The 115343-nt window shown below is 36.6% G+C and carries 113 protein-coding genes and 1 other annotated feature (2 of these 114 only partly in view); of the genes, 16 read left to right on the forward strand and 97 right to left on the reverse strand.

Annotation, left to right across the window (positions count from 1 at the left end; translation table 11 throughout):
- From ffh to RTP99_RS08380, 13 genes are all read right to left on the reverse strand, one after another.
- Positions 1 to 836: the 5' portion of a signal recognition particle protein gene (ffh, locus tag RTP99_RS08320; RefSeq protein ID WP_000863461.1), read on the reverse strand. 514 nt of this gene lie to the left of the window's left edge; 836 of the gene's 1350 nt are visible here — the first part of the coding sequence; the start codon lies at positions 834 to 836; the stop codon falls past the left edge of the window.
- A 12-nt stretch (positions 837 to 848) separates the two neighbouring features.
- Positions 849 to 1181: a putative DNA-binding protein gene (locus RTP99_RS08325; RefSeq protein WP_000891062.1), complete on the reverse strand. Its 333-nt coding sequence runs from the start codon at positions 1179 to 1181 to the stop codon at positions 849 to 851.
- A 133-nt stretch (positions 1182 to 1314) separates the two neighbouring features.
- Positions 1315 to 2304 carry a signal recognition particle-docking protein FtsY gene (gene ftsY, locus RTP99_RS08330; RefSeq protein ID WP_000007647.1) on the reverse strand — a complete coding sequence of 330 codons (990 nt, stop codon included), beginning with the start codon at positions 2302 to 2304 and terminating at the stop codon, positions 1315 to 1317.
- A 15-nt stretch (positions 2305 to 2319) separates the two neighbouring features.
- On the reverse strand, positions 2320 to 5889 hold the full coding sequence (gene smc / locus RTP99_RS08335; RefSeq protein ID WP_000479000.1) for a chromosome segregation protein SMC: 3570 nt from the start codon (positions 5887 to 5889) through the stop codon (positions 2320 to 2322).
- A 147-nt stretch (positions 5890 to 6036) separates the two neighbouring features.
- Positions 6037 to 6774, reverse strand: a complete 738-nt coding sequence (gene rncS, locus RTP99_RS08340) for a ribonuclease III (protein WP_001146876.1) — start codon at positions 6772 to 6774, stop codon at positions 6037 to 6039.
- Positions 6775 to 6832: 58 nt separating this feature from the next.
- Entirely contained in the window at positions 6833 to 7066 is a 234-nt protein-coding gene (gene acpP, locus RTP99_RS08345) for an acyl carrier protein (RefSeq protein ID WP_000786062.1), read from the reverse strand.
- A gap of 69 nt (positions 7067 to 7135) precedes the next feature.
- Positions 7136 to 7876 carry a 3-oxoacyl-[acyl-carrier-protein] reductase gene (fabG, locus tag RTP99_RS08350; RefSeq protein WP_000911784.1) on the reverse strand — a complete coding sequence of 247 codons (741 nt, stop codon included), beginning with the start codon at positions 7874 to 7876 and terminating at the stop codon, positions 7136 to 7138.
- Positions 7876 to 8820 carry an ACP S-malonyltransferase gene (fabD, locus tag RTP99_RS08355; protein ID WP_000516950.1) on the reverse strand — a complete coding sequence of 315 codons (945 nt, stop codon included), beginning with the start codon at positions 8818 to 8820 and terminating at the stop codon, positions 7876 to 7878. Before fabD ends, fabG begins: the two co-directional genes overlap by 1 nt.
- Before the next feature lie 14 nt (positions 8821 to 8834).
- Positions 8835 to 9827 (reverse strand): phosphate acyltransferase PlsX, encoded by a 993-nt coding sequence (plsX, locus tag RTP99_RS08360; RefSeq protein ID WP_000684108.1) that lies wholly within the window; start codon positions 9825 to 9827, stop codon positions 8835 to 8837.
- On the reverse strand, positions 9824 to 10417 hold the full coding sequence (fapR, locus tag RTP99_RS08365; protein WP_000747352.1) for a transcription factor FapR: 594 nt from the start codon (positions 10415 to 10417) through the stop codon (positions 9824 to 9826). Before fapR ends, plsX begins: the two co-directional genes overlap by 4 nt.
- An 88-nt stretch (positions 10418 to 10505) precedes the next feature.
- Complete coding sequence (gene recG / locus RTP99_RS08370) at positions 10506 to 12554, reverse strand: ATP-dependent DNA helicase RecG (RefSeq protein WP_001006888.1); 2049 nt, start codon at positions 12552 to 12554, stop codon at positions 10506 to 10508.
- Between the two features lie 289 nt (positions 12555 to 12843).
- Positions 12844 to 14520, reverse strand: coding sequence for a DAK2 domain-containing protein (locus RTP99_RS08375; protein WP_000027110.1), 1677 nt, complete (start codon positions 14518 to 14520; stop codon positions 12844 to 12846).
- A 22-nt stretch (positions 14521 to 14542) separates the two neighbouring features.
- Complete coding sequence (locus RTP99_RS08380) at positions 14543 to 14905, reverse strand: Asp23/Gls24 family envelope stress response protein (protein WP_000021109.1); 363 nt, start codon at positions 14903 to 14905, stop codon at positions 14543 to 14545.
- A 378-nt stretch (positions 14906 to 15283) separates the two neighbouring features.
- Between RTP99_RS08380 and rpmB the strand changes: the two genes are divergently transcribed.
- Positions 15284 to 15472 (forward strand): 50S ribosomal protein L28, encoded by a 189-nt coding sequence (gene rpmB, locus RTP99_RS08385; RefSeq protein WP_000124776.1) that lies wholly within the window; start codon positions 15284 to 15286, stop codon positions 15470 to 15472.
- 73 nt (positions 15473 to 15545) lie between these two features.
- On the opposite strand, the gene spoVM is transcribed toward rpmB, so the two are convergent.
- The 17 genes from spoVM to RTP99_RS08470 form a co-directional block, all read right to left on the reverse strand.
- Positions 15546 to 15626, reverse strand: coding sequence for a stage V sporulation protein SpoVM (spoVM, locus tag RTP99_RS08390; RefSeq protein ID WP_001213599.1), 81 nt, complete (start codon positions 15624 to 15626; stop codon positions 15546 to 15548).
- A gap of 66 nt (positions 15627 to 15692) precedes the next feature.
- Positions 15693 to 16373, reverse strand: coding sequence for a thiamine diphosphokinase (locus RTP99_RS08395; protein ID WP_029141182.1), 681 nt, complete (start codon positions 16371 to 16373; stop codon positions 15693 to 15695).
- Between the two features lie 99 nt (positions 16374 to 16472).
- Positions 16473 to 17117, reverse strand: coding sequence for a ribulose-phosphate 3-epimerase (rpe, locus tag RTP99_RS08400; RefSeq protein WP_000589966.1), 645 nt, complete (start codon positions 17115 to 17117; stop codon positions 16473 to 16475).
- Positions 17118 to 17119: 2 nt separating this feature from the next.
- Positions 17120 to 18001 carry a ribosome small subunit-dependent GTPase A gene (rsgA, locus tag RTP99_RS08405; protein WP_001113936.1) on the reverse strand — a complete coding sequence of 294 codons (882 nt, stop codon included), beginning with the start codon at positions 17999 to 18001 and terminating at the stop codon, positions 17120 to 17122.
- A 268-nt stretch (positions 18002 to 18269) separates the two neighbouring features.
- Positions 18270 to 20243 carry a serine/threonine protein kinase PrkC gene (gene prkC, locus RTP99_RS08410; RefSeq protein WP_000904767.1) on the reverse strand — a complete coding sequence of 658 codons (1974 nt, stop codon included), beginning with the start codon at positions 20241 to 20243 and terminating at the stop codon, positions 18270 to 18272.
- An 8-nt stretch (positions 20244 to 20251) separates the two neighbouring features.
- The gene (locus tag RTP99_RS08415) at positions 20252 to 21004 is read right to left on the reverse strand and encodes a Stp1/IreP family PP2C-type Ser/Thr phosphatase (protein ID WP_000648696.1); all 753 of its coding nucleotides are present in this window, start codon (positions 21002 to 21004) and stop codon (positions 20252 to 20254) included.
- A 4-nt stretch (positions 21005 to 21008) separates the two neighbouring features.
- Complete coding sequence (gene rlmN, locus RTP99_RS08420; protein WP_000450543.1) at positions 21009 to 22097, reverse strand: dual-specificity RNA methyltransferase RlmN; 1089 nt, start codon at positions 22095 to 22097, stop codon at positions 21009 to 21011.
- 4 nt (positions 22098 to 22101) lie between these two features.
- Complete coding sequence (gene rsmB / locus RTP99_RS08425; protein WP_001249676.1) at positions 22102 to 23436, reverse strand: 16S rRNA (cytosine(967)-C(5))-methyltransferase RsmB; 1335 nt, start codon at positions 23434 to 23436, stop codon at positions 22102 to 22104.
- Positions 23433 to 24377 (reverse strand): methionyl-tRNA formyltransferase, encoded by a 945-nt coding sequence (gene fmt, locus RTP99_RS08430; protein WP_016718311.1) that lies wholly within the window; start codon positions 24375 to 24377, stop codon positions 23433 to 23435. Before fmt ends, rsmB begins: the two co-directional genes overlap by 4 nt.
- A gap of 23 nt (positions 24378 to 24400) precedes the next feature.
- A complete protein-coding gene (def, locus tag RTP99_RS08435) occupies positions 24401 to 24871 on the reverse strand; it encodes a peptide deformylase (RefSeq protein WP_000279468.1) in 471 nt (156 codons plus the stop codon).
- Positions 24872 to 24882: 11 nt separating this feature from the next.
- Positions 24883 to 27288, reverse strand: coding sequence for a primosomal protein N' (gene priA / locus RTP99_RS08440; protein ID WP_000666730.1), 2406 nt, complete (start codon positions 27286 to 27288; stop codon positions 24883 to 24885).
- Complete coding sequence (coaBC, locus tag RTP99_RS08445) at positions 27285 to 28490, reverse strand: bifunctional phosphopantothenoylcysteine decarboxylase/phosphopantothenate--cysteine ligase CoaBC (protein ID WP_000911756.1); 1206 nt, start codon at positions 28488 to 28490, stop codon at positions 27285 to 27287. Before coaBC ends, priA begins: the two co-directional genes overlap by 4 nt.
- A gap of 172 nt (positions 28491 to 28662) precedes the next feature.
- On the reverse strand, positions 28663 to 28875 hold the full coding sequence (rpoZ, locus tag RTP99_RS08450; RefSeq protein WP_000933969.1) for a DNA-directed RNA polymerase subunit omega: 213 nt from the start codon (positions 28873 to 28875) through the stop codon (positions 28663 to 28665).
- 2 nt (positions 28876 to 28877) lie between these two features.
- A complete protein-coding gene (gene gmk / locus RTP99_RS08455; protein ID WP_001257738.1) occupies positions 28878 to 29495 on the reverse strand; it encodes a guanylate kinase in 618 nt (205 codons plus the stop codon).
- Between the two features lie 13 nt (positions 29496 to 29508).
- Entirely contained in the window at positions 29509 to 29772 is a 264-nt protein-coding gene (gene remA, locus RTP99_RS08460; RefSeq protein ID WP_001251456.1) for an extracellular matrix/biofilm regulator RemA, read from the reverse strand.
- 67 nt (positions 29773 to 29839) lie between these two features.
- A complete protein-coding gene (locus RTP99_RS08465) occupies positions 29840 to 30715 on the reverse strand; it encodes a YicC/YloC family endoribonuclease (RefSeq protein ID WP_312365238.1) in 876 nt (291 codons plus the stop codon).
- Between the two features lie 100 nt (positions 30716 to 30815).
- Positions 30816 to 33539, reverse strand: a complete 2724-nt coding sequence (locus RTP99_RS08470; RefSeq protein ID WP_001104745.1) for a calcium-translocating P-type ATPase, SERCA-type — start codon at positions 33537 to 33539, stop codon at positions 30816 to 30818.
- Between the two features lie 110 nt (positions 33540 to 33649).
- Here RTP99_RS08470 and RTP99_RS08475 point away from each other — a divergent pair, with 110 nt between their 5' ends.
- The 3 genes from RTP99_RS08475 (at position 33650) to RTP99_RS08485 (ending at position 36858) form a co-directional block, all read left to right on the forward strand.
- Complete coding sequence (locus tag RTP99_RS08475) at positions 33650 to 33826, forward strand: MerR family transcriptional regulator (protein WP_225990156.1); 177 nt, start codon at positions 33650 to 33652, stop codon at positions 33824 to 33826.
- Positions 33827 to 33832: 6 nt separating this feature from the next.
- Entirely contained in the window at positions 33833 to 34990 is a 1158-nt protein-coding gene (locus RTP99_RS08480; protein WP_000817273.1) for an RNA-guided endonuclease InsQ/TnpB family protein, read from the forward strand.
- 158 nt (positions 34991 to 35148) lie between these two features.
- On the forward strand, positions 35149 to 36858 hold the full coding sequence (locus tag RTP99_RS08485) for an Rqc2 family fibronectin-binding protein (RefSeq protein ID WP_000863251.1): 1710 nt from the start codon (positions 35149 to 35151) through the stop codon (positions 36856 to 36858).
- Positions 36859 to 36931: 73 nt separating this feature from the next.
- On the opposite strand, the gene RTP99_RS08490 is transcribed toward RTP99_RS08485, so the two are convergent.
- Complete coding sequence (locus tag RTP99_RS08490) at positions 36932 to 38089, reverse strand: lysozyme inhibitor LprI family protein (RefSeq protein ID WP_000736513.1); 1158 nt, start codon at positions 38087 to 38089, stop codon at positions 36932 to 36934.
- A gap of 282 nt (positions 38090 to 38371) precedes the next feature.
- Here RTP99_RS08490 and RTP99_RS08495 point away from each other — a divergent pair, with 282 nt between their 5' ends.
- Together RTP99_RS08495 and RTP99_RS08500 are read left to right on the forward strand one after the other, a co-directional pair.
- Positions 38372 to 39442, forward strand: a complete 1071-nt coding sequence (locus RTP99_RS08495) for a M24 family metallopeptidase (RefSeq protein WP_001026203.1) — start codon at positions 38372 to 38374, stop codon at positions 39440 to 39442.
- 83 nt (positions 39443 to 39525) lie between these two features.
- On the forward strand, positions 39526 to 40050 hold the full coding sequence (locus tag RTP99_RS08500) for a DinB family protein (protein WP_001012020.1): 525 nt from the start codon (positions 39526 to 39528) through the stop codon (positions 40048 to 40050).
- 31 nt (positions 40051 to 40081) lie between these two features.
- On the opposite strand, the gene RTP99_RS08505 is transcribed toward RTP99_RS08500, so the two are convergent.
- A complete protein-coding gene (locus RTP99_RS08505; RefSeq protein ID WP_001208269.1) occupies positions 40082 to 40450 on the reverse strand; it encodes a YoqO family protein in 369 nt (122 codons plus the stop codon).
- 15 nt (positions 40451 to 40465) lie between these two features.
- Complete coding sequence (locus RTP99_RS08510; RefSeq protein ID WP_170932381.1) at positions 40466 to 40897, reverse strand: YoqO family protein; 432 nt, start codon at positions 40895 to 40897, stop codon at positions 40466 to 40468.
- 99 nt (positions 40898 to 40996) lie between these two features.
- Here RTP99_RS08510 and RTP99_RS08515 point away from each other — a divergent pair, with 99 nt between their 5' ends.
- Both RTP99_RS08515 and RTP99_RS08520 read left to right on the forward strand, forming a co-directional pair.
- A complete protein-coding gene (locus RTP99_RS08515) occupies positions 40997 to 42385 on the forward strand; it encodes a membrane protein (RefSeq protein ID WP_000537896.1) in 1389 nt (462 codons plus the stop codon).
- A gap of 167 nt (positions 42386 to 42552) precedes the next feature.
- A complete protein-coding gene (locus RTP99_RS08520) occupies positions 42553 to 42807 on the forward strand; it encodes a YbeF family protein (protein WP_001003925.1) in 255 nt (84 codons plus the stop codon).
- A gap of 108 nt (positions 42808 to 42915) precedes the next feature.
- On the opposite strand, the gene pyrE is transcribed toward RTP99_RS08520, so the two are convergent.
- From pyrE to panE, 39 genes are all read right to left on the reverse strand, one after another.
- Positions 42916 to 43548, reverse strand: a complete 633-nt coding sequence (gene pyrE / locus RTP99_RS08525) for an orotate phosphoribosyltransferase (RefSeq protein WP_000711446.1) — start codon at positions 43546 to 43548, stop codon at positions 42916 to 42918.
- Complete coding sequence (gene pyrF / locus RTP99_RS08530; RefSeq protein WP_000083496.1) at positions 43545 to 44261, reverse strand: orotidine-5'-phosphate decarboxylase; 717 nt, start codon at positions 44259 to 44261, stop codon at positions 43545 to 43547. The genes pyrE and pyrF overlap by 4 nt, the downstream gene beginning before the upstream one ends.
- Positions 44246 to 45175 (reverse strand): dihydroorotate oxidase B catalytic subunit, encoded by a 930-nt coding sequence (gene pyrD, locus RTP99_RS08535; RefSeq protein ID WP_001081057.1) that lies wholly within the window; start codon positions 45173 to 45175, stop codon positions 44246 to 44248. The genes pyrF and pyrD overlap by 16 nt, the downstream gene beginning before the upstream one ends.
- Positions 45172 to 45951, reverse strand: coding sequence for a dihydroorotate oxidase B electron transfer subunit (pyrK, locus tag RTP99_RS08540; RefSeq protein ID WP_000983358.1), 780 nt, complete (start codon positions 45949 to 45951; stop codon positions 45172 to 45174). Before pyrK ends, pyrD begins: the two co-directional genes overlap by 4 nt.
- Positions 45948 to 49166: a carbamoyl-phosphate synthase large subunit gene (carB, locus tag RTP99_RS08545; RefSeq protein WP_001126114.1), complete on the reverse strand. Its 3219-nt coding sequence runs from the start codon at positions 49164 to 49166 to the stop codon at positions 45948 to 45950. Before carB ends, pyrK begins: the two co-directional genes overlap by 4 nt.
- Positions 49151 to 50248, reverse strand: coding sequence for a carbamoyl phosphate synthase small subunit (locus RTP99_RS08550; protein ID WP_000828682.1), 1098 nt, complete (start codon positions 50246 to 50248; stop codon positions 49151 to 49153). Before RTP99_RS08550 ends, carB begins: the two co-directional genes overlap by 16 nt.
- Positions 50245 to 51531, reverse strand: a complete 1287-nt coding sequence (gene pyrC / locus RTP99_RS08555; RefSeq protein WP_001108372.1) for a dihydroorotase — start codon at positions 51529 to 51531, stop codon at positions 50245 to 50247. The genes RTP99_RS08550 and pyrC overlap by 4 nt, the downstream gene beginning before the upstream one ends.
- On the reverse strand, positions 51515 to 52429 hold the full coding sequence (gene pyrB / locus RTP99_RS08560) for an aspartate carbamoyltransferase (protein ID WP_000018853.1): 915 nt from the start codon (positions 52427 to 52429) through the stop codon (positions 51515 to 51517). Before pyrB ends, pyrC begins: the two co-directional genes overlap by 17 nt.
- 148 nt (positions 52430 to 52577) lie before the next feature.
- Positions 52578 to 53861 (reverse strand): uracil permease, encoded by a 1284-nt coding sequence (gene uraA / locus RTP99_RS08565; RefSeq protein WP_000435920.1) that lies wholly within the window; start codon positions 53859 to 53861, stop codon positions 52578 to 52580.
- 146 nt (positions 53862 to 54007) lie between these two features.
- Positions 54008 to 54550: a bifunctional pyrimidine operon transcriptional regulator/uracil phosphoribosyltransferase gene (gene pyrR / locus RTP99_RS08570; protein WP_001156487.1), complete on the reverse strand. Its 543-nt coding sequence runs from the start codon at positions 54548 to 54550 to the stop codon at positions 54008 to 54010.
- A 203-nt stretch (positions 54551 to 54753) separates the two neighbouring features.
- Entirely contained in the window at positions 54754 to 55662 is a 909-nt protein-coding gene (locus RTP99_RS08575; protein ID WP_000005838.1) for an RluA family pseudouridine synthase, read from the reverse strand.
- A gap of 4 nt (positions 55663 to 55666) precedes the next feature.
- Positions 55667 to 56125: a lipoprotein signal peptidase LspA gene (gene lspA, locus RTP99_RS08580; RefSeq protein WP_000642177.1), complete on the reverse strand. Its 459-nt coding sequence runs from the start codon at positions 56123 to 56125 to the stop codon at positions 55667 to 55669.
- 124 nt (positions 56126 to 56249) lie between these two features.
- Positions 56250 to 56579 (reverse strand): TraR/DksA C4-type zinc finger protein, encoded by a 330-nt coding sequence (locus RTP99_RS08585; protein ID WP_001004667.1) that lies wholly within the window; start codon positions 56577 to 56579, stop codon positions 56250 to 56252.
- A 155-nt stretch (positions 56580 to 56734) separates the two neighbouring features.
- The gene (ileS2, locus tag RTP99_RS08590) at positions 56735 to 59500 is read right to left on the reverse strand and encodes an isoleucine--tRNA ligase (protein ID WP_000455925.1); all 2766 of its coding nucleotides are present in this window, start codon (positions 59498 to 59500) and stop codon (positions 56735 to 56737) included.
- 71 nt (positions 59501 to 59571) lie between these two features.
- Positions 59572 to 59796: a binding site (T-box leader), on the reverse strand.
- 51 nt (positions 59797 to 59847) lie between these two features.
- Positions 59848 to 60354, reverse strand: a complete 507-nt coding sequence (gene divIVA, locus RTP99_RS08595; RefSeq protein ID WP_001131612.1) for a septum site-determining protein DivIVA — start codon at positions 60352 to 60354, stop codon at positions 59848 to 59850.
- Between the two features lie 89 nt (positions 60355 to 60443).
- Positions 60444 to 61211 carry a YlmH family RNA-binding protein gene (locus RTP99_RS08600; RefSeq protein WP_000029727.1) on the reverse strand — a complete coding sequence of 256 codons (768 nt, stop codon included), beginning with the start codon at positions 61209 to 61211 and terminating at the stop codon, positions 60444 to 60446.
- Between the two features lie 15 nt (positions 61212 to 61226).
- Positions 61227 to 61490, reverse strand: coding sequence for a YggT family protein (locus tag RTP99_RS08605; protein WP_000450921.1), 264 nt, complete (start codon positions 61488 to 61490; stop codon positions 61227 to 61229).
- 6 nt (positions 61491 to 61496) lie between these two features.
- Complete coding sequence (locus tag RTP99_RS08610) at positions 61497 to 61967, reverse strand: cell division protein SepF (RefSeq protein WP_000119138.1); 471 nt, start codon at positions 61965 to 61967, stop codon at positions 61497 to 61499.
- Between the two features lie 19 nt (positions 61968 to 61986).
- The gene (locus RTP99_RS08615; RefSeq protein WP_000218173.1) at positions 61987 to 62661 is read right to left on the reverse strand and encodes a YggS family pyridoxal phosphate-dependent enzyme; all 675 of its coding nucleotides are present in this window, start codon (positions 62659 to 62661) and stop codon (positions 61987 to 61989) included.
- Positions 62658 to 63476, reverse strand: a complete 819-nt coding sequence (gene pgeF / locus RTP99_RS08620) for a peptidoglycan editing factor PgeF (RefSeq protein WP_001209018.1) — start codon at positions 63474 to 63476, stop codon at positions 62658 to 62660. Before pgeF ends, RTP99_RS08615 begins: the two co-directional genes overlap by 4 nt.
- Before the next feature lie 118 nt (positions 63477 to 63594).
- Positions 63595 to 63879 (reverse strand): YlmC/YmxH family sporulation protein, encoded by a 285-nt coding sequence (locus tag RTP99_RS08625; protein ID WP_011040609.1) that lies wholly within the window; start codon positions 63877 to 63879, stop codon positions 63595 to 63597.
- A 167-nt stretch (positions 63880 to 64046) separates the two neighbouring features.
- A complete protein-coding gene (sigG, locus tag RTP99_RS08630; RefSeq protein WP_000197753.1) occupies positions 64047 to 64826 on the reverse strand; it encodes an RNA polymerase sporulation sigma factor SigG in 780 nt (259 codons plus the stop codon).
- Between the two features lie 157 nt (positions 64827 to 64983).
- Positions 64984 to 65703, reverse strand: coding sequence for an RNA polymerase sporulation sigma factor SigE (sigE, locus tag RTP99_RS08635; RefSeq protein ID WP_000976948.1), 720 nt, complete (start codon positions 65701 to 65703; stop codon positions 64984 to 64986).
- A gap of 19 nt (positions 65704 to 65722) precedes the next feature.
- Positions 65723 to 66640: a sigma-E processing peptidase SpoIIGA gene (gene spoIIGA / locus RTP99_RS08640; protein ID WP_000261996.1), complete on the reverse strand. Its 918-nt coding sequence runs from the start codon at positions 66638 to 66640 to the stop codon at positions 65723 to 65725.
- A gap of 322 nt (positions 66641 to 66962) precedes the next feature.
- Complete coding sequence (gene ftsZ / locus RTP99_RS08645) at positions 66963 to 68117, reverse strand: cell division protein FtsZ (protein ID WP_000888991.1); 1155 nt, start codon at positions 68115 to 68117, stop codon at positions 66963 to 66965.
- A 39-nt stretch (positions 68118 to 68156) separates the two neighbouring features.
- Positions 68157 to 69464: a cell division protein FtsA gene (gene ftsA / locus RTP99_RS08650; protein ID WP_001087553.1), complete on the reverse strand. Its 1308-nt coding sequence runs from the start codon at positions 69462 to 69464 to the stop codon at positions 68157 to 68159.
- 400 nt (positions 69465 to 69864) lie between these two features.
- Entirely contained in the window at positions 69865 to 70635 is a 771-nt protein-coding gene (gene divIB / locus RTP99_RS08655; RefSeq protein ID WP_000798232.1) for a cell division protein DivIB, read from the reverse strand.
- A 98-nt stretch (positions 70636 to 70733) separates the two neighbouring features.
- Positions 70734 to 71639 (reverse strand): UDP-N-acetylmuramate dehydrogenase, encoded by a 906-nt coding sequence (gene murB, locus RTP99_RS08660; protein WP_000437037.1) that lies wholly within the window; start codon positions 71637 to 71639, stop codon positions 70734 to 70736.
- A 62-nt stretch (positions 71640 to 71701) separates the two neighbouring features.
- A complete protein-coding gene (murG, locus tag RTP99_RS08665; RefSeq protein ID WP_001265415.1) occupies positions 71702 to 72796 on the reverse strand; it encodes an undecaprenyldiphospho-muramoylpentapeptide beta-N-acetylglucosaminyltransferase in 1095 nt (364 codons plus the stop codon).
- Positions 72797 to 72898: 102 nt separating this feature from the next.
- The gene (gene spoVE / locus RTP99_RS08670; protein WP_000753510.1) at positions 72899 to 73990 is read right to left on the reverse strand and encodes a stage V sporulation protein E; all 1092 of its coding nucleotides are present in this window, start codon (positions 73988 to 73990) and stop codon (positions 72899 to 72901) included.
- 90 nt (positions 73991 to 74080) lie between these two features.
- Positions 74081 to 75433 carry a UDP-N-acetylmuramoyl-L-alanine--D-glutamate ligase gene (murD, locus tag RTP99_RS08675; RefSeq protein ID WP_000860122.1) on the reverse strand — a complete coding sequence of 451 codons (1353 nt, stop codon included), beginning with the start codon at positions 75431 to 75433 and terminating at the stop codon, positions 74081 to 74083.
- A complete protein-coding gene (gene mraY, locus RTP99_RS08680) occupies positions 75434 to 76408 on the reverse strand; it encodes a phospho-N-acetylmuramoyl-pentapeptide-transferase (RefSeq protein WP_000893058.1) in 975 nt (324 codons plus the stop codon). It lies immediately after the preceding gene.
- 22 nt (positions 76409 to 76430) lie between these two features.
- A complete protein-coding gene (murE, locus tag RTP99_RS08685) occupies positions 76431 to 77906 on the reverse strand; it encodes a UDP-N-acetylmuramoyl-L-alanyl-D-glutamate--2,6-diaminopimelate ligase (protein WP_000766300.1) in 1476 nt (491 codons plus the stop codon).
- A gap of 208 nt (positions 77907 to 78114) precedes the next feature.
- Entirely contained in the window at positions 78115 to 80031 is a 1917-nt protein-coding gene (locus tag RTP99_RS08690) for a stage V sporulation protein D (RefSeq protein ID WP_001266225.1), read from the reverse strand.
- Positions 80032 to 80112: 81 nt separating this feature from the next.
- Positions 80113 to 82263, reverse strand: a complete 2151-nt coding sequence (locus tag RTP99_RS08695; protein ID WP_011040611.1) for a penicillin-binding protein — start codon at positions 82261 to 82263, stop codon at positions 80113 to 80115.
- A gap of 21 nt (positions 82264 to 82284) precedes the next feature.
- Positions 82285 to 82647 carry a cell division protein FtsL gene (ftsL, locus tag RTP99_RS08700; RefSeq protein WP_000067081.1) on the reverse strand — a complete coding sequence of 121 codons (363 nt, stop codon included), beginning with the start codon at positions 82645 to 82647 and terminating at the stop codon, positions 82285 to 82287.
- Positions 82648 to 82662: 15 nt separating this feature from the next.
- Positions 82663 to 83595 (reverse strand): 16S rRNA (cytosine(1402)-N(4))-methyltransferase RsmH, encoded by a 933-nt coding sequence (gene rsmH / locus RTP99_RS08705; protein WP_000481789.1) that lies wholly within the window; start codon positions 83593 to 83595, stop codon positions 82663 to 82665.
- Positions 83596 to 83963: 368 nt separating this feature from the next.
- Positions 83964 to 85580 carry a bacillithiol biosynthesis cysteine-adding enzyme BshC gene (bshC, locus tag RTP99_RS08710; protein WP_000403055.1) on the reverse strand — a complete coding sequence of 539 codons (1617 nt, stop codon included), beginning with the start codon at positions 85578 to 85580 and terminating at the stop codon, positions 83964 to 83966.
- A gap of 79 nt (positions 85581 to 85659) precedes the next feature.
- Positions 85660 to 86550, reverse strand: a complete 891-nt coding sequence (gene panE, locus RTP99_RS08715) for a 2-dehydropantoate 2-reductase (protein ID WP_000782390.1) — start codon at positions 86548 to 86550, stop codon at positions 85660 to 85662.
- Between the two features lie 297 nt (positions 86551 to 86847).
- On the opposite strand from panE, the gene RTP99_RS08720 reads away from it, so the two are divergent.
- On the forward strand, positions 86848 to 87321 hold the full coding sequence (locus RTP99_RS08720) for an N-acetyltransferase (protein ID WP_000506708.1): 474 nt from the start codon (positions 86848 to 86850) through the stop codon (positions 87319 to 87321).
- A 34-nt stretch (positions 87322 to 87355) separates the two neighbouring features.
- Here RTP99_RS08720 and RTP99_RS08725 read toward each other — a convergent pair whose 3' ends face one another.
- The 3 genes from RTP99_RS08725 to RTP99_RS08735 form a co-directional block, all read right to left on the reverse strand.
- A complete protein-coding gene (locus tag RTP99_RS08725; protein WP_000246478.1) occupies positions 87356 to 87862 on the reverse strand; it encodes an RsfA family transcriptional regulator in 507 nt (168 codons plus the stop codon).
- A 129-nt stretch (positions 87863 to 87991) separates the two neighbouring features.
- The gene (rpmF, locus tag RTP99_RS08730; RefSeq protein ID WP_001984764.1) at positions 87992 to 88165 is read right to left on the reverse strand and encodes a 50S ribosomal protein L32; all 174 of its coding nucleotides are present in this window, start codon (positions 88163 to 88165) and stop codon (positions 87992 to 87994) included.
- 61 nt (positions 88166 to 88226) lie between these two features.
- Positions 88227 to 88727: a YceD family protein gene (locus tag RTP99_RS08735; RefSeq protein ID WP_000872145.1), complete on the reverse strand. Its 501-nt coding sequence runs from the start codon at positions 88725 to 88727 to the stop codon at positions 88227 to 88229.
- 213 nt (positions 88728 to 88940) lie between these two features.
- Here RTP99_RS08735 and RTP99_RS08740 point away from each other — a divergent pair, with 213 nt between their 5' ends.
- Positions 88941 to 90122 carry a nucleotidyltransferase gene (locus RTP99_RS08740; protein ID WP_001187903.1) on the forward strand — a complete coding sequence of 394 codons (1182 nt, stop codon included), beginning with the start codon at positions 88941 to 88943 and terminating at the stop codon, positions 90120 to 90122.
- A 27-nt stretch (positions 90123 to 90149) separates the two neighbouring features.
- Here RTP99_RS08740 and RTP99_RS08745 read toward each other — a convergent pair whose 3' ends face one another.
- Together RTP99_RS08745 and RTP99_RS08750 are read right to left on the reverse strand one after the other, a co-directional pair.
- Positions 90150 to 91172: a SepM family pheromone-processing serine protease gene (locus tag RTP99_RS08745; protein WP_000476300.1), complete on the reverse strand. Its 1023-nt coding sequence runs from the start codon at positions 91170 to 91172 to the stop codon at positions 90150 to 90152.
- A complete protein-coding gene (locus RTP99_RS08750; RefSeq protein WP_000662598.1) occupies positions 91165 to 91956 on the reverse strand; it encodes a patatin-like phospholipase family protein in 792 nt (263 codons plus the stop codon). The genes RTP99_RS08745 and RTP99_RS08750 overlap by 8 nt, the downstream gene beginning before the upstream one ends.
- Before the next feature lie 113 nt (positions 91957 to 92069).
- On the opposite strand from RTP99_RS08750, the gene ylbJ reads away from it, so the two are divergent.
- The gene (gene ylbJ / locus RTP99_RS08755) at positions 92070 to 93299 is read left to right on the forward strand and encodes a sporulation integral membrane protein YlbJ (protein WP_000273095.1); all 1230 of its coding nucleotides are present in this window, start codon (positions 92070 to 92072) and stop codon (positions 93297 to 93299) included.
- Here the strand turns inward: ylbJ and coaD are convergent.
- Positions 93291 to 93782, reverse strand: a complete 492-nt coding sequence (coaD, locus tag RTP99_RS08760; RefSeq protein WP_000200598.1) for a pantetheine-phosphate adenylyltransferase — start codon at positions 93780 to 93782, stop codon at positions 93291 to 93293. The genes ylbJ and coaD overlap by 9 nt on opposite strands.
- A complete protein-coding gene (rsmD, locus tag RTP99_RS08765) occupies positions 93779 to 94345 on the reverse strand; it encodes a 16S rRNA (guanine(966)-N(2))-methyltransferase RsmD (RefSeq protein WP_001266989.1) in 567 nt (188 codons plus the stop codon). The genes coaD and rsmD overlap by 4 nt, the downstream gene beginning before the upstream one ends.
- Positions 94346 to 94848: 503 nt before the next feature.
- Here rsmD and RTP99_RS08770 point away from each other — a divergent pair.
- Positions 94849 to 95238, forward strand: coding sequence for a DUF7147 family protein (locus RTP99_RS08770; RefSeq protein WP_000616011.1), 390 nt, complete (start codon positions 94849 to 94851; stop codon positions 95236 to 95238).
- 54 nt (positions 95239 to 95292) lie between these two features.
- Here the strand turns inward: RTP99_RS08770 and RTP99_RS08775 are convergent, their stop codons facing one another.
- The 6 genes from RTP99_RS08775 to RTP99_RS08800 form a co-directional block, all read right to left on the reverse strand.
- A complete protein-coding gene (locus RTP99_RS08775; RefSeq protein WP_002080814.1) occupies positions 95293 to 95559 on the reverse strand; it encodes a YlbG family protein in 267 nt (88 codons plus the stop codon).
- Between the two features lie 126 nt (positions 95560 to 95685).
- Positions 95686 to 96138 carry a YlbF/YmcA family competence regulator gene (locus tag RTP99_RS08780; protein ID WP_000634351.1) on the reverse strand — a complete coding sequence of 151 codons (453 nt, stop codon included), beginning with the start codon at positions 96136 to 96138 and terminating at the stop codon, positions 95686 to 95688.
- 115 nt (positions 96139 to 96253) lie between these two features.
- The gene (locus tag RTP99_RS08785) at positions 96254 to 96826 is read right to left on the reverse strand and encodes a histidine phosphatase family protein (protein ID WP_001998138.1); all 573 of its coding nucleotides are present in this window, start codon (positions 96824 to 96826) and stop codon (positions 96254 to 96256) included.
- 82 nt (positions 96827 to 96908) lie between these two features.
- Positions 96909 to 97154: a YlbE-like family protein gene (locus RTP99_RS08790; protein WP_001200990.1), complete on the reverse strand. Its 246-nt coding sequence runs from the start codon at positions 97152 to 97154 to the stop codon at positions 96909 to 96911.
- 11 nt (positions 97155 to 97165) lie between these two features.
- Entirely contained in the window at positions 97166 to 97615 is a 450-nt protein-coding gene (ylbD, locus tag RTP99_RS08795) for a YlbD family protein (protein WP_001143348.1), read from the reverse strand.
- A gap of 141 nt (positions 97616 to 97756) precedes the next feature.
- On the reverse strand, positions 97757 to 98791 hold the full coding sequence (locus tag RTP99_RS08800; RefSeq protein WP_000735396.1) for a CAP domain-containing protein: 1035 nt from the start codon (positions 98789 to 98791) through the stop codon (positions 97757 to 97759).
- Positions 98792 to 98998: 207 nt separating this feature from the next.
- Between RTP99_RS08800 and RTP99_RS08805 the strand changes: the two genes are divergently transcribed.
- The gene (locus RTP99_RS08805; protein ID WP_001160939.1) at positions 98999 to 99364 is read left to right on the forward strand and encodes a YugN family protein; all 366 of its coding nucleotides are present in this window, start codon (positions 98999 to 99001) and stop codon (positions 99362 to 99364) included.
- Between the two features lie 36 nt (positions 99365 to 99400).
- Here the strand turns inward: RTP99_RS08805 and ctaG are convergent, their stop codons facing one another.
- The 6 genes from ctaG to ctaB all read right to left on the reverse strand — a co-directional run bounded on the left by ctaG (position 99401) and on the right by ctaB (position 105309).
- Complete coding sequence (gene ctaG, locus RTP99_RS08810; RefSeq protein WP_000069015.1) at positions 99401 to 100306, reverse strand: cytochrome c oxidase assembly factor CtaG; 906 nt, start codon at positions 100304 to 100306, stop codon at positions 99401 to 99403.
- Between the two features lie 81 nt (positions 100307 to 100387).
- Positions 100388 to 100720 carry a cytochrome c oxidase subunit IVB gene (gene ctaF / locus RTP99_RS08815; protein ID WP_000985700.1) on the reverse strand — a complete coding sequence of 111 codons (333 nt, stop codon included), beginning with the start codon at positions 100718 to 100720 and terminating at the stop codon, positions 100388 to 100390.
- Between the two features lie 3 nt (positions 100721 to 100723).
- Positions 100724 to 101347, reverse strand: coding sequence for a cytochrome c oxidase subunit III (gene ctaE, locus RTP99_RS08820; RefSeq protein WP_000557861.1), 624 nt, complete (start codon positions 101345 to 101347; stop codon positions 100724 to 100726).
- The gene (gene ctaD / locus RTP99_RS08825; protein ID WP_011040617.1) at positions 101347 to 103182 is read right to left on the reverse strand and encodes a cytochrome c oxidase subunit I; all 1836 of its coding nucleotides are present in this window, start codon (positions 103180 to 103182) and stop codon (positions 101347 to 101349) included. The genes ctaE and ctaD overlap by 1 nt, the downstream gene beginning before the upstream one ends.
- 60 nt (positions 103183 to 103242) lie before the next feature.
- Positions 103243 to 104292, reverse strand: a complete 1050-nt coding sequence (coxB, locus tag RTP99_RS08830) for a cytochrome c oxidase subunit II (RefSeq protein ID WP_000745266.1) — start codon at positions 104290 to 104292, stop codon at positions 103243 to 103245.
- Between the two features lie 93 nt (positions 104293 to 104385).
- Positions 104386 to 105309: a protoheme IX farnesyltransferase gene (ctaB, locus tag RTP99_RS08835; protein WP_001015058.1), complete on the reverse strand. Its 924-nt coding sequence runs from the start codon at positions 105307 to 105309 to the stop codon at positions 104386 to 104388.
- A 498-nt stretch (positions 105310 to 105807) separates the two neighbouring features.
- On the opposite strand from ctaB, the gene ctaA reads away from it, so the two are divergent.
- Entirely contained in the window at positions 105808 to 106743 is a 936-nt protein-coding gene (gene ctaA, locus RTP99_RS08840) for a heme A synthase (protein WP_001188737.1), read from the forward strand.
- Positions 106744 to 106821: 78 nt separating this feature from the next.
- Here the strand turns inward: ctaA and pyc are convergent, their stop codons facing one another.
- The 3 genes from pyc to RTP99_RS08855 form a co-directional block, all read right to left on the reverse strand.
- Positions 106822 to 110268 carry a pyruvate carboxylase gene (gene pyc / locus RTP99_RS08845; protein ID WP_000164051.1) on the reverse strand — a complete coding sequence of 1149 codons (3447 nt, stop codon included), beginning with the start codon at positions 110266 to 110268 and terminating at the stop codon, positions 106822 to 106824.
- A 333-nt stretch (positions 110269 to 110601) separates the two neighbouring features.
- On the reverse strand, positions 110602 to 111780 hold the full coding sequence (locus tag RTP99_RS08850; protein WP_000832768.1) for an FtsW/RodA/SpoVE family cell cycle protein: 1179 nt from the start codon (positions 111778 to 111780) through the stop codon (positions 110602 to 110604).
- A 125-nt stretch (positions 111781 to 111905) separates the two neighbouring features.
- The gene (locus tag RTP99_RS08855; protein WP_000135697.1) at positions 111906 to 112193 is read right to left on the reverse strand and encodes an Fpa/YlaN family protein; all 288 of its coding nucleotides are present in this window, start codon (positions 112191 to 112193) and stop codon (positions 111906 to 111908) included.
- A 150-nt stretch (positions 112194 to 112343) separates the two neighbouring features.
- Here RTP99_RS08855 and RTP99_RS08860 point away from each other — a divergent pair, with 150 nt between their 5' ends.
- Positions 112344 to 112841 (forward strand): molybdopterin-binding protein, encoded by a 498-nt coding sequence (locus RTP99_RS08860; protein ID WP_001289788.1) that lies wholly within the window; start codon positions 112344 to 112346, stop codon positions 112839 to 112841.
- A 31-nt stretch (positions 112842 to 112872) separates the two neighbouring features.
- Here the strand turns inward: RTP99_RS08860 and RTP99_RS08865 are convergent, their stop codons facing one another.
- A complete protein-coding gene (locus RTP99_RS08865) occupies positions 112873 to 114201 on the reverse strand; it encodes a PhoH family protein (protein ID WP_000358083.1) in 1329 nt (442 codons plus the stop codon).
- 246 nt (positions 114202 to 114447) lie between these two features.
- Positions 114448 to 114903, reverse strand: a complete 456-nt coding sequence (locus RTP99_RS08870) for a pyridoxamine 5'-phosphate oxidase family protein (RefSeq protein ID WP_000024588.1) — start codon at positions 114901 to 114903, stop codon at positions 114448 to 114450.
- A gap of 145 nt (positions 114904 to 115048) precedes the next feature.
- On the opposite strand from RTP99_RS08870, the gene RTP99_RS08875 reads away from it, so the two are divergent.
- Complete coding sequence (locus RTP99_RS08875; protein ID WP_001995040.1) at positions 115049 to 115249, forward strand: YlaI family protein; 201 nt, start codon at positions 115049 to 115051, stop codon at positions 115247 to 115249.
- A 36-nt stretch (positions 115250 to 115285) separates the two neighbouring features.
- Here the strand turns inward: RTP99_RS08875 and RTP99_RS08880 are convergent, their stop codons facing one another.
- A protein-coding gene (locus RTP99_RS08880; protein ID WP_001258149.1) for a hypothetical protein crosses the window boundary here: on the reverse strand, positions 115286 to 115343 show its 3' portion. The gene runs 218 nt beyond the window's last position; only the last 58 of its 276 coding nucleotides appear in the window; its start codon lies off the right edge, out of view; its stop codon occupies positions 115286 to 115288.

A 115343-nucleotide genomic window follows, 5' to 3' on the forward strand; every position in this document is an offset into this window, starting at 1 on the left:
TTTTCACCCATACCAGCAAATTTAATTGGCGTATTTGTAACAGCTTTAATAGACAATGCCGCACCACCGCGCGTATCACCATCCAGCTTCGTTAATACAACCCCTGTTAAACCTAACTGTTCATGGAAACTTTGTGCAACATTAACCGCGTCTTGTCCTGTCATCGCATCGACAACAAGGAAAATTTCATCCGGTTTCGCAACTTCTTTCACTTTCGCTAATTCATCCATTAGTTCTTCATCAATATGCAGGCGACCTGCTGTATCAATTAAAACATAATCATGATGATCTTCTTTCGCTTTTGCAATCGCTTGTTTCGCAATTTCAACAGGACTTACTTGATCTCCTAAAGAGAATACAGGCATGTCCAATTGCTTCCCTAATGTTTCAAGCTGTTTAATCGCTGCAGGACGGTAAATATCCGCCGCAACAAGCATTGGTTTACGATTATGCTTTTTACGAAGCAAATTCGCAAGCTTACCTGTCGTCGTTGTTTTACCTGCACCTTGCAGACCAACCATCATAATAACAGTCGGTGGCTTATTAGCAACAGCAATTTTGCTTTGCTCTCCGCCCATAAGTTCTGTAAGTTCTTCCTGTACAACTTTAATTACTTGTTGTCCAGGTGTCAAACTTTTCATTACATCTTGTCCGACAGCACGTTCAGATACACGCTTTACAAAATCTTTTACTACTTTAAAGTTAACGTCCGCTTCTAAAAGAGCTAGACGAACTTCTCTCATCATTTCTTTCACATCGGCTTCAGAAACTTTTCCTTTGCCGCGGATTTTTTGCATCGTCTGTTGAAGTCGGTCGGCTAATCCTTCAAATGCCATATTGCCGCCCTCCTAATCTAATTTTTCGATAGCTTCAACAACTTGTTTCATTTCTTCATTCACATGCTCTTCTTCGCTGATTAGCTGTTTTAGCTTTGCAACAAGTCGCTGTCGCTCTTGAAACTTTTGAAGTAATACTAATTTTTCTTCATATTCTTCAAGCATCGCTTCAGTCCGTTTAATGTTATCATACACGGCTTGGCGACTTACATCAAATTCTTCCGCAATTTCACCAAGAGATAAATCATCTAGATAATAAAGCGACATATAACTTCTTTGTTTTTGCGTTAACAACGATTGATAAAAATCAAATAAATAGTTCATTCTCGTTGTTTTTTCGAGCATGTTGGATCATCCTTTGTTAAGTGATTTCCCTTTACATGAATTAGTTTACATGGAGTACAAAAGAGTGTCAAGTTTTTTTCTTAACATCTCATATTTTTATAGAAAAAGAAGCGGAAAATACCGCTTCTTTCACTTATACTTCTTCTGTTTCTACTAAGTTCGCAAATAAACCATATACATATTGTTCTGGATCGAACTGTTGCAGATCATCCATTTGCTCTCCTAATCCAACGAATTTCACCGGTACATCCATTTCGTTACGAATTGCTAATACAATACCACCTTTAGCAGTTCCATCTAACTTCGTTAAAACAATACCAGTCACATTCGTTGCTTCACGGAATGTTTTCGCTTGACTTAAACCGTTTTGTCCTGTTGTTGCATCAATAACAAGCAATACTTCATGAGGAGCTCCTGGTACTTCACGCTCAATTACACGCTTTACCTTCTCTAACTCTTTCATTAAGTTTACTTTATTTTGTAAACGTCCTGCTGTATCACATAGTAATACATCTACTTTACGTGCTTTTGCAGCTTGTACAGCGTCATACATAACCGCTGCTGGATCAGACCCTGATCCTTGTTTAATCACTTCTACCCCAACGCGATCGCCCCATACTTCCAATTGTTCAATCGCTCCAGCACGAAATGTATCTCCTGCTGCTAATAAGACAGACTTACCTTCTGATTTAAACTTATGAGCCATCTTACCAATTGTTGTCGTTTTACCTACACCATTCACACCAACAAATAAAACAACTGTTAAACCATCCTTTTGCACATTAATTTCATTAGTAAAATCGCTGTCACCTTTATAAATTTCTATTAATTTTTCCGAAATAACAGCTTGTACTTCTTTTGGATCTTGAATATTACGGCGTTGCACTTCTTCTTTCAGCTGGTCGATTAATTCCATCACTGTCGAAACGCCAACATCTGCACCGATTAAAATTTCTTCTAATTCTTCGAAGAAATCTTCATCTACTTTACGGTAACGAAAGACTAAATCATTTACTTTATCTGCAAACGAATTTCTCGTTTTTTCTAATCCTTGTTTAAACTTCTCTGTTACCGTATCTGTTTGTTTTGAAATTTTTTCTTTTAGTTTTTTAAAAAAGCTCATACTGTCCCATCCTTTCTATTTGCTTGCAACTAGTTCTTCTCCATCATCTAAACGAACCGAAACAAGTTTAGATACCCCTGACTCTTGCATTGTTACACCGTACAATACGTCAGACTCTTCCATTGTACCTTTTCTATGTGTAATTACAATAAACTGTGTCTCATCACTAAATTTCTTTAAATACTGAGCAAAACGGGCAACGTTTGCCTCATCAAGAGCAGCCTCTACCTCATCTAATACACAGAATGGGACTGGGCGCACTTTTAAAATACCAAATAGCAGCGCAATTGCCGTTAAAGCACGCTCTCCACCTGAAAGTAAACCTAAGTTTTGCAGTTTCTTCCCTGGCGGTTGCGCTACGATATCAATACCCGTATTTAATAAGTCCTCTGGATTCGTCATAACTAAATCCGCTCTACCGCCTCCAAATAATTCAGAGAACACCGATTGAAACTCCATTCGAATTCCTTCAAACGTAGTAGAAAAGCGTTTTTTCATTTCTTCATCCATTTCAGTAATAAGTTGGTGCAATGTCGTTTTTGCTTCTTCTAGATCATCTTTTTGCTCTAGTAAGAATGTATGACGCTCTGCCACACGCTCATACTCATCAATTGCTCCTAAGTTTACTGTACCTAGCTCTTCGATGGAGAGTTTAATTAGTTTCACCTTTTTACGTGCATCCTCAGCAGGCATCACCATTGTATACTTCAGTTTTGCCGCTTCAAATGAAATCGTATATGTTTCACGTAAATGTTGTAATCTATTTTCTAACTCTACATCAAGTCGGTTTATTTTTACCTCTTGATCTTTCAACATCTCAAGAATGTATTTATGTTTACCTGTTGTTTCTTTCAGGTTACGCTCTAACTGTTCTACTCTCTCTTGTAACGATACACGTTGTTCACGACGAGAGCGAATTAACTCTGAAGTTTGATTACGATCATATGCTTTCTTCTCAATCATATTCGTAATTTGTTCTTCACCACTTGAATTCGATGTCATTTCTTGTTTTAAGAATGCTAAATCCTCTTTCGTTTTGACAAGCGTTGCATCGGTTTCTTCTTTTTCCTTCGTCAATCGTTCTACTTTTTCTTTTTGATTAGATAAGCGTTGTTGCTTTTCAGCTGCTAACACTTTTAACTCAGTCATTTCTTTTTGAACTTTTTCTTTCGAAGAATGTTGCTCACTTTTTTGTTTTGTTAAAGCTGTGATTTTGCTATCTAATTCCGTAATCTCTGCCTGAAGAGTCGCCAAAATCTTTTCTAACTCTTCTTTACGGCCTTGCATTTTCACTTGGTCTTGCAAGAACCCTTCAATCTCTAAATCGTAAATAGATAAACGATCATTAATACGATGTTCTTCTAATTCTAAGCGACTAATTTCTTCTCTTAATTTCTGTTCATCTACACGCTCTGCTTCTACACTTTGCCTTAGTTCGCGTATTTGCACTTCTTTTTCTTGAATCTCTTGTTTTACTGCTTTAACAAAGTTTTCTAACTTCGTTGTTTTCTCTTCCATATCAGTTAACTTACTCGTCCACTCTTCTAGTTCACGTTGACGTCCTAATAAAGATGATTTCGCCTGTTTTACCGCTCCACCCGTCATAGAACCGCCAGGGTTTACTACATCACCTTCGATTGTTACAATGCGATAACGGTATTGCAATTGTTTCGCCAACTCATTCGCTCCGCGTAAATCTTTTGCAACAATAACAGTACCTAATAAATTTGAAACTACATTTTCATATTTATTGTTATATTGCACGAGTTCTGCTGCCACACCTACAAACGATGGGTGCTGATTTACAATACGTAATTGCTCAAATGATAACGATCTACCTTTAATAACAGCTTGCGGTAAAAACGTTGCTCGTCCATGTTTATTTTGTTTTAAAAACGCAATTGCATTACGAGCATGTTCTTCTTTTTGTACAACTATATGCTGCATCGCTGCACCTAGAGCAATTTCCATTGCAATTTCATATTCTTTCGGTACCGTTAGCAGTTCTGCAACAGCACCCTCAATACCTTGCAACCTATTTTCTCTAGCTTTTAATACTTCACGTACCCCTTGATAGAAACCAGAGTAGTCCTCTTGCATCTCTTCTAGCATTTCTTTTCGAGAACGTGCCTGTTGTACAAATTGATATGCTTGATACAGTTTTGTTTCGTTTTCACTATACTGCGCCTTGCATTTCCCAAGTGCCGCTTCTGTCTTTTGTATATTCGAAAGGATTCCAGCTACTTTTTCTTTTACTTGTTCATAACTTTCCACAAGTTTTGTCTTTTTCGCTGTAATTTCCATACGCATTTCTACATATTTCGCATTTTCTTCATCAAGGCGTTCATTTTTTGAGTTTTGTTGTTTAGATTGTTCTTCAATCATAGATAACTCATTACGATGACTAGCTTGTTGATTTAAAAGTTCAATATAGTCACCTTTTAAATTCTCAATTTGCTCTTCTAAATTGTCAGCAAACGTTGCAAGTAATTGCTCATTGTCATGCAATTTCGTCTCCAACTCTTTTACATGATTTACAAATTGCATCAATACTTCTGTACTCGATTCAATCTCACCATCATAACTTGTAGCTTTCTCTGTTAATTCAACAATTAACTGTTCGAGTTGTGCACAATGCGTCGTTGCATTTTGCTTTCTCTCTTTTAATAGCTCACGCTGTCCTTCTAACTTTTCTAGCTCTTTACTAGAAAGTAAAAGTACTTCTTGCAGGGAATCTACAGACTCATCTACTGCTTGTAATTGGCCTCGTAATTCTTCTAGCTCTTCTTCACCTTTTTGTAAATGCGTTGACATTTTCGCTTCTTCGTTTTTATTATGCCCAAACTGATTTCGAAGCGCTTCCCATTTCTCATGTAATTCTTCAATTTCATGTACAATAAGCGCCGCTTCTACTTTCTCTAATTCTTCTTTTTTCTCGAGATAATCCTTTGCAATAGAAGCTTGTCTTTCTAAAGGTTCTACTTGACTACTTAATTCGTGAATTATATCTTGTACACGATTTAAGTTTTCTTGTGTGTCTGCTAATTTACCTTCAGCTTTCTTTTTACGAAGTTTGTATTTCAGCACTCCCGCCGCTTCTTCAAATACCCCACGACGTTCTTCTGATTTACTACTTAAAATTTCTTCAACTTTCCCCTGGCTAATAATCGAAAAAGCTTCTCTTCCCATACCAGAGTCCATAAATAAATCGATAATATCTTTCAACCTGCATGATTGTTTATTAATATAAAAATCACTATCACCAGAACGAGATACACGACGCGTTACACACACCTCATTATATTCAATCGGTAAACGTTGATCTTCATTATTTAAAGTTAATGTTACTTCAGCAACATTAACCGCTCTTCTCGTATCACTACCTGCAAAAATAATATCTTCCATCTTTGCACCACGTAATGATTTTGCCGATTGTTCACCAAGTACCCAACGAATGGCATCAGTAATATTACTTTTCCCGCTTCCATTAGGTCCTACTACAGACGTTACACCTGGGACAAAATCGACAGATACACGCTCAGCAAAAGACTTAAATCCCGCTATTTCTAATCTTTTTAAAAACACGAAAGGCCTTCCTCCTATTCTCCGTTGCTATAAATGTTGTTTATACAAAAACAAACGATTATACGGATTTCATTTCCTTACATTTATAAACGAAAGGAAAGTTTCATTCTATGCACAAGGAATCCCCCTCATTCAAAGGGGGATTCCTTATAGTTGTTCTTTTAACTTTTTCAACGCTTCTGCAGCAGCTTGTTGCTCTGCTTCTTTTTTCGACTTGCCACTACCAAGACCTAAGGCCACGTTATTTAACGTAACACGTGACACAAATTCTCGATTGTGAGCCGGTCCTTTTTCTTGCAAAATTTGATACTCAATATTGCCACTACCATCACGCTGAATCAACTCTTGTAATTGACTCTTATAATCCATCACATGAGAAAAAGCACCTTCATTAATTTTAGGGTATACAATTTCTTTTAAGAAGCCCCATACTGTTTCTAGCCCTTGATCAAGATAAAGGGCACCAATAAACGCTTCAAAGACATCCGCTAATAAAGCTGGTCGTTCACGTCCGCCTGTCATTTCCTCACCTTTTCCTAATAAAACTAGGCTACCAAATGACAACTCGTTTGCAAAACGAACAAGAGATGGTTCACATACAATAGCTGCACGTAGTTTTGTTAACTCTCCTTCGCTCATTGTCGGATATTTTTGAAACAGATACTGCGATACAGTAAGTTCCAATACTGCATCTCCAAGGAATTCGAGACGCTCATTGTCTTCATGCGGTTTTTTTCGATGCTCATTCACATACGATGAATGCGTAAATGCTTGAATCAATAATTTTTCATCTGTAAACGTAATACCTATTTTTTCTTGAAATACTTTAAACGCTTCACGATATTTTGTTTCGTATTTTTTTTCTCTATATTTACGGTACGGCATAGGTCCCTCCAGATATAAGCCGAGAAGCCCCGCTAAAAAACGGGACTTCATTCAAGCATTATAGATGACTCTCTATGTAAGTCACAGCATCGCCAACAGTAGCAATCTTTTCAGCATCTTCATCAGAAATTTCCATTTCGAATTCGTCTTCTAATTGCATTACAAGTTCTACTACATCTAGGGAGTCTGCTCCTAAATCTTCCTTGAAGCTTGCAGCTGGTACTACTTCTGTTTCTTCTACTCCTAAACGATCAACGATAATTTTTGTTACACGCTCTAAAACATCTGCCATTCCATTCACCTCCCCTCAAATATTATATTAAATATTGTCCAAAAAAACTAGCTGAAATCGATTCTTTTATTACATTACCATACCGCCATCAACATTTAACGTTTGACCTGTAATATATTTGCTTTGATCAGAAGCAAAAAACGTTACAGCATTTGCGATATCTTGCGCTTCACCAAACTGAGCCGCAGGAATTAATTTTAACATTTCAGCTTTTATATTTTCATCTAATACGTCTGTCATATCTGTCGCAATAAATCCAGGAGCAATTGCATTTACAGTAATATTGCGGCTTGCTAGCTCTTTTGCTGATGTTTTTGTTAATCCGATTACACCCGCTTTAGCAGCAACATAGTTTGCTTGTCCTGGGTTTCCCGTTACTCCGACAACAGAAGCGATATTTACAATACGTCCATGACGTTGACGCATCATATATCGAGATACTGCCTTTGTACATAAGAATACACCTTTTAGGTTTGTATTAATAACTGTATCCCATTCTTCTTCTTTCATACGCATTAATAAATTATCTTTTGTTACACCTGCATTATTTACAAGAATATCAACTTGTCCAAATACATCTACAGTTTGTTTCACCATATTTGTAACGTCTTCAGCATTTGCAACATCTGCTCTTACTGCAATTGCATCCGAACCTAATTTCTTTATTTCATCAACTACTTCATTTGCCTTTTGCTCGTTACCAGCATAATTTACTACAACATTTGCCCCTTGTTTTGCTAAATCAATCGCAATTGCACGACCAATTCCACGTGAAGCACCCGTTACTAATGCTACTTTCCCTTTTAACATCAACTTTCTCCTCTCAAATTCGAAATGGTATCTTGTAATGTCTCTTCATCGTATATCGCGTATGCTTTCACTGATGAATCAATTGACTTCATAAGTCCAGCAAGTACTTTCCCAGGTCCAATCTCAATAAATGTATCTACCCCTTGACTCACCATATATTCAATGGATGGATACCATAAGACAGGCGAATAGAGCTGCTCGATTAACTTTTCTTGAATATGTGCACCACTTGTAATAACGTCTGCTGTTACATTTGCGATTACCGGAATATTCGTATCTTGAATTGTAATTTCATTTAAGACACTTTGGAATTTCTCCGCCGCTGGCTTCATAAGCGCAGAGTGAAACGGTCCACTTACTTTAAGCGGAATTGCTCTCTTTGCACCATTTTCTTTCGCTCTTTGAGAAGCAATCTCGACTCCTTGCTTTGTTCCAGAAATCACAATTTGCTTCGTACTATTCATATTAGCAATTTGTACTGCATGTCCTTCACTTGTTACTTCTTCTGTAACTTGTTTCAGCATATGTGGATCAGCACCTAAAATAGCCGCCATTGCACCTTCTCCGCCAGGAACAGCTTCTTCCATATATTCCCCACGTTTCCTTACAGCATATACTGCATCCTCAAAAGTTAATGCACCCGCTGCTACAAGAGCGCTATACTCACCTAAACTATGCCCTGCGACAAAGTCTGGTGTAATATCATACTCTTTTAAAGCTGTCAAAATAGCAAAACTCGTCGTTAATAAAGCAGGTTGCGCATTTGTTGTTAACGTAAGCTTTTCCTGCGGCCCTTCAAAAATCACTTCTGAAAGTGAGTCTTGCAACACCTCATCTGCTTTTGCAAATACATTTGCAACCTCTTTATTATTCTCTGCTAACTGTTTACCCATTCCAACTGCCTGTGAACCTTGGCCCGGAAAAAGAAATGCTAGTTTTCCCATTTCAAATCCTCCTCTTATTGGAGTGGCTCTTTCTCCATTACGCTTGAAATAGTAGGAATAACTTCTTTCGCTACCATTTCTCTCGTTTGACGAATCGCACTAAATATCGATTGGTCATTGGAAGAACCGTGAGCCTTAATGACAGGAGCCTTCAATCCAAATAATGCCGCTCCTCCATACTCCGAATAATCCATTTTATCTTTTAATACCATAAGTTTTGGCTTTAATACCGCTGCTGCTAATTTGCTCGTAAACGAACTCATTAACTGCTCTTTTAACATAGAGAATAATGCAAGTGCTGTTCCTTCTAATGATTTCAGTGCTACATTCCCTGTAAAACCATCACATACAACAACATCTGCTACACCTTGCAATAAATCTCTTGATTCAACGTTCCCAACGAAATTAATTGGGGCATCTTTAAGCATTGCAAAGACTTGTTTTGAAAGCTCGTTACCTTTACCATCTTCTGTTCCAACGTTTAAAAGTCCAACGCGAGGATTTTTAATTCCTCTTACTTTCTCAGCATATACAGATCCCATTACTGCATATTGATATAAATGAATCGGTTTTGCATCAACGTTCGCTCCAACATCTAACATAACAAAACCTTCTCCATCAACAGTTGGCATTGTAGGGGATAAAGCTGGTCGCTCAATTCCTTCCATACGACCTACAACAAACAATCCAGCCGCCATTAAAGCTCCTGTACTACCAGCTGATATACAAGCATCCGCTACACCGTCTTTCACTTGCTGCGCCGCAAGTACCATTGAAGCTTGTTTTTTTCGACGAACCGCTCTTACTGGTTCATCTGTCGATTCAATTTTTTCGTCTGTATGAAGTATAGTAATTCGTTCTTCACTCGTTAAGTATTGACGAATTTCCTCTTCTTTCCCCACTAACGTAATATGTAAATCAGAATATTCCTTAATAGCTTTCATTGCTCCTAGTACGACAGCCTTTGGAGCATGATCGCCGCCCATTGCATCTATTGCGATTTTCATAAGTTGTTACCTTCCTCACTATAATTACTAGATCGATACATTTCAAAAGTGCCTGTAAAAACAAGTTCTTCTCCAACAAAGCTACGCACTTTGACAACCGTCCGCCCTTTATCATTCTCTACATCTTCCACGCGCGCTTTTGCAACAACACGCTCTCCTAATTTTACAGGACGAATGTATCGAATGGTAGACTTTGCAGTTAAAGCTAATTCTTCATCAATAACTGCAACAGCTAGTGAGTTTGCTTGTGCAAACAAATGATGCCCACGGGCAATTTGATTTCTTTTAAATACGTGTTCTACCTTCACTTCAAAAATAGAAATCGCATGTCTATCTAATTCTATATCAATAATTTCTCCGACAACCTCTTCTAACGGTAAAGATTTCACATCTTCTTCATGTTGCTTTGTAGCTACATGTTTAATTCTTTCTCTTAATTCAGGAATAGATAATTCCATACGATCAAGACGTACGGTTTGTATACTCACTTGAAATTTTTCTGCTAAATCTTCATCCGTAATAAAAGGATTCGTTTCTATCGTTTGTTGTAATAATTCTTGTCTTTCTTTTTTACTTCTTCTTTTTTTCATACCGCACCATCCATTTTTATGACTAGGTACTAACAGTAGTATATAATCATTAAAAGTAGAATGCAACAAAAACTTTTGTTGCCTCCCTTTAATCGAGCTTCTCTCCCTGGAACACACCTGTCCCGTCAAGATACGTACGCAACGACGCATATTGATCATTATGCCAAAACGCTTCTGAATCTACTAGTAACGCCGCATCTTGTCTAGCTGTTTCTAGCGCCCGATAATCATGTACCATATCAGCAACCTTGAATTCTGGTAAACCACTTTGCTTACTCCCAAAGAAATCTCCAGGACCTCGTAATTCTAAATCCTTTTCTGACAATACAAATCCATCATTTGTTTCAGTCATTATGCGCATTCTTTCTTTTCCTGTTTCTGATTTAGGGTCTGCTATTAATAAACAATACGATTGTTCACTACCACGCCCAACACGTCCTCTTAGCTGATGAAGCTGTGATAAACCGAAACGCTCTGCATCATAAATAACCATTACAGTCGCATTCGGTACGTTCACACCCACCTCAACAACTGTTGTCGACACAAGAATTTGCACTTTATTTTCACTAAATTGCCCCATTATCTCTTCTTTTTCTTGAGATGATAATCTTCCATGCATTAATCCGACTTGGCATTTCCCCTGATAATGATGAGTCAGCATACTATGTAAGTCGATTGCATTTTGTACATCAAGTTTCTCAGATTCTTCAATTAGAGGACAAATAACATATGCTTGTCTTCCTTTTTTTATCTCTTTCTCTACAAAACCGAGAACACGATCTAACATGTCATGTTTTGCCCAGTATGTTTCAATTACCTTTCTACCAGCTGGCATCTCATCGATTATAGAAACATCCATCTCTCCAAATGCAGTAATTGCTAACGTACGTGGAATCGGGGTCGCTGTCATAAATAATACGTCTGGACTTTCACCTTTCTCACGTAAAACTCGTCGCTGCGCTACGCCAAATCGATGTTGTTCATCAGTAATCACGAGACCTAACCTATGAAAGATAACTTCATCTTGAATTAAAGCATGTGTTCCAACAAGGATATCTATTTCTCCTTGTTCTAATTTTGCCAAAATCTCTCGGCGTCTCACACCTTTAACTGAACTTGTTAACAATTCAACCTTCATACCAAAGTGCGAGAACGTCTCTGCGAGCGATTGATAATGTTGTTCTGCTAAAATTTCTGTTGGAACCATTAAAGCACCTTGATAATGCGCTAATTTCGCTGCATAAAGACCAATTGCAGCGACCACCGTTTTACCAGAACCTACATCACCTTGCAACAGACGATTCATTCGATAAGGAGATGTCATATCTTTCATAATTTCATCTACAACTCGGCTTTGCGCACCAGTTAACGGAAACGGAAGTGCATCGATAAACTCTTGCAATTCTTCTGAAGGAATTTCTTTTTTCGTCCCTTTCGAATTTTCCCTCTCCATTTTTCGTAACGTTTGCATTTTCAACTGAAATAAGAAAAACTCTTCATATACAAACCGGCGACGCGCTTGCTTCAAGTCTTCCTGCCCCGATGGAAAATGCAAAGCCCGAAGCGCTTCATAACGTGGCAGTAATTTATACCGACTTAGCAATCCATCTGGTAACACTTCAACTATAGAGTCTCCATACTCCTTTAACGCTTGTGCAATAAAACGGCGCATCTGTTTTACTGTAAGTTTCCCTTTCACTGAGTACACAGGCTCCACTTCTTGTTGACGTACAACCGGTCCAAAATGAAGTTCTGATACCGCAATCGTTTGACGATGCTGGTCCCATTTTCCAGTAACCGTTACCGTTTCATCTAAATTTAACTTCTGCTTATAGTACGGCCTATTAAAACATACAGCTGTAATTAAATAACGACCTACGAGGACACGAACCGTAAGACGCGACTTCTTCTTCCCGTAATATTGCAGTAAAGGAGCACTATGAACTTTTCCCTCAACTGTTACACGTTCATCATGCTTTACTTCTGCAAGATCTTTCATCGCATAGTCTTCATAACGGTACGGAAAATGTTCTAATAGATGAGAAACTGTATAAATTCCCATCTCGTGTAGTAATTCAGATGTTTCTCCTCCGATTCCCTTTACATCCGTAACAGGAACTTGTACAACTTCATTCAAGATTCTCACGCTCCGTCACATTATTTTTTGATTCATTATCCATTAACATGATTGACATCTGTAATCGCTCTCTTTCACCTTATATATTCTATCATAGGCATTCTAAGAGAAACTACTCAAATCCCTCATAAACAACACGAAAGAAAAGAGCCTCACTATTAGCAGCAAGGCTCTTTTTTATCTTCAATATGCTAGCCTTTTGAATAAAAACTAGTAATAAACTTCATATTACTACTTATTATCCATTAGCAAGTAAGTAATCCATTTATTTTCAAAACGAATTTTTTTCTTATTCTACAGAGAAGATGAAAGAATACACCGGTTGGTTTCCAGCATGTACTTCTACTTCTGCATCTTCAAAATTCTCTTCTACAAACTCAACTAATTCAGCTACTTCTTCATCAGTTGCATCTTCACCTTGTAGAATCGTTACGATTTCAGAATCTTCATCAATTAGTGCTTCTAGTAATTGCTTCGCAGCTCCTACTTTTTCAGCATTTGTTGATACGATTTTTCCATCTGCGATACACATGAAATCATCTTTTTGAATTGCCACACCATCAATTTCCGTATCACGTACAGCATACGTAATTTGACCTGTTTTCACATGAGATAAAGCTTCTTTCATGTTTTCTTCATTTTCCTCTAGCGTTCCAACTGGATTAAATGCTAACATTGCAGCCATACCTTGAGGAACTGTTTTTGAACGAACTACAATCACTTCTTGATCCACAACTGACGCTGCTTGTTCTGCTGCCATTACGATATTCCCGTTGTTCGGTAAAATAATGATTTTTTCAGCGTTTGCTTCTTCAATCGCCTTCACGATATCCTCAGTACTTGGATTCATCGTTTGGCCACCTTCGATAACTTTCGTCGCGCCAATGCTTTCAAATAAAGTTTTAATACCAGATCCCATAGCTACAGTTACGATACCATATGGTTGTTTCTCTTTAGGCTGGCTAGTTGGCTCAGGCATCATAGCAGGCTCATCTAATAAAGCAGTATGCTGTTCACGCATATTCTCTACTTTAATCTTGATTAAACTACCGTAACGTTGTCCGTAGTTCATAGCGTCTCCAGGATGCTCTGCATGAATATGAACTTTTACAATTTCATCATCAGATACAACTAGTAGTGAATCACCATACACACTAATATCTTCACGGAATTTTTGTTCAGAGAAATTATGTTCTTTCACTTTATCAGCTTCTAATTTCACCATGAACTCCGTACAATATCCATACTTAATATCTTCTGTACTCAATTGGCTTTGTACACTACGGTGATGTTCTGCGCGTACCATTTCATTCATAGATGGTTGGGCAGGTGCATCAGAAGAAATCGTTTCTCCTTTTAAGTCAGCTAAAAATCCTTCGTAAACTACTACAAGACCTTTACCACCGCTATCTACAACGCCAACTTGTTTTAATACAGGTAATAAATCTGGCGTACGATTTAACGATGCATTTGCTTCTTTCACAACGTCTTCCATAAACAAAACAAAGTCGCGCTGTTTTTTCGCAACTGTTACTGCATATTTACCCGTTTCTCTTGCAACCGTTAAAATCGTTCCTTCAATCGGTTTCATAACCGCTTTGTAAGCCGCCTCTACTCCAGCTTCTAAAGCTGCAGCAAAATCAACTGTTGTTAATTCTTCTTTTTGTTCAATGGATTTCGAGAAACCACGGAACAACTGAGATAAAATAACTCCAGAGTTACCACGAGCTCCCATTAATAATCCTTTGGCTAAACTTACGCCGACTTTACCAGCATGTTGTGAAGGATTTGCTTTCACTTCACGTGCGCCTGAAGTCATAGATAAGTTCATGTTTGTACCGGTATCGCCATCTGGAACTGGAAATACGTTTAATGCATCAACAAGCTGAACATTATTTGTTAAATTATTCGCTCCTTGAATGATCATTTGTGATAAACGTTTTCCATCAATTTTTTGAATTGACACAGATTTTCCTCCTTAATGCACATTACAAGTTTATTACTTTAACTCCTTGTACGTAGATGTTTACAGAATCTACTGCTAGTCCTACAGTTTGATCTAATGTATATTTCACTTTCGTCTGCACGTTATGTGCTACTTCTGAAATTTTCGTACCATAGCTCACAATAATATACATATCAATATGTACTTCATCTTCATCTTTACGAACAATAACACCTCTAGTGAAATTTTCTTTTCGTAAAATGTCTGTTAATCCATCTTTTAACTGATTTTTTGATGCCATACCTACGATACCGTAGCAATCTACCGCGGCACCTCCAGCAATTGTTGCAATTACATCTGTACTAATATCAATTTGACCGTACTTCGTTTTAATTTCAATTGACATCTCGTTTTCCCCCTTCATAAATGGTGAAAGTGAGTTAGACTACTTTAGTTACTATCATATAATCTTTTTAAAGAAAATTCCATCGTTCTTTCTTTTTCACTCTCATATTTTATGTTGAAAACTACACTTTTTTATGATGAGCAAAATAGTCCATTGTTATTATACAACATGTATCACTATAATATGTCAAGCAATTTTTCTTGATTTCAACTTTTCTTCATTGACATATAGTGTCAAGTAATTTTTCTTGATTTCTTTTTTCTACAGTGTTGCATTCTCTTTTTAGTTGTGTTAAATTATAGTAGTGTTTTTAGCATCGCATAAAAGACTAACATTGAAAAATTACGTATGGTAAGGTATCAAGGGAGGGAAATATAAATGGCTCGTGTTTGTGCTATTACTGGAAGAAAAGCTCGTTCTGGTAACTCTCGTTCTCACGCAATGAACGCTACAAAACGTAAGTGGGGCGCTAACCTTCAAAAAGTTCGCGTACGCATCGACGGAAAAGTTCAACGTGTTTACGTTTCTGCTAGAGCATTAAAATCTGGCAAAATCGAACGTGTTTAATAATAAAAAAAAGAGCCGCTAGGCTCTTTTTTTACTATACCAATGGAAAAAGCACCGGTAATAGGTGCTTTTTTTAATCTTTTTTGAAGGTATTTAACATGGCACGAACAATTCCACCAAGAAATTTAGGTAACTTAATTGTATAAAATCTCATGGTTTCCCTCCTAATCCCCATTACTCCACTTGGTCACTATATGATGTAAGGAGCAAAATTGTTTCTTTAATCAGTGCTTCTTATCACCATTAATATGCCAGAAGTAAATGAAAAAGTACCTTTTTCCTCAACGAGTTCATTACTAATACAAAGTGTTGATCCCCACTCTATTTTTTTATTCGTTAGAGGATATTTAAAACCAAGTAATGTAATCCCTTCCACTATTTCAGTAACAGGCACAAAAGATACATAAGGGAAATTTTTATTTTCTTCAATTATATGTGTACCCACTCTTTTTACACTTATTTCATTTTGATTGTCTACAATACACATCTCTATTCCTACTTCTAATCCTTTTAAAAGCATTTGTATATTCGCTAAACCGTGATCAAGTCTTCCGCCAGTAGCACCAAAAATACGAATGAGTGCCGGCTTTTGTTCTAACGCCCAGTTAATCGCAATTTCTAAATCCGTTTGATCTTTTTCACGAGGAACAATATGTAAATCATTTGTTTGTTGCCCCATCCATGCTAATTCTTCTTCAGTAACCGAGTCATAATCTCCAAACGCAACAGCAGGAATAATACCTCTTTTTAATAAACGATATACTCCTCTATCAACTGCCGCCCACACTACTTTCTCATTTTCATATGGAGAAAAATCTGCACAATATTCCGCAGGTCCTCCCGCTAAAATATGAATAATCATGTTTCCTTCCCCTTCTATTGTAAAAAGGCAATCTGCCATTCGGTAGATTGCCTTTTTACATATTTTTTCTCTATCCTTTATAAATAGTGAAAACTTACTACACTAGAAGATTCACTGGGATAAAGACTCGTTCATTCATTATCCACGAATGACACGAATTGCTTCACCGCGGTCTTTTTGATTGTATACTGCTGACCCAGCTACAAGTACATTTGCTCCTGCTTCTACACAAAGTCTTGCTGTTTCAGCGTTTACACCACCATCAACTTCAATTTCTACTTCTAGATTGCGCTCTTTAACCATTTCTGCAACTTGTTTAATTTTCGGTAATACAGAATGGATAAATTTCTGCCCACCAAATCCAGGGTTTACTGTCATAAGTAATACCATATCAATATCTTCTAATACATGCTCAATCACTGAAACTGGCGTATGCGGATTTAATACAACTCCTGCTTTAATGCCATGAGATTTAATTAACTGAATTGTACGATGTAAATGAGGGCACGCCTCTACATGAACAGTAATAATATCCGCTCCCGCTTTTGCGAAAGTCGGGATATAGTTATCAGGATTTTCAATCATTAAATGTACATCTAACGGTAACGATGTGATCGGACGAATTGCTTCTACAATTAATGGTCCAATCGTAATATTTGGTACGAAATGTCCATCCATTACATCGACGTGAATGTAATCCGCTCCGCCTTTTTCTACATCTTTAATCTCTTCCCCTAATTTTGAAAAATCTGCTGATAAGATCGATGGTGCAATTTTAATCATAACTAATACCTCGGCTTTCTCTCTCTAATTTCTTCTACAAATTGTTTGTAATTCTTATAACGATATTCTGTAATCTTCCCCTCTTCAACCGCAGCCTTCACAGCGCATTTCGGTTCAGAAAGATGTGTACACCCTCTAAATTTACAGTATTGGCTCGCTTCTTTCAACTCTGGAAAACAATATGTAAGATCTTCTACCTCTATATCTATGAAATCGAGTGAACTAAAACCAGGTGTATCTGCAACTAGTCCGCTTCCAATCGCAATTAATTCTACGTGTCTTGTCGTATGTTTCCCGCGTCCTAAATGTGAGGAAATATCATTCGTTTTCAGTTCTAATTCTGGACGTAAGACGTTAAGCATAGAAGATTTTCCAACACCAGATTGTCCCGCAACAACGGAAACACAACCTTCTAAGAACGGTTTTAAAATATCAATACTTTCCGATGTATTTATAGAAGTAAATAATACATCATATCCCATCTCACGATAGTCATTTGCATAAGATTCAACAGTCTCTCTCATTTTTTCATCCACTAAATCCATCTTACTAATGCAAATAATCGGCTTAATGTTATGATATTCAATCAGCACTAAAAATCGATCTAACAGTCCCGGATTAAAATCTGGTTCTACTGCTGAAAAAACAAGAATTGCTTGATCAACATTAGCAATAGGAGGCCTGACAAGTTCATTTTTTCGATCAAATACTTCAAGCACGTATCCTTCACTTGGATTATCAGCCTGAAAAACAACTTGGTCTCCTACCAGTGGTGTAATTTTATTTTTTCTAAATACACCACGCCCGCGACATTGTGTAATCCCTTCTTCATGCTGCACATAATAAAATCCACTTAGAGCTTTTACAATTTTTCCTTCTGGCATATAATTCTCCTTTATTCTGTATAAAGTGAAGCTGTAATTCATATTGAATGGATTATCATTCTTTAAATAAAGATTTCAAAACCCGTCATATATACACATTAATATATTTAATCTACCATCAAATTTAAAATATTATTTATAACAGTATCACTTTTATATCTTTTTGAATCATATATTTTTGCCTGTTATACAGTCCACTATATGTAGACAGCATAACAGGCAGAAGTAATACATTCCATTCTCTCTAAAAAGAAAATGGAATTCATTATTATTGAGTTGGATATGGTACTTCTTTGTCGATAATCGTTACACCATCTCGTACAATTTTATAATGTCCTTTTGTACCTTCTTGAATTACAAATTCTAATGAAATAGTTGCCGACTCTGAAATTGTTCTAGTTTCAATTGGTCTATCCATTTTTTGTTGCATATCTTCTTTATAAATTTCTATCGTTTGCGGTTTTTTCTCACCTATTATAGAAGACTCATACGGAATAGAAATATTATCTACTTTCACTGTTTTCGTTACTTTCGGCTTAGGACCTTCTGAGATGACAATCGTCACTTTATCTCCTTCTTTTAACGGCGTTCCTGGTTTTGGAGATTGCGAAATTACAAGTCCTTTATCAACAGTATCAGAATACTCTCGTTTTATATCTGGAGTTAGTTTCCTCTCATTCAAATAACCATTGACACTATTTTCAGTCCATCCTGAAAAGTCACCTGGTCTAATTTGATATGGACCCTTACTTACCCAAATTTTCAAGTCTTGTTCCGCCTCTACTACCATTTGATCCGGCGTCGGAATTTGCTCAACGATTTCACCTTTTGGTCTATCATTTTCAATATAATTTATTGTAACTTGTTTATATTTTTCTTCTAATTCAGACCTTATGCTCTCAAAATCTTTTCCTGTGAGATCACTCATCTTATTTTTCTTTTTCCCACCCGATTGATAGATAGTAATTTTAGAGTTCTCTTTCACGACTCTTCCGGCCGCGGGGTCTGTTTTTAGAACACCACCGACCTCTACATCATCTGTATATACAATATTAGGTTCCGTAACCTCAAAACCCTTTTCAACTAATGTATTTACTGCAGTCGTATATTTCATACCAGACACATCAGGGACTTTTACATCTTTTGGAATAAAGAATCCTGGAATAACAGTAAGGGCTAACGTTATTCCGATCGCTAAAAGTAAAAATGTTGTAATTAAAATTTTGAGCCATTTATTACTTCGTTTTTTCTTCTTATTTAAATCCGTTTCTTCTTTTCTTGTCTGTTCATCCACTTTACTTCCTTTTAAAACAATTGTTTCATCAGTAACATTTTCGAATAATTGTTCTTGTTGAATAATCGGAATCGCTTTTGTCGCTTCCATATCTTCCGGTATGTAAAATGGCTGCTCATTTATCCTCTCTGGATATAGCGCAGTTTCAATATCTCGTTTCATCGCATTGGCAGATTGATATCGATGAAACGGATCTTTCGCAGTTGCCTTTAATATAATATTTTCGACACTTTGCGGAATATGTTCATTCCATCTTCTCGGAGACGGAATTTCACTTTGTAAATGTTTTAAAGCTATAGCAACAGCAGATTCACCAGAAAACGGTTGTCTTCCTGTTAACAACTCAAACATAACAATCCCTAGGGAATAAATATCTGATTGTTTATTTGCTATCCCGCCGCGCGCTTGTTCTGGTGATAAATAATGCACCGAACCGAGTACTGAATTTGTATGTGTAATTGTTGTTGCACTTGTAGCTGTCGCAATTCCAAAATCTGTTACTTTTATTACTCCATCAGCTCGAATTAAAATATTGTGCGGTTTAATATCGCGGTGCACAATTTCAAAATGATGGGCGTGTGCCATGGCGGATGTTAACTGCTCCATAATATCAAGAGCTTCTCCTATCGGTAACATCCCTCGCTCAATTATGTATTGCTTCAATGTTTGTCCTGGTACATACTCCATTACAAGATAATATATACCATCTTCTTCTCCGACATCATACATATTCACAATATTTGGATGCGACAACGTTGTAACAGACTGCGCTTCTCGATGGAAACGTTTAATAAACTCTTCGTTATTTGAATAGTCGAGTCTTAATATTTTCACCGCTACATCTCGGCCTAGTATATCATCATGAGCTAAATACACATTGGCCATTCCACCGCCACCAATCATTTTCAGTAGCTTATAACGGTCATTTAAGCGTTTTCCAATCAGCACGTTGCACTTCACCTACTTTCGTTTGTCGAACCCGCATAATCAATGAGAACAAGGGTGATATTATCTTCCCCGCCACGATCATTCGCCAATTGAATGAGACGTTGTCCCTTAGTTTCTAGCTGTTCATTTAACTGTAAAACTTGTTGCATATCAGCAATAGAAACTTTGTTAGATAGTCCATCAGAGCAAAGAAGTAACTGATCATCTTCCTCTAGCACTAATGTTTTCACATCTAATCCGACTTTCTCTTCTGTTCCTAATGCCCTTAACAAAACATTCTTTTTCGGGTGATATTCTGCGTCTTCTTTTGAAATTTCACCATGTCTCACAAGTTCATTGACAAGTGAGTGATCTTCCGTTACAAGCGAGATTTCCCCCTCTGATACCATATAACAACGACTATCTCCTATATGACCTATCGTCACAAAATTTGGTGTACAAATCGCTATTATAAGTGTTGTTCCCATCCCGTTACATTCTACATGTTGCTTAGAGTATTCATATATACGCTCATTAATAATCCCAACGCTAGTATGTAACCACTCTTCTACTTTTTTTGGCTCGTTCATATTATGCGTTTGCTTCCAATAATCATGGAATAATTGAATGGTCATCGAGCTAGCTACATCACCAGCTCGATGACCTCCCATTCCATCTGCTACTACCGCTAAAATATTTCCATCTAAATTGTGAAAAACTCCTGCACTATCTTCATTATGTTGACGAACTTTTCCTTTATCTGATAGAAACACGGCTTTCATCTCGTCACCTCGTCTCTTCTTTGCGCTCCTTCGCACGCAACTGACCGCAGGCTGCATCAATATCATGACCTTGTTCACGGCGAATCGTTACATTTACTCCACGATCTTTTAACGTTTTTTCAAATAAGAAAATTTGTTCACGTGGCGTACGTACATAATCACGTTCAGGTACGTAGTTTACCGGAATTAAGTTCACATGACATTTTACACCTTTCAAGAGCGCAGCAAGCTCTTCAGCGTGCTCAACTTGGTCATTTTCGCCTCCAAATAGTCCATATTCAAAAGTAATACGACGCCCTGTTCTATTTACATAGTATTTAATAGCTTCCATCAAATCTGGTAGCTTATAAGCACGGTTAATCGGCATTAATTTTGAACGTAATTCTGAGTTTGGAGCATGCAGTGAAATCGCAAAATTAATTTGTAAATCTTCTTCAGCGAACTTATAAATTTTCGGGATGATTCCACTTGTCGAAACTGTCATATGTCTCGCACCAATATGAAGTCCTTTTTCATGGTTAATGATGCGTAAGAATCCCATTAAATTATCGTAGTTATCAAATGGTTCTCCAATTCCCATAACGACAAGAGAACTTACACGTTCTTCTGATTCATCAAGTGCACGTTGCACTTCTACTACTTGTGCTACAATTTCTCCAGCTTCTAAGTTTCGCTTTAAACCGCCAAGCGTTGAAGCACAGAACGTACACCCAATACGACAACCTACTTGTGTTGTTACACAAATGGAATTTCCATATTCATGTCGCATTAATACCGTTTCAATAGAATATCCATCATATAATTGGAATAAGAATTTAATTGTTCCATCCGAAGACGTTTGTTTTACTAACGTATTTAAAGTAGTAATATCAAAGGAATTCGACAATTTTTCACGCAATCCTTTAGAAAGGTTTGACATATCCTCATAATTTTTTACACGTTTTTTATATAACCAATCAAAAATTTGTCCAGCACGGAACTTTGGTTCTCCTTGCTCCTTTAACCAATCTTGCATTTCATGAAGTTGTAAAGAGTAAATTGATGGTTTTTTCGTTTCTAAATTTTTCTTTTGTTTTCTCACAGTCGTTTCCACGATGCTACACCCTCTTCCTTAAACAAGCAATATAAAAGCCATCTGTTGCAAAATAATGCGGTAAAATTTGTACTTGACCTTCATCAATATACGGACTTAGCTTTTCTGGCATACGCTCTTTTATCGTAGTATCCCACTCGAACTCAGGATGCTCTTGTAAAAATCGTTCTATTACTTGTTCATTTTCTATTTTCTCAATTGTACACGTACTATAAACAAGGCGACCACCTTGTTTTAATAACGGTGCGATTTTTTCTAGTATTGCAAGTTGAATCGTCGATAATCTTTCACTATCGCCTTTATCTTTACCTAACTTAATATCAGGCTTACGTCTAATTACACCAAATCCAGAACATGGGGCATCTACTAATATTTTATCAAACGTTTCATTTGCAAAGTGTTCTTGTACTTTTCTAGCATCTAATGCCTTTGTTTCGACATTTCCTAGACCAAGTCGCTCTGCTTGTTGTTTAATTAAACGTACTTTGTGCGCATGTAAATCAAGGGACATGACTTGACCAGTTCCTTTTAATCGCTCTGCAATATGCGTTGTTTTTCCACCTGGAGCAGCACAACTATCAAGAACTACATCTCCCTCATCTGGTTCTAAGGCACGTGCTACCAGCATAGAACTTTCATCTTGAATAGAAAGAAAACCTTTTTTAAACGCATCTGTGTGCGCTACATTTCCTTTTTCAATTTGAATTGCATCATCTGATAAATCGCCACGCTTCGCTTCTATACCTTCACTAGCTAATAATGTAATTGCTTCTTCTACTGTTATTTTATCAACATTTACACGCGCTGTTGGTACAGGCGGTAACATGTTCACTTCACACATTTTCTCAGCAGTTTCTAAACCATATTCTGAAGCCCATTCTTGGACAAGCCAAACTGGATGACTTGTTGCAATTGCCAAGCGTTCTACTGGATCTTTGATTTCATCTACAGAAGGTACACCTTCTCTTTGAATCGAACGTAATACACCGTTCACCATACCAGCAATTCCTTTATGCCCGCGACGCTTTGCAATCTCAACTGCTTCATGAATAGCCGCTCTTTCGGGCACTCGGTCTAAATAAATCATTTGATATAAAGATAAGCGAAGCAATACTCTTACCCACGCTTCAACCTTCTTTTTTAAAAAAGGCTGTAAATAATAATCTAATGTGTCACGACGTTGAATTGTTCCATATACAATTTCAGTTAATAAACCAATATCTTTTCTATCAATTGTACTTTTTTCAATTAGATTATTTAAAAGTAAGTTACTGTATGCACCACTTTTTTCTACTTGAATTAAACCATCAAGAGCTAATTCACGAACATTTTGTCTCATGCATTTTCTCCTAACTTCGTTCCAATTTCAGGTTTTGTGCCACGTAAAAATTGCGAACAACTCATACGCTTTTTACCAGAAGGTTGCAATTCTGTAACTTTAACACCCGTTTCATTACCAGTTGCTACAACGAAACCATCTTCTTCAATTGCAACAATCGTACCTGCTTCAGCTGATTTCGTTACAGGTACTTTTTCTCCCCACCATACTTTAACAACTTGTCCTGCTAAAGTTGTATAAGCAACTGGCCATGGATTCAATCCGCGAATGTGATTGTATACTTCTTCACCTGTTTTTGTCCAATCAATTTTCTCTTGCTCACGTTTTATATTATATGCAAACGTTACTTCTTCCTCGCTTTGTTTAATTGGTTCTAACTTACCTTGAATTAGTAAAGGTACTGTTTTAGATAAAAGATGTGCCCCTGCTTCACTTAACTTATCAAATAACGAGCCTGTCGTTTCACGCTCTTCAATTTCCACTTCTACTTGCGTTAAAATATCACCAGCATCCAATTTTTCTACCATATACATAATTGTAATACCTGTTTTTTCTTTCCCTTCCATAATTGCATAATGGATTGGTGCACCACCACGAAGTTCAGGAAGTAAAGAAGCGTGGACGTTAATACATCCATACTTCGGTGCTTCTAAAATTTCATTTGGTACAATTTGACCGAACGCAGCTGTTACAATTAAATCCGGCTCTAATGCCAATACTTTTTCATATTCGTCTTTTTCACGAATTCTTAACGGTTGTAACACTGGAATACCATGTTTTTCTGCTTCCACTTTAACAGGTGTAGGTGTTAATACTTTCTTTCTGCCTACCGGACGATCTGGTTGCGTCACAACACCTATTACATCATAGCCATCTTCAATAAGACGACGAAGCACCGGCACTGAAAAGTCCGGTGTCCCCATAAATACTACTTTTATCATTTAAAAACCGCTCCTTTTAATACCTATTCTAATTCGTTTTCCTCATAATATCTTGTCACTTTCGATGTAAATAACACACCGTGTAAATGATCGATTTCATGTTGAATTGCACGCGCTAAAAACCCTTCTGCTTCTAATAAAAATACTTTACCTCTGCGATTTTGCGCACGCACTTTAATATAATCCGCACGTTCCACTTCACCATAAAGTCCCGGGAAGCTTAAACAGCCTTCGGGACCTACTTGTTCACCACGTTTTTCTAATATCGATGGATTGATTAACTCAATTTTCCCAGTATCATCACCGATATCAACTACCGCCACTTGCAAGCTTACCCCTACTTGAGGCGCAGCTAAACCGACTCCGTCCGCAATTAACATTGTTTCATGCATATCTTTCAACAATTTCACTAACTTTTTATCAAAGTTAATTACTCTTTCACACGGTGTTTCTAACACTTCATTTGGATGCTTTACTATTTCTAAAACTGCCATATTTCCCTCCGCTACATTAACATTGTTGGATTAAAATCAATTGAGATTTGTAGCTCTTTTTGCATTTCTGCTTGATAATGTTCATTTACCATTTTGAGCACGTTCTTTAAGTTTGGTTCCCGTTTGTATTTTATCATGCATTGATAACGATATCTATCTTTTATCCTTGGAATTGCTGAAGCAACCGGTCCTAACACCATCGTTTGCTGCGAACAGTGCGTCCGTAAATGACCGACAATTTTTTCCGTCACTTGTACTGCCTTTAATAATTCCGGATGAGATACCGTCACAAGTACAACATAGTAATAAGGTGGGTATTGTCTCGTTCGCCTCATTTGCATTTCTTGATCAAAAAACACATCATATTGTTGGTTCTTTGCTAACTCTATACTATAATGTTCTGGCGTATACGTTTGAATGATAACTTCCCCTGGCAATTCATGTCGGCCTGCTCGTCCACTTACTTGCGTCAATAACTGATAAGTCTTTTCACTCGCCCGGAAATCAGGTAAATGAAGCATCGTATCAGCAGTTAAAACACCAACAAGCGTTACTTTCGGAAAATCTAATCCTTTTGCAATCATTTGTGTTCCAAGTAATATATCTGCTTTTTCTTCCCCGAACGCCTTTAATAATTTCTCATGCATCCCTTTACGACTCGTCGTATCTACATCCATTCGAATGACTCGTGCCTCTGGAAATAGTTTTGTAATTTCTTCTTCTACCTTTTGCGTACCTGTACCAAAGAAACGAATGTATGTACTTTGACAAGCAGGACACGCAGTCGGCATATTTTCTTCGTAACTGCAATAATGGCATTTTAAACGATGGTTCATTTTATGATATGTCAGCGAGATATCACAATGCGGACATTGTACAACATACCCGCAATCACGGCACATAACAAATGTAGAATGACCTCTTCTATTTAAAAAGAGCACCATTTGTTCTTTCTTTTCTAACCGATCTGCTATTTTTTCATGCAGTGCCTTTGAAAACATGGAGCGATTCCCGTCACGAAGTTCTTCACGCATATCAACAATCTCTACTGTCGGTAAAGCTTGTTCGTTCATACGTTTTTCCATCGTCAGTAATTCATACACACCTTTTTTCGCTCTTGCAAACGATTCAAGCGTCGGTGTTGCACTACCAAGAACGATAGGGCATTTATGATATTGTCCTCTCCACACAGCTACATCCCTTGCATGATACCTCGGATTATCTTCTTGCTTGTAGCTCGATTCATGTTCCTCATCAATAATAATAATCCCTAAATTTTCAAAAGGAGCAAATACAGCTGAACGTGCACCAACTACGACTTTCACTTCTTTTCTTAAAATCTTACGCCATTCATCATATTTTTCTCCAACAGACAGCGCACTATGAAGAACTGCAACTTGTGAGCCAAATCTACCTTTAAAACGATCTACCATCTGAGGCGTTAGTGCAATTTCAGGAACAAGTACAATAGCTTCTTTTCCTTTCTCGAGCACCGCTGCTATAGATTGTAAATATACTTCTGTTTTTCCGCTTCCTGTAACACCATATAGTAAAAATGGATTGTAAGTTTCATTTGTAATTGATGATAAAATCGGTGTAATAACTTGCTTTTGTTCCTCAGTAAGTGGGAATGGTTTCGTTTGTTCAAAATCGTCATCGTCATACGGATTTCGGTACACTTCCACATACTTTTCTGAGAGTAGTCCCTTTTTAACAAGTGCTTTAATTGGAGCATCTGTTATTTGTAACTCTTCTGTTATTACTTTCAACGGTACACTTTTATAATTTTCCACAAAATAATAGAGGACATCTTGTTGTTTTTTACTTTTCAGTTCAAATGCTGCTAATTCTAATTTATCTTCTGACAACTCCGGTTGAACGACTCTTTGTTTCTTCTTTTGTACTTTATCTTTTACTTGATAAACAACTTCAATCGTGCCATGTTTAATTTCTTGTTGAATCGTGCGGTATAGATGTGGCTGCGTCTCAATCGCTTCCCAATCTATCGCTTCTCTGTCCTGGAATAAAAACAGTAGTTCCGGTGCTACTTCTTCTTGTTTGCGAAGCTGTAGACGTTTTTTATATGTTGCTTTTATCGCCGTTGGAAGCATAACTTGAAAAGCTGAAATCATATAACATAACGTTTCACTTGTAAGCCAATACCCTAGCTTTAACAACTCTTCATTTAAAACGGGTGTTACATCTAAAATTTCATGGATTGTCTTTAACTTCTTACTTTCTACTTCAACAGAATCTTTAATCCCAATAATAAAACCTTGCAATTTCCTTGGGCCAAACGGAACTACTACACGCATGCCTGTCTGGACAATATCTTCCCATTTTTTAGGGATAATATAATCAAATGGTCGATCTGTCTGACGTGCAGGTACATCAACAATTACACTTGCAAATTTCATAGACGATCATCTTCTAACATCATTTCAATTTGCTTTAATATTTCACGAGCAACCTCTTTCTTCGTTAAAAGTGGCAACTCTATAACTTCTCCATCTTTTCTATACATTGTTACAATGTTCGTATCTGTACCAAATCCAGCTCCTTGCGCCTTTACGTCGTTTGCAACAATCATATTCGCATTTTTCTCACGTAATTTTTTCGTTGCATATTCCTCTACGTTTGTCGTTTCAGCCGCAAAACCGATAAGTAACTGTTTGTCCTTCATCTCACCTAACGTTTTTAAAATATCTACTGTTCTCTCAAGTTCAATTACAGCATCGCCATTTTTCTTTTTCATTTTATTATCATGAACGTATTTCGGGCGATAATCTGCAACTGCTGCTGTTTTAATAACAACATCTACGTCTTCATAATGTTGAATAACCGCCTCTAACATATCTTGCGCAGATTCCACTTGCACCGTAGTTACATGTAATGGTGGATGTAATGCTGTCGGTCCCGAAACGAGTATGACGTCAGCACCTAAGTTCGCTGCCACTTCCGCAATCGCATATCCCATTTTTCCAGAAGAAAAATTGGTCATAAAACGAACTGGATCAATCTTTTCACGCGTTGGACCAGCAGTTATTAATATTCTTTTTCCATGTAATGGTTTTTGTTCTGAAAAAGCCTCTTCTAACCGTGCGATAATCGCTTCAGGTTCTTCTAATCTTCCTTTCGCTACATAACCACACGCTAAAAAACCTTCTCCGGGCTCAATAAATGTATACCCTAACGTTTTTAACGTCATCATATTTTTTTGAACAATTTTATTTTCATACATATGCACATTCATAGCAGGTGCAATCCACACTGGGGCTGTAGTAGCTAACAAAGTAGTTGTAATCATATCATCTGCAATACCGTTAGCTAACTTTCCAATACAATTGGCTGTAGCAGGTGCAACAAGTACAACATCTGCCCAATCTGCTAAATCGATATGAGCAATAACAGCTGAGTCTTTCTCATCGAATGTATCCGTATATACATCATGGCGAGAAAGCGCTTGGAATGTAAGAGGTGTAACAAATTTCATTGCCGACTCACTCATCATTACTTTTACAATAGCACCAGATTGTGTCAATTTACTCGTTAACGCAGCCGCTTTAAAGACCGCAATGCCTCCTGTTACACATAAAAGTATCTTTTTCCCTTTTAGCATATGGCTCGTCCTCTTTCTTTTTCAAACTTATCATACTGAAACAAGATTATCAGCTCATCAGTATCAATATTTCTTCCCTACCGTAAAAAAATAACAACCTACTTGTAAATAGGTTGTTACCGTTACATAGAAAATTATAAAGTCTATGTTTTAAATTGTCGAAGACAAAGTCTTATTCAGTTACTTTATCTTCACTTGGTACGTAGCTTAACGCTTCAATATCGATTTCTTCTAATGCTTTACCTACACATTTATGAGAAACTGGTTTTTCTACAACACAGTTATTAGCAAGTTGCATTTCGCGCGCACGTTTTGCAGCCACTGTTACAAGTGTATATTTAGAATCGATTTTTGTTAATAATGAATCAATTGATGGATTTAACATAATTATAGACCCTCCGTCATTTCTTTATAATATTTTGCTACTCTTTCGCGGCGGCAATGTTCGCCAACCACAATTGCTTTAATTCTTTCACAAGCTAGTTCAACTTGGTCGTTTTCTACAACGTAGTCGTAAGCGTCCATCATATCAATTTCTTCTTTCGCTACCGTTAAACGATTTTCAATAACATCTTCAGTTTCTGTACCACGACCGACAATTCGGTTCTTTAGTTCAGATAAACTTGGAGGTGCTAAGAAAATAAATACACCTTCTGGGAAAGCTTTCTTAACTTGAATTGCTCCTTGCACTTCAATTTCTAAGAATACATCTTTTCCTTCTTGTAATGTTTTTTCAACATAGTCAATTGGTGTTCCGTAATAATTACCTACGAACTCAGCCCACTCAAGTAATTTTTCATTACGAATCATTTCCTCAAATTCTTCTCTCTCTTTAAAGAAATAATCCACACCATCCACTTCACCTTCACGCGGCTTACGTGTCGTTACTGAAATGGAATACTGAAAACGTGTATCCTCATGACTAAACAGCTCTTTTCGAACCGTTCCTTTACCAACCCCAGAAGGTCCTGAAAGAACGATGAGCAATCCTCTTCTACTTCTCATAAATATGTAAAACCTACCCTTCCTCACTTAAATCTTCTTTATTATTCAAACGATGTGCAATCGTCTCTGGCTGAATTGGACTTAATACAACATGCCCATCATCCATAACAATAACCGCCCTTGTTTTTCTCCCATACGTAGCATCAAGCAAAGCATTATGTTCGCGTGCTTCCTGTACTGTTCGTTTAATAGGAGCTGACTCCGGACTTACAATAGCAATAATTCGATGAGCAGATACAATATTTCCGTATCCAATATTTAAAAACCGCATGGCCATAGTTTGCGCCTCCTAGTAAGTCTATCCGATTTCTCCACCACGTATAACTTTATATATTTTTTGAAAGCTACTCAATATTTTGTACTTGTTCACGAATTTTTTCAAGGTTATTTTTCATTTCTACAACATATTTTGAAATTGTTAAGTCATTTGCCTTAGAACCAATCGTATTAATTTCTCTATGCATCTCTTGCACGATGAAATCCATTTTCCTTCCAACAGGCTCTTCAATCTGCAGTGTTTCACGGAATTGTTCTAAATGACTTTGCAAACGAACTAACTCTTCGTGAATATCACAACGCTCAGCAAAGATTGCAACTTCTGTTAGCAATCTTTGTTCATCTAGATCTTGATTATGTAATTCTTTTAAGCGATTTTCTAATCGTTCACGATATTTTTGTGTAACAATTGGTGCATGCGGAATAATAGCATTTACACAATTGTGAATCTCTTGTAAGCGATACGCTATATCTTTATGTAATCGTTCTCCTTCGCCATCTCTCATCGTTTTTAAAATATGAGCAGCTTGGCGAACAGCCTCATATAAACTGTTCTCAAATTGTTCATTTACGTTTTCTACCTCTTCAATCGCTGTTACTTCTGGCATTGCCATTAATTGCTCGAGTGTAATAGAATCTTGTAATTGAAATTTCCCTTTTATATCTTCCATAATTGATTGGTACTGCTCAAGAAGCGACCAATTCACACTTAATTTTCTTTCAACAAGCCCTTCACCCGCTATACTAATAGACACTTCAATACGTCCACGGCGAACTTGCTGTGCAATTATTTTACGAATTTTGTCTTCAAATACCATCATTTGCTTCGGTAGTCGAATACTCATCTCTAGAAAACGATGGTTCACCGATTTCATTTCTACTGTAATTTGAAAAGTATCACTCTCTACTTTCGACCTTCCAAATCCTGTCATACTACAAATCATTTTTTATCACATCCAAGCCATGAAATAACTCAATGAAAAAGGTAATAGAGACAAGGCTCTACTACCTTCTGTAAATTATATCACATTTTCATATCATTGACTATTTCAAGTTTAATCCCTTCTTATATAATATTGGCTTTTCCTTCTTCCCTTTTTTCCCTGTTAATAAAGAGCCTACTAATAAGAAGGTCGGAATTGACGATAAACCTCCAATTAACAACCAATCTCTCGCTTGTATTGGCATCGTGCTAAAAATCGGTTGTAACGGTGGATAATATATAACGACTAGCATGAGTAGTAATGAAATGATAACCGCTCCTACTAAATACACATTTCCAAACGGATTGCGGTGGAAAACAGAATGCTCACTTCGGCAATCAAATACATGAATCAGCTGAGCAAGTACCAATGTTGCAAACGCTACAGTTTGTGCATATTTCAGTTCATTTGGATGTTGATTATACGCAATAATAAATGCTACTAGCGTCACTGCCCCAATTAGAAAGCCACGACTTATAATTTTCCAGGCAAGCCCTCTAGCAAATACCCCTTCTTTCGGATGACGCGGCGTTCTCTTCATCACGTCTCCCTCGGCCTTATCCAAACCTAACGCCATCGCCGGTAAACCGTCAGTAACTAAATTCACCCATAAAATTTGAATTGGAACCATCGGCAGCGGTAGTGCAAGTAACATTGCAAATAACATGACCAAAATTTCTCCAACGTTCGATGCTAATAAATAACGAATAAACTTACGTATGTTCTCGTATATATTTCTACCTTCTTTAATTGCTGATTTTATCGTAGCGAAATTATCGTCCAGCAATACGAGAGAAGAAGCTTCTTTTGCAACATCTGTCCCTGTAATTCCCATCGCTATCCCAATATCCGCAGTTTTTATAGCCGGAGCATCGTTTACTCCATCACCTGTCATCGCCACTATATGTCCTTTATTTTGCAACGCCTTAACAATTTTTAATTTATGTTCTGGTGATACACGAGCAAATACATACGTATCTTCTACAACATTTTCTAATTCTTCTACATCCATAGTTGCGAGTTCTACCCCTTCAACAACGCGTCCACCTGGTGGTAAAATGCTTAATTGTTCTGCAATCGCCATTGCAGTCACTTTATGATCACCTGTAATCATCACCGTTCGAATACCAGCTTCTCTGCACTCTTTTACTGCCTGCTCTACTTCTGGTCTTGGCGGATCAATCATTCCTTGTATTCCAACTAACATAAAATCTTTTTCAACGTCTCTTTCATGTTCAATTGAGTCTGTTACTTTTAAAGGCTTAAAAGCAACTGCAATTGTTCGAAGTGCTTGACTACCTAAGCTATGAATAGCCGCCTGTACTTCTTTTCTATACAACTCACTTAATGGTTGCTGCTTATCCCCCCATAAAATCGTTTGACTCATTTGCAGAAGGACATCTGGTGCTCCCTTCGTAACGACAAACTTTTTACCCTCTCGATCTCGTACAATAACACTCATCATTTTTCGAGTTGAATCAAACGGAAATTCACGGATAATTTCAAATTTCCCTTTCAGCGCCTCACGCGTTATCCCCGCTTTCATTGCTACAGCTACAAGCGCTCCCTCAGTTGGATCTCCATCTAATACATACGCCTTTTTCTTTTGAATAATATTTGCGTTATTGCATAACGAACCAAATGTAAGTAGTTGATAAAGTGATTTCGTCTTAGCTGGATTAATTTCTTTTTCACCTTTCATAAACGAGCCATTAGGTTCATATCCTTGGCCTGTCACTTTCCACAACTCTCCACCTGACCACATATGTGTTACCATCATTTTGTTTTGCGTCATCGTTCCTGTTTTATCAGAGCATATAACAGAAGCGCAACCTAACGTTTCTACTGCTGGTAACTTTCTTACAATTGCTCTCTTTTTTATCATACGCTGTACACCAAGTGATAAGGCTACTGTAACAATTGCTGGCAATCCTTCTGGAATAGCAGCAACAGCTAGCGACACACCCGCTAAAAACATATGATACACTTCATTCCCTTGATACACACCAGCTAACACGACAAGCGCTGTCAAAACAAGAGCCACAATAATTAATATTTTTCCGAGTTGCTCTAATCTTCTTTGCAGTGGTGTTTCCATCTGCTCTGCATTTTGTAACATATTTGCAATTTGTCCCATCGCTGTATTCATACCCGTTGCTACAACGACTCCTGTTCCAGACCCTCGTGTAATCATCGTACCCATAAAAGCCATATTTTTTTGATCACCAATTGAAACATCTTGCCCTTGCAATGCTTCTACTTTCTTCTGCACGGGTACTGACTCTCCTGTCAAAGCCGATTCTTCAATATATAAACTCGACGCCTCAACAAGACGTACATCAGCTCCAACACGATCGCCACTAGAAAATTTAATAATATCACCTAAAACGAGTGCTTTAGACGGTGCCTTTACCCACTTTCCATTTCGCAGTACAGTTACTTGCGGGGCGGCTAGCTCTTTTAAAGCTTCCAATGACTTTTCAGCCTTTCTTTCTTGAAAAAATCCGAGAATACCATTGATAATAACAATTGCCACAATCGCAATAGAATCAATGTATTCCCCTAAAAAAGCCGAAACGATTGTTGCACCAAACAAAACAAGCACCATAAAATCTTTAAATTGCGCCAAAAATACCATTAGTGCAGAAGGCCTTTTCGCTTCATCTAGTTCATTTGTACCAAATTTTTTTATTCGCCCTTCTGCTTCTTTCTCTGTAAGTCCAACCTTCACATTTGTATTCGTTCTTTCTTCCACTTCATGTGCACGCATTCCATACCAGTTCATCCTGCTATCGACCTCCTGATTCCAGACATACTCTATTGAAAGCTTATTCAGCCTCGTCCAAAAAAATGCTATAATTAACTTTTAGTTAGAAAGGAGCTAAATACAGTTATATAAAATATAGACCAAAAGAATTTACTGAAATAATCAATATGCCTATAAGAACTTTGCAGAGATGGGATAACAAGAGTGTATTGCCTACTTACCGAAACCCTAAAGGAAGAAGATATTATACAGATAAACATTATAAAGACTATATGGGGATTCAAGAAGAAAATACCGGAGGATGAAGATTTATGAAAAGAGCATATCTAATAGAAATCCATCCGACAAAAGAACAAATAATCCAAATAAACCAGACGATTGGTGTGTGTAGATATGTTTACAACCTGTATATCTCTAAAAACAATGAGCTGTATGAAGCCGAAGGAAAGTTTCTAAGTGGGTATGACTTTTCTAAATGGTTGAATAATGTCTATACAAAAGAATGTGACCAGTGGATAAAAGGAGTATCAAGTAAAGCTGTAAAACAAGCGATTATGAATGGAGATAAAGCTTTCAAACGATTTTTTAAGGGTTTATCTAAATTCCCACGATATAAGAAAAAGAAGAAGCAAGATTTGAAGTGCTATTTTCCTAAAAACAACAAAACAGATTGGACAGTAGAAAGGCATAGAATAAAAATCCCCACAATTGGTTGGGTAAGGTTAAAAGAATATGGATATATCCCTAAAAATGCAACTGTAAAAAGTGGCACAGTGTATCAAAGAGCAGGAAGATATTTTGTATCTGTACTTTGTGAAAGAGAAGAAGTAAGGGTAAAACCAATACTTAATAACATAGGTCTAGGGATTGATTTAGGGGTGAAGGATTTCGCTACACGTAGCGATGGTATCGTTCACGAAAACATCAACAAAACAATAAAAGTAAAAAAGATGGAAAAACGGTTAAAACGTGAACAACGCTCTTTAGCGCAAAAATATGAAAATCTAAAAAAGAGAGGTGAAAAATCTGTTACTAATAAAAGAGCGAATATAAACAAAAATATTCTTAGAGTGCAAAAACTACACGCTCGATTAGCGAATATTCGACTAGAGTATGTAAAGTCTATTGTAACGAATGTGGTGAAAACCAAGCCAACGTTTATTACAGTGGAAGATTTGAATGTGAAAGATATGCTGAAGAATAAACATCTATCTAAAACAATTGCCAAGCAGTCCTTTTATGCTTTTAAAATGTGGCTTTTGATGAAATGTGAGGAATATGGAATTGAATTACGTCAAGTAGACCGGTTTTATCCATCGTCAAAGTTGTGCTCATGTTGCGGTCAAAAGAAAGAGGATTTAAAGCTATCTGACCGGTTATATACATGTGAATGTGGCAATGTAATGGATAGAGATTTGAACGCAGCTTTCAATCTTTTACAAACAAAAGAATATACAATACTAACGTAAATAGATTGTATATATGTACGGTGGGCTACATCGGAATTTACGCCTGTGGAGTGTTACAGCAAACTGTAGTAGCGAGTAATTGGCGAGACAGGACACGTAGAAGCAGGAATACTCTAAGAATATACATTTGTCTATATTTTTAGTAGCAGTGTTCATTTATGGCATTCGATGGATTATTTACAAGAGCGATTACACATGAAATTGCAAATTCTCTTTACACGGGAAGAATTTCAAAAATATATCAACCTTCAAAATACGAGATTTTATTACATATTCGAGCAAACGGAAAAAATCAAAAACTGATTCTTTCCGCTCATCCGACATATGCACGTTTACACTTAACAAATCAAAATTATGATTCACCTGCACTTCCACCAATGTTCTGTATGCTTCTTCGTAAGCATTTAGAAGGTGGATTTATTGAAAAAATTGAACAAATTGATTTAGAGCGTATTATTCAAATTACCGTTCGTAGCAGAAATGAAATTGGTGATGAATCGCTAAAAACATTAGTAATTGAAATTATGGGACGACATAGTAACATCATTTTAGTAGATACAAAAACAAACAATATTTTAGATAGCTTAAAACACGTTTCCTTAGCAGTAAACCGACATCGAACTGTATATGCTGGAGCTGAATATATTGCACCACCAGCACAACATAAAATTAACCCACTTCAGATCGAAACAAAGGATGAATTTATTAGACCGCTAGACTTTCTATCTGGAAACATGGATAAACAGCTAGTCGGAACCTTTACCGGAATATCACCATTATTCGCAAAAGAAGTAGTGAAAAAAGCAGGTATGGTAAATGAAAAAGCATTAGCTGACGCATTTTTCTCCATACAAAAACCATTATTAACTCATACATATTCACCAACAATGACTACTTCAAATGGGAAAGAATTCTTTTATCTTTTCCCTCTTGCGCACTTAGCTGGAGAAGACAAGACATTCTCATCTGTTAGTGAATTGCTAGACCGTTTCTTTTTTGGAAAAGCAGAGCGTGACCGTGTAAAACAACAAGCTCATGATTTAGAGCGCTTTATGCAAAACGAAAAAAATAAAAATGAGAAAAAACTCATTAAACTAGAAAAAACATTACAAGATGCTGGAAAAGCAGATAAATATCAACTATTTGGCGAACTACTTACAGCCAATATGTACGCTTTGAAAAAAGGCGATAAAGATATTGAAGTCGTTAACTATTATGATGAAAATGGCGGAACTGTAAAGATCGCATTAGATCCTTTAAAAACGCCATCTGAAAATGCACAACGCTATTTCCAAAAGTACCAAAAAGCGAAAAATTCAGTTGTTGTTGTAGAAGAACAAATCGAAAAAACAAAGGAAGAAATTCTTTATTTTGATAGCTTACTTCAACAAATGGAAGCTGCTTCTTCAAAAGATATTGAAGAAATTCGTGAGGAATTAGCTGAAGAAGGTTATATGCGCAATCGTAAAACGAAAAACGGAAAGAAAAAGCCCACTAAACCAGTATTAGATAAATATGTAGCAAGTGATGGCACAGAGATTTTCGTCGGTAAAAACAATAAGCAAAATGATTATTTAACAACGAAATTTGCCCGTCGTGATGAAATTTGGTTACATACGAAAGACATACCTGGTTCTCACGTTGTCATTCGTTCTTTAGAACCTGCTGAAGAAACTTTACTAGAAGCTGCCAAAATTGCTGCTTATTACAGTAAAGCAAAAGAGTCTAGTTCTGTACCTGTTGATTTCACCAAAATACGCCATGTGAAAAAACCGAGTGGTGCAAAACTTGGTTTTGTTACGTACGACAATCAGCAAACCGTATATGTTACACCGGATGCTGATACTGTAATGAAATTAAAAGCTTAAATATAAAAATGCGTTGCTCATAAGCAACGCATTTTTATATTCGTTCCAACTAGTTCATATACCCATTCACTAATTAATAACATCTTTCTTTTGTCATCTTGTATTTCTCCTCTGAAGCATCTATACGTCTCATCGTCCCGTTATTTGTATCAGTACCAATTGCTTTAACCTTACTTTCCTTTTCTTTAACCCACGCAATTTGTTTCGTTTTTAATGACTGAAATGCATCAGGGGACATCGTATTTTTTAATGTACTGTAAATTTCATTTAGTTTATTATCCCACAGTTCATAATTTCCTTCTATTTCATTTACTATGTCATTTGTTGACATGACATTTGTATGTTTTTCTTGGTTTTCTAGAGCCGCTAACTCATTTAAAACCTTACTTTTACCTACTGCTGACGAAGTTTCTTTTTTAGTCTGCTTCTCTTCTTTAGAAGTAGCATGCGTACTCATGTTATTTTCCTTAATGTTTTCGTGTTCTTGACTACTATTTTCTTTCGCTTCTTTTTCCTGCTTTTGCTCATCTAAATTATATGTAATAACCGATGTTTTTGCATCCACAGCTATTGATCTAGTATTTTCTTTAAAAATATATTTTTTGTCACCACTGTTTTCTTCTTTAACAAAATCGACATTCTTAAAGCCTCGAATTTTCAGAAACTCACTAGCTTCTTCCTTCGTAAGTTTTAAATCTCTCGGTGTATGCGATGACCATTTATCCATTAACCATTTTCCATCTTTATAAACGAAAATAAACTCCCATATCTCTGCTTCATTTCCCATATCATTTGAAGGTATAATCGTTTCAATCGTTAAATTTTTATCTTTCTGTGTATACGTTAATCTCATTTCTGGTTCAATATTAATAGGGAATGGCAACATATCTGTCTCTCTAGATCTATTAAATGTTTCAAGCGAATTAGGAAGCTGGTTCTCTACAAATTTTTCTGTAACTAATCCCTTAACTCCTTTTTTCGCTGTCGCCAAATCTCCAGGGTTATTTCGACTCCATCCATTTTCTTTTTCCATCTCACTAAATGCATTTGCTATTGCATCTACACTCTTTCTTACAATCTTTTTCGCTTCTTTTTCTGTCACTTCCGGCGCTTCATCAAGCTGTTCAATCGTTTCATTTGCTTGAGCTTTGATTTCACTTTTTTCACACCCTGTTACAACTAGCATACTAGCAGCGAAGCAAAATGACATGACTTTACTTAATTTCTTCATATACTCACATTCCTTATTCCTATTTATTCGTTACGCACCTTTATCTACAAGAACACATAACGACCTCTTATTATACCAATTATCACCATTTATTTATACAAAAAATATAATATTAGAATTGAAAGATTATAATATGCAAGTTTACATTACTGTATAAATTTTTTACATCCTCATTTTATATTTGTCTAGTTTTTTTGACACAAAACTCCCTCTTCTCTTTTATTGTCAATAAGTATATTGGCACAATTTTTGCTTTATTAAATATAAAAAGGAGGCATTAAAATGAATATAAGAATAACTAATATCCAAAAACAACTACATAAGTATGGAATTGACGGGTTACTTATTACAAAAAAAGAAAATCGTCAATATGCAACAGGCTTTACAGGTAGTGCTGGCGTCGTCTTAATCTCTGCGGATCAAGCTGTTTTCATAACAGATTTCCGCTATGTAGATCAAGCAAAATCACAAATACAAGATGCTGAAATTGTTATGCATAAAGGAAATTTAGAAAAAGAGATTGCACATCAAGTATCGAAATTAAACATTCAAAAACTTGGAATTGAAGAAAACAACATGACATTGCAACAATATAAAAACTTGCAAAAATACGTACATACGGAAATGATTCAAGTGTGCGAAATTATCGAAAGTATTCGTATCATTAAAGACACGCCTGAAATAGAAACAATGAAAATTGCAGCTCATATTGCGGACGAAGCATTTCACCACATTCTTACGTTTCTAAAACCGGGAATAAGTGAAAATGATGTACGAGATGAGTTAGAATTTTTCATGCGAAAAAAAGGAGCTACATCTTCATCATTTCAAATTATTGTAGCTTCTGGTGTTCGTTCTTCTCTTCCTCATGGCGTTGCATCAAATAAAATAATCGAGCGGAGCGACATCGTTACATTAGATTTCGGTGCACTTTACGACGGATACTGTTCCGATATAACACGTACTGTAGCAATCGGGGAACCATCAGAAGAATTTAAAAAGATATACAATATTGTACGAGAAGCATTAAAACGCGGGACTGAAGCGATTAAACCTGGAGAAACTGCAAAACGTATCGATGATATAACGAGAAACTACATTACTGAGCATGGATACGGTCAATATTTTGGACATTCTACTGGTCATGGTCTTGGATTAGAAATTCATGAACCTCTCCGCCTATCCCAAGAAAGTAAGGCTACTTTAGAAGAGGGTATGGTCGTTACAGTTGAACCAGGTATTTACATACCTAACTGGGGCGGTTGTAGAATTGAAGATGATATTGTCATTACAAAAGACGGATATGAAGTTATTACAAAATCAAATAGAGAACTAATTGTAATCCCTTGTTAATATTTTGAAATTTTCAACAGGATTTTTTCTCTGCACATAGAATGCCTTCTCTGGAGTATTCGTTTAAAGAGGGGGAATTGTAATTGAACTTTGTAATAGATAAAATCGATGGTTTACATCCTGAATTTTCCAAACTAGTTTCCATGATGAATTACGCTCGCTATACAACAATGCAAGCGGTGGAAGATTTAACAATGGAAGAACTTGATTATTTATATAATGGGGAAGCAAATTCAATCGGCATGCTATTATATCACATGGCTGCTGTTGAATTTTATTACCAGATTCATACTTTTGAAGACCGCGAACCAACGGAGGCCGAACTAGAAAGATGGTTACCTGGCCTCGAGTTAGAAGCTCTTGGACGTGAGAAAATAAAAGGAAACTCTATAGAATTTTATATTGATACATTACAAGAAGTACGTTCCAAAACAATTGAAACATTCCAATCGTTACCTGATGAATGGCTGTTTAAAACGACAGACTTTTGGTATGACAAACAAGCAAATAACTATTTTAAGTGGTTTCACGTATTTGAAGATGAAATCAATCATCGCGGACAAATTCGTTTAATTAAAAAGATGCAAAAAGCTCATTCAATAAAATGAGAAAGTGCCACCGAATAAGGTGGCACTTTTTTTATTCATTAGCAAATAACTTTTCATTTACTTTTTTAGCGACTAGCGCTACCACTATTAAAACACACATTAAATATAGTAATTTTGCAATAAATAACCAGCCTTGAAACATTACAATCCCATCTATTATTTCATTTCCCTTCAGTAACAAAAATGGAATCGTGCTAATTATAATAACAAACTCGATGCTGAAAATAATTTTCTTTTTTCGGCTGTATGCTTTCCACTCGTCCCAGCGATACATAGGAGCAAAAACCAACACCCCTATACATAATATAACTGGCACCCATGCACTGTTAAGAAATTGTCCTGAAATAACTGATAATAGCAAACAAACGAGCACACCATAATACCCAATTTTCTCTCTCATTCATACTCCACCATTCTACTTTTCCTTTAATATGTAACTTGTTATCCTTATAACAATTCTTAGAAAAACAACAACTACAATGACAATATAAAGCCCCTTCGCAGAAGACATCCACTCTTGAAAAATAGACATTTTTTCCATTTGCTTCTGCCCTTCAATTAAAATAAATCCTACGAAAAATGAGCAAACAACAATGGTACCTATCATAATTCCGATATTTTTCTTACTATATTGTTTCATATCATCCCAGTTATATAACAGTACAAAAACAAATCCGAAAACAGGTATAATACTGATCCATTCATTGTTTGTAAACAAGTTTAAAATGATTAATAGACTACAAGATATAACGAATCCCCAAAATCCAATTTTTTTGTGCATAAGCCCTCCTTTAATTCCATTTTTAGGATTAATTGTATTGTAACATCCATTTATCATTCTTACCATTACAGTACATGAAATTTTACTTTTTCTTTTTCCTATACTCACATACTTTCACCGCTTTCATACAATAAACTACACGAATGCCTAAAGGATGTGAATGTTATGGGAGTTGAATTAACGCTATTACACGCTCTCTATGTTATTTGTTTACTCACCATTATTACCTTTTTTATTTTCCGAAAGGATACGACGATTATTTGTATCGTTTTTATCTTTTTATTAGCATTAACAGCTACAAGTTCTATCCCTCTTGCCATTAGCGGTATTTTTCAAAGTTTCATTTACGCTATTACTGAACTTTTACCAACTATATTAATCATTTCCATTATCGTATCAATGAGCAATCTACTCGTTCATACCGGCATAAATGATACGATGATTTCACCATTTACAAAGATGATTCGTACCCCTACCCTCGCCTACTGGATTATCGGCCTTTTAATGATGACAATTTCTTTCTTCTTTTGGCCTTCTCCAGCTGTCGCCTTAATGGGGGCTATTTTATTACCCGTCGCTGTACGCGTTGGCCTTCCGCCAATTGGAGTTGCCATCGCTATGAACTTATTCGGACACGGCATCGCCTTATCTGGTGACTTCGTTATTCAAGGTGCACCAAAATTAACAGCGGACGCTGCTGGTCTTCCTGTTTCTAGCGTTGTTTCTGCCAGTGTTCCTCTCGTAATTGTTATGGGCATTGTGACAACTTCCGTCGCATTTTTCTTCTTACGAAAAGAATTTCATACAGGATTATCTTCTATACAAGAATCTATTCCATCAACTGCGTCTTCTAAAACGCTCACTTCATTATCTCCTCAGACAAAAAAATGGCTCGCTATTTGTATTCCGATCATATATGCCATCGATATCCTTTGCATGATTCAATTTAAACTACAAGGAAGCGACGCAACTGCACTTATCGGTGGGACCACTGTTATTATGATTATCATCATTTCTCTCATCGCTTACAAAGGAAATGGACTAAATAAAACGACCGATTATTTTATAGAAGGGCTCCAATTTGGCTTTAAAATCTTTGGTCCAGTTATTCCAATTGCTGCACTCTTTTATTTAGGAGATAGCGGTTTTGTAAAAATTATCGGAGACTATTTACCGAAAGGTTCACACGGAATCATTAACGACTTAGGAATCGCTTTGTCTCAAACTGTTCCTTTAAATCAATATGTATCGGCAGGGACATTAACTATCGTTGGTGTCATTACCGGCTTAGATGGATCTGGCTTTTCTGGTATATCACTTGCTGGTTCCATTGCCAATCTTTTCGGAACAGCACTTGGCCATGGAACAGCTACATTAACAGCACTCGGGCAAATTGCAGCTATATGGACCGGGGGCGGGACGTTAATTCCTTGGGCACTTATTCCTGCCGCTGCGATTTGTAAAGTCGATCCATTTGAACTTGCACGTCGAAACTTTTTACCAGTTGGGATTGGCTTAATTGTCACCACGATCGTTGCGATATTTATTCTATAGCGTAAGCAAGTTTTCTTTTGCTTACGCTTTTTGCTTGTAAAATTCATCATGAATTATCAGTTTTCAAGAGGGATTCGTTATTACTTAGCGAAATTATATTAGGAGAGTAATTATTTCAAAACGTTTACGAGAAACAGATTACTTCCATTAGAAAAGGGGACATAACTATGAATGAATTGATTTTCGTCTTATTAATTTGTCCATTACTTATCTTTATCATTTCTATTGTTGGAACCTGCAAGACAAAAACGTATTACGTCATGCCGATTGTAACGTTTGCTAGTTTTTTAATAATAGGTGTTATCGCCTTTACTCCGAAGTTTTTCTTTTGGGTTGGCATGTATAGCATCTTCTCATTTATTGTTTCTTATATGACGCTATTGTTTGTGAGAGGGTATGAAGTTGTGGAAAACGCTAAATAGTTGCTAGCAAGGGGATCGTCATATGATTTTCTTTAATATTGATGGAACTTTACATTGAATTTATATAAAAAAGACGACCGCGTTCCCCCGCAGTCGTCTTTTTTCGTGTTACGCTGTGATCCAAGCTTCGTTAGCTGGATCTTTACGCCACTCTTGTAATTTTTTCGTTTCAGCTTGTCCGATCATACCTTTTTCTGCTGCAACTTCAGTTAATGCACTGTAGTCGCTTAAAGAATATGATGCTACGTTAGCTGCTTCTAGTTTTTCTTTTCCTGCTTCAAGCTCGTATGTGAAGATTGATACGATTCCTAATACTTCACAGCCAGCTTCGCGAAGTGCTTCTACACATGTAATTGCACTACCGCCAGTTGAAATTAAGTCTTCTACTACTACTACTTTTTGACCTTTTTCAGCTTTTCCTTCAATTTGGTTCCCTTTACCGTGACCTTTTGCTTTACTACGTACGTAGCACATTGGTAAATCCATACGATCGCTTACCCATGCAGCGTGCGCAATACCAGCAGTTGCTGTTCCTGCAATAACTTCTACAGTTGGGAAGTGCTCTTTAATTAACTCTTCTAATCCAGCTGCAATTGCTTGACGTACTTTCGGATAAGATAAAGTTAAACGGTTATCACAATAAATTGGTGATTTCATACCTGAAGACCATGTGAATGGATCATTCGGTTGTAAAAATACTGCTCCAATTTCTAATAAATGCGATGCGATTTCTTTTTTCATACTGTTACACCTTCCCACTGTTGTTTTACTGTTTTATACGCTTCAAGCGGATTTTCTGCTTTTGTAATACTACGTCCAACTACGATATAGCTTGAGCCAAGTTCCCTCGCACGTTTCGGTGTTGCTACGCGCACCTGGTCATTTACATCATCGCTCGCAAGACGAATCCCCGGTGTTACTGTTACAAATTCATTTCCGCATACTTCACGTAGTTTTGGAACTTCAAGCGTTGAGCAAACAACGCCATCAAGTCCACTTTCTTTCGTTAGTTTTGCATAATGAGCAACCGCTTCTTCTAACGTTTTCTCAATGCCGATCTCTTTTTTCATCATAGCTTCCGAAGTGCTTGTTAGTTGTGTAACTGCAATACAAATCGGTCTCTCTTTTCCTTCTTGCTTACCTTCCTCTAATCCCTCAATCGCAGCTTTCATCATACTGCTTCCCCCAGCAGCATGAACATTTACCATATCAACATCTAGACTAGCTAGGCTACGCATAGCGCTTTTTACTGTATTTGGAATATCATGAAGTTTTAAATCTAGAAAAATCTTATGTCCTTTTTCTTTTAAGTACGTAATAATTGCAGGGCCTTCTTTGTAAAATAACTCCATACCAACTTTGACAAATAACTCTTCCCCTTCAAAGTGGCGCAAGAATTGTTCTACATCTTGTTTCCCTGGAAAATCTAGTGCAACGATTAACGACTGTGACATGTTTGCTTCCAGCTCCTTCCTTGACATTCCGAAATGTGATCAAATCCTAATTCATCTAGTAATGCTGGTAACTCTTCAATAATTGTCGGACATACGAACGGATCGATAAAGTTCGCTGTACCTACTGCAACTGCGCTTGCGCCAGCGTAGAAGAATTCGATTACATCTTCCGCTGTTTCAATGCCACCCATTCCGATAATTGGAATGTTAACCGCTTGGCTTACTTCATGTACCATACGAATTGCTACTGGCTTAATCGCAGGACCTGATAATCCGCCTGTACGGTTTGCTAAAATTGGTTTAGCTGTTTTTAAATCTAGACGCATACCAAGCAATGTATTAATCATCGTTAAACCATCTGCACCTGCATTTTCAATCGCTTTTGCAATTTCCACAATGTTTGCCACGTTCGGTGACAACTTCACGTATACAGGTACTTCAGAAACCTCTTTTACTCGCTTCGTTAAATCAGCAGCAATTTCAGGATTTGTACCAAAGGCGATACCACCTGTTTTTACGTTTGGACAAGAAATATTTAATTCCAGTGCATGGACATTAGGCGCTTTAGAAATTTCCTTTGCAACCGCTACGTAATCCTCAGCTTGTGAACCTGCAACGTTTGCAATGATTGGAAGGTCAAATTGTTCTAACCATGGTAATTCAGAATTCATTACTTTTTCTAATCCTGGGTTTTGAAGTCCGATTGCATTTAACATGCCGCCCGGTGTTTCAGCAACACGAGGCGTAGGATTTCCATAGCGTGGTTGTTCTGTCGTCGCTTTAATCATGATTGATCCTAGTACACTTAAATCGTAAAACTGTGCATATTCACGACCAAACCCAAAGCATCCAGATGCTGGTATAATTGGATTTTTTAATGATAATCCCGGTAATTCAACTTGCAATCTGTTCATAGTACAACCTCCCCGATTGGAAATACTGGTCCGTCGCTACACACCTTCTTGTAAGAATGTCCACTTGGATCTTCTTGTAAGTGGCATACACATGCGAAACAAGCTCCAATACCACAGCCCATACGTTCTTCTAATGAAATATAGGCTTTTTTCTCTTTGTAACGTCCTTCTAATGCACGAAGCATCGCTAACGGACCACATGAATAAAGAATATCAAAGTCAATTCCGTAATGATCAATTACATCTGTGACAAATCCTTTTGTACCGTGTGTACCGTCTACTGTCGCAACGTACGTATCACCAAGTTCTGCAAATTTTTCTTCATAGAAAACTACATCTTTCGTTTGAAAACCTAAGATGTGAATCACACGTACACCTTTTGCAACGAGGCGCTGTGATAATTCATAAAGTGGTGGTACACCAATCCCCCCGCCTACTAGTAAAGCTGTTTGACCAGCTTCTGCTTCTTCTACAGGAAAACCGTGTCCTAATGGTCCTAATACATCTACCATTTCACCTTGTTTTCTAGTTGCTAATGTTTTTGTCCCTTGTCCTTCCGCACGATATAGCATTGTAAATTCGTTCTTCTCTTGATCTACATTACAAATACTAATTGGGCGGCGCAGAAGGGGCGCAATGCCCTCTGCTACCTTAATGTGTACAAACTGCCCTGGTTCGTTCATTTGCTGTACTAAAGTTCCTTGAAGCACTAATTCGTAAATGTTCTTTGCGATTTCTTTTTGATTAACGACGATCATATTTTGCTTTTGCATCATGCATGTACCACCTCGTGACGCTTTGTTTGCGTAATTTCTTTCATTGAATGAGCTGAGAATGTCATAGATTCTAATACTCGTAAGATTGCTCTCGTTGTATCAAGTGATGTTAAGCAAGCTACACCATTTTCTACTGATTCACGGCGAATGCGGAAACCATCACGCGCTGGTTGTTTGCCTTTTGTTAATGTATTGATTACAAACTGTGCTTTTCCTTGGCGGATAATATCTAGTAAGTTGTAGTCCTCAGAATCAATTTTGTTTACAACTTGTACTGGGATATTTTGCTCTGTTAACGATTGTGCTGTTCCAGCTGTTGCTAATAAGTTATAGCCGATTTCATGGAAACGTTTTGCAATTTCCATCGCCTCTTCTTTATCTTTATCCGCTACAGTAATGATTACTGATCCGTGCGTTGGGATGTTAATTCCAGAAGCAACTAATCCTTTATATAATGCTTTTTCAAGCGTTAAATCTTTACCCATTACTTCCCCTGTTGATTTCATTTCAGGTCCTAATGTTGTATCCACTGAGCGTAATTTCGCGAATGAGAATACCGGAGCTTTTACATATACTTCTTTCTCTTCTGGGTGATAACCCGTTCCGTATCCTTGCTCTACTAGGTCTTGCCCTAGAATAACTTTCGTTGCAACGTTTGCCATTGGTACACCTGTAATTTTACTTAAGAATGGTACTGTACGGCTCGCACGTGGATTTACTTCAATTACGTACACTTGATTTTCGAATACGACAAACTGGATATTTAGTAATCCAACAATGTTTAATCCTTTTCCAAGTGCAATTGTATGTTCAATAATTTGTTCTTTTAATTTTTCAGATAAGCTTTGTGGTGGATATACTCCAATTGAGTCACCAGAGTGAACTCCAGCGCGTTCAATATGTTCCATAATACCTGGAATGAATACATTCTCACCGTCTGAAATTGCATCTACTTCAATTTCTTTACCGACCATGTAACGGTCGATTAATACTGGGTGATCTGCGTGAACTTTAACTGCATTTTTCATGTAGTGCAGTAGTTCTTCTTGACGATATACGATTTCCATCGCACGTCCACCTAGTACGTAAGATGGTCTTACTAACACTGGGTAACCAATTTCTTCTGCGATTGCTACCGCTTGTTCTACAGTCGTTGCTGTTTTACCAACTGGTTGTGGGATACCAAGTTTTGTTAAAGCAGCTTCGAATTTATCACGATCTTCTGCACGGTCTAAGTCTTCAAGTGATGTTCCTAAAATCTTCACACCATGTTCTTCTAATTTCGCCGCTAAGTTAATCGCCGTTTGTCCACCAAACTGAACGATAACACCTTCTGGCTTTTCTAAATCGATGATGTGCATTACATCTTCAATCGTTAATGGTTCAAAGTATAATTTGTCAGAAATACTGAAGTCTGTTGAAACAGTTTCTGGGTTATTGTTAATGATAATCGCTTCATATCCAGCTTCTTTAATTGCCCATACTGAGTGAACTGTTGCATAGTCAAACTCAACACCTTGACCAATGCGGATCGGACCAGATCCTAGAACTACTACACTCTTACGATCTGTTACAATTGATTCGTTCTCCTCAGCGTATGTGCTGTAGTAATACGGTGTTGCAGATTCAAACTCTGCCGCACAAGTATCTACCATTTTGAATACTGGCGTCATATTATTTTCTTTACGCATATCGTAAATTTCGCGCTCCGTTTTGTTCCAAGCTGCTGCGATGTAGTGATCGCTGAAGCCCATTTCTTTTGCGGTTTGTAGTACTTCCATATTTCCTACATTCGCTTTTACTTCGCGTTCCATATTTACGATATTTTCAACTTTTTGTAAGAAGAAGAAGTCCATTTCACACCATTCGTTAATCTCTTCTTTCGTTACACCTTGACGAATTGCTTCTGCTACGATAAACAGTCGCTCATCATCTGCTTTAATAATGCGTTTTTTCATTGTTTCTTTATCAAGTTCTTTTAAGTGGTCTAATTCTAAGTGATAAATGCCAAGCTCTAAAGAACGAACCGCTTTTAATAATGATTCTTCTAAGTTACGTCCGATTGACATAACCTCACCAGTTGCTTTCATCTGCGTTCCAAGTGTTCTGTTCGCTGATTCAAACTTATCAAATGGCCAGCGTGGAATTTTTGAAACAACATAGTCTAATGCTGGCTCGAAGCAAGCGTAAGTTTTTTGTGTTACTGGGTTTACGATTTCATCTAATGTTAAGCCGACTGCAATTTTCGCTGCTAATTTCGCAATTGGATATCCAGTTGCTTTAGATGCTAATGCAGATGAACGACTTACACGTGGGTTTACTTCGATTACATAGTATTGGAAGCTATATGGATCTAGTGCAAGCTGAACGTTACATCCACCTTCAATTCCTAGTGCACGAATAATTCGTAATGAAGTATTACGTAACATTTGGTATTCACGGTCGCTTAGCGTTTGGCTCGGTGCTACAACGATAGAATCACCTGTATGAACACCAACTGGATCGATGTTTTCCATGTTACATACTACAATCGCGTTATCATTTGAATCACGCATTACTTCATATTCAATTTCTTTACAACCAGCAATACTTTTCTCTAATAAACATTGTGTTACTGGGCTATGTTTTAAACCACTTGTTACGATTTCAATTAACTCTTCTTCGTTATGGCAAATTCCGCCGCCCGTTCCGCCTAATGTGAATGCTGGACGAACGATTACTGGATAACCAATTTCGTTTACAAAGCTATATGCTTCATCAAGGTTATGAATGATTTCACTTGGTGGTGTTGGTTCATTTAAATCTTGCATTAATGTACGGAATAAATCACGATCTTCCGCTTGCTCGATTGCTGACAATTTTGTTCCTAAAATTTCAACTCCGCACTCTTCAAGTACGCCTGATTTTGCAAGTTCAACAGCCATGTTTAAACCTGTTTGACCACCTAATGTTGGTAAGATTGCATCTGGACGTTCTTTACGAATGATTCGGCTTACGAATTCTAATGTTAAAGGCTCAATGTATACTTTATCTGCTGTTGCAGTATCGGTCATAATTGTTGCTGGGTTAGAGTTAACAAGGATTACTTTGTAACCTTCCTCTTTAAGAGATTGACAAGCTTGTGTACCAGAGTAGTCAAACTCCGCTGCTTGCCCAATTACAATTGGTCCTGATCCGATTACTAAAATTGTGTTAATGTCTAGGCGTTTTGGCATAACTCTTCCCCTTCTTTCTTGAAGTTTTCAATCATTGTTAAGAAATCTTCGAATAAATCATTTGCATCTTCTGGTCCCGCTGAAGCTTCTGGATGGTATTGTACTGTAAATGCTGGGAACTTCTTATGACGAAGACCTTCTACTGTGCCATCATTTAAAGCAACATGTGTAATTTCAAGTTCTGTATTTTCAACTGATTCTTCTTCTACTGCGTAACCATGGTTTTGAGATGTAATTGCTACTTTTCCAGTTGCAAGATTTTTTACTGGATGGTTTAACCCACGGTGGCCGAATTTTAACTTACTTGTATTCGCACCAGATGCTAGAGCGAACAATTGATGTCCTAGACAAATTCCGAATAAAGGAACTTTACCGATAATGTCTTTTAACATTTCAATTGCTTCTGGTACATCTTTTGGATCCCCAGGTCCGTTACTTAGCATAATCCCATCTGGGCTAAGGCGTAAAATTTCTTCAGCTGTTGTATTGTAAGGAACTACAATCACATCGCAATCACGTTTATTTAATTCTCTTAAAATACCATGTTTCATACCGAAGTCTACTAGTACAACGCGATGTCCGCGGCCTGGGCTTGGGTATGGATCTTTCGTTGATACGCGTTTCACATGATCTGTAAATACTGTCGCTTTTAATTGGCTCACGATGTATTCTACATCTGCATCCATATTACAAAGGCGTCCGCGTAATGTACCGTATTGACGAATTTTTCTCGTTAATTTTCTCGTATCAATCCCTGCTAATCCTGGGATGTTTCTTTCTTTTAAGTAGTCATTTAACGAAATTTCATTACGGAAGTTTGATGGGTGATCACAAATTTCGTTTACGATTAAACCATTTACAGATGGGTGAATCGATTCAAAATCGTCACGGTTGATGCCGTAGTTTCCGATTAATGGGTACGTGAATGTTACAATTTGACCGCAATATGATGGATCAGATAATGTTTCTTGATATCCAGTCATTCCTGTTGTAAATACAACCTCACCTGACTTTTCGATTTCTCCTCCGAAACCTGTTCCAATTAATACTGTTCCATCTTCTAAGATAAGTTGTCTTTTCATACTAATGCACTCTCCTTTTGCCATGCGATCTTACCACCAACGATTGTCATTACCGGCCATCCTTGGCATTTCCAACCTGCGAATGGTGTATTTTTTCCTTTTGATAAGAATGTTGTTGGGTCAATCTCTTCTTCTTGTTCTAAATCAATAATTGTAATATCAGCTGCTCTACCTTCTTTCAGGCGACCTGCTTCTAAGCCGAATGTATCAGCTGGCTTTTCTGTTAAGAATTGAATTAATTGTTCTAATGTAATAATTCCTTTTTTCACAAGGTTTGTGTATAAAAGCGGGAATGCTGTTTCAAAACCAGTAATTCCGAATGGTGCTCTTTCAATTCCTTGTGCTTTCTCTTCTGCTGTATGCGGTGCATGATCAGTTGCGATCATATCGATTGTTCCATCTAATAAACCTTCAATTAATGCTGCGTGATCTTCTTTTCCACGAAGCGGTGGGTTCATTTTAAAGTTAGGGTCAGCTGATGGGATATCATCTTCACATAACACTAGGTGATGAGGTGTTACTTCTGCTGTTACTTTAATTCCAGCGCGCTTTGCATCACGGATTACACGTACAGAGCCTTTCGTACTTACGTGACATACGTGATAGTGACAATCTGCCGCTTCAGCAAGCAGTATATCCCTTGCAATATGTACAGATTCACATACTGATGGGATACCGTTTAATCCGTGTTTCTCAGAAAACTTCCCTTCATGTACACAACCTTTATTAATAAGAGTATTCTCTTCACAGTGCGCAACTACTGCCATATTTAATTTCGCTGCACGTTTCATAGCAGCTAACATCATGCTAGCATCTTGTACGCCTACACCGTCATCAGTGAAAGCAAATGCTCCAAGTTCTTTTAACGTTTCGAAATCTGTCATTTCAGAACCCGCTTGACGTACTGTAATTGCTCCATATGGTAATACGTTAACATGCGCTTTTTCTTTAATACGATTTTGTAAGTCTTCCATATGTTCTCTGCAATCTGGTACTGGGCGTGTATTTGGCATTGCACAAATTGTAGTGAATCCACCTTTTGCCGCTGCTAGTGTACCTGTTTCAATTGTTTCTTTATGTTCACCACCTGGTTCACGAAGGTGTACGTGTACATCTACTAATCCAGGTGCAATTAACTTTCCGTTCACATCGATTACTTCAGCATTATCTGCCGTAATATTTTCTGCTACCTTAGCGATTTTACCGTCTTGTACGAGAAGATCCGTTGCTACGATTTTTCCTTCTTCATTCATATAACGACCATTTTTAAACAAGTAATTCATGTTTCATTCCTCCTAATACATTTGGTAAGGCGCGTTTTAGTACAGCCATTCTTACGTAAACTCCATTTTCCATTTGTTTAAATATGCGTGAACGCTCACACTCAACAAGTTCACTTGCAATTTCAACATCTCGGTTTACAGGAGCTGGATGCATAATAATGCTTCCTTCTTTCATACGCTGTTCTCTTTCCACTGTTAATCCGTGTTTCTCATGATACTCTTTCATAATGTCTGTTTCATAATGATCATGACGCTCATGTTGTACACGAAGTAACATCATTACATCCACTTCTGGAACAAGCTCATCTAATGGTTTGTATGTTCCAAATGTGTTGTCTTCATCTTTCCACTCTTCTGGACTTGCGAAGTAAATTGTTGCACCCAGTTTCGTTAATGCTTCTGCATTCGAACGTGCTACTCGGCTATGACGAACATCTCCTACTATCGCAATCTTCAATCCTTCAAATCTTCCAAACTCTTGTTTAATGGTAAGAAGGTCGAGTAAGCACTGCGTTGGGTGGTTCCCACATCCATCTCCAGCGTTTAAGATTGGAATATTCACCTGATCTTTTAGTTCATCGAAGTAGCGATCTTGCTCGTGGCGGATGACCACTGCTTTTGTTCCGATTGATTCTAGTGTTCTTATCGTATCGTATAATGTTTCTCCTTTTTGTACGCTAGATGCATCAGCTGAAAAGTTTAAAACATCAAGTCCTAATCTCTTCTCAGCAACTTCAAAGCTAAATCTTGTTCTCGTACTATTCTCAAAGAACAAGTTCGCAACAAAAGTTTGCTCTGTCGTTTTGCTTTCTTTCCCATTCGCAAAATCTTCTGCGTCTTTTAGGATTTCTGAAATTTCTACTTCGGATAATTCACTCATCGTTAACAAATGGCTCATCGTCATCCCTCATCTTTCTGATTTTTATGTTACCACTTTTGTATTTTTATAACAACCTCTGCATAAAAATACCCTAGTCGTGTGAGACTAGGGTGCAAGAAAGAAGCCACCCTTTTCGGTCTCACAGGACTGAATTAAAAGGTTATTATTATGAAGCAATCTGCTTAGATTGTTTTATTTGTTTCGTTTCCGGTAGTAGTAAATTTAGCAGTACACCTACAATTGCTGCTAGTGCCATTCCTTCTACTTGGAATGATTCTCCTACGTGAAGTACCGCTCCACCAATACCGATTACTAGTATTACTGATGCAATCATTAAGTTTCGTTTGTCACTTAAATCTGTTTTATCGTCTACCATCATACGTAATCCGCTTGATGCGATTACACCGAATAGTAAGATTGATACACCACCCATAACTGGTGTTGGTATCGAATGAATCAGTGCAGAAATCTTACCGATAAATCCGAACATGATTGCGAATACGGCTGAACCGATGAATAAGTATACACTGTACGCTCTTGTAATTGCTAGCACACCGATGTTTTCACCATACGTTGTATTCGGTGGTCCACCGATTAGTGATGCGATTAATGTTGCTACTCCATCACCGAAGATTGAACGGTGTAAACCAGGTTTTTCAATTAAATCTCTTTTAATAACATTTCCTAGTACAATTTGGTGTCCGATATGTTCTGAAATTGTTACTAGTGCAACTGGTACCATCAAGAGTACGATCTTCCATGAAAACTCTGGTGTGTATGTTACAAATGGTACTGTGAAATCTGGTACAACAAACCATTTTGCCTCAGCTACCGGCTTTAAGTCTACTAGCCCTTGGAAGTAAGCGAAAATATATCCGCCGATAATGCCAAGTAACACTGGTATGATACTGAAAAATCCTCTTCCGAATATTGAGCATATAATTGTAATTGCTAATGTTACTAATGCTACTGAAAAGTGTGTAAAGCTATATTTGCCATCCGCACCATTCATCGCCATGTTTACTGCTGTATGTGCTAAAGCTAGACCGATTACCATTACTACTGGACCAACTACGATTGGTGGTAGTAATTTCATAATCCACTTTGATCCTGATTTCTTAATTCCGATTGAGATTAAGATATACACAAGCCCTGCTAGCAACCCACCAAGCATTGCTGCTCCCGGTCCACCTGCCGTTTTTGCTGTTATAATCGGTGCGATAAAGGCGAATGATGATCCTAGATAGGCAGGTACTTGACCTTTCGTTATAAGAAGAAACGCTAACGTTCCTAATCCACTTGATATTAATGCTACTGACGGATTCAATCCTGTTAAAAACGGAACAAGCACTGTTGATCCAAACATCGCGAACAAATGTTGTATACTTAAAAATAACCATTTTCCCGGTTTCGGTACTTCATTAACGTCTAACACTGGCTTTTGTTCCATTGTTACATCCTCCTTCAGTTTAAATCTTTGCAATAAAAAAACTCTTTGTGCCTGTGCACAAAGAGTCCTACACTTTCGTATGCCAAATTTGACATATGAAAGCCAAGACCCTTTGGCAGCCTCACAGGACTACATTTAAAAGGGCTTTACTTATCGTATATGCTTACTCGATCTTGTTGATCTGTCTCTTGCAAATCAACTTCGATACGCTCTTCACTTGATGTTGGAATGTTCTTTCCTACATAATCAGCGCGAATTGGTAGTTCACGATGACCTCTATCAACAAGAACCGCCAATTGGATTTGTGATGGTCTACCTAAATCCATCAGAGCATCCATTGCTGCTCGAACTGTTCTGCCTGTATATAATACATCATCTACAAGGATAACTTTTTTCTTCGTAATATCTACAGGGATATCAGAACCTTTTACAAGTGGTTCTTTATTTTTCGATTGTAGCGTTAAATCATCACGATATAACGTAATGTCTAGCTCTCCAACTTCTATTTCTTTTCCTTCAATTTGACCAATTCGTTCTGCCAAACGTTGTGCAATAAAAATTCCACGAGTTTTAATTCCGACAAGAACACAATTATCGACACCTTTATTTCGTTCCACGATTTCATGACTAATTCGTGTTAAAGCGCGGCGAATCATTTGGTCATCTAAAACGACAGCTTTCTCTTGCATGCTCTACACCTCCAAGCTTTTTTCTTGCGTGAGAGTAATGGTATAAAAAAAAGTCCTCTCAGCGTGTGCGAGAGGACTTTTGAAAAAGGGTATAGCATACCCTATGCATTTCAAACCGTTACCTTCTCAACCTCACGGGGCTGTGTTAAAGGATCATTATTTAACTGTTGTCAGTATCTCAGTTTTCTTATGATTTGTCAATACTATTTTCGTAAAATATTTAATGCGTCTTCAAACACTTCTGGAATCGGTGCCTCAAACTGAATATATTCACCAGTGCGAGGATGATCAAATCCTAAAATACCTGCATGAAGTGCTTGTCCGTTCATATCTAACGTTTTCTTTGGTCCATACTTTGGATCTCCTGCAAGTGGATAGCCAATATATTTCATATGAACACGAATTTGATGTGTACGCCCTGTTTCTAAGCGACATTCTACAAGTGTGAAATCTTTGAATCGCTCTAACACTTGGAAATGCGTAACAGCATGCTTACCATTTTCATCAACCGTCATACTTTGACGTTCTTTCTTATCACGAGCAATCGGAGCATCAATCGTTCCCTTATCGTGCGGAATGACACCGTGTACAATCGCTTTGTAACGTCTCGTTACTGTTTTTGCTACAAGTTGATTTACAAGTGATTCGTGTGCCATATCATTTTTAGCAACCATTAATAGACCTGACGTATCCTTATCAATACGATGCACGATACCTGGACGCATCACACCATTAATGCCTGATAAGTCTGTACAATGGTGCATAAGACCGTTCACAAGTGTACCACTTGTATGACCTGGTGCTGGATGTACAACCATACCACGCGGCTTATTAACAACAAGTACATCTGCATCTTCATAATAAATTTCTAAGTTCATATCTTCTGGCTGAATATCTAACTCTTCTGGCTCAGGAATCGTCACTGTAATTTCATCATTTTCTCTAACTTTATAATTCCCTTTTACAGCTTTTCCATTAACTGTAACAACGTCATCTTTAATCCATTGTTGTACTTGTGTACGTGACCATTCATTATTTATTCCTGCAACGAATTTATCAATTCGCTCATTTTTTTGTTCTTCTGCAACTGTTACTTGTACTACTTCACTCATTCAATTACTCCTTCGTTTTCTTGCCTTCTAATAATGTTTGAATAATAATTAATACAACACCAATACATAATGCTGAATCAGCGATATTGAATACTGGATAGTTGTACGAGAAAATATACACGTGAATGAAATCCACTACTTCTTGTCTAAATACACGATCAATAAAATTACCAATTGCTCCGCCTAAAATTAGACCTAATGAAATTCCTAGAAGCTTGTCTGTTTTTGCATATTTTTTCATATAAAATACGATAAATGCTACAAAAACGACTGTAATAATGTAGAAAAACCACATTTTATTTTCTAAAATGCCCCAGGCAGCTCCTCTATTTCGATGTGATGTTATGTATAATACATTATCGATAATCGGAATGCTCGTACCCAATTCCATGTTCTTTACAATTAGCCATTTCGATATTTGATCGATGGCAATGACAAATAACGCTATTACATAATATATCATTTTCATTTCCCCCACAAAGACAGTGTACCTCAAAATTTTAGCATAGCTGCAACCTTTTCACAATGAACCTTTATAGAAGAATAAAATAAATAAAAAAAAGGTAATATAATATCGTTGTGCCCATTCATACATTTACTTTTTCATAGAAAAATTCATGAATGGTACGTGCAGTCGGCATCGTTTTCATTTGTTTTACCGACATTACTCTCCCTGTTTCTTCACAAATACCATACATATCTATTTCCATTTTAAATAATGCACGTTCTACATCTTTTAAATCCTCTTTTATATCATGTAATAATAGTTTTTTCTTTATCTCTTCCTTCATTTCATACCCAAGCTCTTCGCTAAACTCTGTATTATATTTGTACATAACCTCTTTAGCTAGCCTCTCTTGTAACTCTTTTCGCATCAATTGCAATTCTTCTTTGATTTCCATATACATTTCATTCACGTGTACATTCCTCCCAGTTGCAATGTACGATTAGTGTGTCCGAAATTTATATGCTTACCTCTCACACATTTTTCCTTCATAGGAAAGAGAGTGAAAGTTATTTCAATATACTGTTAACCAAAAAATGACTGCACTTTACGTGCAGTCACCCCTTATTATTTTACATAATTTTCTTTAACAACCGTTGCACAACGCTCACATAATGTTTCATGTTCAGCATCTTTACCAATTGTTTCTGAAACTACCCAACAGCGTTCACATGTTTCACCAGTTGCTTGAGCAACAACAACCGCTGTATGTTCATACTTCGGTGCATCTGCTGGCGCTTCTTCCATCATGCCACCAAGTTTGTACTCAGAAACGATGAATAATTGCTTTAAGTCTTCGTTAATAGACTCTAACATAGCTTTCATTTCTGCAGTTGGATATAGCGTAATGCTTGCATTTAATGACTTACCGATTACCTTTTCATTACGAGCCACTTCTAACGCTTTTAATACGTCATCACGCAATGTCATAAATGCATCCCATTTTGTTTTTAATGCTTCTGCACCATCTAATTGTACAGCTTCTGGCATATCAGTTAATTGTACACTTTCTTCTGTTACACCCGGAATGTATGGCCATACTTCATCAGCTGTATGCGGTAAGATTGGTGTTACAAGTTTCGTCAATGCAACAAGAACATCATATAATACAGTTTGAATTGCACGACGATCTTCATGGTTCGCACCTTCAATGTATAAAATGTCTTTTGCAAAGTCTAAGTAGAATGAACTTAAATCAATTGTACAGAAGTTATGAATTGCATGATATACAGCAGCGAAGTCGTATGTCTCATATGCTTCTTTTACTTTTGTAATTAAGTCATTTAATTTCACTAACATGTAACGATCTACTTCACGAAGTTCAGCTACAGCTACTGTATTTTCACTTGGCTTAAAGTCGTCTAAGTTTCCTAATAAGAAACGGAATGTGTTACGGATTTTACGATACACTTCTGCTACTTGTTTTAAAATATCATCCGAAATACGTACATCAGATTGATAGTCAACAGAAGATACCCATAATCGTAAAATATCTCCGCCTAATTGATCCATAATTTTCTTCGGTACGACGATGTTTCCAATCGACTTACTCATTTTACGTCCTTCACCATCTAATACGAAACCATGGCTTAGTACGCCTTTATATGGCGCTTTTCCTGTTACAGCAACTGCTGTCGATAATGAAGAGTTAAACCAACCACGATATTGGTCAGATCCTTCTAAATATAAATCTGCTGGACGTTGTAAGTCATCGCGCTCTTCTAATACCGCTTGGTGAGAAGAACCTGAGTCGAACCATACATCCATGATGTCTGTTTCTTTACGGAATTCACCATTTGGGCTACCTGGATGTGTAAATCCTTCTGGTAATAGATCTTTCGCTTCACGCTCAAACCATACGTTAGAACCGTGTTCACGGAATAAATCAGCTACATGGTTAATTGTTTCATCCGTAATGATTGGATCACCATTCTCAGCATAGAATACAGGAATTGGCACACCCCATGCACGTTGACGAGAAATACACCAGTCACCACGGTCACGAACCATGTTATGAAGACGAGTTTCGCCCCATGCTGGTACCCATTTTGTTTCCGCAACAGCTTCTAATAACTCTTTACGGAATGCTTCAATAGATGCAAACCACTGTGCTGTTGCACGGAAAATAATAGGTTTTTTCGTTCTCCAATCATGTGGATATGAATGCGTAATGAATGTTAGCTTCAGTAATGCGCCTACTTCTTCTAATTTTTCTGTAATTGGCTTGTTAGCTTTATCATAGAATAAGCCTTCAAATCCAGGTGCTTCCTCTGTTAATACACCTTTATCATCAACTGGGCAAAGTACTTCTAAGCCATACTTTTTACCAACAATAAAGTCATCTTCCCCGTGTCCTGGTGCTGTATGAACACAACCTGTACCTGCATCTGTTGTTACGTGATCTCCTAGCATAACTAATGAATCACGATCGTAGAATGGATGCTTCGCAACTGTATACTCAAGCTCGCTACCTTTTACTGTTTTCACAACTTCAGCGTTTTCCCACTCTAACGTTTTTGCAACTGTCTCAAATAGTTCAGAAGCAATAATATATTTTTCATCATTTACTTTTACAATAGCGTATTCAAGTTCTGGGTGAACAGAAATACCTAAGTTTGCAGGCAACGTCCAAGGCGTTGTTGTCCAGATGATGTATTTCTCATCACCTTCTAATACGTTCTTTCCATCTTTTACAGGGAATGCTACGTAAATAGATGCAGATTTTTTATCTTGGTATTCAATTTCAGCTTCCGCTAAAGCTGATTCACTCGTTGGTGACCAATAAACTGGTTTTTGTCCTTTATAGATATAACCTTTTTTCGCCATATCACCAAACACTTTAATTTGTTGTGCTTCATAAGCTGGCTCTAAAGTAATGTATGGGTTATCCCAATCAGCACGTACACCTAAACGCTTAAATTGCTCACGCTGACGTTCTACTTGTTCATATGCATACTCTGCACATAACTTACGGAACTCAGCAACTGTCATTTCTTTACGCTTTACACCTTTATTTGTTAAAGCTTGTTCAATTGGTAAACCGTGTGTATCCCAACCTGGGACATATGGTGCACAGAAACCAGTCATTGATTTATAACGAACGATAAAGTCTTTTAATACTTTATTTAATGCATGTCCCATATGAATGTCACCATTCGCATATGGAGGTCCATCATGCAGTACAAATAAAGGACGACCTTTCGTATGTTCTTGTACCTTTTCATAAATATTCATTTCCGCCCACTTTTCTTGCATTGCAGGCTCACGTTTTGGTAAATTCCCACGCATCGGGAACTCTGTTTTTGGCATTAGTAATGTATTTTTGTACTCCATGCTCAATTCCTCCTTACATGTATAAAAGAAAGACCTAAAAAACGGAATAAAAAAGAGACTTTCTCATCCCAAAAAGGGACGAGAAAGTCTCCCGCGGTACCACCCTAGTAGATCCTATACGTATGTATACAATCCTCTTTATATTCTTAACGCGAATATACGCCTACGCTTACTCTATTTGTTCAGCGCGGAACTCCAGGGTGATATTCCCATTATCTCCTTATCCTGAGCTTACACCATCCTCAGTTCGCTATATAAGGTATGAAAAAGGTACTTATCCCTATCTTCGTTTTTCTTAATAAATATGTTGTTTAAAATTATATGTAATAATGAGAAAAACGTCAAGCTTACACTGTTTCTTCTTTTTTCAACAGCTCGTCTACTTCGTCTTCTAACTCAATTAGTTTATCCCAATCATCGTTGTTTAACATTTCAAGCTGTGTTTCTAATAACATACGGAAACGAGTGCGGAATACTTTCGCTTGTTTCTTTAGCTCTTCAATATCAAAAGCAACTTTTCTTGATTTTACTAAAGCTTCGTTAATAATACGGTCTGCATTCTTTTCAGCTTCACGTACAATTAATTTTGCTTCTTTTTGCGCATTACGTTTTACTTCTTCCGCTGCTTCTTGTGCAACAACGATAGATTTGTTTAACGTATCTTCAATATTAGAGAAATGATCTAACTTCCCTTCTAATTGCGCAACTTGTTCTTCTAAAGCTTTTTTCTCACGAATGACTAATTCATAATCTTTGATAATTTGATCAAGAAACTCATTTACTTGATCCTCATCATAGCCACGGAATCCGCGACCAAATTCTTTGTTATGAATATCTAATGGTGTTAACGGCACAACGCCACCTCCAAGTAGTTATCTAAATTTCCTCTTTCAATTATATCTTTTCTTCGACAAAATAGGAGGATTTCCTTCTAAAAAACCAATCATTTTAGTATACCATACAAAATTCTCCATTTGTCGCGCTTTGTTCTACCTTCTACAGAAAACAATTTACTGCGTCCATGTCCTCTCACTGAAAAAACATCTCCTGGATAACATTCATAAGAGGTTTGCTCCACTGTTTTCCAATTCACTTTTACTAAACCATTTTTTATGAAAGGTTGTACTTTTTGCCTAGATATATGTAACATTTCAGCTAACATAACATCTAAACGAAGTGAAGAAACTGTTCCGGATTTCTCCCCCCACGTTTCTTGTATCTGTAGAATTTTTTCCCCTTGCACTGGTGATAAGGAGACTTTCACTTTTCCTATAGATTGTAAGTTCATCTCAATATAAGATACAACTTCTTTCGCGACTACAATTTGGGCACGATCTTCTTGAAGCAAAATATCACCACATTTTTCTCTCGTTAAACCGAGAGACATAAATGTACCTAATATTTGCCTATGCTCTAGCGTATAAAACTTGGAAGGATAGTCAATTTCCAATACTTCTACTTGAAATTCCTCTTCATTTACTACTAGATAGTCCGGATAAATGAGTGCTCTTTTGCGCTCTGCTTGAGACGTTGCACCATCAAACTGTACAGCAACATCTCCTTGTCCTATTACCATCGTGACAATTTGTTGTTGTCTTGGATCAAGAAAGTCTGTTAACTTCACTTGATGGTACTCCGCTGCTCGCTTCCACTCTAACACTTTATCCACAAAGACCACTTCATCAGGTCTAAAATGCTCGTAGATGCTCATACATATAACCTCTTACTATAAGAAATAGCCGAATAAACTTACCAAGCCATTTGTCGCAAGTCTTAAAGCAAAGATCGCAACGAGTGGCGAAATATCAATCATACCAAGCGGCGGAATAAATCTGCGAAATGGTTCTAAATATGGTTCACAAATACGCGCAAGAAACTCTCCGAAAGTTGATTCCTTTGCACCTGGGAACCATGATAGGAGAATGTAAATAATAAGTGCCCACGAGTAAATCTCGATAGCATAAACTAAAAGTCTTAAAACGGTTTCCATGGCGTATTACCACCTCTTTATATTTGTATCTTCTTCTTCACCGAATAACTCTGAAATTGCACCAACAATATCTACATTTTCAGGCGTACACATAAATGTTTTCGGTCCTATTTTTTGAATGTCCCCGCCTATAGCGTATACAGTACCACTTAAAAAGTCAACGATACGTACAGCCTGATCCGTAGACATTCGTTGTAAATTAATCACAACAGCTCGTCTACCTTTTAAATGGTCCGCAATTCCTTGCGCTTCCGAATATGTGCGTGGTTCTAATAAAACAACTTTTGAAGATTGCTTCGCTGTTTCAATGCTCACAACATTTTGTTTCGTTTGCGCTTTTGGAAACGTAACATCTTGTTGTTCTGGCGGATCTTGCTGCTTCTTCATGTCTGTTTGCTCCTTTTCATAACTATATTGAGCTGCTTCTTTTTCTTCAGGTGTATCAAAAAAGAAGTATTTTACTTTTGACCAACTCATAATAAGATTCTCCTTCCTTTTACGCTTTTCCTACTAAAATCGTCCCCAAACGAATGTATGTAGCACCTTCTTCAATTGCAATGGTGTAATCATTAGACATTCCCATTGATAATTCTTTACATGGCGCATGTAACAATTCTAACTCCTGCACCTCTGTTTGTAGCATACGTAATGTCTTAAAACAGCGTCTGATTTCTTTCTCTTCTTCTGTAAATGGAGCCATTGTCATTAGTCCAACCACTTCAATCTTATCCAATTCTTGCAAACTTTGAATAAAAGAAACGGTTTCTTCTATTGCCAATCCTTGCTTTGATTCTTCAGATGATGTTTTCACTTGAATAAAACATTTCACTTTCTTATCCGCACGTTTTTGAATTTCTTTTGCAAGTGAAAGACGATCTAATGAATGTAAATAATCGATTTCATTAATGATTTCTTTTACTTTTCTCGTTTGTAATGATCCAATAAAATGCCAATTCACTTTTGAACCGAAATGTTCGTACTTCTGTAAGAAACCTTCATTTCTATTTTCACCTAAATCGATAATTCCTGCTTCAATTACTTCGTTTGTTTTTTCAATTCCTACCGTTTTTGTAACCGCAACGAGTTTAATATCTTGCAACGAACGTCCTGCTCGTGCGCAAGATTGTTTAATTGATTCATTTACAGTTGTTAAATTTGTTTGTACTGTCACTTGCTTTCTTCCTCCTTAAAACCTATGAAACTCAACATTCTCCCCGTCTTACCTTGATCACGACGATGAGAGAAAAAGAGTTGCTCTTCACAGCTTGTACAAAGAGATGACATTACAATATTCTCTTCTTTTATGCCTACTTGTAAACATAGTATACGATTAATTTCTTTTAAATTAATTGCATACTGTCCGTCAGAAATTTTTTTATAAGGGACAGAACCGTTTACTACTTGCTCTGCTGCTGTTAGCACTCGATCATCAACAACGTAACAACAAGATCCAATTGCTGGTCCAATCGCAACATGAATTTCATCACTTGAAATCCCTTCTGCATTCCATTTTTGAATCATTTCTTTTGCAATCTCTTTTACAGTCCCTTTCCATCCAGCATGCGCAAGTCCTATCATACCATGTGATGGTGCATAAAAATAGAGTGGAACACAATCCGCGTAACAAGATGTTAGAAGAACATCATTATTAGTCGTATAAATGCCATCTGTTTTTGAAATGCCGTCTTCATATGAATAAACGCCACTTCCTTTTTCCTGTTCTCCTACTTTTTCAACATGATGATCATGAACTTGTTCAGAGCAAATCCAGTTTTCTAATGGTTTTTGTAACTTATTTGCTAAAATGCGTCTATTTTCATGAACGTTCTCCGCAATATCATTCACATGTAATCCTAAATTCATCGCATGAAAGGAGCCCGTACTTACCCCACCATCTTTTGTCGTAAATCCAGCAGTAATGTTCCCAAGTTCTTTCCACGCTTGTAAATACAGTATACCGTCCACATATTTAAATGGCTCTCTCATAATAGCGGCTCCTTTTAATTAAAATAACATAAAAAAGCATGGTACTTCCTGTCTATTTTACCATACTTTTATTTTTTCATAATCCTAACAGAAAAAAAAGAGGAATTTGTAATATTCTTTATGAAATTGTCGGTGTTTGTATTGATTCTGTTACAGAATTAACAGGATTTACTCTAACAAGTATGACATCTTCCCCAATTTTCACAATTTCTTTCCAAGGAATTACAATTTCTATATCTTTCCCAAAGATCCCTAACATACGTGCCTGTTTGGAAATAATAATAGACTCGATTTTTCCTGTGTTCATATCGATTTCGATATCTCCAATATTACCCAGCCTTTTTCCGTCTGAAACATTTATTATATCTTTCATCTGTAATTCCGAAATTCGTATCACTTTCATCCTCTCCCTTATATATGACGAATCGAAAAAACATTGTTTCTCAAATGAACAGGAAGCATCCTCTTGCCAACCTCATATTATTTTCATTATATGAACACAGCTCCCCTACTATGAACGCAAACAAACTATATGACATATAAAAAGGTCTCACCATAAATGGTGAAACCTTATCCTTGAATCGTCTTATTCATTTGTTTAATAGCTGATTTCTCTAAACGTGACACTTGCGCTTGAGAAATCCCAATTTCTTCTGCAACTTCCATTTGTGTTTTTCCTTGGAAGAAACGTTTTCGAATAATCATTTTCTCACGATCATTTAAACGCTTCATTCCTTCTTTTAGAGCTAACTCTTCAACCCACTGCTCGTCCTTTTGTTTTTCATCACTTAACTGATCCATAACAAAGATAGGATCTCCCCCATCGTTATAAATCGGCTCAAATAATGAAACTGGATCTTGAATTGCATCTAAAGCAAAAACAATTTCTTCATGAGTCACTTCAAGCACTTTTGCAATATCCATTGCTGTCGGTTCTTTTGAATTTTCTGCAATCAACTTTTCTCTTACTTGTAACGCTTTATACGCAATATCTCGTAAGGAGCGAGATACGCGAATCGGATTGTTATCACGCAAATATCTGCGTATTTCCCCAATAATCATCGGCACAGCATACGTTGAAAATTTTACATTTTGGCCTAAATCAAAGTTATCAATGGATTTCATAAGTCCGATACAACCAACTTGAAATAAATCGTCAACATATTCTCCTCTGTTATTAAATCTTTGGATGACGCTCAGTACAAGACGTAAGTTTCCATTCACTAATTTCTCTCTTGCGCTTATCTCTCCACTTTGCATTTCACGAAATAATTTACGCATTTCATCATTTTTTAGTACGGGAAGTTTAGCTGTATCAACACCGCAAATTTCTACTTTGTTTCTCGTCAAAGTGTTCCCTCCTATCGGGAGTTGCTGTACAGTGTAAAGTATTTCCTTTGAAGGGGATTTTATGCATGCGGTTTTCTCTTCATTTTTCATTTTAGTTGTCCTTCCTCATACAACTAAATAGAATAAGACCAGCCTAGATAACGGCTGGCCTTACTCTTTACACCATTTTATTAAATTCTTTTCGTAATCTTTTTATGATTCTTTTTTCTAAACGCGAAATGTATGACTGTGAAATCCCAAGCATATCCGCTACATCTTTTTGCGTCTTTTCCTCTCCTCCAGCAAGCCCAAACCGAAGTTCCATAATTTGTTTTTCACGATCATTTAATTGATGTAATGCTTTCATTAGAAGATGACGATCCACAGTCGCTTCTAAATCTTTTGTAATAATATCATCGTCTGTACCTAATACATCTGATAATAAAAGTTCGTTTCCATCCCAATCGATGTTAAGCGGTTCATCAAAAGAAACTTCTGAACGATTTTTATTATTCCTGCGCAAATGCATTAAAATTTCATTTTCGATACAACGTGAGGCATATGTTGCTAATTTTATTTTCTTTTCTGGATTAAATGTATTTACCGCTTTAATAAGACCAATTGTTCCAATGCTAATCAAATCTTCAATATTTATCCCTGTATTTTCAAATTTTCTTGCTATATATACGACTAGCCGTAAGTTGCGTTCAATCAGTAACGATCTTGCCGCCTGATCTCCTTTTGGCAATTTATTTAAAAGAACTTCCTCTTCTTCTTTCGTTAACGGCGGTGGTAACGCTTCACTTCCACCAATGTAATAAATTTCATCGGTCTTAATTCCTAATTTCAGCAATACTTTATACCAAAGGTATACTAAATAAAATTTTAATTTCATCATATTATCCCGCCTCCCATTATTAAGCAATTACCATTTTTTGCGAAATTAACATTTTCGGATGCACAATACATTGATACTCTCCATTGGTTGATAACTGTTGTGTATTTAATCCAATCAATACTTTGTTCACAACGATAGAACTTCCTTCATGATAAATTTGTACACTATCTGGCTTAATTGCCCATAAAAATTGACTTTCTACTCCCACTGCTCGGAAAGGAATTAAGCGTAATTTTGTCGCCCACCCAGAATCATTTTCTGGTATTTGAGGAATTTCTGTTTTGGAATAAATTTGTTCTGTTAACCAAGCCGGCAAACAATGTTCTAACGATGAAATATGCATAATCATAACAGGTGTTTTCGTTAACGGGTCGTAAAGTTGATTTCCACTATCAATTAAGCCTGCAAGTTCTAGCTCCTCTTCAGCTAATTGAACTTTCAATTTCACAATTTGATCATAGTGTATTTTTGTAACCTCTACGCTTTCAATCCGCTTTTTAGAAAAATAATAAATGACTGGAAAACCAAAAATAACAAACAACCAGCTAATTGGGTCACCGTAAGAAATTGATTGAGATTGAACCAACCCATTTACCATTTCATTCGTTTGCAAAAAGAAATGAGTGCCCATTAACCCTCCGCCAACCATAAAGGTTACAAAGTAAAAAGTAAAAACAGTTTGTGCATAATTTCTAAATGTTGTAAACCCAAATGCTGTATACACAATAAGTAACGAGTACAGTAGTTTCATAATTGGATGTGTCATCACAGAAGCAAAAGGAGTAAAGGCAAAAATAACAATGGTTGAACCTATCAATGCCCCTAACACAAGCCTCCATCTTTTGATCTTCTTTTTTAACACGGTAGCTGTTAATAAAAGTAAAAGAAAATCAATGCAGGCGTTTAACAACCAAACAACGTCGGCGTAAACAACCAAACAATTCACCTCTTTTTTTAAGTTGAGACTAGTATAATGCATATCCAATAGGAAAGTGTGTCAATTTGCGGAGGTGTTTTTTTGTTATTTTGTGCTTTCTAGACATAATCTGTCGGTAAAAAATAAAAGTATATGTTTCATAGAATGCTATCTTTTTTTCAAACTTTAATCAGTGGGGGTTTTCTTCATCCCCCCACTGATTATTAGTTGAACCAATTGGGCTACCCAGCAAAAAGCGGAATAAATTACAATAAAAAAAGACCTGCTTAGCAGATCTTTTCCCTGTATAAAACAAAAAAGGAGCATAAATGCTCCTTTTCTTTTATCGTCTACGACGATTACGTAAGAATGCTGGAATATCGATATCATCTGAATCTGAATGACGCTCATGTACAACCGGCTCTTCACGCTTCATTTCACGTTTTACTTCACGTTGTTTTGGTGGTTGAGCTACTGGCTGTTGCTGTTGTTGCGTGTGATTCACATTCGGACGGATAATTGGTTTTGGTGGTTGAGTTGCAATTGTATCATCAAAACCAGTTGCAATTACAGTTACAACGATATCATCTTTTAATCCTTCATTAATAACCGAACCGAAGATCATATTTACTTCTGGATCTGAAGCTGAAGCTACAATGTCTGCCGCTTCTTGTACTTCATATAAGCTTAAGTTAGCTCCACCCGTAATGTTCATGATAACACCTTGAGCTCCATCAATAGATGTTTCTAATAATGGACTAGAAATCGCTTTTTTCGCAGCTTCAGCAGCACGATTTTCTCCATTACCAGAACCAATACCCATTAAAGCAGAACCTCTATTAGACATAATTGTCTTTACGTCTGCGAAGTCTAAGTTAATTAAACCTGGTGTTGCAATTAAATCAGAAATACCTTGAACACCTTGACGTAATACGTTATCTGCTTCACGGAATGCCTCTAACATTGGCGTGTTTTTATCAACAATCTCTAATAAGCGATCGTTTGGAATTACAATAAGTGTATCTACATTTTCTTTAAATGCCGCAATACCAGATGCCGCTTGTGTTGCACGCTTACGTCCTTCAAATGTAAATGGTCGTGTTACAACACCAACTGTTAATGCACCTAATTCTTTTGCCACTTGAGCAACAACTGGAGCTGCACCAGTTCCAGTTCCGCCGCCCATACCAGCAGTTACGAATACCATATCAGCACCACGAAGTGCTTCTTGGATCTGTTCTTTACTTTCTTCTGCTGCTTTTTTCCCTACTTCAGGGTTTGCACCTGCACCAAGTCCACGTGTTAATTTTCCACCAATTTGCATTTTCGTTTCAGCTTTTGATAGATTTAATGCTTGTGCATCAGTATTTACAGCGATAAAGTCTACACCTTGTACACCGTGTTCAATCATACGGTTTACAGCATTGTTTCCGCCACCGCCGACACCGATAACTTTTATATTCGCTAATTGATCTTGAGTAGTATCAAACTCTAACATGTCGAAATCCCCCTAGAACCTCATTTTTCGTGTCCAATTTTAATCCCATAAATAACGGAATACACGTTTTACTTTTGACATCATACGGTCATCATTTTGATTATTATTGTTTTGATTACGCGTTTTTTGTTTCGCAGGTTGCTGTTGTACCGGCGTTGGAGCTGGTGCTGGTACTGGTTCAAAATGCTCTTGTTTTTCCTGCACATTTTTCCCACGCAACTTAGCTTTTTGATATGAATGTTTAATTAATCCTACTCCACTTGTATATTGGGGCTCACGCACGCCAATATAATCAGGAGTTGCTATACGAACATTTTCATGTAAAATATCATATGCAAGATCAAGAACACCTGGCATAGAAGCAATTCCACCAGTTAGTACATAACCAGAAGCTACTTGCTTTACTCCTAACTTACGCACTTCATCTTGAACAAACATTAAAATTTCCTCTACACGAGCCTCTATTATATCCGATAATTCCAACTGAGAATATTGTTCTGTTTGATCGCTTCCCATAATAGGAACCGTAAACATCTCTTCTTCCGACGCTGTATCATAAAAAGCATGTCCATATTTCAACTTAATTTGATCTGCATTTTCTGTTGAAGTTTTCAACCCAATCGCAATATCTTTCGTTATATGGTCTCCACCTAATGGTAATACGCTCGTTGCTTGTAACTCTCCATCTTTAAAAATAGATAAAGTTGTAGATCCTCCCCCCATATCAACAAGGGCTACTCCTCTATTTTTTTCATCTGAAGATATAGCAACTGTTGCAGCCGCTAAAGGTTGAAGACAAATATCAACAATTTCAAGACCTGCTTTTTCTACACAACGAAGTAGGTTATGTAGTAAAGTTCTCGAGCCTGTAATAAGTGTACCTTCCATTTCTAATCTTACACCGATCATCCCGCGCGGATCGTTAATCTCGTCAAGACCGTCTACAATGAACTGTCGAGGTACCACATCAATAAACTCACGTTCTGGAGCAATTGACACAACTTGTGCTGCATCTAGAACGCGTAAGACATCTTCATTCCCGATTTCACGATCTTCATTTGAAACAGCGACTACTCCGTGACACGGAAGTAGCTGTACCTGGTTTGCATTGACACCTACTACAACTTGCTCAATGTGGATTCCCACCATGCGCTCAGCTTGTTCAATTGCTTTTTTAATTGATCGAACAGTCTCGTCTATATCAACTATCGATCCCTTCTTTAAACCATTTGATTTTACATTTCCAACACCAATAATGTTTAAGCTGTCATTAACCATTTCACCAATGATGACTTTAACATTGGATGTACCGATGTCAAGACTAACATATATTTCATTGCTGTTCATTCTTTGGCACCTCCTTCTTTATTTATACCATACAACTCAATATATGGAACAACAATCGCAACTTTACTATTTATAAGAAAAATATTCAACGTCTTTATACGTTTCCCTTTTTTAACCCTATATTTTTCTTATTTTTATTTAACATTCATTTAAGAATATTGCAGTAAACTGTGAATAACTGCTTATCTTGAAATAATTCTATTTCAAGTGTAAAGATTACCGCCAAGTATAAGTCTACACTAAGATGTACTCATAGAAAAGTGAAACTTGTACCAATCCTAGTATGAATCTAAGAATTTTTACATATTTTTCATCAAATGAACCATTCTTGTAAATTCCTATGCACCAAGCAGAACATTCGTTTCGTTTTTTCTACAATAACGTAGTGAAAACTATCATTCTATTCTTTTTTTTCTTCTGCTCCTAATTCTTTCGTATACGCCCCTACTTCTAAGTCAATTAATACCTTTTTACCTGGCTCAATTGTTTTTAAGATAAGTGGATAAGCTTCCATACGTTTTGCGAAATTTTGAATCGTAGTGCTCACTTCATACCCTTCATTCATATATAAAGTAAGGTGGTCTTCATTCGCATTTGTCGGTGAATAACGAATTTCAGAAATAGACCTTAAAATAGTTGGTGTTAATTTTTCAAGCTCAGCAATTAACTCCTTCATTTTCTCCTCTTTAAAAGGTTCAAAAATTGGCGCTGCAACAGGAAGTTTTCCGTTCGGGAGTACATCAAGTGTTTTCCCGTTCTCTAATAACGGTTGTAATTTCCCATCTTTGTTTATATAACCAATCGTTAAATATTCTTCAATATGAACGTCAATTTTATTTGGAAAACGCTTCTTTACATTTACTGCTTTAATTTCTTTTCGTTTCGTTAAGTTTTCTTCTGCTTTATGTGCTGTCACTCGGAAATAACTTGTATCATATGTCACACCTGATTCCTTCATCACTTGTTCATCTGTCATATAATGATTTCCAAACACGCTTATCTTTTTTATATTGCTAAGCGGAGACCGAAAATAAATTAAAAAGAGCACTAATAAAAATAAAATTGATATGTATAGAATCAACCGATGATTAACATTTTTCTTGTTTTTTTTCTGTTGATTTTTTAACTTTGGTACACGATCCTGTAGTTTAATCACTTTACTATTTTTCATGTACGATCCCCCTACGTAACATAAAGAACGGCATGTTCCTCATGCCGTTCTTATCTTCTTATTATAACATAAATGATAATGAGCGGAACGAATAACCGTTATCTTCCAATGATTTCTACTTCTGTATGCATTTCTACGCTAAATTTATCCTTGATTGTTTGTTTTACTAATGCTATTAAAGATAATACATCTTGCGCGCTAGCTCCACCAGTGTTAATAATGAAGTTCCCATGCATTTCAGAAATTTGAGCTCCACCTATTTGATAACCACGAAGTCCCGCCTTCTCTATTAAATCTCCTGCAAAGTATGGAATTGGATTCCGAAACACACTTCCTGCGCAAGGGTGATTCCATGGCTGTGTTTCACGGCGGTAATCTTTATTCTTTTGCATGACACTTACAATTCCCTCACGCTCTCCTATCTGTAATTGAAACTCAGCTTCCAAAACAATACCAGGGCGTTTCGTTTGCAATACAGATGTACGATAGGAAAACTCCATTTCTTCATGCGTTAACCAGTCAATTGTTCCATCTTCAAACAAAATAAGAGCTTTTGATAATATGTTTGATATATCCGATTTATGTGCTCCTGCATTCATATACACTGCACCGCCAACACTTCCTGGAATACCACTTGCGAACTCCAGACCCGCTAACCCTTGACGACTAAGTAAAGTTGATAATTTAATCAGGGGATACCCACCACCAACTCTTACCCTATGTTTTTCGACTTCTAAGTGGTCTAATCCTTCTCCTAAACGAATAACGACACCTTCTATACCCAGATCAGATACAAGAAGGTTCGAACCGCGACCAATTACAGTCCACTTTGTTTTATATTTCTTTACTAACTGCAACGTTTTTTCAATACCGGCAACATGCTTTGGCACAATTAAAATATCAGCTGGTCCACCTATTTTCATAGTTGTATAACGTGCTAACGGTTCATCCACTAACACACGACCAACATTTGCTTCTATAAGCTCATTTACTAATTGCTCCATAAACCAATCTCCCCCATACTAAGCATCCTTATTACAGTAGTATGCAGGGCGTTCACCTAACGTTATTTTTTTACAAGCTTATTCATTACTTCATACAACTTATTTGCTGCATCTGGAATACCTAATTGCCCAGCAGCAAGCTTCATATTTTGTAATGTTTGTGCATCTAATAGAATCTCGTCAATATCACGAATAAGTGTTTCAGCTGTTAAATCTTTTTCAAGCAACATTTTTGCTGCTCCTTTATCGACAACAGAACGTGCATTTTTTTCCTGATGGTTATTTGTTACATAAGGACTCGGAATTAACACACTTGGCTTACCTAACGCTGTTAATTCTGCAAGTGTTGTTGCTCCAGCCCTTGAGACAACCAGGTCTACACCGGTAAGTACTTCTGGCATATTATGAATGAAAGGTTTAATAATAACATTATTCGGATTCCCTTTTTGCTTCACTGCATCCATCACTTTGTCGTAATGAACTTCACCTGTTACATACAATATTTCGTAACTTTTATTTCCAAACTGTTCAATTGCCTCTACGAAAGCATCGTTAATTGGTCTAGCCCCACGGCTGCCACCAAAAATAAGCACGGATTTTTTAGGAAGAGATAAACCTACTGAACGTTTTCCCTTCATTCCATTTTGATCCATTACTTCTGACGCTCTTGGGTTTCCTGTCATGACCACTTTTGACTGCGGAAAATGTTCTGCAGCCGCTTCAAAACAAACTGCAACTTTATCAACATAGCGGCTTAAAAATTTATTCGTTACACCAGGTACACTATTTTGTTCATGTACAATAGTTGGAATACCTAATTTTGCCGCAGCATATACAACAGGTCCACATACATATCCACCTGTTCCAATTACAATATCTGGATTAAAACGACGAATATATCGTTTACTATCTTGTACACCTTTTAGGAAACGCATCACCGTTTTCACGTTATCTAACGATATTTTACGCTTAAATCCACTTATAACAATAGATTGAAACGGTATACCTGCTTTGGGCACGATTGTGCTCTCTAATCCATTCTCCGTACCAATATATAAAAACCTTGCTTCCGGATTTAATTTTTTTATTTCTCTTATTAAAGCAAGAGCCGGATAAATATGACCTCCAGTGCCCCCACCACTTACTAATACACGCACTACTAACTCCTCCGCTTCTCTTTTTCTTATTACAGTATTTATTTCTATATACATATTGTTTCTTCGTACACATACGAAAAACCCTGTCTTATAAAACAGGGTTTAGTAGCGAGAATGGCGACTTATATTTAATAATACACCTACTGCCATTAACATTAATGTCAAACTTGATCCACCATAACTTAAAAACGGCAAAGTAATACCCGTAACAGGCATCAATCCTGTTACAACACCAACATTAATCATTACTTGAATCGCAATCATCGCCACAATACCTACTGCTAAAAACGTACCATATAAATCTGGCGCTCCTAAAGCTATACGAATCCCACGCCATAATAATAGACTAAATAATAATAACACAAATGAACCACCAATAAAACCTAATTCCTCGGATAAGATTGCAAATATAAAGTCTGTTTGCGGTTCAGGTAAATAAAGAAACTTTTGTCTACTTTGTCCAAGTCCAAGCCCGAATAATCCACCTGGTCCAATTGCGAGTAACGATTGAATAATTTGAAATCCACTTCCAAGCGGATCTGACCACGGGTCTAAATATGATGTAATACGTTTCATCCGATACGGTGCTGATGCAATTAGCCCTACAAATCCTGCTACACCAAGCAAACCAAACATTGCAAAGTGAAAGACCCTTGCTCCTGAGATAAATATCATAATGATACATGTCCCAACCATTACCGTTCCTGTGCCAAGGTCCGGCTGTAACATAATCATTCCGAAAGCAAGAAATACAAAACCTAGAGCTGGTAGTAAACCACGTTTAAAAGAGGTAATTAATTTTTGTCGTTCCGCTAAAAATTTCGCTAAGAAAATAATCATCGCAAACTTCATAAATTCGGACGGTTGAATGGAAAATGCCCCGATTCCAATCCAACTTCGCGCTCCTCCTCGAACAAGACCTACTCCAGGAATAAGAACGAGAATAAGAAGAATGAAGCAAACTAGCAAAATTACTTTTGAATACGTACGCCACACCCAATAATCAATTTTCATAATAAAAAACATAGCCACTACACCAAGACCTGCGAATAGCAATTGCCTTTTTGCAAAAAAGAATGAGTCCCCCATTTTATAAGAGGCCCAAACCGCACTCGCACTATAAACCATAATCATTCCGATTGTTAACAACGCAAGTGTAACGATGATGAGAATAAAATCAGGCGTTTTCTTCATTACCCATAAACACCACCTCTTTAGGCAGAAACTTTTGCCCTATGTAACAAAACATCAGTAGGTGTTAGCCTACTGATGTTTTGATTTACTTTATATAAGTTTATGCACAGCTTGTATAAAAATGTCTCCTCTTTCTTCAAATGTTTTAAATTGATCCCAGCTTGCACATGCTGGAGAAAGAAGAATTACATCGCCATCTGTAGAATGAGCATATGCTTTCACTACAGCTTCATCTAAAGTATCGACACTTTCAATTGTATCTAATCCCGCTTTTTCTGCAGCTCTTACTAATTTTGGAGCTGTTTGTCCAAATGTTACAATCGCTTTAACATTTTTGAAATACGGAATTAAATCATCGAATTCATTTCCACGATCCAGCCCACCTGCTAATAACACAGTCGGTTGTGTAAACGCAGATAAAGCTTTCTCTGTCGCTAACATATTCGTTGCTTTTGAGTCATTATAAAACTTACGGTTGTTTATAGTTGTTACATATTCTAAACGATGTTTTACACCTGTAAAACGTTTTAAAACTGCCGTAATCGCTTCATTAGAAACACCCAATAATTTTGCGATACTCATCGCTGCTAAAATATTTTCTAAATTATGTTGACCAGGTAAAACGATATCACCTACTTCAACAACTTTTTCACCTTTAAAATAAAGAGCATTATCTTTTATGCACGCACCATCTTCAATTTCTTTCGTTGTTGAGAACAGTACTTTTTGACCTTTACTATAAGCAGATAAAGCCATCACATCTGCATCATCTGCATTTATTACACTATAATCATTTTCTGTTTGGTTTTTAAAAATATTTGCTTTTGCTAAGCCATATTCTTTTTTCGTCCCATGATAATCTAAATGGGCCTCAAATAAATTTAAAAACGCAGCAATTTTAGGTTGGAACAATTCTACTCCCATCAATTGGAACGATGAAAGCTCTGTAACTACAACTTCATTTTCTTTTGCATCCTGTGCTACTTCACACGCAACAGTTCCAATGTTCCCTGCAATTACGGGATGCTTTTGTCCTTCTTTTAGCATTTCAAATGTAAGCATTGTCGTCGTCGTTTTACCGTTAGACCCCGTAATCCCAACAAATGGTGCTTCTGAAATACGATATGCTAATTCAACTTCCGTAACAATTGGAATTTGCTTTTCTTTCGCAGCAACTAATATTGGATTAGAATACGGGATTCCTGGATTTTTTACTACAAGAGAAATATTTCTCTCTAATAATTCTAAAGGATGACCACCGCATACAACATCCATTCCTTTTGCTTGTAATTCTGCAGCAAGTACATTCTCTGCTAAAGGCTTTCCGTCATTTACAATAACATTTGCCCCTAACTTTTGTAACAATGTAGCTGCTGCATAACCACTTTTTGCAATGCCTAATACAAGAATATTCTTATTTTGAAATTCAGTTACAGTTTTCAATTACATCCACACCCCGATATAAATTCCTAACACAGCTAATAAAAATCCTACAGACCAAAACGTCACAACAACACGCCATTCTGACCAACCACATAATTCATAATGATGGTGTAATGGACTCATTTTAAAGACACGTTTTCCTGTTGTTTTAAACGAAATAACCTGAATAATAACCGATAAAGTTTCCATTACGAATACTCCGCCAATGATTACAAGTAGCAATTCTTGTTTTAATAAAATTGCTACAGCTGCAATGGCTCCACCTAAAGCTAATGAACCTGTATCTCCCATAAACACTTTTGCTGGATTCGCATTGAATACTAAAAATCCAAGTACAGCTCCTACAACTGCCATACAGAATATCGCTACTCCAAATTGCTCTTGTGCCACAGCAATAATACTAAATGCTCCAAATGCAATAGCAGCTGTTCCTGATAATAAACCATCTAAACCGTCAGTTAAGTTAACTGCATTCGATCCACCAATAAGCATAAATAGTACAAGTACAAAATACGCCCAACCTAATTCAAACTTAACATCCGTTCCCGGAATCATGATGTATGTGTGGAACGCTTGCCCTTTTCCAATTAAAAAGAACGCAATAGCAATAACAAGCTGACCTACTAATTTTTGTTTTGATGTTAAACCAAGATTTCTCTTCTTAACTACCTTTATGTAGTCATCTAAAAATCCAATCAATCCGTAACCAAATGTCACTAATAGTAATAACGATACCTCTGCACCTAAATGATTAAACTTAATCGCCATAATAAGTGAAGTTACCATCATAGATACGTATATGACGATACCACCCATTGTCGGTGTCCCTGATTTTTTTTGATGTGATTTTGGTCCCTCATCACGAATACTCTGTCCGAACTTTAATTTTCTTAAAAATGGAATAAACAATGGCGAAAGGGCAACAGAAATTAAGAATGCTACCCCAGCCGTTACTAATAAACCTTGCTCAAGCACATGTAGTCCTCCTCTCACGTTGTTACTCTTCGTTGTTTAAACGCTCTGTAATTGCTTCTTTAGCGATTTCACGATCGTCAAAATGATGAACATCTTTACCAATAATTTGATATGTTTCATGACCCTTACCAGCAATAATGATGATATCTTCAGCTTTTGCGTTAGCAATTGCATGGTATATCGCTTCTTTTCTATCAATAATTACTTCATAATTATTTCCATTTGCACCATGTACCATATCATCTAAAATAGCTCCTGGCTCTTCACTTCTTGGATTATCTGAAGTGTAAATAGCGTGAGTTGCATATCGTGTTGCAACACTTGCCATGATTGGTCTCTTCGTTCTATCTCTATCACCGCCACAACCGACGATGCAATATACGTCACCTTTTGCAAACTGTTTTGCTGTTTTCAATACATTTTCTAAGCTATCTGGTGTATGTGCATAGTCAACAATAACTGTATAATTTTGTCCACCATCAACCACTTCAAAACGTCCTGGAACTCCAGCTAGTTCCTTTATTACATCAATGATTGTTTCTAAACTTACACCAGAAACAAGTCCTGCCGCTGTCGCAGCTAGTACGTTATATACATTAAATTTCCCAATTAATTTCATCGTAACATTTACACTCTCATACGGTGTTACAAGCGTAAATGTAGTTCCACCACTTGTCATAACGATATCTTTGGCCATAACATCACTTGTTGTATCAATTCCATACGTTACAACAGTTGCTGCAGTACTTCTCATATATTCCGCTGTTACAGCATCATCGTTATTCAATACCGCGTATTTTTCACGATTATGATTATAACTATTGCCAAGTTGCGCAAATAGCAACCCTTTTGCATGTTTATATTCTTCCATCGTTTTATGATAGTCTAAATGATCTTGTGTTAAATTTGTAAACACTGCTACATCGTAATCACATCCGTGTACACGGCCAAGATCTAAAGCATGTGACGAAACTTCCATTACTGTGCTATCCACACCGTGTTCAACCATTTTTGCAAACGTCTGTTGAAGTGTTAGTGCATCTGGTGTTGTATTTTTCACCTCAAATGTTTCATCACCGATTTTCATATTAATCGTTCCAATTAGCCCCGTTTTATGACCATGTGCGCGCATAATCTCATCCATAATATGCGATGTTGTTGTCTTTCCATTTGTACCTGTAATACCGATTAAATGTAACTTGTGTGTTGGTTGACCATAAAAATAATCAGCTAAAACCGCTAACGAACGAAAAGTATTTTTCACAAGTACAACTGGAACGTCAACATCAATTGGTCTTTCCGCAACAATAGCAGCCGCTCCTTGTGCCGCTGCTTGCTTAGCAAAATCATGGCTATCAACCGTATATCCTTTCATACATACAAATAAGCTTCCTTCTTTCACTTTACGTGAATCAGCTTCTATAGATGTGATTTCTGGATTTTCTTTTGGAACAACTGGAAAATCATGCAAACATGATACAAGTGTATGCAACTTCATTTCACTAAACCCTCTCTACATTGTGTATTTATCTCTTTTATTAATAAGCAACACGTTACCTCCTAATTATGTAAAATAGGAGGTAAGTGCTACTCTGTCTAATAAATAGACCTATTTATAACCGCGACTCTTGCGGTCTCAAATTAAGTAACTCTTCTATAAAGAACTCACTTCCACCAATTGTACCATAAAACGTACTAGGTTACCTTTAATTCCCGAAGTAAATTCTAATTTTTGAGCCTTCTTTCACTTTAGCTCCTGCTTCTGGGGACTGTTTAATGACTTTCTCTCCATCTCCGCTTATATCAAGCTTCAAATCGACGAGTTGCGTCTGTAAGTCTTTCTTTTTCATACCAATTAAATTCGGAACTTCCACAGTTGGTGTATCGCCCCATTTATATTCTCTCTCAACTTGTTCTTTTCTCGGTTTCACTCCCATAACAGGAAGTGCATCCCGAAGAATATTCCCAACAATTGGAGCCGCTACTACTCCACCAAATTGCGTTACACCTTTCGGATTATCAACAGCAACATATACAACAATTTCTGGATCATCTGCTGGAGCAAAACCGATAAAAGATACAATATAATTATTCTCTAAATATTTACCATCTTTCACTTTTTGAGCCGTACCTGTTTTTCCACCTACACGATACCCATCAATGAAAGCACCTTTACCAGATCCCTTTGCTACAACATTCTCTAATGCATACCGAACTTTTTCTGAAGTTTCCTTGGAAATAACTTTTCTTTTTGCTACAGGTGTCTTTTTACTTACAACTTGATTGTTTTTCGGATCAATAAATTCTTTAGCTATATACGGTTGATACAATGTCCCACCATTTACAGCCGCTGCTACTGCCGCTACTTGTTGGATTGGCGTAACAGAAACACCTTGACCGAATGAAGTTGTTGCTTGCTCAACTGGACCGACTTTGTCTAAATTAAATAAAATCCCACTACCTTCACCTTGCAGGTCAATTCCGGTTTTTTGTCCAAAGCCAAAATTACGAATGTATTTAAATAATCGGTCTTTACCAAGGCGATCACCCAGTTCAATAAATCCTGGGTTACAAGAGTTTTGAACTACTTCTAAAAACGTTTGGCTACCATGGCCTCCTGCTTTCCAGCATTTCAATCTAGCTCCACCAACTTCAGCTGCTCCATCATCATAAAACGTATCTTTCTCTAAGTCTACTAAATTTTCATTCAAAGCTGCGGCTAACGTAATAATCTTAAATGTTGAACCAGGCTCATACGTACTCCATACTGGTAAATTTCTATTGTACACTTCTGGAGAAACACTTTGAAAATCTGCTGGATCAAAGCTCGGCCGACTCGACATACCTAAAATTTCACCATTTTTCGGATTCATCGCAATCGCAATCATACCATCTGGATTATATGTCGACTCTGCAATATTCATTTCTCTTTCCATAATTCTATTAATACGTGCATCAATTGTTAAGCCTAAATTCAAACCAGCTTCTGGTTTTTTGAAATCATCGCCAACATTAGGCATCCTTTGCCCTTTTGCATCTGCAAAAAAGCGCACATGACCTTCATCACCATTTAGTTCTTTATCATAATATTTTTCTAGTCCCATAAGACCTTGGTTATCACTACCTGCAAACCCTAATACGTGTGATAAAAAGTTGCCAAATGGATAGTACCGGATAGAGTCCTCTGCGATATAAACACCTTTCAAACTTAATCCTCTTACCTCTTTCGCTTTATCATGTGATATTTTCCTTCCGCCTTTATCTAACCTTACAATTGATTCTTTTTTTGTAATTCTCTTATAAATCTCATCTTTTTCCACACCTAATACTGCAGCTAACTTCTCTGCAGTCTCTGCTGGTTTTTCAATTTGCCTCGGTACAACAAAGACAGTTGGAGCACTTTTATTCGTAGCAAGTTCCACACCATTTCGGTCTAAAATCTTCCCACGTTCAGGTTCAAAAGTAATATTACGACTCCATGAATCTTTCGCACGATCCGTTAACATATTCCCAAGAAAAAATTGCACATATCCAAGACGAATATCGATGATAGTGAAAATAAGTATACCTGATATGAGTATAAAAATAAGTCGTTTTCTAACTGTTACATTTGATACACGCATATTGGAACAAGCCTCCCTTACGCCTAGCTTGTTCCAATATATGCTTGTACTTATTTAATTAGAACTTCTTCTCTTTTACCATTACGGCTTTTCTGCTTCTTGTTGTGGTTCAAGTGGCGGTACAAGTGTTACACCTAACTCTGTACCAGGTTGCAACAATGTTCCTTCTGGTACACTTTGTTCGGTTACATATCCGGTACCAGTAGGTTTTAGGTTAAGCTTTAATGTTTTTGCTAAATTCATAACATCACGAAGTGCCCAGCCTTGTATATTCGGCATTGTAGGTTGATCTCCCACTAAGAACACTCGATCACCCTTCAATGTTTGTTCGGTTGCTTTCGGTACTTGTTGCTGCACTTTCCCTTCACCTAATACGATTGGACGAAGTTTTGCTTTATCAATGGCTTTTTTCGCTTCTTCCATCGTTTTTCCCGTTACATCTGGAACAGCAGTTTGCTGCTCTTTCACATATTTCTTCGGATCTTTCACTTCATTAGGCTTAATCTTTAAATACTCTAAACTATTCTTCGTTACATATTTAAAAATATCAGCTAAAGGTTGTGCACCACTCTCATCATCTTTCAATTTTGGCTGTTTAACAGCTACATACACAACAAGTTGCGGATCATCCATAGGTGCCATACCTAAGAACGAGAATATATAATTCTCTCTTCCCGTCATATAGCCTCCTTTTCCATCCGGAATTTGCGCTGTTCCTGTTTTACCACCAACTGAATAGCCATCAACTTTATAAGCAGTTCCTGTTCCTTTCGGCGATGTAACAACGCGTTCTAATAACTGTCTTACTTGCGCTGCTGTCTCTTTTGTCACCGGTTTACCCACTTCTTCTGGCTTATGTTCTAATTTTACTTCCCCTGTTATCGGATCTACAATTTTATCAATTGTATAAGGTTTCATCATTTTTCCATCGTTCGCAATAGCAGTTGCAGCTTGTACAAGCTGAATTGGTGTTACAGTGGAGCCTTGTCCAAAAGCTGTCGTTACTTGCTGTATTTGCTGATCGAATAAAATGGTATTTGAACCTTCACCAGGTAAATCAATATTCGTTTTTTCATCTAATCCGAAAGCATGGATATACTTTCTGAAACGGTCTGGACCAAGTTTTTGATCACCTAAAATAGCAAACGCTACGTTGGAAGAGCGCTCTACCCCTTCATCAAATGTGATAGATCCCCATCCAGCGCCGCCATTATGATCTTTTATTTTGCGGTTCCCGACTTGATATGTACCAGACTGGTAATAATCTTGTCCCTTATACACACCTTCATTAATAGCTGCTGCTAGCGTGAAAATTTTCATGGTTGATCCAGGTTCAAATGCATTTGCAATTGCGTCATTGAAGAAATATTGAATTTGACGATCATTCGGATCATAACTAGGTTTACTAGACATCGCTAATATTTTCCCTGTTTTTGGATCTGCAACAATCCCTATTAAACTTTCTGGGTCATAATGTTTACTTGCAGATTTCATCGCATCTTCTAAATAACTTTGAACACGTTGATCTATCGTTAAATACGTGTTATCTCCGTTTTTAGGTGCCTTTACATTCACTGTTCCACCGTCAAGAGACACACCTTTACGGTCACCTGTATAAGCTACTTTTCCGTTAGAAGCACTTAAATACTTATCTAAACTTTTTTCTAAACCAAATTGTCCCACCGAAGTTCCCTCTTCATTCGGTTTAGCATGACCTATAACGTAAGATGCAAAATCACCGTTCGGATACACTCTTGCATTTTCAGTAATAAAAGATATACCTGGCAATTTCAATGCTTCAATTTGTTCCTTCTGTTCTTTCGTCAAATCTTTACCTAGCGTTCCAAATTCGACTTGACTTTTATCTTTTTTATTTAATGTAGCTAAAATCTTCTCTTCATCTTTTCCGAGTACGCCCGCAATTTTCTTTGCAGTATCCTCTTTATTCTCAACCGGCTTTGCACCTTTTAATTCGGCTACAAGCTTATAAGAGTTTGCATCTTGCGCTAACACATGACCGTTTTGATCATAAATCGTCCCGCGATTTGCTTCGAGAACTCCTGTTTTACTATGTTTTTGCTTAGCAAGTTTATCCAAATCCTGATTATGCACTGTTCCTGTCGCTTGTATGTAAAAAAATCGGGCTAATAACAGCAAAAAGAGCAGGAGGAATAAAATCATAAAATACCCTGCTCCCTTATTGGTATGAAATTTAGTCATATCTCTCTTCATTTTCCCTTCACACCTATTGCCTTATTTGAGGCCTTTCACATTATTCGCATTAATTTCTAGCCCGTGTTTTTTTGCAACTTCAGCGATTCGTTCATAACGACTTAACTTCTCTACTTCAGCCTGTAATTCTTGATTTTCTTTTTGCTGCTGTACAATTTTTTGTTCTATTGTCGCAGCTTCTACATTAACTTGATAAAGGCCTGCTTTATTTCCAATAAACGCTACACAGGCATACAATAAAAAGCCAATAAACGCTACATACAACAGTTTTTCGATTCTTGTAATCTTCGCTTTAGCTTTTGGCTGAACCATCTGCTGTGGGGGCGTTTGAATCTGAACCTCTTCTTGCGCTTGTTGCTTGTACTTTACAGCTAAGTTACTCATACCTCTCTCCCCTTTTTATCGTTTTTCAGCGATTCTCAATTTCGCAGAACGCGCTCGATTATTTTCTTCTAACTCTATATCAGAAGGTAAAATCGGTTTTCTTGTAATAAGCTTTAATTTCGGCTTAAACTCATCAGGAATAATTGGTAATCCTGGTGGCAATTGTGGCGTTGTACTATTTCGCTTAAACGTCGTTTTACAAATACGGTCTTCTAAAGAATGGAATGTTATAACACTAACTCTTCCGCCTGGCTTGACCATCTCAATTGCAGATTCCAACGCTTCTTCAAATACTTTCAATTCATCATTTACCGCAATACGGATCGCTTGGAACACTCGCTTCGCAGGATGTCCTCCCGTTCTACGAGCAGGAGCTGGAATACCCTCTTTAATTAGTTCTACTAATTCCCCTGTCGTTTCAATAGCTTTATTCTCACGATACGCTTCAATTTTTCTTGCTATTTGTTTTGAAAATTTCTCTTCGCCATACTGGAAGAAAATTCTTACAAGTTGTTCATATGACCAACTATTTACAACATCATAGGCTGTTAATGGGGCATCTTGATCCATTCGCATATCTAACGGTGCATCATGATGGTAACTAAAGCCACGCTCTGGTGTATCTAATTGCGGGGATGAAACACCTAAATCAAATAAAATACCGTCTACTTCTGTTATACCTAATTCCTGTAGTTTTTCAGATAGGTAACGGAAATTGCTCTTTACTGTTATGAACTGCTCACCGTATGAAGAGAATTTTTCTTTCGCATTTTGAATTGCTATCTCATCTTGATCAAACGCGATTAATCTTCCGCCTTCAGTTAATTGGGATAATAAATAAGAACTATGTCCTCCTCCCCCCAGTGTACAATCTACATATGTACCACCTGGCTTTATATCTAAGCCATCTACTGTTTCCTTCAAAAGCACTGTTACGTGATTAAACATTGTTGCACCTACTCTTTTTCCAATTAATTATGTTGAATGTATCTCCTCCTCTAAACGTATATCTCACGACTAGAGAACGAAATACTATGAAAGAACGACTCATTTAACTTGCCTACAAAGGCAGCATACTATACAAATCGCTATTTTCTTTTATTATATACTAAATTTTATCATCTTTTGCGGGAATTTAAATAAAAAACTGTCGAAAAAGATAATAATACGTTTACATTTTGTGCTATTTTGTCATATATTTAAGTATCCTGCATAATTACGATATTAGCTTTTTAAAAATTAATAATTCAGAAAAAATTCACTTCACAGTAAATTCAACGGGATAAAAATAAAATCCTGCTCCTAAGAGCAAGATTCTATAGTTTTATAACGTGATGTTTTCCATTCCAAGAAAACGAGTTTTCCATTACACGATCAACGAAATCCAAACCGAACTGATTTAAATAGTAACATACATTCCACACACGCTCTTGTGGCGCTCCCAATGGACGGATTGCAAATTGTATACGACGGAATTTATTTAGTTCCACTTCATGTTTTTTCTCAACATTTCTTTTCAACATTCTTTCCAACAGTTCAATTTGTTCATTAATTTTGAACTCATTTTTCCCTGCAAACGAACTTAATCCAGGATCTATTTTCTTCACAAACTGTTGTAATGACTTATGAATATCAATTATTTCTTTTTTCGCCTCTACAAATCGTTCATCTATCGGTTCCTCTATTTGATTAGATAACCAGTTTTCACGCAACTTATCTACGTTATTTAAAAACGGGTCACTCTCTTGCAATTGCAAATCGTGTAAATCTGTCGCTATATCCCTCTCAATATAAGTGATTGTAATACGAGGAACGACAGGCGGCATCCGGAAACCGATAGTATGGAAGACTTGTTGTAATTCACTCCAGTAAGCTAATTCCCCTGGACCTCCAATAAACGCCAACGTAGGAAATACATACTCTTGCATAAGAGGGCGCGTTACAACATTATTACTAAAGCGCTCTGGGCTTCTTTCCATCTCTTCAATCAATTCCTCATATGAAAAGGAATACGTCCCATCCTTCCCAACAAACTTCCCTTGATTATCTTCAAGCAACACTCGCTCGTTATCAATTTCCATGAATATATGTACTGCATTAGACTTTGTTTCAATAATTGGCTTATACCCTAATTCTTTAATTACTTCCTGTTGGTTATGAAGCCCCTCTTGCACTTCTTTATACTTACTTATAATTTGTTTAAAAAACGGCACTTCTAATTTTCTTAATTCAGGATGATGCGAATCGACAAGAATTAAACCAGAATTTATGAACATTTTCATAATAAGGTGACCAAAGAAATCTACATACGTATTCGATTCCCCTAAAGAATCATCAATAAATTGCAGTACATCCTTTGTAAAATTCGTTTCAGGGTATGTTTTAAAAATTTCTTCAATCCACTTTCTACAGTCTTCCAAAGAAAGCTCAGACTCTGAAGCACTCGCCTTTTTCGGATTACGATCATGAAAAATGGTCTTTTTTATTTTTTTATTCTTCGTTACAAAAGTATGATTAATTTCATCCATATCATGGTCTTCACCAGCAATCCAGAAAACAGGAACAACTTTAACGCCTAAACTTTCTTCCTTTTCCTTCGCAAGCTGTAAAACTGAAATAATTTTATGAATCGTATAAAGTGGTCCAGTTAATAACCCAGCTTGTTGTCCAGCTATAACAACATATGTATCTTCATCTCCAAGCGCTTTTACATTTTGAATTGTAGCTTCTCCCGCTTGTAATTTTGTATTATATTCTAATAAATGCGCTACTAAATCTTGGCGGAAAAACTCCCTCTCACGCAAATCTTGTACACGCTGTTTAAAAGCATCTTCTGTTAACATATAATCAAAACACGACTGTATCTCTTTTTTACCGTTCATATAGTCCGCTACAACACCTTGTTGCGGAACAGAGATTTCTTTTATCTCCATATAATTCTTCCTTTCGTATCCTGTTCTCTCACCAATCCACATTGTAGTCAATGTTTCACGTAAAAGCAAAGAATTACACTTATACTTTTACTTCTAACCCTTTTATTGCATCGAACAAAAATTGAAGTGTCGGAACGGATCGTTGCTGTTTCTTCGCTTCTTCTAATACATATCCAACAATCGCACCAATCTCTGTTTGTCTATTCGCCCTTACATCTGCCAACATAGATGATGTATTATGAGACGTTCTTTCACATACATGACGTACCATTTCCCATACCATTTCTTTTTCTTCTTTAACGAGAAAAACGACCTCCTGGAATACTTGCTCCATCATCTGATTAAAAAACGGGTTCGTAATCAATTCTCCGTTCTTGACCTGTAATAATGCCGTCAATGGATTGATACATACATTCACTACTAATTTTTTGTGCATAACACCCTTCCAATCATCTTCTATTCGAATTGGAAAATGTGGAAAAGGAAAGCAATTAAATATTTTTTCAAAATGTATAGACCGACCGCGCACGATTCCAAACTTCGTTACACCTATCCCTGTATGATAAACGGTATGTCTTTCTTCTTTTTTTGCACCATGCTCTACAATTCCAACTGCAATATTTTCATTCTCTATTTTCTGCATAGCATGAAGGTGTGACATTCCGTTTTGCAAAAAGACTACTGAGGATTTCCCTCGCACAAAAGGTAGTATGTCAGTTATATGATATTGCTTAACAGCAATAAATATATAATCTAGCTGCTGGTCTAGCATACTTTCTATTGGTAATACTGGCGGGAATACCGTTTCACGTTTCCCCTCCCTAATACAAGTTACACCCGTTATATTTAATTCGTCAGCCTGCTTAGCTGTCCTTGTAAACAACGTAACATCTTGATTACTTTTTTGTAAATAAAATGTATACAATAGACCAATAGCTCCTGGTCCCACAACTCCGATTTTCATTTTCACGTAAGGAACTCATCTGAACACGATACACAAGTCCCTTTTTCCCCTCCCCTTTTATTCCTCAAACACTCGATTCGATTCGTGTGGAATCATAATTAACTAAAGATGAACAAATGCCACCTCTTCTTCCAATATGTATAGACTACTTATTACTATGCTTCTACTCTTAGTTTAGCAAATCCTCAAAAAATAATAAAAGAAATACACTATCATCTTCATAAAAGTAAAAAAATGAGTTATAATATTATTATAAATATTTTCACTTTTCTGCATTCAATGAGACAAAAAGGATGTGATGTTATGGGATTCCCAAAAGTTGAGCGCTTGCTCATCAATTATAAAACATTAGACGAGTTTAAAAAATTTAAAGGCTGCGGAGCTCAAGAACTATCCATGTTAGAAGAATTACAAGCAAACATTATTGAAAACAATAGTGAATCTCCATTTTACGGTATTTATTATGGTGGATCACTCATTGCACGTATGAGTCTATACATGAAAAGGAACGGCGGGGAACCATTCGAAATTACAGGTACTTACCTAGAACTTTATAAACTTGAAGTATTACCAACTTTCCAAAAACAAGGATTCGGAGAAATGCTTGTAAATTATGCGAAGGGACTACAGTTCCCAATTAAAACGATCGCACGTATCCATTCAGCTGGTTTTTGGGATAAATTAAATTTCCAACCTGTGTCAGTACCTGATGGTGATTTTTACGTTTGGCACCCAGAAACAAATTTGAATACGGTTACAAACGAAGAGTCTGCATAAGAAATAAAAAAACAGCTACATAGCAGCTGTTTTTTTATTTCTTTAACTTCTCTAATTTCCCATTCGAACGAGCGCTATTTCTTTCCGCTACCATTACACTTCTTTTTTGATCGATATAATCAAGCAATGTTCTATATTCTTCCTCATATACTGATAATCGCTCCAACAGGCTCTCTTTCTCTGTTTGTAACGATTCAATTTGCTGTTGCAACACCACTAAAGAGTTTTCATCTTTATAATTTTGCAAGAAATCAATAACATCATTCAATGTAATTGACGTAGGTTCTAATACCTTCGTCTCTTTCACTTCATAATTTTCCACTTTACGCAGTTGCTTCGCTTCTTCAATACGTTCTTTGTATTGCTTTCTAACGTAAGAATTCCATCTAAAGCCACATGCTGCTGGTGTACGAGATAAATGTCTTCCCACTTCTTTAAAGGCAGATAATTGCGTTCCACCTTCTCGAATATGCCGGAGTACTACTTCTGCCAGAAGCAAATCTTCATCATCAGTCCAAGCATCTTGTCTTGTTGTCGCCATCTCTCTAGTCCTCCCTATGCATTTTTTATTAAACATATGCAGTTACTAGAAAAGATAGAATACAACAAATGAAGAATAAGACAAAAAAAATAAACGTAGAAGATATCTTCTACGTTTATTTTCCCGCAATTACTTGCTGATTACTTCTTTACCTTTGTAAGTACCGCATGCTTTACATACACGGTGAGCTAATTTCGCTTCACCACAGCTTGGGCACTCTACCATACCAGGTACTGATAATTTGAAATGCGTACGACGCTTTCTTTTTACTGTTTTAGAAGTTCTTCTAAAAGGTACAGCCATTCTTCCCACCTCCTTAAAAGAAATAGTTATTTTCATATGAAGGCCTGAACCAGTCTTCCGATTATTTGTCAAAAAACTTTGCAAGTCCTGCCAATCTTGGATCAACAGGCTTTTCTTTGTCTTCTTCCGAAATCACTTGCCAGTCTTGACCTTGCGTCGGTGCTCCACCAGAAACATCATCACTGAAAATTTGCATTGGAATCTCCAAAAGTATATTTTCCTTGATTACGGGCAGTAAGTCAAGTACTTCTCCTTCTAAACAATGAATTTCAGCTTCAGTTTCAAATTCTTCTTGTGAAGTTTGGAACACCTCAGTTGTTTTAATGTCAAATGGTAATGTCACATCTACTAAAGAGCGAGAACATGGTAAAACCATGCTTCCAGTTATATGTAGATGGAACGTAAACTTACCGGAGCCAAAATCAACTCTTCCTGTTACGTGAACAGGATTAATTTCACGAATATCTTTCTCGACCTCTTTTAGCTCACTTACATCTACCATCTCATCCAATGTCAATCCTTTATTTCTCAATTTATTCAATTGATGGATGGACCATTTCATATCATATCACCTCAAGGCAACAAACAAAATTATAGCTAGCCATTTTATATTTGTCAATGTTTTTTCTTTACACTATAATGAAGTCATCATAGTAAATAATATATAGAGTATCACGTTTTTCAAAAAGATGCTACATCGAAAGGAGAGATTACCATAAAAGCAAGTGGTATTGTTGTTGAATATAACCCTTTTCATAACGGTCATGCTTATCATGTGCAACAAACAAAAAAGTTAACACACTCTGATATTACAATCGCTGTTATGAGTGGCCCTTTTTTACAACGTGGTGAGCCAGCACTCGTATCCAAATGGTATCGTACCAAAATGGCCTTAGCATGCGGTGTAGACCTCGTTGTAGAGCTTCCTTATGCCTTTTCAACGCAAAAGGCCGAAACCTTTGCAAATGGCGCTATTTCTATTTTAAACGCCCTACACGTTTCTGAAATTTGTTTCGGCAGTGAAGATGGACAAATCGAAAATTTTTATAACACCATCTCTGTGCAGAAAAATGAAGAAGAGACTTTTAATCGTCTTGTAAAGCAATTTATGAACGCAGGTAATAGTTACGCAAAAGCTACATCTGAAGCTTTCCTACACATTTTATCTTCTGAAAAAAATATAGACATGTCACAACCAAATAACATTTTAGGCTTCCAATACATAAAAGCAATTCTAATGCAAAATAGTTCTATGCAAGCACAAACGATAAAAAGGTTCGCATCTCATTATCATGATGAAACATTTAACGACCAACATATTGCAAGCGCAACAAGTATTCGCAAACAACTTTTTAGTGAAAATAGTTCCTTTACAGAAATTGAGCCTTTCATCCCAAAAGCGACTGCTTCTCTTTTAGCAAGTTATAAACAAAACTACGGGACATTACATAATTGGGAACAATACTTTTCATTTTTTAAATACAAACTTATGACAATGTCTCCAGAAGACTTACGACATATATATGAAATTGAGGAAGGGTTAGAGCATCGTATTTTATCAAAAATACAAACCAGTTCCTCCTTCCATTCATTCATGGAAGCGTTAAAAACGAAACGTTATACGTGGACTAGATTACAAAGAGCTTGTACACATATTTTAACAAATACAACAAAAGAAGAAATACATTGCGCAAATATAGAACAACATGCACCATACATTCGTCTATTAGGCATGTCACAAAAAGGACAAACGTACCTTTCAAAAAACAAGAAAAAAATAGAGCTTCCAATCCTTACCCATACAAAAACATTTGACCATCCTACTTTACACATAGATCGAAAAGCCAATTCTGTATATTTCTCCATCATACAAGAACCATTACGAACACAACTACTAAAACAAGATGCAACACATCACCCAATTCGTTACGATGAAACAACTGCAAAATTCCTATAAAAAATCTCTCTTTTCAGAGAGATTTTTTTATTTCTTGCCCATTTTTTCCAAATACATTAATGCATCATCCAACGTATCAACTGGCACAACTTTCATTTTCGTTTTAATATCTTTCGCAGCCTCAAGTGCATCTTTATAATTCGATTTCTCCGCACCTTTTTCATTTGGTGCAAAGAACACTTCAGCACCAGCATCACTTGCAGCGACTACTTTTTGCTGAATACCGCCAATCGGGCCAATTTCTCCCTTTTCATTAATCGTACCTGTTCCAGCTATTTCATGCCCTCTTGTTAAATCCTCGTCCACCAGCTGATTATATATTTCTAATGTAAACATTAGACCTGCCGATGGTCCTCCTATTTCATGAGAGTCAATTTTCACTTTCGGATCTACCACTAATTCTCTTTCCGTAACGATAGAAACACCTATACCAACACGTCCATTTCCATTCGGAATAGTCTTTACATTTAAATTTTCTTTTAACTGTTTCCCATCCCTCTTGTACTCAATATTTACTGTATCTCCTTCTTTTTTCCCTGTCATATATTCAATAAATTGTTCTGTCTTTTCAAATGTTTTTCCGTCGACGGCAATGATAACATCTCCAAGTTTAAGCTTTCCTTCTGAAGGCATCCCTTTCGCTACACCAGCAACCAACACACCTTTATTTTCAAAAGAAACAGTACGATTTGCACGTTTATAAGCATTATAAATCGCTGCATTTTGCGAATCTTTCATTGCATAATTTTGGCGAAATTGATATTCTTCATCACTTTCACCTTTTTGCAATATTTCTTCCGCTTTTGAAATATGTGTATATTTATTAAACTGTGCCGCTATTAAATTCACTACATTTGCCGGTCCCATTGAAACCGTAACAAGCATAAAATCACCAGATTCTTTTGTTCCTCCCTCAACTTGAACGTAAGGCTCTAATTTTGCAGCCATTCCTGGTTTCGTCACATAATACGGCAGGCGTACGTAAACAAGTAACATTGCCAATATAACCCCTATTAAAATTGCATATATAAACCGAAAACGCTTAAACATTATGTTTCTCCTTCCACTGCTCAATTAATAAATGAATATTTGCAACATGCTTTTCCGCTTCTACCTCTCCAACTCGAATAATGTCTTCAATGTTTGTAAAAGCCCGGGAACTAAATTGTTCTACAGCTGGGCGCATCATTAAATCAGATGCAATTTGCCGATTTATCACAAGCTCATGTTGCATAATTTCAATACTCTGCATAATTACATCATAAATAGACGTAACCTCTCCATTTACTTTAATCGGGGATACATCAACAGCAATGACAATATCGGCACCTAACTCTTTCACAACCGATACTGGGATGCGATCAATCACTCCGCCATCTACCAATAATCGTCCATCTATTTTCTCTGGCACAAACACTCCAGGTACAGAAATACTCGCTCTCACCGCCTCTGCAACTGGACCACTTGTAAAAACAACTTTTTCCCCCTTTAAGATATCAGTAGCCACAACAGCCGTCGGGATATCTAATTCTTCTAAATTTTTATTATATGTAAACATTTTAATCATATCTTTGACACGTTTTCCAGAAATAAATCCCATTTTCGGAACCGTAAAATCTAAATAATATTTCCTCTTAAAAACATTTGCCAGTTTATACAGTCTTTCAACGTTTGAACTAGCGGCATAAAATGTACCTACTAAAGCCCCCATACTACTTCCTGCAATCATATGAATCGGTATATCATTTTCCCTTAAAACCTTTATAACACCAATATGAGCAAAACCTTTTGCGCCCCCAGATCCAAGAGCTAAGCCAATTTTCGGTTCTTTCACTTTTCTCACCCTTTAATTTTTTTCGTTCCTTTTTCATACTTATGGTCTAAATTCACTACGTATCCACGTATACTGAAATGAACGTTTTTTGGGACAAAGGGGGATTTACTTACATGTATGAAAAATGGAAAACGGCTTTCCTTACCATATCAACACTTTTTTTAACCTTTTCTCTTGTACTCCACCCCCAAGCTGCTTTACAAGCTTCCATTCGAGGGTTAAATATATGGTGGGAAGTTGTATTCCCTTCACTTTTACCGTTTTTCATCATTGCCGAACTTCTCATTAGTATTGGTGTTGTAAAATTTATAGGCGTTATATTAGAACCACTTATGCGACCACTTTTCCGCGTTCCAGGAATAGGCGGATTTGTTTGGGCAATGGGAATGGCTTCAGGCTTTCCCGCTGGCGCCAAATTAAGCGCTAGACTGCGCAAAAGCAATCAGCTAACACAAATTGAAGCAGAGCGCCTCGTATCTTTTACAAACTCATCCAATCCACTTTTTATTTTTGGCGCTGTTTCTATCGGTTTTTTCAATAATCCGAAATTAGGAATCGTATTAGCTGCTGCACATTATTTAAGTAATTTTGCTGTCGGGTTACTGATGCGTTTTTACGGCAATAACAACAGTTCCACGCATGATAAACATGTTACTAAAAAACACCCTTTTCAAAACCCTTTTTCAATTCTACACGAGACACGTATGCAAGAAAAAAGACCAATAGGAAAATTACTTGGGGACGCTATCGTTTCTTCTATTCAAACGCTACTTATGATTGGTGGATTTATTATTTTATTCTCTGTTTTAAATAAAATGATTACTGTATTTCATATTACAGCAGCCCTTTCTTTTATTATGCAACATATTTTATCATTCTTCCAACTAACTACTGAATTTAGTATCCCAATATTATCTGGCATGTTTGAAATGACACTTGGAAGCCAAATGATTAGTCAAATAAATGAAACACCCCTCCTGCAGCAAGCTATGGTAACAAGCTTTATTTTAGCATTTAGCGGCCTTTCTATTCAGGCACAAGTCGCTAGCATATTAGCTGAAACAGACATTAGATTTAAGCCCTATTTTTTCGCAAGAATTATCCAAAGTATTCTTGCTCCTATTTTTACTTTTATATTTTGGAAACCATTTTATGAAAAAGTAAGCTCTTTTTCACCTATGCAAAAAGATATCCCTGTCTTTTTATCGAATCATTCTTCTATTCTGCATGAAATTTGGACATCTTTTATACACTACGGACCGATATTTACATTATTTTGTTTACATGTATATGTCATCTTATTATTTTTTCGAAGCAACAAAGAAAAACCCCGTTCACTTTAACGGGGTTTGAAACTTTTCTTTTAAAGCACGTTCTACAACAGGAGGTACAAGATCTACTACACTTCCTCCATATCTCGCAACTTCTTTCACAATGCTCGAGCTTAAAAATGAGTATTGATTGTTTGTCATAATAAAAAAGGTTTCAATGTTTTCATCTAACTTTCGATTCATAGAAGTAATTTGCATCTCATATTCAAAATCAGAAACTGCTCGTAATCCACGTAAAATCGCGTTCGCATTACGCATTTTTGCATACTCAACTAGTAGTCCACTATGTGAATCTACTTTGACATTAGGAATATCCTTTGTTGCTTCTCGAATTAAATCTAAACGCTCTTCCACTGAAAAGAACGGTTTTTTTGACGAGTTGTTTAAAACTACTACGTATACCTCGTCAAATACTTTTGCTCCCCTTTTAATAATATCCAGATGCCCAAGGGTAATTGGATCAAAACTTCCCGAAGAAATAGCTATACTTGTCATTCCGTCCCCTCACCTTCATACTTATAAATCGATATCGCTGTAATACCATAATTTTCAGCTCGCACTTTTACAAGTCTTCCTATAGACTCGGGTAAAACTACATCATTACCATGCTCCGCCATAATTAAACCATCGTTATGTAGCAATCCATGTTGATCCATTACACTAATTAAAGATACAATTTTTTGATCTTTATATGGAGGATCAATTAATATAAGATCAAATGACATTTCACGTTTTATAAGTGCTTTTATCGCACGTTCTGCATCATTCCGATATACTTCAGCTTGTTCCTGTATTCTACAACTTTCTAAATTTTGATGGATTACCTTTATCGCTTTATTGTCTCGATCAACAAAAATCGCTTTATCAATCCCTCTACTTATAGCTTCGATTCCAAGACCACCGCTACCACCAAATAAATCAAGAGCGACACCCCCATCAAAATAAGGGCCTATCATATTAAAAATGGATTCTTTTACTTTATCAGTCGTTGGACGTGTTGTATTACCTGGCACCGCTTTAAGTGGGTGTCCTTTACATTTTCCTGAAACTACTCTCATCTGTTGTCACTACCTTTATTTCAATCTATCGAGCAATTATAGAAAGCCCTTCTCCATTCGGTAACCGCTACCAAACTTTACGATTCCATTCATCTTCCAACGAAGACTAGAAGAACTTAGCTTAAAATAACCGCTCTGCATTTTTATGTATTCATCTCACCATTCGCTAACACGAACTATTCGTTTCACTTTATCTTTTTTATCCTATCATAAAATAAAAAAAAGAAAAATAAAAAGCCCAACATAAAATTTAATTTCATCATGTATATCTTCATTTAGATTGGACATAAATAACTATAACAACATCACCTTCGATGTTGTTGCCAACCGCGGAGAAGACTTACGTTTCCCCATAAGTTCTTCCTCCGGTTTCTCCTCTCCCTTTGCCTTCTTACTAGTACATGCTAGTATAAGAAGGGCCCTGCTTTGCAGGGTTTTTTTTCTTTGTCTACTTTTCATTTAAAAAGTGAGATGGTACAGTAAAAGAAAGAGGAGGAAAAGATATGATTCAACGCTTTATAGAACTCGGAGAGGGCTACTCTGATTTATATGAATTACTTGAAATTGCCAAAGCAAATCAAGAACGTATAACACATATGTTACAATTTGAAACAATTAAAAATGAAAAAAAAGTGTGCTCACTTGTTGTAATATTAAAACCAACTACTACTGGTGATTTCCAACCATTATACATATGTCGTGAAGGCATTCCTGTACTTGAAAATAAAAAAAGTAAACGCGTCATTTTATTTGAAGAAACGGCAGAACAACTTGGAAAAAAAGTGACTACCTTTACGGTAAAACCATCCACAACTTTCCCAGAAAAAGAACTGTTTTTCAATCATTTAATTGGTATTTTACGAATGAATAATTTTATTCCTCCAATGAAATAATGTGTTATTTCAAATAAAAAATCCCCTGTTAAAATTAGCAGGGGATTTTTTCTATTAGCTATAATCGTATTCTTTTGCCCGATCAGGACGTGAATTTTCAAATTCCGTTTTTAAATACGGGCGGTACGACTGTTCTATCTTTTTCACAAAAGGAAGTTTGTTCAACTTTTGCATCATATGCTCAATTTGTTCCATATCACAATATACTACTGCATATTTTAAACGTTTTGATATGTAATGTATGTTACCATATTTTCTTAAAATCTTGGCATGTTTCAATGAATGTAAATAAACAATCATACTTTGTCGTTGCCCGAACATAATCTTCTCCATCTTCTCCTTTTAAAAACATATATTTTATATTTTATGAAAACCAATCAGAAATTTATGACATTACAGGACAAACTCTGTATACGTTTTCTTCTATCTTCTAAAAAACGGGGTGATTTACCCCGTTTTTTTACAACCGCAACCTCCGCCGGTACCACAACCGCCACCACAGCCACCAGCATCAAAAAATGGATTTCCTGTTGGAACTTTGATGGAAGAGGACACCTCAGAACCGATTGCTACACTCACTTCATCTAACAACTTTTGTAAAGCCGTTTCTACTCGTTTAAAAGCTGCAATCTTATCATGTAAATCTACAGAACGCTTCAATTCCCTCATTTTCGTCGAAACGAAAGTATAGTCAGGATGATATTTACCGAAACGTTGCACTTCCTCATATCGTTCTTTCATCGCTGTAAATTGCTGAATTAACGTTTGAACTTCCATATCTTCATGCAAGTCTTTATAACATTTACGGTAATCTTCTGCTATATCTGAACAGATGATCGCTTTTGCAAGCTGCTCTGCCTTATCTAATATTAATACGCTTTCTAGCGTCGCTACAATCATGAGAGACACCTCCGAGTATTTATCATACCACATTTAGAATAGAACTACTAATTGAAGTGTCTCACTAAACAGAAAGATATCATTCTAACTATTTTTTAATAATTTCAGTACGCATTTATACATTAATATGTTCCGCAATGTTGTATTTAACAACATCCCACTTCCCACTATTTTCATTCACATAACTAATACATGCGTTTTTTAACGGTGTCTTAAACGAAATATCTTCCGGAGCAATTGCATGTAAAATTGCTTTTATCGCATGAGAATGGGCTACAATAATAATACGTTTGCCAGAATGAGTTTCTGCAACGTCTTTTACCGCAGCAAAACAACGAGCTACAATTTCTTCATCTTGCTCCATACCTTCTACTTTACCTTCTGCAATTAATTCCCTAACAGTCGCAACTGGCTTCCCAGAAGCTTCACCAAAATTACGTTCAACAAATCGCTCATCTAATAAAATTGATTGTAATCCAGTTGCCTCTGCAATTTCCTTAGCTGTTTCTTGCGCTCTAATTAATGGGCTACTTATAATTATATCCCATGCCTCCGCTTGCAAAGCAGCTGCACTTTGACTCGCTTGCTTCTTCCCCACTTCATTAAGCGGAATATCTTCACGTCCCTGAATAATCTCTTGAAAATTCCAATCAGTTTGTCCATGTCGTACTAAACAAATTTCCGTCATGCTCATGCTGCAACTCCTTTTTAAATAATCCGCTTCTATTGTATCAAAAGTTCTGCATGACGGACATAGTTTTCCCTTCCAATTATGTTGCATTTTGCTGCTTCATATACTGAAACATATCAATCATAATGGAAGCAACTGCCAATTGATTTTGAAATTTCTCAACTTTATCTGGTATCGTTTTTTTGAAATGTTGCATAGCTGCTAACTCAAATGCCTCTTTTTCTTCAGGGTTTCGCGTTAGTTTTCTATACCAGTACGGTTGCTCCCTAATATAGCGAGATAAATCCTCATCAGCCTTTATAAACTCCATAATTTCTGCTCTCATCCGCTTTCCTCCTAATCCTTCTGAAAGAAAAATGGATTATTTTCGGAAGTACTCTCTTCTTGCTGCGTGCGTTTCCCTTGAAATTGTTGAAAAACTTGTTGCACACTACCAATCGCACTCGTCACATTCGCTAAATGATGTTGCATTTGTTCCACGTCTAACTTTTTAAAGAAAGAAAGCATTTGTCCCATCACATCAGCAGTTTTTTCCTCTTCAGTTCGAGTATCCTTTTCTTTTCCTTTTTCTTTTTTCTTTTCTTTTACCGAAGAAAAAGCAGGCGCTCCATCCGGTCTAAAAGTTGCCCATACTGGATCTTCTTCACCAAGTAAGTACCATTCCTCATAAAACTGTTGCCAAGTTTTATGACCACTTCGAACTTCATGAACCATTTTAGGGTGATGGTTTACAAACTCTTTAAACTGTTGAACCGATGGATGTAACGGTCCTTTTGTTGTCGGCATAATCCTCACCTCTTCATGTATATCTACTATATAATAAGAAAAAAAAGGCGCATGGTTCGCCTATTTTTAGACGATTCATGCACCTTTTTATCCTACTATTTGCATAGGGGAAGATTCCCATCCACAATTTACAGTTTCATTTTATTTCCGAATAAAATTTTGTGTATAAAACTTATCGTATACGCCAACACCTAATCCTGTAAATTGTTCATTCAATAAATTCTTTCGATGTCCCTCACTATTTAACCAACCTTGCAATGCCGCAACCCCATCACTATGTTGCGCCGCTATGTTCTCACCGGCAAGCTGAAATCCTACTTTCCCGCGCTGTAAACGATCTCCTAACGTACCTAATGTAGGTGAATCGTGTGAAAAGTAATTATTATCCTTCATATCTTTACTATGACCGATTGCCACCTCTGCCGTTTGTTGGTCCCACGCTAATAACGGTAAATTATGACGACTTCGAATAATATTTGTTAAATCAAAAATTTGTTGCATATTCCCATTCTCTATTTGTTTCATTTTATCTGGAGTTAATGGTTGTTCTGCTAATAATTCACCCGAATAAACGAGCTGATACGGTCTTTGACGCAATAACGTTTCGTCATCCATATAACGAACACCGACAAGCTCATGCGTAAAATGATCAAAATATAATTGTGCCCAACCATCTTCTACTGGTACTAATGGTTGTTCCATCACTTCAGTATCAGATAACTCAAATTGATAACTATTCTTTCCTCTTTTTAACGAAATCTCATGAGAAAGTGGATTCTTTTTATACACATCTTCATACTTTTCATTTATATAATAAGGTGGCACCTTAACTTGCTCACCAGCGACATACGCCGTTACAATTTTGCGTTCAGCAACCCCAAATTGAACATACTGAGATAAATCTTGATTGTATACCCACCATTCATATCCGTAAGCAGATGGTTCTATTCGAGAAGGTTCGCCCCATTTTGCTAATAAATTTTCAGAGTCCCCACCAATCATATTTAAAACCGTATCGGAAGAGTCTTCATTCACTTGTTTTTTCTTTTTCACAATTTTATTTTCTTGCTTTGATTGAGATGGGGTTAATATATATTGTGAAACGAGTAATTTCCCGTATAAATCAACAGCTAAAATTAAAATTGTAATCATTACGATACGCAATAATTTCTTCAATCGATATACCTCCTGCACAAAACATAAAATTGAGATATACACAAATCCTTTTCTTTCCTTTTTTTGTGTGTACCGTACTCTTTTCACTATATCATATTTTTGCAAAAAAAGTCTGGATTATCCCTTTTCTCTCAATATGAATTGCACTTTCTTATTATTCATACTATTATAAAAATAATGATGTAACATAAAAAAAGGAGGTATTTTATGCAATTTACAAATACAAAATTTAATGGAGCCGTCGTTGATTTAACACTATTAACAGAGATTATGGAAAAGAACCATTTTGTACTTGCTGGACAGTGGGATTATGAACGAGTTACATACGATTATAAATTCGAAATATTAAACGATGTTTATTATTTACGTGTACAAGGTTTAGCTGTTGAAGGTGACATTGGTAGTAGACACGCTGAAATAAAGCTACTTCCTCCCTTATTAGGTAAACACTATTATCCTCACGGCGTTGAATATGGTGATGGTGAAATTTTCCCAACGAATGTACTTCAAAAAAGCGAACAACTCCTACAAAATGTCGAAAAAGAGTTAAAAGAATTCCAAATCATTGAGTAAAATAAAAGTGAGTGCATCATATTGATGCACTCACTTTTATTTCGTTTGTAAATACGGCGGCAATTGTTGTAACTGCTCTTTATCCTTTTCACGCTCTCGACGCGCCCATCGAAAGAAAACATAACCAATAATCGTACCGTACACTATTTCCTGGACAATTTTCATAATGATGCCGCCTGTTTGTTGGTCTTGTAAAACAGGCATCCAGTGTAAAAATTCTGGTCCAGTTATATTTAAATCAGATAAAGTTCCCGCTGGTACACATAATTCCATCGCCTTCATCCAAGCAGCTGGATCCGTATACGTTGCAAACAACGGTGCCGTCGCAAAAATAATTAACGCGCAAGCTGGCGTTAATAATATACCATTAGCAAACATATAACCAAGTTTCTTTATATCACTTAACGTTTGATATTCTGGTAATGGATTTAGCATCGGCCACCACATCATGATTGCCGTAAAGAACAATATAGCGAGACAAATAGGATGAGCAATTTGACTTTGTTTTACTGTATCAAAAACAACTGGTAAATGATAAAAAGAAAACAGGCCATTAAATACAAACAATGCGATAAGTGGCTTAGTAAATATCTTCAATATAATTTGAACGAACTTAAAAGAAGTAATATAACGATATAACCAAACTGGTATACCAAGCAACAATAACGGCGGAACGGCAATATACATAACTGCCATTTCAAACATATGTGCACTAAATATAATATGACCAATTAAATCAATAGGCCCTCCCTTTACAAAATACAAAAGAACAATCCCGGTCGTAAAATAAAAAACTTGCTTCTTACTTACCTTTGTCGCATGTTCAAATCGCATTCTATATGGCCCAATAATTAAAAAATACCCAATGAGGATCGAAAGCATAAATAATAAAAAGATTGGACTCCATAGCGCTTGAAAACCAAATATCCACAAGTTACTCATTGTCACACCTACCTTCTTCAGGTTATCTTTTCACATAATATGAAGAGGGAGCTGTGGCAACACAAGCTCCCTCTTCACTTTTCAAATCCACACGATTGTCATAAAAGCTAAAATTGTAATTAACCCGATTAGCAGACCAGAATAAAGAAAGAAACTCGCTGCTTCATGTCCTTTATGACTCATATGCATAAAATAGTACAATTGAAAAATTACTTGTACCACCGCTAATAGTAAAATAAATGGTACTGAGAAAATCGGACTGAAAGTTTTCGGATATGCTACTGCTACAAATGCAACTAATGTTAAAAATATCATTAATGCAAATGTAATAACTTGATGCTTCATTTCCTCCGCACTTTTCCTCTTCCGGTAAACGAGATCAACTTTAGGATTATTCGTTTGCTTTATCGCCATTGTTTATCCCACCATTCCCATTAAATATACTACAGTGAAAATAAACACCCAAACTACGTCAATAAAATGCCAATAAATTGATGCAACATAAAACTTCGGTGCATTGTATAAATTTAGACCTCTCTTCGCATTTCTAAAGATTAATGTTAAAATCCAACACAATCCAAACAATACGTGGAGTCCATGTGTACCAACAAGAGCATAAAACGCAGAACCAAATGCACTACTTCTCATAGTATGCTTAAATTCATGTGTATAATGGTAAAACTCATAGATCTCAAACCCTAAAAACCCTAATCCTAGCAGCACTGTTACCAGTAGCCAAAGTTGCATTTTCTTAAAATTAAAGTTTTTCATATGATACATCGCATATACGCTCGTTAAGCTACTCGTTAATAAAAGCATCGTCATAATGAAAACGAGTGGCATTTGGAACATCTCTTGAGATGTTGGTCCGCCATTTGTAGAATTCTTTAACGCTAAATATGTGCCAAATAAGGAAGCGAACAATACTGTTTCGCCTCCAAGAAATAACCAAAAACCGACAAACTTATTTTTCCCCTCAAGGGTTGCTTTTTCAGGCTCTGCTGGAAATGTTTCATTCGTTAATTTTTCATCTACATGCATTACGCCTTGCCCCCCTTATCTTCTAAATCTTCTTTATGAATATGATATCCATGATCATCAATTACTGAACGTAGGAACATTGTACCAAACGTAATAATTAAACCGATAATTGCTACTAATAACCAAAACTTATCTTTTCCACCCTGCATATACATTGCACCGAATGCCGCTATAAACAATCCTAAAGAAATGATAAATGGTGAAAATGATGGATTTGGCATATGAATATCACCCACTGGTTCCGCCGCTGTCATCTCTTTATTCCCTTCACGTTTTTCAATCCAAAACGGATCTAACCCGCGAACAAATGGTAATTGTTTAAAGTTATATTCTGGTGTAGGTGCTGGCATTGTCCATTCTAATGTACGTCCATCCCACGGATCACGACCAGCCTTTTCTTTTGATACTGTTGTTTTAATTACATTGAATAGAAGAACAATCGTTCCAAGAGCCATAAATACCGCTCCAATAGAACTAATCATATTACCCATTTCCAACCCTTGACCTTCAAGATATGTGTAGTAACGACGTGGCATACCAATTAAGCCAAGGAAATGCTGAATGAAGAACGTTAAATGGAAACCGATAAAGAATAACCAAAATGTTATCTTTCCTAACGTTTCATTCAATACTTTATTAAACATCAGTGGCCAATAATAATGGGCTCCTGCAAGTAAACCAAATACAACACCACCGACAATTACATAATGAAAGTGAGCTACTACGAAATAGTTATCATGAAATTGATAATCAGCTGGTGCAGATGCTAGCATAACACCTGTAACTCCTCCCATTACGAATGATGGAATGAAGGCTACTGCCCACATCATCGGTGTCGTAAAACGAATACTTCCGCCCCACATTGTAAAGAGCCAGTTGAATATTTTAATACCGGTCGGAACCGCAATCGCCATTGTTGCAACTGAGAAAATAGCATTTGCAACTGGACCAAGCCCAACAGTAAACATATGATGCGCCCATACCATAAACCCTAAAAATCCAATTAATACTGTCGCAAACACCATCGACGAATAACCAAATAATCGTTTTTTCGAAAACGTCGCGAAGATTTCTGAGAATATTCCGAAAGCTGGGAGTATAAGAATGTATACTTCTGGATGACCGAAAATCCAGAATAAGTGCTCCCATATAATTGTATTCCCGCCCAGTGCTGGATTAAAGAAACTTGTTCCAAATAAGCGGTCTAACATTAAAAGTCCTAATCCTACAGTTAACGGCGGAAAAGCAAATAATATTAATGAAGATGTTACAAATGTCGTCCATGTAAACATCGGCATACGCATATACGTCATCCCTGGCGCACGCATATTAATAATGGTTACAAGGAAGTTAATACCTCCAATTAATGTACCTATACCGGAGATTTGCAAGCCAAGCACATAAAAATCAACACCATGGCCTTTAGAGGCTAAAGCTAAAGATGCATAAGATGTCCATCCTGCATCAGGTGCTCCACCTAAAAACCAACTTAAATTTAAAAATACTCCACCAAAGAAAAATAACCAAAATCCGAGTGAATTTAAAAACGGGAACGCTACATCACGTGCACCAATTTGAAGTGGTACAGCGGCGTTCATAAATGCAAACACGAGTGGCATAGCTGCGAGGAAAATCATTGTTGTACCGTGCATAGTTAATACTTGATTATAAGCATCCCCAACAAGAAAAGCGTTGTTAGGAATCGCTAATTGAAGGCGAATAAATAGAGCTTCTATTCCGCCTATTATAAAAAACAATCCACCTGCAATTAAATAGAGAATGGCAATCTTTTTATGGTCTACTGTCGTTAAATAATCCCATATGACAGCACCCATCCCCTGTTTTTTTGCTACAGAACTCACGTTTTCAACCTCCCCTTCGCGAATAATCCCTCTTTACTTTTCAACTTTTAACGTTTGTAAATATGCATTTAATGCATCAATTTGATCGTCTGTTAAGTTGCCATATTTACCAGTCATTTTATTTCCTGGTTTCATATTTTCAGGATCTTTCAGCCATTTTTTTAAGTTTTCTTCATTGTTTTCAGCAATGCCGGCAACTGTATCGCGATCCGCAAAGTTTGCTAAGTTTGGTGCGATACGAGCGGAAGGTGGTCTACTATCATTAGATCCAACTGCGTGACAACCAATACAGCTTTTATTAAATATTTCTTGGCCTTCTTGCGCCTTTGTTGAAGCTACTTCTTTCTTCCCATCAATTTTCTTCATATCAGCAAGCCACTTTTTGTACTCGCTTTCATCTAAAGCTTTCACTTTGAATTGCATTAAAGAATGTGATGGGCCGCAAAATTCTGTACAAAAACCATTATAAGTGCCCGATTTATCTGCCTTTAACCACATTTTGTTTACATTATCTGTATTTGTATCCATTTTCCCAGCTAAAGATGGAACCCAAAACGAATGTTTAATATCGGCACCCTTCAAATTCAAATACACTTTCTTACCTGTGGGGATGACTAAATCTTGAGAAGTTACTATCTTTTCTGATTTATAAGAAAATTCCCACCAATAAAGATTCGCTGTTACATCAACAACGATAGTATCTTTATCAATATTCTTTTTCTCCATCGCACTTACATCAGCAAGTTTGAATGTATATGTAACCGTCGGAACAGCTAAGATTAGCAAAAGAATAATCGGAATAACTGTCCATATAATTTCTAGTTTGTGATTCCCTTCAATTTGCTCCGGAATATAATCTTCCTGACCTTTCTTTTGTCGGAAACGCACAATTACATATAAGAAAATAATAGTAACTACTAGTACTACTCCTACCATGATCGCACTTGCTAGTAAGAGCAGATCGTATTGCATTTTTGCTACCTCTCCTTGCGGAATTAAAGTAGATTGAAAGGCTTTACCGCATCCCCCTAACAGTAAAGCCAGCAGTGAAACGAACGAAAGCAGTCGCCACTGTTTCTTCATACAAACAACCCCCACTTTCCTTGTGAATTAGATTGTACTTTATAGTTAAGTAAAGTAAATCTCAACGTAAAGAAATCCAATTATGTCGTTGTCTTAGAAGAATGTAACTACAATCATTGATACAAATAAGATTGTTAAATAATTTAGGGAATAAACAAACATTTGCACGGACCATTTGATGTCATCTTTCTTACGGAAGCCATAAAAACCTAAAACGATCCATCCGATGTTAAGCAGTGTTGCAATTACCATAAATGTTATCCCTAGTCCACTCATATAAAATGGTAGTGGTAATAAACATACTGTCCAAATCATAATTTGGCGTTTCGTAATTTCAAATCCATGAACTACAGGAAGCATTGGAATTCCTGCGTTTCGATATTCATCAACACGTTTCATTGCTAATGCAAGGAAATGTGGGATTTGCCAAATAAACATAATTAAAAATAACATCCAAGCAATTGGATGGCCTAAAGATGGATCGATTGCTGCCCATCCAATTAAAGGTGGAACTGCACCAGATATACTACCTACAACAGTATTTAGTGTATACTTTCTCTTTGTCCATAAACTATATAGAACAACATATGTGAAAGCACCAATAAATCCCATTAAGACTGCCATTGGTGTTGTTAATAATAAAAATACAAAACCAAGAAGTAATATAACTAGTCCAAATGTAAGTGCAAATCCTGGTTTATACTTTCCAGTAACCGTTGGACGGGTCTTTGTTCTTTCCATTAATGGATCGATGTCTCGATCAATGTAGTTGTTTAAACAACATACCCCTGCCATAACTAATCCAGAACCAACGATTGTAAAGAATAACTTATCCAGATTGTCCATTACACTTAATCCATTAAAGTGTAATGCCAACCAAAATCCTGTAAATACAGTAAGTGTATTTGAGTTTACAATCCCCATTTTAACGAGCGCTTTTAAATCTTGTAACCGAGTTGTTTCCGGTACGCTTGTAACAGCAGACTCATCATGCAGCTCACTTGTTGCATGGTTCATCACTTTAACCCCCTCTTAAAACTTTCATCTTTCTTTTTGCGCCTATTTCAAATTGAAATATTTCGCTTCTATATAGCAATATTATTACAGTAGAAACATTGTTAACCCATTCTACTACTAATCTACGCCCATACTCCAATATATTAAATCATATTTCCCGAACATTTTGTGAAGAAAACATGAACTTTTTGTGTCGAACATAAAAAACTTAATTGTTACTTATCCATATCATAACATGATGTTACCTTCTATAATAAACTTTTTTGTCATATTTAACACGTATTCTCCCCATTTCTTTTCAAAATAGCCTATTTTTCACCTAAAAATTTCCTTATAAACCTTATTTCCACACCCGTTTTCTCTTCCCTGTCTTCCCCCTCCATTTCTTTGCTATTTTATTATTTTTTATATATCATAGGAACTAGCGCGTTTTATTCTATACATAATGGAATGAAAATATTTCGCAATAACTTCATAGCAGAAAGATGGTGAAAGAGATTGCAACGCTTTATTAAATGGTTAGCAGTCATTACGAGTCTTGATTTATTAATAGTTTTATTAGGAGGCGCCTTAGTTACAAAAACAGGCTCTGGCCAAGGATGCGGTAAATCATGGCCACTTTGTAACGGTGAATTTGTTCCATCTAATTTATCAATGGAAACTATTATTGAACTAAGTCATCGCCTTACATCAGGATCAGCAGGAATTCTTGTCACTCTCCTTTGTATTTTGTCCTGGAAATATTATAAACATGTGCGCGAAACAAAAACGTTAGCAATTTTATCCTTCGTATTTTTAGTTGCACAAGCATTAATGGGAGCCGCAGCGGTTGTTTGGGGGCAAATGCCAGCTGTACTTGCTATCCATTTCGGTATTTCCTTAATTTCATTTGCTTCTGTCATTTTATTAACGTGTCTTATCTTTGAAATCGACCAAAAATTTGATGCACGTTCACTTATTATGGACAAAAAAATGAAATTTCATATTTATGGTGTAACAATTTACAGTTATATTGTCGTCTACACAGGGGCTTTAGTACGTCACGAACGAGCTAGCTTAGCCTGTCCAGACTTTCCTTTATGTAGCAAAAATAGACCTATGCCAACTCAATTACATGAATGGGTTCAAATGGGACATAGAGTTGCAGCGATGTTAATTTTCGCTTGGATACTATACGCGATGATTCTCGCTATCCGCCATTACAAACAGCAGCCTGTCGTATACTGGGGATGGATCATCTCATTTATCCTTGTTACACTTCAAGCTATCGTAGGAATTTTAGTCGTATTTACAAATGCTAGTTTATCAATGGCATTATTACATTCACTATTCATTTCTTGCTTGTTTGCTGTACTATGCTATTTAGTTATGTTAGGTACAAGAAGTAAAGTGAATGCAAAAGAAGCTGCATCAACTTCTAAACAAACAAAATAAATGAAAATACCTTGCCCGAATTGGCAAGGTATTTTTTCGTAATAAAAAAGAGCTGTGTTTCCACAACCCTTTTTTATTTTAGTGATCTAATTCAATGAGTAAGTCACCCGTTTGAATTGCATCTCCATCGTTAACATATACTTTTTTCACTTTACCATTAAACGGCGCTTGAACTGTCGTTTCCATTTTCATCGCTTCTGTAATTGCCATAGAATCGCCTTTTTTCACTTCATCGCCTTCTTTTACAACTACTTTAATAACCGTTCCTGGCATTGTTGCGCTAATGTGGTTTGGATTTTCACGGTTTCCTTTCACACGTTGTGCAACTGTCGCTTTCACACTTTCGTCTTTCACAACAATCTCACGTGGTTGACCGTTAAACTCCAAGTAAAGAACACGATTTCCATCTGGCTGAGGCTCTCCAATTGATACTAGTTTAACCATCAATGTTTTACCTTGTTCAATTTCCACATCGATTTCTTCACCAAGTCTCATACCATAGAAGAATGTCGGTGTATCAAGCACAGATACATTTCCATAAATCTCAGCAACTTTTTCGTAATCCATAAATACTTTTGGATATAATGCATATGCAACTACATCAAACATCGTCACTTCGCGTCCAAGTTTATGGAATAGCTCTTCTTTTAACGCGTCGAAATCTACTGGTTCTAATAATTCACCTGGTCTTACTGTTAATGGTTCTTTCCCTTTTAAAATAATTTCTTGTAACTTTTTCGGGAAACCACCATATGGTTGTCCTAAATCTCCAGAGAACATTTCAACAACAGATCCTGGGAAGTCCATAGAATGTCCACGCTCTAAAACATCTTGTTCTGTTAAGTGATTTTGAACCATGAATAATGCCATATCACCGACAACTTTAGATGATGGCGTTACTTTAACAATATCACCAAACATGTCATTCACACGGCGGTACATTACTTTCACTTCATCGAAACGATCGCCTAAGCCAACCGCTTTCGCTTGTTGTTGTAAATTACTATACTGTCCGCCTGGCATTTCGTGCATATATACCTCTGTATGAGGAGCATTCATACCACTTTCAAACGGTGCGTAGTATTTACGTACATCTTCCCAGTAATGAGATAATTTTTCTAATGAATCTATATTAACATCTGGCTGTCTTTCGTTTCCACCTAACGCATAGTATAGCGTGTTCGCACTTGGTTGTGACGTTTGACCAGCCATAGAACTTACTGCTACATCGACAATGTCAACACCTGCTTCAATTGCTTTCGTATACGTTAATATACCATTTCCACTCGTATCGTGTGTGTGCAGGTGAATCGGAATCGATACCGTCTCTTTTAATGCTGAAACTAAATCATATGCTGCATTTGGTTTTAGTAAGCCCGCCATATCTTTAATACCTAAAATGTGAGCTCCTGATGCTTCTAATTCTTTTGCTAAATTTTTATAGTAATTTAAATCATATTTACTACGTAACGGATCATGAATATCCCCTGTGTAACACATAGTTGCTTCTGCAATTTTACCAGTATCTCGTACAGCATCAATCGCAACTCTCATACCTTCTACCCAGTTTAAGCTATCAAAAATACGGAACACATCAATTCCAGCTTGAGCAGAACACTCCACAAACTTTTGAATTAAATTATCCGGATAGTTTTTGTAACCAACCGCGTTTGAAGAACGAAGTAACATTTGGAATAAAACATTTGGCATTTTTTCACGAAGATCTAGTAATCGTTCCCACGGATCTTCTTTTAAGAAACGATATGCAACATCAAACGTCGCACCGCCCCACATTTCTGCTGAGAATAAGTTCGGTAACATTCTCGCTGTCGGCTCTGCAATTTGGTGTAAATCTTTTGTACGAATACGCGTTGCAAGTAATGACTGATGCGCATCACGGAATGTTGTATCCGTTAAAAGTACACGTTTTTGATCTTGTACCCATTTTACTAATCCGTCTGCTCCACGCTCATCCAAAATTTGTTTCGTTCCATTTTGGATTGGCTCTGAGTGTAATACATTCGGTATACGAGCATCTGGGAAAATTGGTTTCTCTTTTTTCCCTACTCCTGGGAAGCCATTTACTGTTACTGTCCCGATGTAATTTAACATTTTCGTTCCTCGGTCTTTACGTTTCGAGAACAAGAATAGTTCAGGTGACGCATCAATAAATGAAGTGTCATATTCCCCTGATAAGAAGTTTTTATGTTTTACTACATTCTCTAGGAATGGAATATTCGTTTTAATACCACGAATACGGAATTCTTTTAAGTTACGTTCCATTTTTGCAGCAGCTTGTTCAAAAGTAAGCGCCCATGTTGTAACTTTTACAAGTAAAGAATCATAGTACGGTGTAATAACAGCACCTTGGAAACTATTACCTGTATCAAGACGAACTCCAAAGCCACCACCTGATCGATATGCCATAATTTTTCCTGTATCCGGCATGAAATTATTTAGTGGATCCTCAGTCGTTACTCGAGATTGTATTGCAAATCCATGTACAACAACTTCCTCTTGCTTTGGAACACCCACCAATTTGCTATGTAATGCATGTCCATCAGCTATTAAAATTTGTGATTGAACGATATCGACTCCTGTAATCATTTCTGTAATTGTATGTTCTACTTGAACACGCGGATTTACTTCAATGAAATAGAAATTATCATCTTTTACAAGAAATTCAACTGTTCCTGCGTTTAAATAATTTACATTTTTCGTTAATTTCACAGCAGCATCACAAATACGCTGACGCAAATCATCTGAAAGCGACACACTAGGTGCAATTTCTACTACTTTTTGATGACGACGTTGTACAGAACAGTCTCGCTCGTATAAATGAACAACATTGCCCTCTTCATCTGCTAAAATTTGAACTTCTATATGTTTAGGTTTTTCAACGAATTTTTCTACGTATACTTCATCATTGCCAAAGGCTGCTTTCGCTTCTGACTTTGCTCGATTATACGATTCTCTTAATTCTTCACTAGTACGTACAATACGCATACCACGACCGCCACCGCCAAGGGAAGCTTTAATAATAATCGGGTAATCATACTTTTCAGCAAATTCTTCGACTTCTTCTAATGAATCTACTGGCCCATCACTACCAGGAATAACTGGAATTTGTGCTAGCTGCGCTTGTGTTCTTGCTTTTACTTTATCTCCAAACATATCTAAATGCTTACTTTTTGGACCGATAAAGATAATCCCTTCTTCTTCACAACGTTTTGCGAATTGAATATTTTCTGACAAGAAACCATATCCAGGGTGGATTGCATCTACATGATTACTTTTCGCAATCTCAATAATGCCCTCAATATCTAGATAAGCATCAATTGGCTTTTTTCCTTCCCCAACTAAATAGGATTCATCGGCTTTATAACGATGATAAGAACCACTATCCTCTTTAGAATAGATTGCAACTGTTTTTAATCCCAGTTCCGAACAAGCTCGAAACACACGAATTGCAATCTCTCCACGGTTAGCTACCAATACTTTTTGAATACGTTGCAGCTTTGTCATGATTTTCCCCCTCTACTTTCCTACCACTCTAGAGATAAAATATATACACACCATAAAGAGCGTGAAGTTCTTCACTTTCTACATTATATTATACTTAGAAAGCTTCACTTTATTTTTATCCATCATACCTTATTTTTTAACAAATGATAAGTTTTCTGAGCAATTTGTCTCACAAAAATAGTATAGCATACCTCTTCCTTTTCTAACAACTTAATTGTATATCACTTTTGGATTAATGTGATATACCCTTTTACCTGAAAGAGAAATTAATACATCATATTTAAAAACTACTTAAAAATAAAAAACACATCATGCTCTAAAGCACAATGTGTTTTATTTTACAACTACAAGATGTGGTCCACCTTGTTCTCTTTCTTTAACTGTCTCGTTCTGTTGTTTCTCTTGTCGTTTTACATGACTAGCAATATTGAGTAATATCCCCATCGCAAGTAGATTAGCTAATAAGGAACTCCCACCATAACTAACAAACGGTAAAGGAACTCCTGTAAGTGGTATTAATCCAGACATACCACCAACATTAACAAATGTTTGGACTCCAAACAAACTTGCAATTCCGATAGCTATTAAACTTCCAAATGGATCTTTACACTTTTGTGCAACTCTAAAGGCCCGAATAATTATAAGTAATAAACAGATTAAAATAATAGCCACACCTATAAAACCAAGTTCTTCAGATATAATTGCCATTATAAAATCCGTTTGTGGTTCTGGTAAGTAACCATACTTTTGTACACTATTTCCTAATCCTCTACCATTTAGCCCTCCCGAAGCAATTCCAATAAATGAATTCACTAATTGAAACCCATCCTTTTGAGGATCATTAAACGGATCAAGAAAAACAGAAAAACGTGCCTTTTGATATGGATTTAATGCATAATTACCAAGAAAATATAGTGCCGGAATCCATACTATAGAAGTTAAAGCAATTCGTTTAATCCATAAGTTAACCTGTACTCCCGAACAAAGAAACATAATTCCTACTGTTCCTGCAATTAACAAATCAGTACCTAAATCATTTTGCTTTAATATTAAAAACATGATTATTCCAACACCAATAAGTACTGGACCTGACCCTTTGAAAACAGGTGTATTCGTTTCTTGTCTTTTCGCAAAAAAATGAGCTAAGACGAGAATAACTGTTATCTTAACAAATTCTGCAGGCTGTATTCCAAATATCCACCCGTTTGCACCGTTTACTTTCTTAGTGAAAAAGGCAGCTGCAGCTAATAAGGCAACACTAGCACCATAACTCCCCAATAAAAAAATTCGTTTTCTCCAAACTTTATATGGGATAGTAGCAATAATTATTAATACCATTGTCCCAACAACTAAAGTAATTAATTGTCTTTTAAAAAAGAAATTTGCTGGTTTATCAAATCTCGAAATCGCAACAATGGAACTAGAACTATATACCATTATAACTCCCAATACACATAAGATAACAAGAGGAAGTAATAATGAATAATCCATTGATTTCCATACTCTTTTCATTTCATTTCCTCTCTCTGTTTCAATTTAATTATTGTTGTATTCCATATGTACATTGATTCTTCCTGCTTTATTATACAAATAAAAAGCTCAAACTTTTTCAGTTTGAGCCCCCTTATTTGAACCCGTTATTGTTGTTTGTTTGTAAATGCTTCATGAAGTGCAGATAACTCACGTTCAAGCTCTCCTAACATTGCTTTCCCTTGTTCTTCTGAAATAAGACCAAGGCGAACTGCAAAATCGACTTCGCGGGATAGTCCAAACATTTGTGTGTCTAACACTTCTTCATATAATGGACATTGCGGCATTGTAAGATGGTCCATTTGCACCTTAATAAGTCTTAAAATCTTCTCCGCATCCGCTTGTAGAAGGGCTAGTGCCTTTTCCTGATGATTTGATACTGTCTCAGACGCCAAATTGATTCCCTCCGTTTCCGTCCTACTCTCTCCTATCTATTAATATTAGCGATAGTTTTAATAAATTGCAATAGAAACATTTTTTGTGACAATAGTGTCTAATACTATTATACTGAAAAGTGGGAGTATAACACAAATGGGGGAACAACAATGAGCGAAATTTTATTTATTAATGGAAAAGTTCGTTTTCCAATCACTATCGATCCAACCGTTTGGATCTTTGATGATCGAAAAGTAGATTTGACAACTTACTTTGATGAAACGAGAGAAAACACTTCAGAACTAGAAGCTTATTTAAAAAACACTTCGGAACATTGGGATCGCGAAATCCGTGATGGTGCTGCTTTCCCGCCGATACAACAAAGTGTAAAGAAATTTAAAAAAGAACAGCTAATTACTGGAACGTTCGGTATACCATTTCAACCTTTTCTTGCTAACGCCGAAATTTCAGATGACGCTACGCAAGTCGAGATCGAAACAGTAGATGATACAATAACGCTTCCATTAGAAACTGTCAAACATGCTATTCTTGGTTTTTCAAAAGAAGGAAAACCATTAAAAGAAGATGGACCTGTTCATTTATATTACAATGATGGATCTAATAGACAAAATCCAATCCGTAACATCCGCAAATTTACAATTATTTAAAGAAAAGGAGTGAGCTTCAGCTCACTCCTTTTTATAATAAATCTGCTGCTAGTTGAGCTAAATTAGATCGCTCCCCTTTTACAAATTTCACATGACCACTAATACGTTGCTCTTTAAATTTCTCTACAACATATGTTAAACCGTTATTATACTCATCCAAATACGGATGATCAATTTGCTGAGGATCTCCCATTAATACGATTTTACTTTTTTCTCCTACCCTCGTTAGTATCGTTTTCACTTCATGCTTCGTTAAATTTTGTGCTTCGTCAATTATAATGAATTGATCTGGAATACTTCTCCCGCGTATATACGTAAGAGCTTCTACTTCTATCGAACCCATTCCAGCTAAAATAGCATCTAACTCTCCTGGTTTTTTCGTATTAAATAAATACTCTAGATTATCAAAAATCGGTTGCATCCACGGTCTTAACTTTTCTTCTTTTTCTCCCGGTAAATAACCGATATCTTTCCCAACTGGAACAATTGGCCGTGCAACGAGTAGTTTTTTGTATAACCCTAAATCTTCCGTTTGCATGAGCCCCGAAGCTAAAGCTAGTAATGTCTTTCCTGTACCAGCTTTCCCTGTTAGCGTGACTAGCGGAATATCTTCACGAAGCAACAATTCTAATCCCATAATTTGCTGCACATTTCGTGGTCGTATTCCCCATACTTGTTCATTATGAAAAATAAGTTTCTTTACCTTCTTACCTAAATGATCCACAATACCTAGTGCTGAACTAGATCCACCTAACGCATCTTTCATTACTACAAACTGATTTGGATAAAAAGGATGATTTGCAATTTCGGATAAAGGCAATTCGCCTTTTTCATAAAAATAATCCAATTGTTCTTTTGATATATATCCTTCTAAAAATCCTGAATATATATTTTCCACTTCAATAACCCGATCACTTAAATAATCTTCCGCCTTTAAACCTATTGCATCTGCTTTTACCCTTACGAGCACGTCTTTACTTACTAAAATAACAGACTTCCCGTCCTCTTTTTCTTGTTCTTCTAAAGATAGATTTTTTGCTACAGCTAAAATTCGATTATCATTTGTTTTTTCTACAAAAATATCTTGTAGTTGGACAAACGAACGATGATTTAATTCAATACGAAATGTACCGCCGTTTTCTAGCGGAATACTTTCATGCAGTTTTCCTATTTCACGAAATTTGTCTATTAACTTAGATACATAACGAGCGTTTCGTCCTACTTCATCCATATAACGTTTTTTCGAATCAACCTCTTCTAATACAACTGCTGGAATCACTACTTCATTGGTTTCAAATGAAAAAATAGATAAAGGATCCTGCAAAAGTACATTCGTATCTAACACATAAATTTTATCCAACCTGTTACCCCCTGACTCCACTTTTAAATTTGTAGAACAAGGGTTTCATCCATAAAATATGGACGAACCATTGTTATAATTATATGTACCGTATAAACGAGGTAGAATCGAAATTTATAGCCATTAAACCTTTTATTTATTTTTTATTCATTTCTATTCAATATATTACTTTTAATTATAATTATTAACATAAAATCACAATAAGTAATTACAAAAGTTAATAACTGACTTTCTTATTTATCACATTTATAATTCTTTCATTCCTGCTAACACCTGGTTATCGAGCTTTTTAGCTGCACGAAGATCATACGTTTTTTCATATGTTGGTTCAATTGCAAGTTTTGCACCATAAAACATAACATCACGTACTTCTTGTACATTTACTTCTATTACAGTCAATTTTAAAGGAATGCCTTCCATTCTATCAGTCAAAATTTCACCTGCACCACTTATGGAAAATACGGATTCATTCGCCATTATAGTCAATACCACTCCAGTACTATGTCTTATATTTTCCACAATACGTGAACGTTGATCTACTGCAAATCGAATACTAGTTTTACTCACTGCATACACCCAAGAAATAGCACTTACGTTAGGAACTTGTTTTTCAAAATCTGTTGTTGCTACCATAACAATACACTCTTTACGTAACGTTTGTACTAAATCATCCGTTAATGTGGGCTCTACTACATTCGCCATATTTCCACCTCCAAATATACTTCATATATCCTTATCATAACCTATTTTTTGAATTGCGAAAATATTATTTTTTCCCGCTATTATTCAAAAACATTACACTTCCATGATATACTTATACTGATAGAATTCGTATTGAGGTGACGAAATGAGAGTCAAATGTATGATTTGTGATAAAAAAGATATGTTAGATGATGAAAATCCTATGGCAAAAAAACTGCGTAATCGCCCTATTCATACATATATGTGCATGGAATGTTCGGAACGAATTGCTGAACGTACGATGGAACGTCATGCAAGTGGTAATTTTCGATTATATCGTGATAAAAAAGTCGAAGACGATTGGTAAAATATAAATAAGTCCTTTATCAATATGATAAAGGACTTATTTATATTTTTCAGGTTCGCGATTCATTTGATCCAAAAAACAATCAATAGCTTCT

Origin of the sequence: Bacillus sp. (in: firmicutes) (assembly GCF_031983925.1) — a bacterium.
GTDB lineage: Bacteria > Bacillota > Bacilli > Bacillales > Bacillaceae_G > Bacillus_A > Bacillus_A pacificus.

Bases quoted from the DNA above. Each gene is read 5' to 3' on its own strand.
- RTP99_RS08325 (WP_000891062.1), bottom strand. From the start codon at position 1,181: ATGCTCGAAAAAACAACGAGAATGAACTATTTATTTGATTTTTATCAA.
- ftsY (WP_000007647.1), bottom strand. From the start codon at position 2,304: ATGAGCTTTTTTAAAAAACTAAAAGAAAAAATTTCAAAACAAACAGAT.
- rncS (WP_001146876.1), bottom strand. From the start codon at position 6,774: ATGCCGTACCGTAAATATAGAGAAAAAAAATACGAAACAAAATATCGT.
- acpP (WP_000786062.1), bottom strand. From the start codon at position 7,066: ATGGCAGATGTTTTAGAGCGTGTAACAAAAATTATCGTTGATCGTTTA.
- fabG (WP_000911784.1), bottom strand. From the start codon at position 7,876: ATGTTAAAAGGGAAAGTAGCATTAGTAACGGGTGCTTCACGTGGAATT.
- fabD (WP_000516950.1), bottom strand. From the start codon at position 8,820: ATGGGAAAACTAGCATTTCTTTTTCCGGGCCAAGGTTCACAGGCAGTT.
- plsX (WP_000684108.1), bottom strand. From the start codon at position 9,827: ATGAAAATCGCAATAGATGCAATGGGCGGCGATCATGCTCCAAAGGCT.
- fapR (WP_000747352.1), bottom strand. From the start codon at position 10,417: ATGAAAAAAAGAAGAAGTAAAAAAGAAAGACAAGAATTATTACAACAA.
- RTP99_RS08380 (WP_000021109.1), bottom strand. From the start codon at position 14,905: ATGTCAATTGAAATTAAAACGAAGTACGGTCAAATTGATATTAGTACA.
- rpmB (WP_000124776.1), top strand. From the start codon at position 15,284: ATGGCTCGTGTTTGTGCTATTACTGGAAGAAAAGCTCGTTCTGGTAAC.
- spoVM (WP_001213599.1), bottom strand. From the start codon at position 15,626: ATGAGATTTTATACAATTAAGTTACCTAAATTTCTTGGTGGAATTGTT.
- RTP99_RS08395 (WP_029141182.1), bottom strand. From the start codon at position 16,373: ATGGCAGATTGCCTTTTTACAATAGAAGGGGAAGGAAACATGATTATT.
- rpe (WP_000589966.1), bottom strand. From the start codon at position 17,117: ATGATTAAAATTGCACCATCGATCTTATCAGCAGATTTTTCAAAATTA.
- rsgA (WP_001113936.1), bottom strand. From the start codon at position 18,001: ATGCCAGAAGGAAAAATTGTAAAAGCTCTAAGTGGATTTTATTATGTG.
- RTP99_RS08415 (WP_000648696.1), bottom strand. From the start codon at position 21,004: ATGAAAGCCGTGTTTCTATCAGATAAAGGAAAAGTTCGTCAACATAAT.
- rsmB (WP_001249676.1), bottom strand. From the start codon at position 23,436: ATGAGACAAAATGTTCGTGAATTAGCTCTTGATGGTTTAATTCAAGTA.
- fmt (WP_016718311.1), bottom strand. From the start codon at position 24,377: ATGATAAAAGTAGTATTTATGGGGACACCGGACTTTTCAGTGCCGGTG.
- def (WP_000279468.1), bottom strand. From the start codon at position 24,871: ATGGCAGTTTTAGAAATAGTAAAGCATCCAAATGAAGTGTTAGAAACA.
- priA (WP_000666730.1), bottom strand. From the start codon at position 27,288: ATGAAATTTGCAAGTGTAATTGTTGATGTACCTGCACGTCAGACAGAT.
- coaBC (WP_000911756.1), bottom strand. From the start codon at position 28,490: ATGCTAAAAGGGAAAAAGATACTTTTATGTGTAACAGGAGGCATTGCG.
- rpoZ (WP_000933969.1), bottom strand. From the start codon at position 28,875: ATGTTAAATCCATCAATTGATTCATTATTAACAAAAATCGATTCTAAA.
- gmk (WP_001257738.1), bottom strand. From the start codon at position 29,495: ATGAGAAGTAGAAGAGGATTGCTCATCGTTCTTTCAGGACCTTCTGGG.
- remA (WP_001251456.1), bottom strand. From the start codon at position 29,772: ATGGCCATGCGGTTTTTAAATATTGGATACGGAAATATTGTATCTGCT.
- RTP99_RS08465 (WP_312365238.1), bottom strand. From the start codon at position 30,715: ATGATTTGTAGTATGACAGGATTTGGAAGGTCGAAAGTAGAGAGTGAT.
- RTP99_RS08470 (WP_001104745.1), bottom strand. From the start codon at position 33,539: ATGAACTGGTATGGAATGCGTGCACATGAAGTGGAAGAAAGAACGAAT.
- RTP99_RS08480 (WP_000817273.1), top strand. From the start codon at position 33,833: ATGAAAAGAGCATATCTAATAGAAATCCATCCGACAAAAGAACAAATA.
- RTP99_RS08485 (WP_000863251.1), top strand. From the start codon at position 35,149: ATGGCATTCGATGGATTATTTACAAGAGCGATTACACATGAAATTGCA.
- RTP99_RS08490 (WP_000736513.1), bottom strand. From the start codon at position 38,089: ATGAAGAAATTAAGTAAAGTCATGTCATTTTGCTTCGCTGCTAGTATG.
- RTP99_RS08495 (WP_001026203.1), top strand. From the start codon at position 38,372: ATGAATATAAGAATAACTAATATCCAAAAACAACTACATAAGTATGGA.
- RTP99_RS08505 (WP_001208269.1), bottom strand. From the start codon at position 40,450: ATGAGAGAGAAAATTGGGTATTATGGTGTGCTCGTTTGTTTGCTATTA.
- RTP99_RS08510 (WP_170932381.1), bottom strand. From the start codon at position 40,897: ATGGTAAGAATGATAAATGGATGTTACAATACAATTAATCCTAAAAAT.
- RTP99_RS08515 (WP_000537896.1), top strand. From the start codon at position 40,997: ATGGGAGTTGAATTAACGCTATTACACGCTCTCTATGTTATTTGTTTA.
- RTP99_RS08520 (WP_001003925.1), top strand. From the start codon at position 42,553: ATGAATGAATTGATTTTCGTCTTATTAATTTGTCCATTACTTATCTTT.
- pyrE (WP_000711446.1), bottom strand. From the start codon at position 43,548: ATGAAAAAAGAAATCGCATCGCATTTATTAGAAATTGGAGCAGTATTT.
- pyrF (WP_000083496.1), bottom strand. From the start codon at position 44,261: ATGTCACAGTCGTTAATCGTTGCACTAGATTTTCCAGGGAAACAAGAT.
- pyrD (WP_001081057.1), bottom strand. From the start codon at position 45,175: ATGAACAGATTGCAAGTTGAATTACCGGGATTATCATTAAAAAATCCA.
- pyrK (WP_000983358.1), bottom strand. From the start codon at position 45,951: ATGATGCAAAAGCAAAATATGATCGTCGTTAATCAAAAAGAAATCGCA.
- carB (WP_001126114.1), bottom strand. From the start codon at position 49,166: ATGCCAAAACGCCTAGACATTAACACAATTTTAGTAATCGGATCAGGA.
- RTP99_RS08550 (WP_000828682.1), bottom strand. From the start codon at position 50,248: ATGAAAAGACAACTTATCTTAGAAGATGGAACAGTATTAATTGGAACA.
- pyrC (WP_001108372.1), bottom strand. From the start codon at position 51,531: ATGAATTACTTGTTTAAAAATGGTCGTTATATGAATGAAGAAGGAAAA.
- pyrB (WP_000018853.1), bottom strand. From the start codon at position 52,429: ATGAGCCATTTGTTAACGATGAGTGAATTATCCGAAGTAGAAATTTCA.
- uraA (WP_000435920.1), bottom strand. From the start codon at position 53,861: ATGGAACAAAAGCCAGTGTTAGACGTTAATGAAGTACCGAAACCGGGA.
- pyrR (WP_001156487.1), bottom strand. From the start codon at position 54,550: ATGCAAGAGAAAGCTGTCGTTTTAGATGACCAAATGATTCGCCGCGCT.
- RTP99_RS08575 (WP_000005838.1), bottom strand. From the start codon at position 55,662: ATGAGTGAAGTAGTACAAGTAACAGTTGCAGAAGAACAAAAAAATGAG.
- lspA (WP_000642177.1), bottom strand. From the start codon at position 56,125: ATGATATATTATGTAATAGCGTTATTTGTCATTGCCATCGATCAAATA.
- ileS2 (WP_000455925.1), bottom strand. From the start codon at position 59,500: ATGGAGTACAAAAATACATTACTAATGCCAAAAACAGAGTTCCCGATG.
- RTP99_RS08600 (WP_000029727.1), bottom strand. From the start codon at position 61,211: ATGAGCATCTACGAGCATTTTAGACCTGATGAAGTGGTCTTTGTGGAT.
- RTP99_RS08605 (WP_000450921.1), bottom strand. From the start codon at position 61,490: ATGGAAACCGTTTTAAGACTTTTAGTTTATGCTATCGAGATTTACTCG.
- RTP99_RS08610 (WP_000119138.1), bottom strand. From the start codon at position 61,967: ATGAGTTGGTCAAAAGTAAAATACTTCTTTTTTGATACACCTGAAGAA.
- pgeF (WP_001209018.1), bottom strand. From the start codon at position 63,476: ATGAGAGAGCCATTTAAATATGTGGACGGTATACTGTATTTACAAGCG.
- RTP99_RS08625 (WP_011040609.1), bottom strand. From the start codon at position 63,879: ATGAAAGTGATACGAATTTCGGAATTACAGATGAAAGATATAATAAAT.
- sigE (WP_000976948.1), bottom strand. From the start codon at position 65,703: ATGATGAAATTAAAATTTTATTTAGTATACCTTTGGTATAAAGTATTG.
- ftsZ (WP_000888991.1), bottom strand. From the start codon at position 68,117: ATGTTAGAGTTTGATACTACTCAAGATCAATTAGCGAATATAAAAGTT.
- ftsA (WP_001087553.1), bottom strand. From the start codon at position 69,464: ATGAACAGCAATGAAATATATGTTAGTCTTGACATCGGTACATCCAAT.
- divIB (WP_000798232.1), bottom strand. From the start codon at position 70,635: ATGAAAAATAGTAAAGTGATTAAACTACAGGATCGTGTACCAAAGTTA.
- murB (WP_000437037.1), bottom strand. From the start codon at position 71,639: ATGGAGCAATTAGTAAATGAGCTTATAGAAGCAAATGTTGGTCGTGTG.
- spoVE (WP_000753510.1), bottom strand. From the start codon at position 73,990: ATGAAGAAAACGCCTGATTTTATTCTCATCATCGTTACACTTGCGTTG.
- murE (WP_000766300.1), bottom strand. From the start codon at position 77,906: ATGAAGTTGCATACACTTGTATCATGTTTGCATGATTTTCCAGTTGTT.
- RTP99_RS08690 (WP_001266225.1), bottom strand. From the start codon at position 80,031: ATGCGTGTATCAAATGTAACAGTTAGAAAACGACTTATTTTTATACTC.
- RTP99_RS08695 (WP_011040611.1), bottom strand. From the start codon at position 82,263: ATGAAGAGAGATATGACTAAATTTCATACCAATAAGGGAGCAGGGTAT.
- ftsL (WP_000067081.1), bottom strand. From the start codon at position 82,647: ATGAGTAACTTAGCTGTAAAGTACAAGCAACAAGCGCAAGAAGAGGTT.
- rsmH (WP_000481789.1), bottom strand. From the start codon at position 83,595: ATGTTTAATCACGTAACAGTGCTTTTGAAGGAAACAGTAGATGGCTTA.
- bshC (WP_000403055.1), bottom strand. From the start codon at position 85,580: ATGGAGATAAAAGAAATCTCTGTTCCGCAACAAGGTGTTGTAGCGGAC.
- RTP99_RS08720 (WP_000506708.1), top strand. From the start codon at position 86,848: ATGGGATTCCCAAAAGTTGAGCGCTTGCTCATCAATTATAAAACATTA.
- RTP99_RS08725 (WP_000246478.1), bottom strand. From the start codon at position 87,862: ATGGCGACAACAAGACAAGATGCTTGGACTGATGATGAAGATTTGCTT.
- rpmF (WP_001984764.1), bottom strand. From the start codon at position 88,165: ATGGCTGTACCTTTTAGAAGAACTTCTAAAACAGTAAAAAGAAAGCGT.
- RTP99_RS08735 (WP_000872145.1), bottom strand. From the start codon at position 88,727: ATGAAATGGTCCATCCATCAATTGAATAAATTGAGAAATAAAGGATTG.
- RTP99_RS08745 (WP_000476300.1), bottom strand. From the start codon at position 91,172: ATGTTTAAGCGTTTTCGGTTTATATATGCAATTTTAATAGGGGTTATA.
- ylbJ (WP_000273095.1), top strand. From the start codon at position 92,070: ATGTATGAAAAATGGAAAACGGCTTTCCTTACCATATCAACACTTTTT.
- coaD (WP_000200598.1), bottom strand. From the start codon at position 93,782: ATGACAAGTATAGCTATTTCTTCGGGAAGTTTTGATCCAATTACCCTT.
- rsmD (WP_001266989.1), bottom strand. From the start codon at position 94,345: ATGAGAGTAGTTTCAGGAAAATGTAAAGGACACCCACTTAAAGCGGTG.
- RTP99_RS08770 (WP_000616011.1), top strand. From the start codon at position 94,849: ATGATTCAACGCTTTATAGAACTCGGAGAGGGCTACTCTGATTTATAT.
- RTP99_RS08775 (WP_002080814.1), bottom strand. From the start codon at position 95,559: ATGTTCGGGCAACGACAAAGTATGATTGTTTATTTACATTCATTGAAA.
- RTP99_RS08780 (WP_000634351.1), bottom strand. From the start codon at position 96,138: ATGATTGTAGCGACGCTAGAAAGCGTATTAATATTAGATAAGGCAGAG.
- RTP99_RS08785 (WP_001998138.1), bottom strand. From the start codon at position 96,826: ATGACGGAAATTTGTTTAGTACGACATGGACAAACTGATTGGAATTTT.
- RTP99_RS08790 (WP_001200990.1), bottom strand. From the start codon at position 97,154: ATGAGAGCAGAAATTATGGAGTTTATAAAGGCTGATGAGGATTTATCT.
- ylbD (WP_001143348.1), bottom strand. From the start codon at position 97,615: ATGCCGACAACAAAAGGACCGTTACATCCATCGGTTCAACAGTTTAAA.
- RTP99_RS08805 (WP_001160939.1), top strand. From the start codon at position 98,999: ATGCAATTTACAAATACAAAATTTAATGGAGCCGTCGTTGATTTAACA.
- ctaG (WP_000069015.1), bottom strand. From the start codon at position 100,306: ATGAGTAACTTGTGGATATTTGGTTTTCAAGCGCTATGGAGTCCAATC.
- ctaF (WP_000985700.1), bottom strand. From the start codon at position 100,720: ATGGCGATAAAGCAAACGAATAATCCTAAAGTTGATCTCGTTTACCGG.
- ctaE (WP_000557861.1), bottom strand. From the start codon at position 101,347: ATGCATGTAGATGAAAAATTAACGAATGAAACATTTCCAGCAGAGCCT.
- ctaD (WP_011040617.1), bottom strand. From the start codon at position 103,182: ATGGGTGCTGTCATATGGGATTATTTAACGACAGTAGACCATAAAAAG.
- coxB (WP_000745266.1), bottom strand. From the start codon at position 104,292: ATGAAGAAACAGTGGCGACTGCTTTCGTTCGTTTCACTGCTGGCTTTA.
- ctaB (WP_001015058.1), bottom strand. From the start codon at position 105,309: ATGAACCATGCAACAAGTGAGCTGCATGATGAGTCTGCTGTTACAAGC.
- pyc (WP_000164051.1), bottom strand. From the start codon at position 110,268: ATGACAAAGCTGCAACGTATTCAAAAAGTATTGGTAGCTAACCGTGGA.
- RTP99_RS08850 (WP_000832768.1), bottom strand. From the start codon at position 111,780: ATGAAAAGAGTATGGAAATCAATGGATTATTCATTATTACTTCCTCTT.
- RTP99_RS08860 (WP_001289788.1), top strand. From the start codon at position 112,344: ATGAGCGAAATTTTATTTATTAATGGAAAAGTTCGTTTTCCAATCACT.
- RTP99_RS08870 (WP_000024588.1), bottom strand. From the start codon at position 114,903: ATGGCGAATGTAGTAGAGCCCACATTAACGGATGATTTAGTACAAACG.
- RTP99_RS08875 (WP_001995040.1), top strand. From the start codon at position 115,049: ATGAGAGTCAAATGTATGATTTGTGATAAAAAAGATATGTTAGATGAT.